At 65.5% G+C, this 110,933-nt stretch carries 111 protein-coding genes, 1 other RNA gene, 2 pseudogenes and 1 riboswitch (2 of these 115 running past the window's edge); of the genes and pseudogenes, 66 read left to right on the top strand and 48 right to left on the bottom strand.

Translation table 11 applies throughout. The features are described 5' to 3' along the window. The 8 genes from ACM42_RS28625 to ACM42_RS28590 form a co-directional block, all read left to right on the top strand. A protein-coding gene (locus tag ACM42_RS28625; protein WP_271530983.1) for a peptide ABC transporter substrate-binding protein crosses the window boundary here: on the top strand, nt 1–1,473 show its 3' portion. It extends 219 nt beyond the left edge of the window; the window shows 1,473 of its 1,692 coding nt (coding positions 220–1,692); its start codon lies beyond the left edge, outside the window; its stop codon occupies nt 1,471–1,473. A gap of 27 nt (nt 1,474–1,500) precedes the next feature. After that, nucleotides 1,501–2,451: an ABC transporter permease gene (locus tag ACM42_RS28620; RefSeq protein WP_271530982.1), complete on the top strand. Its 951-nt coding sequence runs from the start codon at nt 1,501–1,503 to the stop codon at nt 2,449–2,451. A gap of 2 nt (nt 2,452–2,453) precedes the next feature. Next, nucleotides 2,454–3,329, top strand: coding sequence for an ABC transporter permease (locus ACM42_RS28615; protein ID WP_035672065.1), 876 nt, complete (start codon nt 2,454–2,456; stop codon nt 3,327–3,329). Nucleotides 3,330–3,369: 40 nt separating this feature from the next. Beyond that, nucleotides 3,370–4,698 carry an NAD(P)/FAD-dependent oxidoreductase gene (locus tag ACM42_RS28610; protein WP_271530981.1) on the top strand — a complete coding sequence of 443 codons (1,329 nt, stop codon included), beginning with the start codon at nt 3,370–3,372 and terminating at the stop codon, nt 4,696–4,698. A gap of 7 nt (nt 4,699–4,705) precedes the next feature. Next, entirely contained in the window at nt 4,706–5,632 is a 927-nt protein-coding gene (locus ACM42_RS28605) for a 2-hydroxyacid dehydrogenase (RefSeq protein WP_271530980.1), read from the top strand. A 200-nt stretch (nt 5,633–5,832) separates the two neighbouring features. After that, complete coding sequence (locus ACM42_RS28600; RefSeq protein ID WP_271530979.1) at nt 5,833–7,701, top strand: ABC transporter ATP-binding protein; 1,869 nt, start codon at nt 5,833–5,835, stop codon at nt 7,699–7,701. Nucleotides 7,702–8,044: 343 nt separating this feature from the next. Further along, entirely contained in the window at nt 8,045–8,560 is a 516-nt protein-coding gene (locus ACM42_RS28595; RefSeq protein WP_271530978.1) for a hypothetical protein, read from the top strand. A gap of 315 nt (nt 8,561–8,875) precedes the next feature. Beyond that, nucleotides 8,876–12,250 (top strand): adenylate/guanylate cyclase domain-containing protein, encoded by a 3,375-nt coding sequence (locus ACM42_RS28590; protein WP_271530977.1) that lies wholly within the window; start codon nt 8,876–8,878, stop codon nt 12,248–12,250. A 3-nt stretch (nt 12,251–12,253) separates the two neighbouring features. Here ACM42_RS28590 and ACM42_RS28585 read toward each other — a convergent pair whose 3' ends face one another. Beyond that, nucleotides 12,254–13,477 carry a polyhydroxyalkanoate depolymerase gene (locus ACM42_RS28585; protein ID WP_271530976.1) on the bottom strand — a complete coding sequence of 408 codons (1,224 nt, stop codon included), beginning with the start codon at nt 13,475–13,477 and terminating at the stop codon, nt 12,254–12,256. Between the two features lie 156 nt (nt 13,478–13,633). Here ACM42_RS28585 and ACM42_RS28580 point away from each other — a divergent pair, with 156 nt between their 5' ends. Beyond that, nucleotides 13,634–14,290, top strand: coding sequence for a glutathione S-transferase family protein (locus ACM42_RS28580; protein ID WP_271530975.1), 657 nt, complete (start codon nt 13,634–13,636; stop codon nt 14,288–14,290). Between the two features lie 271 nt (nt 14,291–14,561). Here the strand turns inward: ACM42_RS28580 and ACM42_RS28575 are convergent, their stop codons facing one another. Beyond that, nucleotides 14,562–14,786 (bottom strand): hypothetical protein, encoded by a 225-nt coding sequence (locus ACM42_RS28575; RefSeq protein WP_024339451.1) that lies wholly within the window; start codon nt 14,784–14,786, stop codon nt 14,562–14,564. Between the two features lie 184 nt (nt 14,787–14,970). Here ACM42_RS28575 and ACM42_RS28570 point away from each other — a divergent pair, with 184 nt between their 5' ends. Beyond that, nucleotides 14,971–15,327, top strand: coding sequence for a hypothetical protein (locus ACM42_RS28570; protein ID WP_271530974.1), 357 nt, complete (start codon nt 14,971–14,973; stop codon nt 15,325–15,327). 9 nt (nt 15,328–15,336) lie between these two features. On the opposite strand, the gene ACM42_RS28565 is transcribed toward ACM42_RS28570, so the two are convergent. After that, nucleotides 15,337–16,440: a mandelate racemase/muconate lactonizing enzyme family protein gene (locus ACM42_RS28565; RefSeq protein ID WP_271530973.1), complete on the bottom strand. Its 1,104-nt coding sequence runs from the start codon at nt 16,438–16,440 to the stop codon at nt 15,337–15,339. Nucleotides 16,441–16,612: 172 nt separating this feature from the next. Here ACM42_RS28565 and ACM42_RS28560 point away from each other — a divergent pair, with 172 nt between their 5' ends. The 6 genes from ACM42_RS28560 to ACM42_RS28535 all read left to right on the top strand — a co-directional run bounded on the left by ACM42_RS28560 (nt 16,613) and on the right by ACM42_RS28535 (nt 21,715). Next, nucleotides 16,613–17,458 (top strand): AraC family transcriptional regulator, encoded by an 846-nt coding sequence (locus tag ACM42_RS28560; protein WP_271530972.1) that lies wholly within the window; start codon nt 16,613–16,615, stop codon nt 17,456–17,458. 242 nt (nt 17,459–17,700) lie between these two features. Continuing rightward, a complete protein-coding gene (locus ACM42_RS28555) occupies nt 17,701–18,639 on the top strand; it encodes an SMP-30/gluconolactonase/LRE family protein (protein ID WP_271530971.1) in 939 nt (312 codons plus the stop codon). A gap of 178 nt (nt 18,640–18,817) precedes the next feature. Then, the gene (locus ACM42_RS28550; protein WP_271530970.1) at nt 18,818–19,411 is read left to right on the top strand and encodes a GNAT family N-acetyltransferase; all 594 of its coding nucleotides are present in this window, start codon (nt 18,818–18,820) and stop codon (nt 19,409–19,411) included. A gap of 16 nt (nt 19,412–19,427) precedes the next feature. Continuing rightward, a complete protein-coding gene (locus ACM42_RS28545; protein WP_271530969.1) occupies nt 19,428–21,074 on the top strand; it encodes a GMC family oxidoreductase in 1,647 nt (548 codons plus the stop codon). 103 nt (nt 21,075–21,177) lie between these two features. Next, nucleotides 21,178–21,435 (top strand): BrnT family toxin, encoded by a 258-nt coding sequence (locus ACM42_RS28540; protein ID WP_271530968.1) that lies wholly within the window; start codon nt 21,178–21,180, stop codon nt 21,433–21,435. Further along, nucleotides 21,422–21,715 carry a BrnA antitoxin family protein gene (locus tag ACM42_RS28535; RefSeq protein ID WP_271530967.1) on the top strand — a complete coding sequence of 98 codons (294 nt, stop codon included), beginning with the start codon at nt 21,422–21,424 and terminating at the stop codon, nt 21,713–21,715. Before ACM42_RS28540 ends, ACM42_RS28535 begins: the two co-directional genes overlap by 14 nt. A gap of 1,033 nt (nt 21,716–22,748) precedes the next feature. On the opposite strand, the gene ACM42_RS28530 is transcribed toward ACM42_RS28535, so the two are convergent. Then, entirely contained in the window at nt 22,749–23,591 is an 843-nt protein-coding gene (locus tag ACM42_RS28530; protein ID WP_018641030.1) for an AAA family ATPase, read from the bottom strand. A gap of 94 nt (nt 23,592–23,685) precedes the next feature. Then, nucleotides 23,686–23,931: a GlsB/YeaQ/YmgE family stress response membrane protein gene (locus ACM42_RS28525; RefSeq protein ID WP_028179892.1), complete on the bottom strand. Its 246-nt coding sequence runs from the start codon at nt 23,929–23,931 to the stop codon at nt 23,686–23,688. A 164-nt stretch (nt 23,932–24,095) separates the two neighbouring features. On the opposite strand from ACM42_RS28525, the gene ACM42_RS28520 reads away from it, so the two are divergent. From ACM42_RS28520 to sseA, 3 genes are all read left to right on the top strand, one after another. Beyond that, nucleotides 24,096–25,271, top strand: a complete 1,176-nt coding sequence (locus ACM42_RS28520) for a vWA domain-containing protein (RefSeq protein ID WP_271530966.1) — start codon at nt 24,096–24,098, stop codon at nt 25,269–25,271. 220 nt (nt 25,272–25,491) lie between these two features. Beyond that, the gene (locus ACM42_RS28515) at nt 25,492–25,905 is read left to right on the top strand and encodes a rhodanese-like domain-containing protein (RefSeq protein WP_271530965.1); all 414 of its coding nucleotides are present in this window, start codon (nt 25,492–25,494) and stop codon (nt 25,903–25,905) included. A gap of 137 nt (nt 25,906–26,042) precedes the next feature. Beyond that, on the top strand, nt 26,043–26,897 hold the full coding sequence (sseA, locus tag ACM42_RS28510; protein ID WP_271530964.1) for a 3-mercaptopyruvate sulfurtransferase: 855 nt from the start codon (nt 26,043–26,045) through the stop codon (nt 26,895–26,897). Nucleotides 26,898–26,915: 18 nt separating this feature from the next. On the opposite strand, the gene ACM42_RS28505 is transcribed toward sseA, so the two are convergent. Then, nucleotides 26,916–27,698, bottom strand: coding sequence for a hypothetical protein (locus tag ACM42_RS28505; protein WP_271531177.1), 783 nt, complete (start codon nt 27,696–27,698; stop codon nt 26,916–26,918). 366 nt (nt 27,699–28,064) lie between these two features. Here ACM42_RS28505 and ACM42_RS28500 point away from each other — a divergent pair, with 366 nt between their 5' ends. Next, complete coding sequence (locus ACM42_RS28500) at nt 28,065–29,252, top strand: L,D-transpeptidase (protein ID WP_271530963.1); 1,188 nt, start codon at nt 28,065–28,067, stop codon at nt 29,250–29,252. 57 nt (nt 29,253–29,309) lie between these two features. On the opposite strand, the gene ACM42_RS28495 is transcribed toward ACM42_RS28500, so the two are convergent. Further along, on the bottom strand, nt 29,310–30,272 hold the full coding sequence (locus ACM42_RS28495; protein ID WP_271530962.1) for a D-2-hydroxyacid dehydrogenase family protein: 963 nt from the start codon (nt 30,270–30,272) through the stop codon (nt 29,310–29,312). 129 nt (nt 30,273–30,401) lie between these two features. Continuing rightward, nucleotides 30,402–30,617: a hypothetical protein gene (locus ACM42_RS28490; protein ID WP_271530961.1), complete on the bottom strand. Its 216-nt coding sequence runs from the start codon at nt 30,615–30,617 to the stop codon at nt 30,402–30,404. 233 nt (nt 30,618–30,850) lie between these two features. On the opposite strand from ACM42_RS28490, the gene ettA reads away from it, so the two are divergent. After that, nucleotides 30,851–32,500 (top strand): energy-dependent translational throttle protein EttA, encoded by a 1,650-nt coding sequence (ettA, locus tag ACM42_RS28485; RefSeq protein ID WP_271530960.1) that lies wholly within the window; start codon nt 30,851–30,853, stop codon nt 32,498–32,500. A gap of 7 nt (nt 32,501–32,507) precedes the next feature. Beyond that, the gene (locus ACM42_RS28480; RefSeq protein ID WP_271530959.1) at nt 32,508–33,734 is read left to right on the top strand and encodes a lytic murein transglycosylase; all 1,227 of its coding nucleotides are present in this window, start codon (nt 32,508–32,510) and stop codon (nt 33,732–33,734) included. Nucleotides 33,735–33,814: 80 nt separating this feature from the next. Here the strand turns inward: ACM42_RS28480 and ACM42_RS28475 are convergent, their stop codons facing one another. Continuing rightward, the gene (locus ACM42_RS28475; RefSeq protein WP_028179902.1) at nt 33,815–34,099 is read right to left on the bottom strand and encodes a hypothetical protein; all 285 of its coding nucleotides are present in this window, start codon (nt 34,097–34,099) and stop codon (nt 33,815–33,817) included. A 213-nt stretch (nt 34,100–34,312) separates the two neighbouring features. Next, on the bottom strand, nt 34,313–34,633 hold the full coding sequence (locus tag ACM42_RS28470) for a hypothetical protein (protein WP_028179903.1): 321 nt from the start codon (nt 34,631–34,633) through the stop codon (nt 34,313–34,315). Between the two features lie 131 nt (nt 34,634–34,764). On the opposite strand from ACM42_RS28470, the gene ACM42_RS28465 reads away from it, so the two are divergent. From ACM42_RS28465 to bfr, 3 genes are all read left to right on the top strand, one after another. Then, on the top strand, nt 34,765–35,073 hold the full coding sequence (locus tag ACM42_RS28465; protein ID WP_271530958.1) for a hypothetical protein: 309 nt from the start codon (nt 34,765–34,767) through the stop codon (nt 35,071–35,073). Between the two features lie 162 nt (nt 35,074–35,235). Continuing rightward, the gene (locus ACM42_RS28460) at nt 35,236–35,508 is read left to right on the top strand and encodes a (2Fe-2S)-binding protein (protein WP_124160078.1); all 273 of its coding nucleotides are present in this window, start codon (nt 35,236–35,238) and stop codon (nt 35,506–35,508) included. 131 nt (nt 35,509–35,639) lie between these two features. After that, nucleotides 35,640–36,128 carry a bacterioferritin gene (bfr, locus tag ACM42_RS28455; protein ID WP_024339472.1) on the top strand — a complete coding sequence of 163 codons (489 nt, stop codon included), beginning with the start codon at nt 35,640–35,642 and terminating at the stop codon, nt 36,126–36,128. Between the two features lie 132 nt (nt 36,129–36,260). Here bfr and ACM42_RS28450 read toward each other — a convergent pair whose 3' ends face one another. After that, on the bottom strand, nt 36,261–36,863 hold the full coding sequence (locus ACM42_RS28450) for an MSMEG_1061 family FMN-dependent PPOX-type flavoprotein (RefSeq protein WP_271530957.1): 603 nt from the start codon (nt 36,861–36,863) through the stop codon (nt 36,261–36,263). 78 nt (nt 36,864–36,941) lie between these two features. Then, the gene (locus ACM42_RS28445) at nt 36,942–37,295 is read right to left on the bottom strand and encodes a hypothetical protein (protein ID WP_271530956.1); all 354 of its coding nucleotides are present in this window, start codon (nt 37,293–37,295) and stop codon (nt 36,942–36,944) included. A 282-nt stretch (nt 37,296–37,577) separates the two neighbouring features. Here ACM42_RS28445 and ACM42_RS28440 point away from each other — a divergent pair, with 282 nt between their 5' ends. Together ACM42_RS28440 and ACM42_RS28435 are read left to right on the top strand one after the other, a co-directional pair. Continuing rightward, the gene (locus tag ACM42_RS28440) at nt 37,578–37,847 is read left to right on the top strand and encodes a DUF2277 domain-containing protein (RefSeq protein ID WP_271530955.1); all 270 of its coding nucleotides are present in this window, start codon (nt 37,578–37,580) and stop codon (nt 37,845–37,847) included. 94 nt (nt 37,848–37,941) lie between these two features. Then, a complete protein-coding gene (locus ACM42_RS28435; protein ID WP_271530954.1) occupies nt 37,942–38,157 on the top strand; it encodes a hypothetical protein in 216 nt (71 codons plus the stop codon). 9 nt (nt 38,158–38,166) lie between these two features. On the opposite strand, the gene ACM42_RS28430 is transcribed toward ACM42_RS28435, so the two are convergent. Next, nucleotides 38,167–38,682, bottom strand: coding sequence for a collagen-like triple helix repeat-containing protein (locus tag ACM42_RS28430; protein ID WP_271530953.1), 516 nt, complete (start codon nt 38,680–38,682; stop codon nt 38,167–38,169). Between the two features lie 113 nt (nt 38,683–38,795). Between ACM42_RS28430 and ACM42_RS28425 the strand changes: the two genes are divergently transcribed. Next, a complete protein-coding gene (locus tag ACM42_RS28425; RefSeq protein ID WP_271530952.1) occupies nt 38,796–39,110 on the top strand; it encodes a hypothetical protein in 315 nt (104 codons plus the stop codon). 9 nt (nt 39,111–39,119) lie between these two features. Here the strand turns inward: ACM42_RS28425 and ACM42_RS28420 are convergent, their stop codons facing one another. Next, on the bottom strand, nt 39,120–39,368 hold the full coding sequence (locus ACM42_RS28420; protein WP_271530951.1) for a helix-turn-helix domain-containing protein: 249 nt from the start codon (nt 39,366–39,368) through the stop codon (nt 39,120–39,122). Between the two features lie 298 nt (nt 39,369–39,666). After that, a complete protein-coding gene (locus ACM42_RS28415; RefSeq protein WP_271530950.1) occupies nt 39,667–40,434 on the bottom strand; it encodes an SDR family NAD(P)-dependent oxidoreductase in 768 nt (255 codons plus the stop codon). Between the two features lie 111 nt (nt 40,435–40,545). Here ACM42_RS28415 and ACM42_RS28410 point away from each other — a divergent pair, with 111 nt between their 5' ends. After that, the gene (locus ACM42_RS28410; RefSeq protein ID WP_271530949.1) at nt 40,546–41,031 is read left to right on the top strand and encodes a J domain-containing protein; all 486 of its coding nucleotides are present in this window, start codon (nt 40,546–40,548) and stop codon (nt 41,029–41,031) included. A 60-nt stretch (nt 41,032–41,091) separates the two neighbouring features. Then, nucleotides 41,092–41,645 (top strand): annotated as a pseudogene (locus ACM42_RS28405) (REP-associated tyrosine transposase). 104 nt (nt 41,646–41,749) lie between these two features. Here ACM42_RS28405 and ACM42_RS28400 read toward each other — a convergent pair. From ACM42_RS28400 to ACM42_RS28390, 3 genes are all read right to left on the bottom strand, one after another. Further along, nucleotides 41,750–42,001: a hypothetical protein gene (locus ACM42_RS28400; protein WP_271530948.1), complete on the bottom strand. Its 252-nt coding sequence runs from the start codon at nt 41,999–42,001 to the stop codon at nt 41,750–41,752. A gap of 250 nt (nt 42,002–42,251) precedes the next feature. Next, on the bottom strand, nt 42,252–42,512 hold the full coding sequence (locus tag ACM42_RS28395) for a hypothetical protein (protein ID WP_271530947.1): 261 nt from the start codon (nt 42,510–42,512) through the stop codon (nt 42,252–42,254). Between the two features lie 142 nt (nt 42,513–42,654). Continuing rightward, nucleotides 42,655–43,038, bottom strand: a complete 384-nt coding sequence (locus ACM42_RS28390) for a RidA family protein (protein WP_271530946.1) — start codon at nt 43,036–43,038, stop codon at nt 42,655–42,657. A gap of 451 nt (nt 43,039–43,489) precedes the next feature. On the opposite strand from ACM42_RS28390, the gene ACM42_RS28385 reads away from it, so the two are divergent. Beyond that, nucleotides 43,490–43,924, top strand: coding sequence for a hypothetical protein (locus ACM42_RS28385; RefSeq protein ID WP_271530945.1), 435 nt, complete (start codon nt 43,490–43,492; stop codon nt 43,922–43,924). A 117-nt stretch (nt 43,925–44,041) separates the two neighbouring features. Here the strand turns inward: ACM42_RS28385 and ACM42_RS28380 are convergent, their stop codons facing one another. The 3 genes from ACM42_RS28380 to ACM42_RS28370 all read right to left on the bottom strand — a co-directional run bounded on the left by ACM42_RS28380 (nt 44,042) and on the right by ACM42_RS28370 (nt 45,974). Next, on the bottom strand, nt 44,042–44,689 hold the full coding sequence (locus ACM42_RS28380) for a glutathione S-transferase family protein (protein WP_271530944.1): 648 nt from the start codon (nt 44,687–44,689) through the stop codon (nt 44,042–44,044). Between the two features lie 336 nt (nt 44,690–45,025). Next, nucleotides 45,026–45,538 carry a mismatch-specific DNA-glycosylase gene (locus ACM42_RS28375; RefSeq protein ID WP_271530943.1) on the bottom strand — a complete coding sequence of 171 codons (513 nt, stop codon included), beginning with the start codon at nt 45,536–45,538 and terminating at the stop codon, nt 45,026–45,028. Nucleotides 45,539–45,686: 148 nt separating this feature from the next. Next, complete coding sequence (locus ACM42_RS28370; RefSeq protein WP_271530942.1) at nt 45,687–45,974, bottom strand: hypothetical protein; 288 nt, start codon at nt 45,972–45,974, stop codon at nt 45,687–45,689. A 239-nt stretch (nt 45,975–46,213) separates the two neighbouring features. Between ACM42_RS28370 and ACM42_RS28365 the strand changes: the two genes are divergently transcribed. Continuing rightward, nucleotides 46,214–46,789, top strand: a complete 576-nt coding sequence (locus tag ACM42_RS28365) for a DUF4262 domain-containing protein (RefSeq protein ID WP_271530941.1) — start codon at nt 46,214–46,216, stop codon at nt 46,787–46,789. A gap of 94 nt (nt 46,790–46,883) precedes the next feature. Here the strand turns inward: ACM42_RS28365 and thiC are convergent, their stop codons facing one another. The 6 genes from thiC to ACM42_RS28335 all read right to left on the bottom strand — a co-directional run bounded on the left by thiC (nt 46,884) and on the right by ACM42_RS28335 (nt 52,635). After that, complete coding sequence (gene thiC / locus ACM42_RS28360) at nt 46,884–48,782, bottom strand: phosphomethylpyrimidine synthase ThiC (protein WP_271530940.1); 1,899 nt, start codon at nt 48,780–48,782, stop codon at nt 46,884–46,886. 267 nt (nt 48,783–49,049) lie between these two features. Continuing rightward, nucleotides 49,050–49,658 carry a thiamine phosphate synthase gene (locus ACM42_RS28355; protein WP_271530939.1) on the bottom strand — a complete coding sequence of 203 codons (609 nt, stop codon included), beginning with the start codon at nt 49,656–49,658 and terminating at the stop codon, nt 49,050–49,052. Next, entirely contained in the window at nt 49,645–50,427 is a 783-nt protein-coding gene (locus tag ACM42_RS28350; RefSeq protein WP_271530938.1) for a thiazole synthase, read from the bottom strand. The genes ACM42_RS28355 and ACM42_RS28350 overlap by 14 nt, the downstream gene beginning before the upstream one ends. A gap of 150 nt (nt 50,428–50,577) precedes the next feature. Next, nucleotides 50,578–50,775 (bottom strand): sulfur carrier protein ThiS, encoded by a 198-nt coding sequence (gene thiS, locus ACM42_RS28345; protein ID WP_028178061.1) that lies wholly within the window; start codon nt 50,773–50,775, stop codon nt 50,578–50,580. Continuing rightward, a complete protein-coding gene (locus ACM42_RS28340) occupies nt 50,766–51,791 on the bottom strand; it encodes an FAD-dependent oxidoreductase (protein ID WP_271530937.1) in 1,026 nt (341 codons plus the stop codon). The genes thiS and ACM42_RS28340 overlap by 10 nt, the downstream gene beginning before the upstream one ends. Beyond that, nucleotides 51,779–51,907: riboswitch (TPP riboswitch) on the bottom strand. It overlaps the preceding gene by 13 nt. Before the next feature lie 185 nt (nt 51,908–52,092). Beyond that, nucleotides 52,093–52,635 (bottom strand): lytic transglycosylase domain-containing protein, encoded by a 543-nt coding sequence (locus ACM42_RS28335; RefSeq protein WP_271530936.1) that lies wholly within the window; start codon nt 52,633–52,635, stop codon nt 52,093–52,095. 231 nt (nt 52,636–52,866) lie between these two features. Here ACM42_RS28335 and ACM42_RS28330 point away from each other — a divergent pair, with 231 nt between their 5' ends. After that, entirely contained in the window at nt 52,867–53,082 is a 216-nt protein-coding gene (locus ACM42_RS28330) for a hypothetical protein (RefSeq protein WP_271530935.1), read from the top strand. Between the two features lie 111 nt (nt 53,083–53,193). Here the strand turns inward: ACM42_RS28330 and ACM42_RS28325 are convergent, their stop codons facing one another. Then, nucleotides 53,194–54,516 (bottom strand): ATP-binding protein, encoded by a 1,323-nt coding sequence (locus ACM42_RS28325; protein ID WP_271530934.1) that lies wholly within the window; start codon nt 54,514–54,516, stop codon nt 53,194–53,196. A gap of 11 nt (nt 54,517–54,527) precedes the next feature. Further along, nucleotides 54,528–55,268 carry a response regulator gene (locus ACM42_RS28320; RefSeq protein ID WP_271530933.1) on the bottom strand — a complete coding sequence of 247 codons (741 nt, stop codon included), beginning with the start codon at nt 55,266–55,268 and terminating at the stop codon, nt 54,528–54,530. Between the two features lie 180 nt (nt 55,269–55,448). On the opposite strand from ACM42_RS28320, the gene ACM42_RS28315 reads away from it, so the two are divergent. Together ACM42_RS28315 and ACM42_RS28310 are read left to right on the top strand one after the other, a co-directional pair. Beyond that, complete coding sequence (locus tag ACM42_RS28315) at nt 55,449–56,000, top strand: hypothetical protein (RefSeq protein ID WP_271530932.1); 552 nt, start codon at nt 55,449–55,451, stop codon at nt 55,998–56,000. A 227-nt stretch (nt 56,001–56,227) separates the two neighbouring features. After that, nucleotides 56,228–56,749: a PRC-barrel domain-containing protein gene (locus ACM42_RS28310; protein ID WP_271530931.1), complete on the top strand. Its 522-nt coding sequence runs from the start codon at nt 56,228–56,230 to the stop codon at nt 56,747–56,749. Nucleotides 56,750–56,856: 107 nt separating this feature from the next. On the opposite strand, the gene ACM42_RS28305 is transcribed toward ACM42_RS28310, so the two are convergent. From ACM42_RS28305 to ACM42_RS28275, 7 genes are all read right to left on the bottom strand, one after another. Continuing rightward, nucleotides 56,857–57,687 (bottom strand): ABC transporter permease, encoded by an 831-nt coding sequence (locus tag ACM42_RS28305; RefSeq protein WP_271530930.1) that lies wholly within the window; start codon nt 57,685–57,687, stop codon nt 56,857–56,859. After that, nucleotides 57,684–58,946: an ABC transporter permease gene (locus tag ACM42_RS28300; protein ID WP_271530929.1), complete on the bottom strand. Its 1,263-nt coding sequence runs from the start codon at nt 58,944–58,946 to the stop codon at nt 57,684–57,686. Before ACM42_RS28300 ends, ACM42_RS28305 begins: the two co-directional genes overlap by 4 nt. 314 nt (nt 58,947–59,260) lie before the next feature. After that, nucleotides 59,261–60,319 carry an ABC transporter substrate-binding protein gene (locus tag ACM42_RS28295; protein WP_271530928.1) on the bottom strand — a complete coding sequence of 353 codons (1,059 nt, stop codon included), beginning with the start codon at nt 60,317–60,319 and terminating at the stop codon, nt 59,261–59,263. Between the two features lie 65 nt (nt 60,320–60,384). Then, complete coding sequence (locus ACM42_RS28290; RefSeq protein ID WP_271530927.1) at nt 60,385–61,509, bottom strand: ABC transporter ATP-binding protein; 1,125 nt, start codon at nt 61,507–61,509, stop codon at nt 60,385–60,387. Between the two features lie 129 nt (nt 61,510–61,638). Next, nucleotides 61,639–63,207, bottom strand: a complete 1,569-nt coding sequence (locus ACM42_RS28285) for a DUF4403 family protein (RefSeq protein WP_271530926.1) — start codon at nt 63,205–63,207, stop codon at nt 61,639–61,641. Nucleotides 63,208–63,346: 139 nt separating this feature from the next. Continuing rightward, nucleotides 63,347–63,985, bottom strand: a complete 639-nt coding sequence (locus ACM42_RS28280) for a Vgb family protein (protein ID WP_271530925.1) — start codon at nt 63,983–63,985, stop codon at nt 63,347–63,349. Between the two features lie 27 nt (nt 63,986–64,012). Continuing rightward, the gene (locus ACM42_RS28275; RefSeq protein ID WP_271530924.1) at nt 64,013–65,233 is read right to left on the bottom strand and encodes a helix-turn-helix domain-containing protein; all 1,221 of its coding nucleotides are present in this window, start codon (nt 65,231–65,233) and stop codon (nt 64,013–64,015) included. A gap of 147 nt (nt 65,234–65,380) precedes the next feature. On the opposite strand from ACM42_RS28275, the gene ACM42_RS28270 reads away from it, so the two are divergent. Both ACM42_RS28270 and ACM42_RS28265 read left to right on the top strand, forming a co-directional pair. Beyond that, on the top strand, nt 65,381–66,175 hold the full coding sequence (locus tag ACM42_RS28270; protein WP_271530923.1) for a DUF899 domain-containing protein: 795 nt from the start codon (nt 65,381–65,383) through the stop codon (nt 66,173–66,175). Then, nucleotides 66,172–66,432: a hypothetical protein gene (locus ACM42_RS28265; RefSeq protein ID WP_271530922.1), complete on the top strand. Its 261-nt coding sequence runs from the start codon at nt 66,172–66,174 to the stop codon at nt 66,430–66,432. Before ACM42_RS28270 ends, ACM42_RS28265 begins: the two co-directional genes overlap by 4 nt. A gap of 215 nt (nt 66,433–66,647) precedes the next feature. Here ACM42_RS28265 and ACM42_RS28260 read toward each other — a convergent pair whose 3' ends face one another. Next, nucleotides 66,648–67,076, bottom strand: coding sequence for a c-type cytochrome (locus ACM42_RS28260; RefSeq protein ID WP_271530921.1), 429 nt, complete (start codon nt 67,074–67,076; stop codon nt 66,648–66,650). A 97-nt stretch (nt 67,077–67,173) separates the two neighbouring features. After that, nucleotides 67,174–67,890, bottom strand: a complete 717-nt coding sequence (locus ACM42_RS28255; protein ID WP_271530920.1) for a L,D-transpeptidase — start codon at nt 67,888–67,890, stop codon at nt 67,174–67,176. A 273-nt stretch (nt 67,891–68,163) separates the two neighbouring features. On the opposite strand from ACM42_RS28255, the gene ACM42_RS28250 reads away from it, so the two are divergent. The 3 genes from ACM42_RS28250 (at nt 68,164) to ACM42_RS28240 (ending at nt 70,859) form a co-directional block, all read left to right on the top strand. Next, nucleotides 68,164–69,216, top strand: coding sequence for a glycosyltransferase family 4 protein (locus ACM42_RS28250; protein ID WP_028178082.1), 1,053 nt, complete (start codon nt 68,164–68,166; stop codon nt 69,214–69,216). A gap of 33 nt (nt 69,217–69,249) precedes the next feature. Further along, nucleotides 69,250–69,939 (top strand): class I SAM-dependent methyltransferase, encoded by a 690-nt coding sequence (locus ACM42_RS28245; protein ID WP_271530919.1) that lies wholly within the window; start codon nt 69,250–69,252, stop codon nt 69,937–69,939. A gap of 260 nt (nt 69,940–70,199) precedes the next feature. Beyond that, complete coding sequence (locus tag ACM42_RS28240; RefSeq protein ID WP_271530918.1) at nt 70,200–70,859, top strand: hypothetical protein; 660 nt, start codon at nt 70,200–70,202, stop codon at nt 70,857–70,859. Between the two features lie 350 nt (nt 70,860–71,209). Here ACM42_RS28240 and ACM42_RS28235 read toward each other — a convergent pair whose 3' ends face one another. Continuing rightward, nucleotides 71,210–72,874: an aminotransferase class III-fold pyridoxal phosphate-dependent enzyme gene (locus ACM42_RS28235; protein ID WP_271530917.1), complete on the bottom strand. Its 1,665-nt coding sequence runs from the start codon at nt 72,872–72,874 to the stop codon at nt 71,210–71,212. A gap of 35 nt (nt 72,875–72,909) precedes the next feature. Between ACM42_RS28235 and asd the strand changes: the two genes are divergently transcribed. Then, nucleotides 72,910–73,773 carry an archaetidylserine decarboxylase gene (gene asd, locus ACM42_RS28230; RefSeq protein ID WP_271530916.1) on the top strand — a complete coding sequence of 288 codons (864 nt, stop codon included), beginning with the start codon at nt 72,910–72,912 and terminating at the stop codon, nt 73,771–73,773. Nucleotides 73,774–73,840: 67 nt separating this feature from the next. After that, on the top strand, nt 73,841–74,404 hold the full coding sequence (locus ACM42_RS28225) for an NUDIX hydrolase (protein ID WP_035676931.1): 564 nt from the start codon (nt 73,841–73,843) through the stop codon (nt 74,402–74,404). A gap of 51 nt (nt 74,405–74,455) precedes the next feature. Here the strand turns inward: ACM42_RS28225 and ACM42_RS28220 are convergent, their stop codons facing one another. Continuing rightward, on the bottom strand, nt 74,456–75,832 hold the full coding sequence (locus ACM42_RS28220; RefSeq protein ID WP_271531176.1) for a FecR family protein: 1,377 nt from the start codon (nt 75,830–75,832) through the stop codon (nt 74,456–74,458). Nucleotides 75,833–76,096: 264 nt separating this feature from the next. Then, a complete protein-coding gene (locus tag ACM42_RS28215; protein WP_271530915.1) occupies nt 76,097–76,819 on the bottom strand; it encodes a DUF2147 domain-containing protein in 723 nt (240 codons plus the stop codon). Nucleotides 76,820–77,323: 504 nt separating this feature from the next. Between ACM42_RS28215 and ACM42_RS28210 the strand changes: the two genes are divergently transcribed. Next, nucleotides 77,324–78,316 (top strand): hypothetical protein, encoded by a 993-nt coding sequence (locus ACM42_RS28210; RefSeq protein ID WP_271530914.1) that lies wholly within the window; start codon nt 77,324–77,326, stop codon nt 78,314–78,316. A gap of 82 nt (nt 78,317–78,398) precedes the next feature. Here the strand turns inward: ACM42_RS28210 and ACM42_RS28205 are convergent, their stop codons facing one another. Further along, complete coding sequence (locus tag ACM42_RS28205; protein WP_271530913.1) at nt 78,399–78,524, bottom strand: hypothetical protein; 126 nt, start codon at nt 78,522–78,524, stop codon at nt 78,399–78,401. Nucleotides 78,525–78,669: 145 nt separating this feature from the next. Between ACM42_RS28205 and ACM42_RS28200 the strand changes: the two genes are divergently transcribed. Further along, complete coding sequence (locus ACM42_RS28200) at nt 78,670–79,875, top strand: extensin-like domain-containing protein (protein WP_271530912.1); 1,206 nt, start codon at nt 78,670–78,672, stop codon at nt 79,873–79,875. An 84-nt stretch (nt 79,876–79,959) separates the two neighbouring features. Here the strand turns inward: ACM42_RS28200 and ACM42_RS28195 are convergent, their stop codons facing one another. Beyond that, nucleotides 79,960–80,298: a DUF6665 family protein gene (locus ACM42_RS28195; RefSeq protein WP_271530911.1), complete on the bottom strand. Its 339-nt coding sequence runs from the start codon at nt 80,296–80,298 to the stop codon at nt 79,960–79,962. Between the two features lie 43 nt (nt 80,299–80,341). Beyond that, nucleotides 80,342–80,977, bottom strand: a complete 636-nt coding sequence (locus tag ACM42_RS28190; protein WP_271530910.1) for a TetR/AcrR family transcriptional regulator — start codon at nt 80,975–80,977, stop codon at nt 80,342–80,344. Between the two features lie 195 nt (nt 80,978–81,172). Here ACM42_RS28190 and ACM42_RS28185 point away from each other — a divergent pair, with 195 nt between their 5' ends. The 4 genes and pseudogenes from ACM42_RS28185 (at nt 81,173) to ACM42_RS28170 (ending at nt 87,845) form a co-directional block, all read left to right on the top strand. After that, nucleotides 81,173–82,480, top strand: coding sequence for an HlyD family secretion protein (locus ACM42_RS28185; RefSeq protein WP_271530909.1), 1,308 nt, complete (start codon nt 81,173–81,175; stop codon nt 82,478–82,480). A 96-nt stretch (nt 82,481–82,576) separates the two neighbouring features. Next, nucleotides 82,577–84,163 carry a DHA2 family efflux MFS transporter permease subunit gene (locus tag ACM42_RS28180; protein WP_271530908.1) on the top strand — a complete coding sequence of 529 codons (1,587 nt, stop codon included), beginning with the start codon at nt 82,577–82,579 and terminating at the stop codon, nt 84,161–84,163. A 420-nt stretch (nt 84,164–84,583) separates the two neighbouring features. After that, nucleotides 84,584–86,380, top strand: coding sequence for an ABC transporter ATP-binding protein (locus ACM42_RS28175; RefSeq protein WP_271530907.1), 1,797 nt, complete (start codon nt 84,584–84,586; stop codon nt 86,378–86,380). Nucleotides 86,381–86,434: 54 nt separating this feature from the next. After that, nucleotides 86,435–87,845: pseudogene (locus tag ACM42_RS28170) on the top strand (MATE family efflux transporter). Here ACM42_RS28170 and ACM42_RS28165 read toward each other — a convergent pair. Next, complete coding sequence (locus tag ACM42_RS28165; RefSeq protein WP_028182074.1) at nt 87,842–88,585, bottom strand: sulfite exporter TauE/SafE family protein; 744 nt, start codon at nt 88,583–88,585, stop codon at nt 87,842–87,844. The pseudogene ACM42_RS28170 and the gene ACM42_RS28165 sit on opposite strands and share 4 nt — an antisense overlap. A 227-nt stretch (nt 88,586–88,812) precedes the next feature. Here ACM42_RS28165 and ACM42_RS28160 point away from each other — a divergent pair, with 227 nt between their 5' ends. After that, the gene (locus ACM42_RS28160) at nt 88,813–89,076 is read left to right on the top strand and encodes a hypothetical protein (RefSeq protein WP_271530906.1); all 264 of its coding nucleotides are present in this window, start codon (nt 88,813–88,815) and stop codon (nt 89,074–89,076) included. Between the two features lies 1 nt (nt 89,077). On the opposite strand, the gene ACM42_RS28155 is transcribed toward ACM42_RS28160, so the two are convergent. Then, a complete protein-coding gene (locus ACM42_RS28155) occupies nt 89,078–90,448 on the bottom strand; it encodes an aminotransferase-like domain-containing protein (RefSeq protein WP_271530905.1) in 1,371 nt (456 codons plus the stop codon). A gap of 79 nt (nt 90,449–90,527) precedes the next feature. Between ACM42_RS28155 and ACM42_RS28150 the strand changes: the two genes are divergently transcribed. Both ACM42_RS28150 and ACM42_RS28145 read left to right on the top strand, forming a co-directional pair. Then, a complete protein-coding gene (locus tag ACM42_RS28150; RefSeq protein WP_271530904.1) occupies nt 90,528–90,956 on the top strand; it encodes a DUF983 domain-containing protein in 429 nt (142 codons plus the stop codon). Between the two features lie 66 nt (nt 90,957–91,022). Then, nucleotides 91,023–91,736, top strand: a complete 714-nt coding sequence (locus ACM42_RS28145) for an alpha/beta fold hydrolase (protein ID WP_271530903.1) — start codon at nt 91,023–91,025, stop codon at nt 91,734–91,736. Nucleotides 91,737–91,960: 224 nt separating this feature from the next. Here the strand turns inward: ACM42_RS28145 and rnpB are convergent. Then, nucleotides 91,961–92,378, bottom strand: an RNA gene (rnpB, locus tag ACM42_RS28140) — RNase P RNA component class A. Nucleotides 92,379–92,529: 151 nt separating this feature from the next. Here rnpB and ACM42_RS28135 point away from each other — a divergent pair. Further along, a complete protein-coding gene (locus ACM42_RS28135; protein ID WP_271530902.1) occupies nt 92,530–92,883 on the top strand; it encodes a YciI family protein in 354 nt (117 codons plus the stop codon). Nucleotides 92,884–92,958: 75 nt separating this feature from the next. Beyond that, on the top strand, nt 92,959–94,191 hold the full coding sequence (locus ACM42_RS28130) for an RNA polymerase sigma factor (protein ID WP_271530901.1): 1,233 nt from the start codon (nt 92,959–92,961) through the stop codon (nt 94,189–94,191). Nucleotides 94,192–94,338: 147 nt separating this feature from the next. Here ACM42_RS28130 and ACM42_RS28125 read toward each other — a convergent pair whose 3' ends face one another. Beyond that, nucleotides 94,339–95,202, bottom strand: coding sequence for an N-acetylmuramoyl-L-alanine amidase (locus ACM42_RS28125; RefSeq protein ID WP_271530900.1), 864 nt, complete (start codon nt 95,200–95,202; stop codon nt 94,339–94,341). A gap of 441 nt (nt 95,203–95,643) precedes the next feature. Here ACM42_RS28125 and rsmH point away from each other — a divergent pair, with 441 nt between their 5' ends. From rsmH to ACM42_RS28060, 13 genes are all read left to right on the top strand, one after another. Next, on the top strand, nt 95,644–96,633 hold the full coding sequence (gene rsmH / locus ACM42_RS28120) for a 16S rRNA (cytosine(1402)-N(4))-methyltransferase RsmH (RefSeq protein WP_271530899.1): 990 nt from the start codon (nt 95,644–95,646) through the stop codon (nt 96,631–96,633). A gap of 3 nt (nt 96,634–96,636) precedes the next feature. Then, nucleotides 96,637–97,029, top strand: a complete 393-nt coding sequence (gene ftsL / locus ACM42_RS28115) for a cell division protein FtsL (protein ID WP_131869722.1) — start codon at nt 96,637–96,639, stop codon at nt 97,027–97,029. Next, nucleotides 97,026–98,780 carry a peptidoglycan D,D-transpeptidase FtsI family protein gene (locus tag ACM42_RS28110; RefSeq protein WP_271530898.1) on the top strand — a complete coding sequence of 585 codons (1,755 nt, stop codon included), beginning with the start codon at nt 97,026–97,028 and terminating at the stop codon, nt 98,778–98,780. The genes ftsL and ACM42_RS28110 overlap by 4 nt, the downstream gene beginning before the upstream one ends. 84 nt (nt 98,781–98,864) lie before the next feature. Next, nucleotides 98,865–100,337: a UDP-N-acetylmuramoyl-L-alanyl-D-glutamate--2,6-diaminopimelate ligase gene (locus tag ACM42_RS28105; RefSeq protein ID WP_271530897.1), complete on the top strand. Its 1,473-nt coding sequence runs from the start codon at nt 98,865–98,867 to the stop codon at nt 100,335–100,337. Further along, nucleotides 100,334–101,716 (top strand): UDP-N-acetylmuramoyl-tripeptide--D-alanyl-D-alanine ligase, encoded by a 1,383-nt coding sequence (locus ACM42_RS28100; protein WP_271530896.1) that lies wholly within the window; start codon nt 100,334–100,336, stop codon nt 101,714–101,716. The genes ACM42_RS28105 and ACM42_RS28100 overlap by 4 nt, the downstream gene beginning before the upstream one ends. 180 nt (nt 101,717–101,896) lie before the next feature. Beyond that, complete coding sequence (gene mraY / locus ACM42_RS28095; protein WP_271530895.1) at nt 101,897–103,000, top strand: phospho-N-acetylmuramoyl-pentapeptide-transferase; 1,104 nt, start codon at nt 101,897–101,899, stop codon at nt 102,998–103,000. A 10-nt stretch (nt 103,001–103,010) separates the two neighbouring features. Beyond that, nucleotides 103,011–104,411, top strand: a complete 1,401-nt coding sequence (murD, locus tag ACM42_RS28090) for a UDP-N-acetylmuramoyl-L-alanine--D-glutamate ligase (RefSeq protein WP_271530894.1) — start codon at nt 103,011–103,013, stop codon at nt 104,409–104,411. A 195-nt stretch (nt 104,412–104,606) separates the two neighbouring features. Then, nucleotides 104,607–105,758 (top strand): putative lipid II flippase FtsW, encoded by a 1,152-nt coding sequence (gene ftsW, locus ACM42_RS28085; RefSeq protein ID WP_271530893.1) that lies wholly within the window; start codon nt 104,607–104,609, stop codon nt 105,756–105,758. 181 nt (nt 105,759–105,939) lie between these two features. After that, a complete protein-coding gene (gene murG / locus ACM42_RS28080) occupies nt 105,940–107,040 on the top strand; it encodes an undecaprenyldiphospho-muramoylpentapeptide beta-N-acetylglucosaminyltransferase (protein WP_442868952.1) in 1,101 nt (366 codons plus the stop codon). A 105-nt stretch (nt 107,041–107,145) separates the two neighbouring features. Continuing rightward, on the top strand, nt 107,146–107,976 hold the full coding sequence (locus tag ACM42_RS28075) for a class I SAM-dependent methyltransferase (RefSeq protein WP_271530892.1): 831 nt from the start codon (nt 107,146–107,148) through the stop codon (nt 107,974–107,976). Nucleotides 107,977–108,186: 210 nt separating this feature from the next. Next, nucleotides 108,187–109,590 (top strand): UDP-N-acetylmuramate--L-alanine ligase, encoded by a 1,404-nt coding sequence (gene murC, locus ACM42_RS28070; protein WP_271530891.1) that lies wholly within the window; start codon nt 108,187–108,189, stop codon nt 109,588–109,590. Nucleotides 109,591–109,777: 187 nt separating this feature from the next. After that, complete coding sequence (murB, locus tag ACM42_RS28065; protein ID WP_271530890.1) at nt 109,778–110,695, top strand: UDP-N-acetylmuramate dehydrogenase; 918 nt, start codon at nt 109,778–109,780, stop codon at nt 110,693–110,695. A 134-nt stretch (nt 110,696–110,829) separates the two neighbouring features. Continuing rightward, nucleotides 110,830–110,933, top strand: partial view of a D-alanine--D-alanine ligase family protein gene (locus ACM42_RS28060; protein ID WP_271530889.1) — the 5' portion only. 883 nt of this gene lie beyond the right edge of the window; 104 of the gene's 987 nt are visible here — the first part of the coding sequence; its start codon is at nt 110,830–110,832; its stop codon lies beyond the right edge, outside the window.

Genomic DNA, 110,933 nt, shown 5'->3' with positions numbered 1-110,933 from the left:
CCGGGCATCGAGGTCGACCAGGGCGTCTGGTGGCAGGTGTTCTCGCTGCTCTGGTTCATCGATCCCGCCGGCAATTTCGTTCCCGACCTCGCTCGCGAAGTCCCGACCATCGAGAATGGCGGCCTGTCGGCCGATGGCCTGACCTGGAAGATAAAGCTGCGCAACGACGTGAAATGGCATGACGGCACGCCGTTCACGGCCGAGGACGTGAAATTCTCGCTCGAGCTGATCAACGATCCCAATTTCCGCGCGCGCAGCCGCGTCGGCCACAGCCTCGTCAAAGACATCAAGGTCGTGGCGCCTGACGAGATCCATTGGCGCATGGAAGCGCCCTATTCGCCCTACATGTCGATCCTGGGATCGCTGACCTTCATCGTGCCGAAGCACATCCTGGAGAAGGTGTCCGATCCGAACGCCTCGCCGTTCCACAATGCACCCGTCGGCACCGGGCCGTTCCGCTGGGGCGAGCGCGTGCCCGGCGACCACATATTGCTCAATGCTCACACCGGCTATCACGGCAAGGGTCCTTACGTCGAACGCGTGGTCTTCAAGTACATTCCCGACCTCACCGTGCTCTACACTCAGTTCCGCACCGGCCAGGTCGATTACACCGGCCTGCAAGGCATCTTGCCGAACTTCGTGCAGGAGGCGAAGACGCTGAAGGGCCGCAAGGTCTTCGTCTCCTCGACCTCTTCGGTGGAGCATATCGCGCCCAATCTGGAGTTCGGTCCCTTCGCCGACCGCGCCGTGCGCGAGGCGCTCTACCTCGCCATCAACAAGCAGGCGATCATCGATGCGCTCTATTACGGCCTGCCGACGCAGACCGAGAGCTTCGTGCCGCAGCAGGCCTGGTCGTTTCAGCAGGGCCTGCCGCAGCACAAATACGATCCCGCCAAGGCCAATGCGCTGCTCGATGCGGCCGGATGGGTCCGCGGCGCCGGTGGCGTGCGCGAAAAGGGCGGCGTCAAGCTCGAATTCACCAACTCGACGACGTCGGGCAACGCGGTGCGTGAGCAGACCCAGCAGCTGCTGATCCAGGACTGGCGCGCGATCGGCGCTGCGATGCGCGTCAACAACATGCCGGCGGCCGTGATCTGGGGCGAGTTCTGGCAGCAGTCGAAGTTCAACTCGGTTCTGGTGTCGGTGAACTTCATGCTGGGCAGCGACCCCGACGTGACGCCGCGCTTCGGCTCCGGCGCCATTCCCGCCAAGGGCGGCCGCGGCTACAACACCTATCAGTACAAGAACCCGGAGGCCGATCGCCTGCTCGCCGACGGCGCCAGGCAGTTCGATCTCGCCCAGCGCAAGACGACCTATGGCGAGCTGCAAAAGCTGATCCGCAACGATCTCGCCATCCTGCCGCTGTTCCAGGGCTTCATCGCCGAAGGCGTGAAGGAAGGGCTGCAAGGCTTTCGCCCCAACATCAATACCTCGATCAACTGCTGGAACATCCGCGAATGGTACTGGGCTTGATGTCTCAGGCCCGCTGGATCGCCTGAGATGGCCCGTTACGTCGTCAACCGCCTGGCGCAGGCGATCATGCTGCTGGTGATCGTCTCGGCGATCGGCTTTGCCATCCTGCATCTGGCGCCCGGCGGTCCGCTGTCGCAGTTCGCCGTCTCCGGACAGATGACGCAGGAGGATCTCGACCGCGTCACCAGGCAGCTCGGGCTCGATCGCCCGTTGCCGATCCAATATCTCGACTGGTTCGGCCGCATGGTACGGGGCGACTGGGGGCGCTCCTATCGCGACGGCGAGGCGGTGCTGTCGGTGATCTCCTCGCATCTCGGCGCCACGCTGGAGCTGATGGCGACGGCGACCATCATCGCGGTGCTGCTCGGCTGCTGGATCGGTATCCTCGGTGCGCTGCGGCGCTATTCGCTGTTCGACACGCTGGCCACCGTCGGCGCCATGGTCGCGCTGTCGATCCCGACCTTCTGGTTCGGCCTCGTCACCATCTACGTCTTCTCGGTGAAGCTCGGCTGGCTGCCGGCCGGCAACAGGCAGACCATCGGCGACGGTTCCTTCCTCGACCTGCTGCATCATCTGATCGCGCCGGCAATGGTTCTGGCGCTGGTCGAAACCGCGATGTGGGGCCGCTTCATGCGCTCCTCCATGCTCGAGGTCATCAACCAGGACTACATCCGCACGGCGCGCGCCAAGGGCATGCCGGAATGGCGCATTCTCACGGTGCACGCGCTTCGCAACGCGCTGTTGCCGATGATCACGGTGGCTGGCCTGCAGTTTCCGACGCTGCTCGGCGGAGCGCTGGTCGCCGAGACCGTGTTCACCTGGCCCGGTATGGGCCGGCTGTTCCTCGATTCCATCGGCTATCGCGACTATCCCGTGGTGATGGGCATCCTGATGTTCTCGGCGACGATGGTGCTGATCGGCTCCCTGCTCGCCGACATCCTCTATGCCGTCGTCGATCCGCGCATCCGGGTGGGCTAGCGATGACGGCTGCGACCATCTCCACCGTTCAGCTCGCGCCCGGCCAGGCCGCGTGGCGTCGTTTTCGGCGCCACCGTCTCGCGCTCGCGGGCGCGGTGATCATCCTCGTTCTCGTCCTCGGTTCGGCGCTCGGCCCTTATCTGCTGCCGTTCGACGACACCTATATCGACATCATGAAGCGGTTCGCGCCGCCGCTGTCGGGCGCGCATATCCTCGGCACCGACGAGCTCGGTCGCGACGTGCTGGCGCGGCTGATGATGGGCGGTCGCGTCTCGCTGTCGATCGGCATCGTCGCGATGGTGATCGCGATGGCGGTCGGAATCGCCGTCGGCGCCTTCGCCGGCTTCTATGGCGGCGTGGTCGGTGCGGTCCTGATGCGGCTTGTCGATGCCGTGCTGTGCTTTCCGACGATCTTCCTCCTGCTGGCGCTGGCCGCGCTCACTGAGCCCGGCCTGGTCACCACCACCGTGCTAATCGCGGCGACGGCCTGGATGGCCGTCGCCCGCGTCGTCGAGGCCCAGGTGCGGTCGCTGCGGGAACGTGAGTTTGCGGTCGCCGCGCTTGCCTTCGGCTCGTCGAACCTGCGGATCATGTTCCGCGAGCTCGTGCCCAATGCGATCGCGCCTATCGTGGTGGCGGCGACGCTGAACGTGGCGAAAGCGATCCTGCTCGAATCCTATGTCAGCTATCTCGGCTACGGCATCCAGCCGCCGGCGGCGAGCTGGGGCAACATGCTCAACAACGCGCAGATCTATCTCACCAGCGCGCCGTGGCTTGCGATCGCGCCGGGCCTCGCCATCACGCTGGCTGTCACCAGCTTCAACTTCCTCGGCGACGGCCTGCGCGATGCGCTCGACCCGCGAATGAACATCCCATGACGAGCCAGGTCTCGTTCGAACTGAAGTCCAGGAGTGTCCCATGTCCCCGCCGCTCAACCGTATCAACAGCGATGAACGCCTGCCGGCGCAGATGGACGTCGTCGTCATCGGCGGCGGCGTCATCGGCGTCTCCTCGGCCTATCATCTGGCGAAGAAGGGCCTCTCCGTCGCCCTGGTCGAGAAGGGCCATGTCGGCGGCGAGCAGTCGAGCCGCAATTGGGGCTGGTGCCGCCAGCAGGGTCGCGCCCGCGAGGAGATTCCGCTCGCGCGCGAGGCGCTGCGGCTGTGGGAAGACATGCAGAACGACGCCGGCGTCGATGCCGGCTTCCGCCGCACTGGCGTCTTGTTCCTGACCAAGAACAAGGACGAGCTTGCGAGCTGGGAGCGCTGGGCGGCGGTCGCACGCGAGATGCAGGTGCACTCAACCGTGCTGACGCCGGCCGAGGTCGCCGAGCGCATGCCCGGCAATACCGACACATGGGTCGGCGGCCTGCACACGCCGAGCGATGGCCGCGCGGAGCCGTCGATGGCGGTGCCGGCACTTGCGACCGCGGCACGCAAGCACGGCGTCACCATCCACCAGGGCTGCGCCGCGCGCGGGCTGGAGACGCAAGGGGGGCGCGTCAGCGCCGTCGTCACCGAGAAGGGCACGATCCGCACGCAGGCCGTGCTGCTGTCGGGCGGCGCATGGTCGTCACTGTTCTGCCGCCGCCATGGCATCGAGCTTCCGATCGGCCTCGTCAACGCCACCGCGTGCCGGACCACGCCGGGACCGGAGATCACGTCAGGCGCGCTCGGCACCGATTTCTACTGCATCCGTCGCCGCCTCGACGGCGGCTTCACGCTGGCGCTGCGCAACCGCGGCACGGTCGAGCTGTCGCCGGACCTGTTGCGTTACGCCTGGACCTTCTGGCCGACCTATTTGCATCGTCGCGAGGGATTGAAGATGTCGTTCGGCAAGTCGTTTTTCGACCAGCTCATGCGCGGCACGAATTGGAGCTTCGACAAGCCGTCGCCGTTCGAGGCCGAGCGCGTGCGCGATCCCGCACCCGACATGTCGCTGGTCAATTCGGCGCTGGCTGCGCTGATCAAGTCGAATCCGGAATTGAAGGACATCGAGATCGCGGAAGCCTGGGGTGGCACGATCGACTGCACGCCGGATACGATCCCCGTGATCTCGGCGGTCGATGCGCTGCCGGGCTTCTTCCTCGCCACCGGCTTCTCAGGCCACGGTTTCGGCATCGGCCCCGCGGCCGGCAAGCTCGCCGCCGACATCGTGACCGGCGCGACGCCGCTGGTCGATCCCGCCGCCTACAGCCACAAGCGCATGATCGACGGCCGGCGGCTCGCGCCGGTCAGCCCGTTCTGAGGGCGGCATGACGGTTCTCTACAAGGCCAACATGGTTCGCGGTGCCGAGTGGGCGCGCCTCTTCGCGGAGCGCGCGCCCGACGTGCCGTTCCGGCTCTGGCCCGACATCGGCAATCCTGCCGATGTCCGCCATCTGGTGGCGTGGGTGCCGCCGGATGAGATCGCGACGACCTTTCCCAACCTCGAACTGGTCTTCTCGGTCGGAGCGGGCGTCGATCAGTTCGATACCACGAAAGTTCCGGCGCATATTCCGTTGGTCCGCATGTTGGAGCCCGGCATCGCCGAGACCATGGTCGAATACGTCAGCATGGCGGTGCTCGCGCTGCATCGCGATCTCCTGGATTTCATCAATCAGCAGAAGCAGCAGGTCTGGCGCGAGATCCGCATCACGCCGGCGAAGCGGCGGCGTGTCGGTGTGATGGGGCTCGGCCAACTCGGCCAGGCCGTGCTCGAGCGGCTGAAGGCGTTCAGCTTTCCGCTATCAGGGTGGAATCGTTCGCCGCGCGAGATCGAAGGCGTCACCTGTTATGCGGGCGCAGAAGCGCTGCCCGAATTCCTTGCGCAGGCCGACATTCTCATCTGCCTATTGCCTCTCACCGACGAGACGCGCGGCATCCTGAACGCAGACTTGTTCGCGCGCTTGCCGCGCGGGGCGGGGCTCGTCAATGTCGGCCGCGGTCCGCATCTCATTGAGGCTGATTTCCTCGCGGCGCTCGACAGCGGCGCGTTGTCCGGCGCGGTGCTCGACGTCACCGATCCCGAGCCGCTTCCGCCAGGCCATCCGTTCTGGAGCCACCCGCGCATCCTGCTGACGCCGCACAATGCCAGCATGACGACGCCCGACACCGCCGTCGATTTCGTACTCGACGTCATCGCCCGTCACCGCCGCGGCGAGGAGCTGCCGGGGCTGGTTGACCGCACGCGTGGATATTGAGGCGCGATGACGATGGGAACGTTGGTGCAGCTACGGGCGCAGTTTACCTCTCCCGCTTGCGGGAGAGGTCGGCGCGCAGCGCCGGGAGAGGGCTCTCTCCTCTTGGGGGTTCTCGCTTGCGGCGACACCCTCTCCCCAACCCTCCCCCGCAAGCGGGGGAGGGGGCGCACCTTCTCCCCGGCAGGTGGCGGGGGCCTCGCATGAGCATCGTGGCAAACATGTCGAACCAAGCCTCCGCCAACGCACAGTCTCCCGTGCTCTCGGTCTCCGGCCTCACCACCTCCTTCATGCTCGAGCGGCAATGGATACCCGTCGTCCGCAACATCTCGTTCGATATCGCGCCGCGCGAGACCGTGGCGATCGTCGGAGAGTCCGGCTCGGGCAAGAGCGTCACCGCGCTCTCGATCATGCGGCTGATTCCCCAGGAGATCGGTCGCGTCGAGGGCCGCGTCATGTTGGCTGGCCGAGATCTGCTCGCGCTGCCCGAGGCGGGCATGACCAGCATTCGCGGCAATGACGTCGCCATGATCTTCCAGGAGCCGATGACGAGCCTCAATCCGGTGCTCACCATCGGCTTCCAGATCGCGGAGGCGCTGATCCAGCATCGCGGCCTGTCGCGCGCCGCCGCCGAGGCGGAAACCATCCGCCTGCTCGATCGCGTCCGCATCCCCGCGGCGAAATCCCGCTTCCACGAGCATCCGCATCGCTTCTCCGGCGGCATGCGCCAGCGCGTGATGATCGCGATGGCGCTGGCCTGCAGGCCAAGGCTATTGATCGCGGACGAGCCGACCACCGCGCTCGACGTCACCATCCAGGCCCAGATCCTCGAGTTGTTGAAGGAGCTGCAGCAGGAGGAGGGGATGTCGATCCTCTTCATCACCCACGACATGGGTGTCGTCGCCGAGATCGCTGATCGGACCGTGGTGATGTATGGCGGGCAGGCGGTGGAGATCGACGCGACCCCGCGCATCTTCGCCGCACCCTCGCATCCCTACACAAGCGCGCTGCTGGCGGCCGTGCCACGTCTCGGCTCGATGGACGGACGGACGCGGCCGATGCGGTTTCCGATCGTCGACAAGGTGACGGGGACTTCGGACGAGCCGGTGGAGACGCCCGACACCGTTTCGACGGCCGAGCGGCCGTTGCTGGAAGTCTCGGGCCTCACCACGCGTTTCCCCATCCGCTCCGGATTGTTCGGCAAGGTCTCGGGTCGCGTCCACGCGGTCGAGGACGTCTCTTTCACCTTGCGCGCCGGCGAGACGCTGGCGCTGGTCGGCGAATCCGGCTGCGGCAAGTCGACCACGGGCCGCTCGATCCTGAGGCTGCTCGAGCCGGACAGCGGGACGGTCCTGGTCGACGGCGAGAACGTGCTGGCCATGAACGGCCGAGCTCTACGCGATTTTCGCAAGCGGATGCAGATCGTGTTTCAGGACCCGTTCGCGAGCCTCAATCCGCGCATGTCGGTGGGAACGGCGATCGCGGCTCCGCTGCTCGCCAACGGCCTTGCCACGGCTGCGCAGGCCCGCGACAAGGTCGCCGACCTGCTCGTGCGCGTCGGCCTGACCGCCGACATGGCGGCGCGCTTCCCGCATGAGTTCTCCGGCGGCCAGCGGCAGCGCATCTGCATCGCGCGTGCGCTCGCGCTCGGGCCGAAGCTGATCGTCGCGGACGAAGCCGTCTCCGCGCTCGACGTCTCGGTCAAGGCCCAGGTCGTCAATCTGATGCTCGATCTTCAGGCCAGCATGGGCCTCGCCTATCTCTTCATCTCCCACGACATCGCGGTGGTCGAGCGCATGAGCCACCGCGTCGCGGTGATGTATCTCGGCGAGATCGTCGAGATCGGCCCGCGCGCCTCGGTGTTCGGCGATCCGCAGCATCCTTATACGAAGAAGCTGATGGCAGCCGTGCCGGTGCCCGATCCGTCGCGTCGCGGAGTCCGGCGTGAGGCCTCGAACGACGAGATCAGAAGCCCGGTGCGCGCGCCGGATTATCAGCCTCCGCTGCGGCAGTATCGCGAAGTGTCGCCGGGCCACGTCGTCCAGGTGTGGGGTGAGGAATGGTCGGCCTGACTGCGTGCTTCACGCGTCCTCCGGAAATCGTGACCGGATGGAGCGACAGGAAACAGCGGTATGTGAACCGCTTCATACTCCATCACTCTCTTTCTGAACTACCACTCCCGCAAGAAATTGCCGCACCCGGACCTAATTGACGAACGCGGGTGAGATGCAATGCCTGCGCAGCCGCGTGCTCGCAGCTTTGGATTGGCTCCTCGTCTTGCTCACGAGCAAGCCAGCCCCATCACTCAGCACACATTTTTCAGAAATTGGAATCGAGGACATCGAGAAACGCGTCCAGGCAGCTTCTATTTGGGGTCAGCCAGTAGGCTGCCAATTACTCAGAAGGAGCCCCCCAATGAAGACTAGCAGCGCAATTTCCAACGCATTCTCTCTCAAAAGGCACGTCGGCAGTTTTCGGATCGCCCGTTCCAGTCTGATCAAGTCGGCCCATATCCTTGAAAGGATTGGGCTGGCGGCCGTTGGGGCCTCTTGCGGCCTCTATGTCGGTGCAACCCTGTTGCGTGAGAAAGGCGGACTGTTTGAAAGCGGCTGGATTGTGCTCCTGACAATGCTCTATGGAGCTATTAGTTGTTATGTCGGAATTGATTTGTCTGGCAATGTCGCACGGAAGCCGACATCGAGCATCTCGGAAGAATGGACCGGCTCCGAGTCGGCCGAGATCATGAGTGCGGCCGGAACGTTCGGCGCGGCCATTGCCGCAACTCTGTCGGTCAGCATCCTTGTCCTTGATCAGAATCTGCCTAACGGCCTGATAGGCTTTGTCGCCGGCTGTTGGGTGGTTGGTTCTTCGCTTCAGGTTGCGGCGGGCACGATGGCTCGCAGCCACGAAGCGTCCACGAACGAGCAATGAAGGAAGTGCGCTCGCGGAAAAACGTCCGCTTGGCATCGTATGTGAGCGAGGGCCGCAGTGTCGGTTCGGCTTCTGGTCTGGAGGGAGTCGTGACGACTCATCGCAACCTCTGCCGTCCAACGCTGCGTGCCAGCGATGTTTGGTAGCGCAGCCGTTCGCTTCGAGCAGTGTCCCGGCCGAAACCTTATCGGTATCTTGTAACCTAAATTTTCGCAGAGCAAACAAGGCGTGCCATCATAGTGGCGTTGGGATATTGTCCCCGCGCGGTCGTGGTCCAAGATTCTGCTAACTGCCAGCCAAAACATCGGTGGTGCCATGCAGATCGCGGAGTGGCTCGAGAAGCTGGGGCTTGGGCAATACGTGGAGCGTTTTGTCCAAAATGGTATCGACGTGGGCGTCCTCCCCGAACTGATGGACGAGGACTTTGACAAGCTCGGAGTCCTCCTCGGTCATCGCCGCAAAATGCTGCGTGCCATTGCCGACCTCGATCCAGCCGCGTTGATCGCGTCGCCGGCTCCTCCTCATGACGCCGAGCGGCGCCACCTCACCGTTATGTTTTGCGATCTGGTCGGCTCGACTGCGCTCTCGGCGCGTCTCGATCCCGAGGACATGTGGGAAGTGATCCGGGCCTATCGCGCCGCATGCGCGCACGTCATTGCCGCTTATGACGGCAGGATAGCCAGGTTCGTCGGTGACGGGATACTCGTCTATTTCGGATATCCGCGCGCCCACGAAGATGATGCGGAACGCGCAGTGCGGGCGGGCCTCGACATTATCTCCGCGATTCGCCAGCTCAAGACGGGCGCCGGCGAACGGGTTGAGCTGCGGATCGCAATTGCGACCGGGCTTGTGGTGGTTGGCGATCTCATCAGCGGTGATGCGTCGGAGGAGCACGCAACCGTCGGCGATACGCCAAACCTCGCTGCTCGGCTCCAAAGCCTGGCTGAACCGGGGGTGGTCGTCGTTGCGTCGTCGACGCGCCGGCTGCTTGGGGATCTCTTCACCTTTCGCAATCTCGGCCGCCGCGAAGTCAGGGGAATAGGCGAACCCATCGCGGTGTGGGCGGTGGAAGGAGCGACCGCATCCGAGAGCCGCTTCGAGGCGGTCCGGGCCGCGCACTCGATCGGCTTTGTCGGCCGCAAGGACGAGATCGAATTCATTCTCGCGCGCCAGCGTGAGGCATGGCAGGGCAAGGGCCAGATCGTATTGATTTCCGGCGAAGCGGGCATCGGCAAGTCGCGCATTGTCGCAACGCTGTCCGAAAGCCCTTCGTTGGGGACACACCGTCGGGTGCGATATCAGTGTTCGCCTTACCACACCAACAGTGCGCTTCATCCCTTTGTCGCGCAGCTCGAGCGCGCCGCCGGAATCCGCTCGCACGACACGCCAGAACAAAAGCTCGGTAAGCTCGAGGCAATGCTGGCGCTTGGAACCCAGCAGGTCGCCCGGGCAACACCGCTCATTGCGGCGCTGCTTTCGATTCCAACCGGCGACCATTGCCCGCCCCTTGGCTTGAGCGCGGCGCAGCAGCGGCGACAGACATTTGCCGCCCTGCTCGATCAGCTCGAGGGGTTGGCGCGAGATCAGCCTCTGCTGATCATCTGCGAGGATTTGCATTGGGCCGATGCCACGACACTTGAACTGTTCGATCTCGCGGTCGATCGGATCAGGGCACTGCCGATACTCGTGCTCATGACATCCCGGCCGGAGTTCGAGCCTTCCTGGTCGGGCCTTGCCAACGTCGGTCTATTGCGGCTCGACCGGCTCGATCGGCAGGACACGCGCGCGCTGGTCGAACAGGTGGTTGTCGGTCGCCAGCTGCCACGCGAGATGATGAAGCAGATCATCGACAAGACGGATGGCGTCCCGCTATTCGTCGAGGAGTTGACCAAGATGGTGCTGGAGTCCGGCCTGCTCGTCGAGGATGCCGGGCGCTATCGCCTGAATAGTCCGCTTCCGCCGCTTGCTATTCCCGCCACGCTGCAAGACTCGCTGATGGCGCGGCTCGACCGGCTCGCTCCAGTCAAGGAGGTGGCGCAGATCGGCGCCGCCATCGGCCGCGACTTCTCATACGCGCTGCTGAAATACGTGGCGGGACGCGATGATCTGACGCTGAGCAATGCGCTGGGACAGCTCGAAGAGGCCGAACTGCTGCTTCGCCGCGGGGCGCCGCCCGAAGCTAACTATAGTTTCAAGCACGCCCTTGTTCAGGAAGCGGCCTACGAGAGCCTGCTCAAGAGCAAACGGCAGCTGCTTCACACGCGAATTGGCGATGTCCTGCGCGAGAAGTTTCCAGTCGTCGCCGAGACCGAGCCGGAGGTTCTCGCCCACCACTTCACTGAAGCGGGGCTGAACGAGGTCGCGCTCGAATGGTGGCGCAAGGCGGGCCAGCAGGCGCTGAAGCGCTCTGCCTATTCCGAGGCGATCGCGCATCTCGGCAAGGCCGTTGCGACCGTCGATCAGTTGCCTGACGAGCCCCGCCGGATGATGAGCAGGCTGCATCTTCAAATCGCATATGGCCGTGCCTTGCGGGGCAGCCTCGGCCACAGCGCTCCCGAAACGGTCGCGGCATGGACGCGTGCGCGCCAGTTCGCAGCGGGCATCGATGATCCCGTTGAACTTGCGCCGGTGCATTCGGGGCTCTTCAATGCCTGCCTGACCCACGGCGAACTCGCTCCGATGCGTGAGCTGGCGGATGCCATCAGGAGCGCCGCTGACCGACGACCGGACTCGCCGGTTGCCGCCGTCGTCGCCCGTTGGACGGGCGGCGTCACCTGCTGGTTCGAGGGCGATTACTTGAATGCGAGAACGCATCTCGAGCAGGCGCTGGCGATCTATGGTGCCGAACCGGATCCCGCGACCTTCAGGGCTTCTGCGCTGGATCTGCCGTTCGTGATCATGAGATTTCTTGCGCTGGTGCTCTGGCCGCTCGGTAGCATCGCTCGTGCGCGCAAGCTCGCCGCGGAAGCGGTGGGTGCTCCGGGAGAAAAGCGGGCGCTGTCCCAGGCCAATGCGCTGGTTCATCGCGCTGTGTTCGACGGGGTATGCGGCGGCATGTTGCAGCAAACAGAGACGATCCTGGCGCTCGGTCTCGCGCGCGACCACACGATGCCGCTGTACGTGGCCGCGGGCACCTACCTGAACGGCCTCGCCAAGTGGCGTGCCGGCGACCGAATGGCCGGACTGGCGGACATGCGTCACGGCTGGACCTTCCTGCACGAGAACGATTGCTACCTCTGCGAACCGTTCTGGGGGATGCATGTTGTCCTGGCGAATGCAGAGGTAGGCGAAGTCGAGACCGGGCTGGAAATCCTGGACGAATTGATCGCCGGGACGGGACAATCCGGCCAGCATTGGCTTGATGCCGAGCTGCATCGTGTCCGCGGTAAACTTTTGTCGCGCCATGACCCTTCGGACGAATCCAGTTCCGAAGACGCCCTCAAGCGAGCGCTGGACATCGCGCGACGCCAGCAGGCCAGGACTTTCGAGCTACGCAGCGCCCTTGAACTTGCACGCCTGTACAAGACAAATGGCCGAGCGGGTGCGATATCCGAAGTGCTCGCTCCCGTACTCGCTGAATTCGAGGCGGAACGAAATCTTCCGGAATTCGTGGAAGCGAAAGAGCTGCTCAAGCAAGAGCATGAGGCACGTGCCGTTGCCCCTGGCCGACAGTCGTTTGGGCAGAGATGACGGTCACGAATTGACGTGCACGAAATCGCGCAGCAGCGGGTAGATCTCGTTGTTCCAGCGCTTGCCGGAGAACACGCCGTAATGGCCGACGCCGGCCTGCATGTGGTGGACGCGCCGATAGGCGCGCACGCCGGTGCATAGGTCCTGGGCGGCGAGGGTCTGGCCGATCGAACAGATGTCGTCCTTCTCGCCCTCGACCGTCATCAGGCCCATGCGGCTGACGGCCTTGGTGTTCACCGGGCGGCCGCGATGCATCAGCTTGCCCTGCGGCAGGAGGTGCTCCTGGAACACGTCGCGCACCGTCTCGATGTAGAACTCAGCCGGCAGGTCCATCACCGCGAAATATTCGTCGTAGAACGTCTTGATGGTCGCGGCCTTGTCCTTCTCGCCCTTGGCGATGTGGTTGGCGAGGTCGAGATGCTGCTTGATGTGACGCTCGAGATTCATCGAGACGAAGGCCGTGAGCTGCACGAAGCCCGGATAGACCTTGCGCAAGGCGCCGCGGCATTGCACCGGCACGTAGTTGATCAGGTTCTGCTCGAACCAATCGATCGGCTTGCTCTTGGCGAACTCGTTGACCCTGGTCGGCTGGATGCGTGTGTCGATCGGCCCCGCCATCAGCGTCAGCGTCGCCGGGCGTGACGGATGGTTGCCCTCGCACATCACGGCGGCGGCCGCGAGCGCCGAGACCGACGGCTGGCAGATCGCCACCATGTGCGGGCGCGGGCCGAGCTGGCCCAGGAAGTCGATGAGATGATCGGTGTAGTCGTCGAGCCCGAACCGGCCTTCGCTGCGCGGGATGTCGCGCGGATTGTGCCAGTCGGTGATGTAGACGTCGTGGTCCTGCAGCAGCGTCTTCACGGTGCCGCGCAAGAGCGTCGCGAAATGGCCGGACATCGGCGCCACCAGCAGCATGCGCGGCTGCTCCGCCACGCCATGCTTCTTGAAGTGCAGCAGCGAGCCGAACGGCGTCGCGTACGCGATCTCCTCGGTGACGGCGATCTCGCGGTTGCCCACCATGACGCTGTCGATGCCGTAGGCCGGCCGGTCATAGGTGAGGGTGGAGCGCGAGATCAGCTCCAGCGCGGCCGACAGCCGGCCGACGACCTGATCCGACATGCCCTGCGGCACCAGGTTGAGGAATTTGAGCGCCGACGAAGCCCCCGCGCGCCATGGCGCCGTCAGGTCCATGTGGTTTTGAAAGGCCTGATAAAACATCGACATCATGCTGAAACGCCCATCCCGTCCCGTGCTGCTATGCAATAAGGACGCCAGACGGCGGTCGCGCCGTCGCAGAATTGGCACGTCGCTTGCTGCTCAGACCCATGGAAAGTTCAGGCCTCGGGCACGTCCGGGCTGATGTCGGGACCAGGGAAGGGCCATATGGCGAAGGCGACACTGACCATCAGCAGCAAGAACTACTCGTCCTGGTCGCTGCGTGGCTGGCTGCTGACGAAATTCTCCGGGCTCGATTTCGAGGAGATCGTCACCGCGCCGGACGATCCGTCGGCACGCGCCGAGATTTTGCTGCTGTCGTCGTCGATCCTGGTGCCGTGCCTGCGGCACGAGGGCGCCGTGGTCTGGGATACGCTGGCGATTGCCGAATATCTCGCCGAGCTGATGCCGGACGCCGGCCTGTTGCCGGCCGACCGCATCCAGCGCGCCCATTGCCGCTCGATCTCAGGCGAAATCCATTCCGGCTTCACCACGCTGCGCGCCTCGCTGCCGGTCAACCTGAAGGGACACTTTCCCGGCTTCAAGATCTGGTCGCGGGCGCAGGCCGACATCGACCGCGTCTCGTTCATCTGGCGCGACTGCCTGGAGAAATCGGGCGGCCCCTTCCTGTTCGGCGCGCAGCGCACCATGGCGGATGCGATGTACGCCCCGGTGGTGACGCGCTTTGTGACCTATGACGTCAAGCTCGAGCCGCGCCTGAAGGCCTATGCCGATACCATCATGGCCATGCCGGAGATGCAGGAATGGATCGCTGCGGCGCGGGAGGAGCCAGCCGAGATCGAGGAGCTCGAGGTCGAATATTAGGCAGGTGTTGCGCCGCCTTGCCTGTTTCGGGGGCGGAGCGGCGGCCTCACAGCGATGCCTTTGCCGCGATTAACCTTTGGCGTCGGAGACAGGCCGAGCCCATCCCGCGTGCTGCGCAGATATTGTGCGCGCCCGCAGCGTCGCATCGACATCTAGCCGTGAACAGGCGCGTACACGGCCTTTCGGCTGATTCGGACGTGATTCGTTCGGGCCGCGTTCCGAAGGTTAAAGCGGAGCGCGGCGCCGTCGCATTTTGAAACAGAAACCGCTCTCAGGCGGCCCCGCGCTGCTTCACGCGTGGCAGGCGCCAGCCGATGACGGTTGCTTCGACCGCGATGCCGGCCTCGTGGTTCTGCCAGCGTCCCTCGACGTAGCGGCAGGCGAACGGCAGTTGATATGTTCCGCTGTGATCTTCGCAGAGCACTTCGAGTGGCAGGCCCGGCGGTGGTTCTCCGGCTCCGTCGAACTCCGCCAAACGTCTGTCGCGCGTTGCCATTCCAAAAATCTCCCCTAAACAAAGCCGCGGAAAGAGCGCCCACTTCTTCCGCGTGCGGATCATCGTTCCCCATCCCAGGGAACTGACGCAAGCTCAACGCGAGAATGCGGTACGAGTGTGGTAGCGTCACGCTGCGGCGCGCAAACAGCGCACATTGCCGTGATCGATTGGACGAGGAACCTGCATGCTGCTTCGAAACGCCGGCATTTGTTTCGCGATGTTGCTGCTCGCAGCGCTGGCGCCTCTGGCGGTGCACGCGCAGGACGTGCCCGGCATCGAGATATGCACCGTCGAGAAGACCATGGAGCGTCGCACCAGCTGCCTGCAGAGCAATGTCGATTTCCTGCAGAAGACGATCACCAAGCTCGCCCTCGATCACCAGCAGAAGCTGGATGCCGCCAATCGCCAGATCGACGCGTTGAAGGCGAGCCTCGCCGGCTTGCAGAAGACGCTCGGCGAGCTTCAGGCCGCGCAGGCGAAGACCGCCGAGGATCTGAAGAGGAAGCAGGACGCGCCGCCGCCCAAGGACGCCGCGAAATAAGCGCGCCGTTCACGCGACGCGATAGCGCTCCATCACGGCGCGGTCAGGCTCGTAGCCAAGCCCGGGGCCTGTCGGCACCGCGACATGGCCGGCGGCATCGACATCGGCGCGTCCGCCCCAGAGACAGGCCTCGCGCTTGAGATAGAACATCTCGACCAGCCCGTCGTCGCGCGTCGCGAGCAGATGCAGCGTCGCCAGCAGGCCGGGGCCGAAATAAGGGGAGTGCGGGACGATCTTGACGCCGAGCCGATCGGCGAGCGTCGCGACCTTCAGGAATTCCGTGATGCCTCCGACCTTGATGACCGAGGGCTGGGCGTGGCTGACCGCGCCCGCCTCGATCATCTGGCGGAATTGATATTCGGTGCAGGCATTCTCGCCGGCGGCGATGTCGAGCCCGCCCTTGCTGCGGACGTCGGCAAGCGTGGCGAAGTCTTCCGGCGGCCAGACCGGCTCCTCCAGAAACATCGGCTGCGCCTCCCGGCATGTTTTCGCAAACGCGATCGCCTGCTCGCCCGTCAGGGGACAGTTCATGTCGACCATCAGCGGAATGGCTGGCCCGATCGCCTCGCGCGCGGCGAACACTGCCGGCGCCGTGGTCTCGTGCAGCTTGATCGCGCCATAGCCGAGCGCGAGCGCCTTCCTGCATTCGGCAGCGATGTTGTCGGGCGAGCCGATCCGCAAGAGGCTCGCGTAAGCCGGAATGGCCGTGCGCCTGATCTCGCCCAGCAGGCGATGCACCGGCACGCCTTTGACCTTCGCAGCCAGGTCCCACAATGCGATATCCAGTCCGGAGATCGCGAACATGGTGATGCCGTAGCGGCCGAACAGATGCAGATTGCGCTGGATCTGTTCCATCACCGCGGGAATGCCGGCAGCATCGGGCACCTTCAGCCCGCGGGCCTGCGGCGCGATCATCTCCTCGACGGCGCTGCGCGTGGTGCGCGGGCAGACATAGGCGAAGGCATCGCCCCAGCCGGTCAGCCCGGAATCGGTCGTGACCTCGACGAGGACCATGTCGAGCGCGGAAATCGCGGAAGCACCCTGGCGGAAGCTTGCGACACCGGCGTCATAGGGGATGCGGATATGGTGCGCCCGCACATCGGTGATTTCCATGACCCGGTTCCTCTTTCTCGTGAGCGGTTTCAACGAGTGTAGCCACGAACAGCAGGGCGTTGCCAGTGACGATTGCCGGGCTATCCTCATGCGAAGGACAGCAATGCCGATCAAGCAGAGCGGCAGGGATCGGCGCATCATCGCCGCGCTTCGAACGAGAGCCTGAACCGCCATGAATCCAGCCCAGCGCGCGCTCTGGTATATCGAGAGCCATCTGGCCGAGCCGATGACGCTCGACGAGATCGCGGCGATCTCGGGCGTGTCGCGGTTCCACATCGTGCGTGCGTTCGCCGCAGCCACCGGTCTGCCGGTGATGCGGTACGTGCGCGCGCGGCGGCTGACGGAGGCGGCGCGCAGTCTGGCAAAGGGCGCACCCGACATCCTGTCGCTGGCGCTGGAGGCGGATTACGGCTCGCACGAAGCCTTCACCCGCGCGTTCCGCGACCATTTCGGCACCACGCCCGAAGCGGTGAGGGCGGCAACGTGCGTGAGCCAGCTCAAGCTTCAGGAGCCGATCCTCATGAATTCCACCATGCTCGACCATCTTGCCCCACCGCGCTTCGAGACGGCAAAGGCCTTCCTGGTCGCCGGCCCCGCCGAGCGCATCTCCTGCGACAACGGCGCCATGATCCCCGGTCTTTGGCAACGCTTCCATCAGGAGATCGCCGACATCCCCGCGCGGGTCGGCCAAGGAAAAAATCAAGTCGCCTACGGCGTCTGCTGCAACGGCGATGACGCGGGCAATTTCGACTACATCGCGGGGGTCGAAGTCGCCGATTTCTCCGACCTGCCGCGCCGCTTCGGCCGCATCCGCATTCCCGAGCAGCGCTATGCCGTGTTCACGCATACCGAGCACGTCGCTTCGATCCGGCGCACCGTGAACACGATCTGGAATCAGTGGCTGCCGGCATCCGGCCTCAGAGCCGCGGACGCGCCGAATTTCGAGCGCTACGACGAGACGTTCGATCCTGCAACCGGCAATGGCGGTTTCGAGATCTGGCTGCCGGTGAGGGAATAGCATGATCCGGACCCGAAGGGCCGCGTTGGCGCAAAGTGTGCAGTCGGTTTCCGAAAGGATCATGCTCAAGCGATGACGCAAGGCGCGATGACCCTCATCGCGCTTTGCAGCGCAACGCTGGCATACCGTCCCGCTTGCTTGGCAAGCCTTGGCGACTTTGTCATAACCGCAGGCAAATCTTGCCTGCGGAGCCCGTGCCGGACATCCCGTGCAAGCCATAACAAGCAGCCGGGAGGGTCCCAATGTCGAATGCCACGGCCAACATCCGCGTTCTCGCCACCGATCTCGAATTTCCCGAAGGGCCGGTCGTGATGCCCGACGGCTCGGTGGTGCTGGTGGAGATCCGCGGCCAGCGTCTGACGCGCGTCTATCCCGACGGACGCAAGGAGATCGTCGCCAGGATTCCGGGCGGTCCGAACGGCGCAGCGCTCGGCCCCGACGGCAAGATGTACATCTGCAACAATGGCGGCTTCTCCTGGATCCCGACCCGCAACATGATCATGCCGGGACCGCAGCCCGACGATTATCTCGGCGGCTCGATCCAGCGCGTCGATCTGCAATCCGGTAAGGTCGAGACCGTCGTGAGCAAATGCGGCGCGCACGATCTGCGCGGGCCGAACGACCTCGTCTTCGACAGGCAGGGCGGCCTCTGGTTCTCCGATCTCGGCAAGCGCCGCGCGCGCGAGATGGACGTCGGCGGCATGTATTACCTCAAGCCCGGCATGAGCGAGATCGCGGAGGTCGTGCACGGGATCCTGCCGGCCAACGGCATCGGGCTGTCGCCGGACGAGAACACCGTCTACATCGCGGAGACGCCGACGGGGCGGCTCTGGGCCTATGAGCTCTCCGCGCCAGGCACGCTCAAGCCGCGCGACGTGATCTATCGCGGCGAGCGGGGAAAACCGATCTGCGGCCTCGGTGGCTACCAGATGTTCGATTCGCTCGCGGTGGAGGCGAGCGGCAATGTCTGCGTCGCCACCCTCGTCTCCGGCTGCATCTCGGTGATCGCGCCCGACGGGACCCTGGTCGAGCAGGTGCCGACCGGCGACCGCGTCACCACCAACATCGCCTTCGGCGGCCCCGAGCTGAAGACCGCCTACATCACCCTGTCCGGCAAGGGCGAACTGATCGCCATGGACTGGCCGCGCGGCGGATTGCCGTTGAATTTCTTGAACAAGTGAGAATGTGTTGAGCCGGCATTCTGAACGTGCTGTACAAATTCTCCCGTCATTCCGGGATGCGTGCGCAAGCCCGCTAGGCCCGGAATCCATAACCCCGGCTCGTGTTTATGGATTCCGGGCTCGCCGCTTCGCGTCGCCCCGGAATGACGATCAGTCGATTTCTTGGAGATAACCTCAAATGCCCTGGCCCGATCCCATCACCCTGCGCGGACAGCACGCCCGTCTCGAGCCGCTGTCGCATCAGCATCGCGAGGGTCTGGTCGAGGCCGTCAGGGACGGCGAACTATTCAAGCTCTGGTACACGGCGGTCCCGACGCCTGAGGGCATGGCGAAGGAGATCGACCGCCGCCTCGGCCTGCAGTCCGCGGGCTCGATGCTGCCGTTCACCGTGTTCGATGCCGCCGGCGGGATCGTCGGCATGACCACCTACATGAACATCGATGCGGCCAACCGCCGCGTCGAGATCGGCTCGACCTGGTACGCCAAGGGCGCGCAGCGCGGCCCGCTCAACACGCAGTGCAAGCTTTTGCTGCTGCGCCACGCCTTCGAGACGCTGGACTGCATCGCGGTCGAGTTCCGTACCCATTTCTTCAACCACCAGAGCCGCCGCGCCATCGAGCGCCTGGGCGCCAAGCAGGACGGCATCCTGCGCAGCCACCAGATCGCGCCGAACGGCACGCTGCGCGACACCGTGGTCTACAGCATCACCGCCGCCGAATGGCCGACGGTGCAGGCGCATCTGGAATTTCAACTCAACGACAAGCCGCGCTAGGGGCGGTCGAGGCACCATGGACAGATTTGACTATGTGATCGTCGGCGCGGGCTCCGCCGGTTGCGTGCTCGCCAGCCGGCTGAGCGAAGATCCCAACACCAGCGTCTGCGTGCTCGAGGCGGGCCCGAGGGATTGGCACCCCTACATCCATTTGCCGGCGGGCTTCATCAAGACCTTCCACATGAAGAGCATCAACTGGGCCTATCAGCAGGAGCCGGGGCCCTGGACCGGCGGGCGCAGCATCTACGCGCCGCGCGGCAAGACGCTCGGCGGCTCGTCCTCCATCAACGGCCACATCTACAATCGCGGCCAGCGCATGGATTTCGACACCTGGGCGCAGATGGGCAATCGCGGCTGGGGCTATGCCGACGTGCTGCCGTACTTCCGGCGGCTGGAGAAGCGGGTCGGTGAGGGCGAGGCGCTCTATCGCGGCCGGGAGGGCAGCCTCACGGTCACGACGATGGACTGGCGCGACCCGCTCTGCGAGGCCTTCATGGAGGGCGCGGTCTCGCTCGGCATTCCCCGCAACCCCGATTATAACGGCAAGACGCAGGAAGGCGTCTCCTACTGTCAGCGCACCATCAACAACGGCCTGCGCGTTTCGGCCGCGACCGCGTTCCTCAAGCCGGCGATGAAGCGGCCGAACGTGCATGTGCACACCCATGCGCACGCGACCGAGATCATCTTCGAGGGCAAGCGCGCCGTCGGCGTGCGCTACATGAAGGGCGGCCGCGGCGGTCATCCTGTCGAGGTGCGCGCCAACAAGGAGGTGATCCTCTCCGGCGGCAGCTATAATTCGCCGCAGCTCTTGCAGCTCTCGGGCATCGGCTCGCCGGATCTGTTGCAGCAGCACGGCATCCAGGTGCGCCACGCGCTGCCGGTCGGCGAGGGCCTGCAGGACCATTACGCCCCGCGCACGGTGGCTCGGGTGAAGGACATCAAGACCATCAACGAGCTCCGCCGCGGCCTCTCGCTGTGGATCGAGGCGCTGAAATGGGCGACGGCGCGCCGCGGCCTGCTGTCGCTGTCACCGACCATGGTCTATTGCTTCTGGCATTCCGGCGAGAGCGCGGACAGCTCCGATCTCCAGCTCACCTTCACGCCGGCGAGCTACAAGGAAGGCGTGCAGGGCCAGCTCGAGGACGAGCCTGGCATGACGGTGGCCTCCTGGCAGCAGCGTCCCGAGAGCCGCGGCTATGTCCGCATCCGCTCCTCTGATCCGTTCGCGCCGCCGATCATCCAGACCAACTATCTCGACGCCGAGCTCGACCGCCGCGTCGTCGTCGGCGGCATGAAGCTCGCGCGCCGTCTGCTGAAGAGCGCACCGCTGTCGCCCTACTACGCCTACGAGGATTTCCCCGGCCCGAACGTCAATACCGACGACGAATTCTTAGCAGCCGCCACCGAGCGCGGCACCACCACCTTCCACCCCGGCTGCACCTGCCGCATGGGCCCGGCGGACTCGACCTGGGCCGTCGTCGACGACCAGCTCCGCGTCCACGGCCTCGAAGGCCTCCGCGTCATCGACGCCTCGGTCATGCCGCGCATGATCTCGGCGAATTTGAATGCATCAACGATGATGATCGCCGACCGCGCCTCGGACCTGATCCGCGGCAAGGTGCCGATGGAAGCCGCGCGCATTCCGGACGCCGCGGTGGCGTGAAGCTGCGCGTCGTGAGCTCCATTGATGCTAGCCAACTGGTGGTCTCATATTTTGTAGCTACAGGATGTTGACGTTGGACTAAATCGTAGCTACATTATGTCGGATGAAAATTGTCTGGGATGAACCGAAGCGGCTCGCCAATCTCGACAAGCACGGGCTGGACTTCGCCGATCTCGACGAGTCATTCTTCGACAACGCGCTGGTTGTCCCCTCGCACAAGAGCAAACGATGGGTCGCGATCGGCGTGAACATTCGCGGCGTCATCGTTGTCGTGTTCGCCCGGCTGGGGCGAGAGGGTGTCAGCATCATCAGCATGCGGCCCGCGAGTCGTAGCGAAAGGAAACTCTATGCCGAGCGCTAGGAAGAAATCTGGCTATACCAAGAGAGATCTGCTTGCGGTCAGCGACAATCCTGAACTGACAAAGGCGGATTTCGCCAAGGCCCGGCCGTTCTCTGAAGTCTTTCCCGATCTCAGCGCATCCATCCGGAAAGGGCGCGGTCCGAACAAGGCGCCGACGAAGAAGCTCGTCTCGTTGCGTCTAAGCCCGGAGGTTGTCGAGCATTTCAAGTCGACCGGGCCGGGCTGGCAATCGCGGATCGATGAGACCTTGCGCAAGGCGGTCAAGCGCAAGGCCTCGTGACGGTCAATCTGGGCGACGCGGAGCTGTCCGGGGCTTGAGGCGCCGAACGACTGGTCATTCTTGTCCCGTCGGGCAAAACACCCCGCACCTCGTCAACCCCTCTCCGCAAAAATATTCCACTTTACCGAAATTCGGAATTACGGCATAGATCGAAACAGCCCGGCCCGAAGAAGAGGGGCGGTTCGCGAGTCGTTCGAAACGCGGGCCGGGTTGCGGTGGACGCGGCAGCGTCGGGCGCGAGAGGCGTGGGCAGGGCGGATTGCTCTCCGTGAGCCCCAGGCTTCGTGTAGACGGACGGCGCTGTCAGGTTCGTCTCGCCAGCAAGTTTCCGGCTCCGTCGACGGGGCTGGAAAAACTGCGGCGAGCAAGCGAGCCGTGCGTACGGCAAAACCGTGTGGTCCCGGCCGTCGTTGCTACGGTCAAGCTCTTGCGGATGCGGCATGCGCGTCAACCGGCGCGGTGTCGGTGAATTTCGCCGGAGCGAGGGAGGCCAGAACGAACTCGGCTCCCGGGAGAGCGCGGCATAAGCCGTCCGACCATCGCGCAGGGAAGGCCGTGTGTTGGGCTTCACCTGTATGCCGCTGTGCAATCCTTTTGCGCTACATGCGCACAGCGGACCGTGGGTGCCAGCCGGCACCCGGCCTTCCCTGCGCCCTCTTCTTCGAGGGCGACGAATTGAAGCAAAGCTCGGGCGGAATGCGCCGCGAGGTTGCGAAGGCGTGTCTGCGACTGCGATGCGAGTTGGGGGTACGCCGGCGATGCCGCTTGCTCCGTCTTCGCGAGGAGCGCTTGCGACGAAGCAATCCAGACTGCCGCCGCGGAGGGATTCCGGATTGCTTCGCTGCGCTCGCAATGACGGTATGGCGGCAGCGCGCCACAAGATCCAATCTCGTGCCCCGGACGCAGCGCAGCGTCCCTTCGACGGTGCGCTGCAGAGCCGGGGCCCATGTCTCCGAGCAATCCGTGTGGGCCTCAGGGTCCCGGCTCTGCGCAGCAGCGTTTCACGCTGCAACGCGTCCGGACACGAGAGGCCTCACACTTCCCGCCGGCTCAAGAACGCCAGCCGCTCGAACAGATGCACGTCCTGCTCGTTCTTCAGCAGCGCGCCGTGCAGCGGCGGGATCAGCTTGCGCGGGTCGCGTTCGCGCAGTTGCTCGACGCTCATGTCCTCGTTGAGCAGCAGCTTGAGCCAGTCGAGCAGCTCGGACGTGGACGGCTTCTTCTTCAGGCCGGGCACCTCGCGCACCTCGAAGAAGATGCGCAGCGCCTCTTCGACCAGGCGCTTCTTGATGCCGGGGAAGTGGACGTCGACGATGCGGCCCATCGTGTCGGCGTCGGGGAACTTGATGTAGTGGAAGAAGCAGCGGCGCAGGAAGGCGTCCGGCAGCTCCTTCTCGTTGTTGGAGGTGATCATCATGATCGGGCGCTGCTTGGCCTTGATCGTCTCGCCGGTCTCGTAGACATGGAATTCCATACGGTCGAGCTCGAGCAGAAGGTCATTGGGGAATTCGATGTCGGCCTTGTCGATCTCGTCGATCAGCAGCACCGGGCGCTGCTCGGCCGTGAAAGCCTCCCACAGCTTGCCGCGCTTGATGTAGTTCTTGATGTCGGACACGCGGGCATCGCCGAGCTGGCTGTCGCGCAGGCGCGACACCGCGTCGTATTCGTAGAGGCCCTGCTGCGCCTTGGTGGTGGACTTGATGTGCCAGGTGAGCAGCGGCGCGTTCAGCGCCTTCGCCACTTCCTCCGCCAGCACCGTCTTGCCGGTGCCGGGCTCGCCCTTCACCAGGAGCGGGCGCTCGAGCACGATCGAGGCATTGACGGCGACCTTGAGATCGTCGGTCGCAACATAGTCCTTGGTGCCGGTAAATTTCATCGCGCGTCCTTGTTGGTCGTCGTCGTGAGGCAATGCCTTGGTCACGACAAGCGAACGGCCGCGCATGGCGGCCGTTCCTGGTTCGGTCAGGCTTTCAGACCCGTTTTATCAGCGAAAGGATGACCAGCACAATCACCGCGCCGATCGTGGCGTCCACGATGGCGCCGACCGTGCCGGTGGCGAGCTGGATGTGCAGCTGGGGCAGCACCCAGCCCGCAACCAGTGCGCCGATGATGCCGACGACGATGTTGCCGACCAGCCCAAATCCCGCCCCGTGGACAATCTTGCCCGCGAGCCAGCCTGCGATCGCGCCAATGATGAGCGCTGCGAGAATTCCCATTGCAAACGTCCCCAAAACAACCCCGTGAGAGGGGCAATTCTAGAGCAAAAAGGCGTCGGGTCCACGTTGAATTGGTTCGCCGACGCGCGTGCTTCACCTCTCCCGATGGGAGAGGTGAAGCGGCGCCCCTTGACGTTCGCCACCCGACGGGCAATCTGTCAGCCATGTTCCTGCAATTCTTCACCTCTCTGCGCGACGCGCAGGTCCCCGTGACGCTGCGCGAATACCTCACGCTGATGGAGGCGCTCGACGCTGACCTCGCGGACTACACGGTCGAGAATTTCTATTATCTGTCCCGTGCCTCCCTGGTGAAGGACGAGCGCAACCTCGACAAGTTCGACCGCGTCTTCGGCACGGTGTTCAAGGGGCTGGAAAGCCTGCTCGAGGCCATGGACAAGGCGGAGATCCCCGAGGAGTGGCTGAAGAAGCTCGCCGAGAAGTACCTGACGGAAGAAGAGAAGAAGCAGATCGAGGCCATGGGCTGGGACAAGCTCATGGAGACCTTGAAGAAGCGCCTCGAGGAGCAGAAGGGCCGGCACCAGGGCGGCTCGAAATGGATCGGCACCGCCGGCACCTCGCCGTTCGGCGCCCACGGCTACAATCCCGAAGGCGTGCGCATCGGCCAGGAGAAGAACCGCAACAACCGCGCCGTGAAGGTGTGGGACAAGCGCGAGTTTAGGGATCTCGACGGCAATGTCGAGCTCGGCATCCGCAACATCAAGGTGGCGCTGCGGCGCCTGCGCAAATTCGCGCGCACCGGCGCGCCCGACGAGCTCGATCTCGACACCACCATCCGCGAGACCGCCAATCACGGCTATCTCGACGTGCACATGCGCCCCGAGCGGCGCAATGCGGTGAAGCTGCTGGTGTTCTTCGATATCGGCGGCTCGATGGACGCGCATATCGAGCAGGTCGAGGAGCTGTTCTCTGCGGCGAAGAGCGAGTTCAAGCACATGGAGTATTTCTACTTCCACAACTGCCTCTATGAGGGCGTGTGGAAGCAGAACAAGCGCCGCTTCACCGACCGCACGCCGACCTGGGACGTGCTGCACAAATACCCGCACGACTACAAGGTCGTGTTCGTCGGCGACGCCTCGATGTCGCCTTACGAGATCATGGTGCCCGGCGGCTCGGTCGAGCACGTCAACGAGGAGCCGGGCTCGGTCTGGCTCGACCGCATCATCCGCACCTATCCGTACACGGTGTGGCTGAACCCGGTGCAGCAGAAGCACTGGGACTATTCGGAATCGACTACCATCATCCGCCGCATCTTCGCCAACCGCATGTACCCGATCACCATCGAGGGGCTGGAGGGCGCGATGAAGGAATTGACGCACTGATGCATGAGTGAGTCCGGCTCTGTCGGCGAGGGGACTGCGCTCCCTCCCCCGCTTGCGGGGGAGGGCGGGGAGAGGGTTCTCTCCGCGAGCGACCTTCCCCAAGAGGAGAGAGCCCTCACCCGCGTCGCTTCGCTCCGCGACCTCTCCCGCAAGCGGGAGAGGTGACCTCCACCTCCGGCAGTTCGCCTGGGAATGACGACGTAACAAGAGGGAGAACGATATGCCCCAGACCATCACCCGCGGCATCAAGGCGCTGATCGACGAGGCCAATGCCGAGATCGAGACCCTCACCGCCAGGGACGCCATCGAGATCTCCAAGAACGGCGATGTCGTCATCGTCGATATCCGCGACCCCCGCGAGATCGAGCGCGACGGCCGCATTCCCGGCGCCTTCGCCTGCACACGCGGCATGCTGGAATTCTGGATCGATCCGCAGAGCCCGTACGCAAAGCCGATCTTCCAGGAGGACAAGAAGTTCGTCTTCCACTGCGCCGGCGGCTTGCGCTCCGCGCTCGCGGCCAAGACCGCGCAGGACATGGGCCTGAAACCCGTCGCCCACATCGCCGGCGGCTACGCCGCCTGGCGCGATGCCGGCGGGCCGACGGAGAAGTGGGAACCGAAGAAGAAGGGGTGAGGGGGCACCTCCCTCGCCTCACATACTCCGTCGTGCCCGGGCTTGACCCGGGCATCCACGTCTTCGCCACAAGACAGAACGTGGATGGCCGGGACAGGCCCGGCCATGACGACCGAGACAATTGCCGGAGCATGCCAATGACCGCCACCGACCCCCTCGTCTCCACCGAATGGCTCGCCGCGCACATGGGCGACGCCAACGTCAAGATCCTCGACGCCAGCTTCAAGCTGCCCGGCGTGCTGCCGCTGCCGAAGGACGACTATCTCGCCGCGCACCTGCCCGGCGCGGTGTTCTTCGACGTCGACGCGGTGTCGGATCATTCCAATCCGCTGCCGCATATGTTTCCGAGCGCCGAGCAGTTCGGCCGCGACGTCGGCAATCTCGGCATCTCCAATGCCGATACCGTCGTGCTCTACGATGCCGGCGGCTGGGTCGCCGCGCCGCGCGCCTGGTGGATGTTCCTGTCCTACGGCCACGGCAATGTGCGCATCCTCAATGGCGGCCTGAAGAAGTGGCGTGCCGAGGGCCGCCCCGTCGAGAGCGGCGAGGTCAAGCCGAAGCCTGCGACGTTCAAGGCCAGCTATGATTCAAACCGCGTGCGCAGCATGCAGCAGCTGATCGCCAATGTCGAAAGCCGCAGGGAGCAGGTGATCGATGCGCGCGCCGCCGACCGTTTCGAGGGCCGCGCGCCGGAGCCGCGCCCGGGTATCCGCTCCGGACACATCCCCGGCGCGCGCAACGTGCCCTACAATCTCCTGTTCGATGCCGCGACCGGCGAGATGAAGCCGCTCGATGACCTCCGCGCTGCCTTCACGGGCGCCGGCGTCAGGCTCGACGCACCGATCGTGACGAGCTGCGGCTCGGGCGTATCGGCCGGCGTGCTGACGCTCGCGCTCTATCGGCTCGGCATCACTGACACCGCGCTCTATGACGGCTCGTGGTCGGAATGGGGCCAGGCCGGCGGCCCGCCGATCGCGACGGGGCCGGCGTGAGATCGTCGCGGTGAAGCGTCAGCGCGTGCGCGCGGTGGTCGTTGTCGCGAAAGCCGGCTGCGGCTGTCCAAACGGATCGAGCCGTTGCTGCAACTGCTGAGGCGGCGGACGCCGCGCCACGCGGGGCTGCTTCTTCGCCTTCGCCTTGCGCTTGGTCGCCTTGCTGTCCGATGCGCTGCCGTCCGCCTTGTTGCTCTCGGCCTTGGCCTTCGCCGGCGCGTCCTTCACGGCTGAGGTTGCGGGATCGTTCAGCGCGGCCACCTTCGCCGAGGCGACATCAACCGCCGAGGAGGCGAGCGCGGCACCGGGATCAACCTGCGCCGGCTCGCTGGCGGCAGGCGCAAAGTCCGGCTTGGCCTCGGGGATCGAGGCCGTGGTGTCGGCGGGAGTGAGCGTGTCGGTGGGTGCTGGCGCTTCAGCTTCCGTCATCGTCTCGGGCTTGGCCGGCTCAGGAGCCGGAGGCGCGGCTTCAGTGACCTGCGGCTCCGGATCGGCCTCGGCCGTCAGCGCGGCCACCTGCTCGGGCCCGCTCGCCGGCAGCCCGATCGTCGGCACCCGGTCGCGCAGCGACGGTGCGGGGGCGGGGGCGATCTCCGGCTCCGCTCGCAACACCGCGAGCACCGGCTGAGCCGGTTCGGGCACTTGCGCAAACACCTGCTCCTGCGGGCCATTCCGCCAGGAGGGGTTGCTGACATATTGCTGATGGGTCGCCCGCAGCAACGCGGCGGCTCCTAGGCCGAACACCAGGATGGAGGTTGACAACAGGATCGCGGCAAACAGGAAGCGAAAGCCGGGAAGCATCGAGCGATTGCGAATTTCCGCCCCGGCGGCGAGGTGGCCAGGGCCAAAGAGCCATCTGAACGCGGTGACGGTACTGATTGCCGCGTTCGCCACGCGGGATCGGAGCTCGGAAAGTGGCGAATCAGGCGGATTCGACCATATCGCAACGATCCTGCGCCGTTCCGTTAAAATCGCGGTCGAATAACGCGGCAATTGATGGCGCGATACGATTTCAGCCCCGTGATGCAACGGGGCAACGGTGGTCTTGCGGATCACAAATCGGCAAATCCGGCGCAAATAGGCCTGATATGTCTTGAATGTGCCGCTATCTTCCGTCATCTGGCCGTTAACGGTCCGATCGGGCTTCGGGACTATACAAGAGCGATGATGATCAAACACTTTCTGACGATATGCGCTGCCGCAACAGTCGCTGCGGCGGGAACCTCGCTCGCTCAGGCTCAGAGCTATCCGGTCCAGCAGGCGCCGAGCTATGGCGCCCCGGCCGAATATCGGCCCGGTGACCGCACGCCGAATTTCGATGCACTGGACGAAGACGACGACGCGATGCCGCAGGCCTCGCTGCCGCCGCCCGGTCCGGCCGACGATCCGCGCTACGGTCGCCCGGTCGGCGCGCCCCCGGTCTATTCGGCCGCCCCGCCGCAGGGTCCGGTGATGTCGCCGGATGATCCCCGTTATGGTCGTCCGGCTGGCGCTCCGCCGGTCTATTCGGCGGCGCCCCAGGGCCCCGTGATGTCGCCCGACGATCCCCGCTATGGCCGGCCCGCTGGTCCGCCGCCGGTGATCTATGCCAATCGTCCGGGGCAGCAGGCGCCCGCAAATGACGGCCTGCGTCCACCTGAGGCCGTCGGTGGTCCCGCCGCGACCGGGACGGTCCAGTCCGCCCAGCCGCCCGTCGATGCCGATGGCCGGCCGATGACAATCGCGTCGCTGCCGCCCGAGGAGCAGCCCGATGCTGCGCCGGCGCAGCTACCGCAGAACCTGCGCCGCCAGGAAGTCGCGTTCCAGACCAAGGAGCCGGCCGGCACGCTCGTGGTCGATACGCCCAACACCTACCTCTATTACGTGCTCGGCAACGGCCGTGCGATCCGCTACGGCGTCCGCGTCGGCCGCGACGGCTTCACCTGGACCGGCGTGCAGAAGATCACCCGCAAGGCCGAGTGGCCGGATTGGCATCCGCCGACCGAGATGATCGAGCGCCAGCCCTATCTGCCGCGCTTCATGGCCGGCGGCCCCGGCAATCCGTTAGGCGCCCGCGCGATGTATCTCGGCTCGACCGTCTACCGTATCCACGGCACCAACCAGCCCTCGACGATCGGAAAGTTCGTGTCGTCCGGCTGCATCGGCATGCTCAACGAGGACGTCTCCGACCTGTTCGATCGCGTCAAGGTCGGCACCCGCGTGGTGGTGCTGCCGGGCGGCCCGCCGCCGGGAACGGCGACCGCCTCCGCTGCGCCGACGCCGGGAGCTGCATCCGTCGCGGCTCAGGCCGGCCCGGTCCCCGGCACCCAGCCGACGGTCGTGCCGCCGCTGCCCGCGCCGGTCACCGTGCGCTGAGCGCTTCGTGCCTACCAGATTGCAGAAAGGGCGTGCCGTCGGCGCGCCCTTTTCATTTCAGGCCAGCCTGCGCGGCAGCTCGCCGCCCCTGATGAAGGCGTCGATCGTCTCGACCATCTGGCCGTAATGGATGCGCAATCCGTCCGCGGTGGCGTAGCCGAGGTGTGGCGTCAGCACGAGGTTGTCGAGCTTGCGGAAGGGATGGTCGACCGGCAGCGGCTCGACCGAGAACACATCCAAGCCGGCGCCTGCGATCCTCTTCTGCTGCAGCGCTTCGAGCAGCGCCTGCTCGTCCACGATCGGCCCGCGCGCGGTGTTGACGAGAAAGGCGGTCGGCTTCATCCGCGCGAGATCGGCGCGGCCGACGAGGCCACGCGAGCGGTCGCTCAGCACCACATGGATGGTGACGATGTCGGCCTTGGCGAACAACTCCTCCTTGGTGGCGTAGCCGACGCCGGCATCCTTGCACTTCTCCGGCGTGAGGTTCGGGCTCCAGGCGATCACGTTCATACCGAACGCTTTCGCGATCCCAGCCATCTTGCTGCCGAGCTTGCCGAGCCCGACGATGCCGAGCGTCAAGCCCTCGATCTCGACGCCGGCAAAGCTCTGCCAGGGCTCGCCGGCATGCATGCGCGCATTCTCGCGGCCGATGCCGCGAGTCAGTTCCAGGATCAGGCCCATGGTGAGCGGCGCCGTCGGATCGCGGGAATATTGTGTGCCGCCGATGGCCACATTGCGCGCCTTCGCAGCCTCCATATCGATGGCGGCGTTGCGCATGCCCGAGGTCAGCAGCAGCTTCAGCTTCGGTAGGCTCTCGAACAGGCTCTTGGGGAAAGCGGTGCGCTCGCGCATCGCGCAGATGACGTCGAAGTCCGCCAGCGCGCTTGCCGCGGCCTGCTCCGAAGCGAAGGGGTGGCTGAACACGGTAACGTCGACCCGGTCGGACAGTTTCGGCCAGTCGGCGATTTCGAGCGCGAGGTTGAAATAGTCGTCGAGAATTGCACAGCGCAGCCGGCTCATCAGCGTTCATCCATGGCGAGAGTTGACGGCGCAGGCGGGCGCCGTCGTCGGAGCCCGGCCATCGTTGCTCGCAATCACGCCTGCGCGCAAGCAGCCGACGACTTCAAAAGTCCGATAGGGAGGAGGCGCTCAGAAATCGCGGGGCTTCAGGCGGAACGGAGCATCCATGCCGTGCTTGGCGCGCCACGCGGGACCGGGTCCACGCATATAATGCAGCTCGGGCCGGTAGGGATTGAAGGCGGTGGCGAAGAAGCGCTTCCAGAAGCCCTTGATCTCCGAGACGAACCCGAAGACGCGGCCGGCTCCTGCCGGAACAGGATGAGAATGCGTCTCGATCAGAGCCATGATGCGGCCTCGCTGTGCTCCCGTTCATTCTGGCGGGCGGCGCTGTTTCCGCGCGAAACCGAGCTTTCGGCCTGATTTATTAAAAGATAGTTTCAATTGTCCGGATTGGCGTCCGGATGGTGTCCATTCCGTATTCATCCGTGGTGAACGGACGGAAAACATTGCCCTTTTGGGGCGGGATCGTTACATCGGCGGCAAGCAAATTTCCTCAAATCGAAGGTGTCACGGGACCGATGGCGCGCCAGTTCATCTATTTCATGCAGGGCCTGACCAAGAGCTACCCGACCCGGAAGGTGCTCGATAACATCCACCTGAGCTTCTACCCCGACGCCAAGATCGGCGTGCTCGGCGTCAACGGCTCGGGCAAGTCGACGCTGCTCAAGATCATGGCTGGCCTCGACAAGGAGTACACCGGCGAGGCCTGGGTCGCCGAGGGCGCCCGCGTCGGCTATCTCGAACAGGAGCCACAGCTCGATCCCAAGCTGTCCGTGCGCGAGAACGTCATGCAGGGCGTCGCCAAGCAGAAGGCGATCCTCGATCGCTACAACGAGCTCGCGGTCAACTATTCCGACGAGACCGCCGACGAGATGACCAAGCTCCAGGACGAGATCGAGGCCCAGGGCCTGTGGGATCTCGACAGCAAGGTCGACCAGGCCATGGACGCGCTGCGATGTCCGCCCGACGATGCCGACGTGTCCAAGCTCTCGGGCGGCGAACGCCGCCGCGTCGCGCTATGCAAGCTGCTGCTCGACCAGCCCGAACTCTTGCTGCTGGACGAACCGACCAACCATCTCGACGCCGAATCCGTGTCGTGGCTGGAAGGCCACCTGCGCAACTATCCCGGCGCGATCCTGATCGTCACCCACGACCGCTACTTCCTCGACAACGTTACGGGCTGGATCCTCGAGCTCGATCGCGGCCGAGGCATTCCCTACGAGGGCAACTACTCGTCCTGGCTGGTGCAGAAGCAGAAGCGTCTGGAGCAGGAGGGCCGCGAGGACGCGGCACACCAGAAGACGCTCGCCCGCGAGCAGGAATGGGTCGCATCTTCGCCGAAGGCGCGCCAGGCCAAGTCGAAGGCGCGCTATCAGCGCTATGAGGAGCTGCTCAAGAAGGCGAGCGAGAAGCAGACCCAGACCGCTCAGATCATCATCCCGGTCGCCGAGCGCCTCGGCGCCAACGTTGTCGATTTCGACGGCCTCAGCAAAGGCTTTGGCGATCGTCTGCTGATTGACAATCTCACTTTCAAGCTGCCGCCCGGTGGCATCGTCGGCGTGATCGGCCCCAACGGCGCCGGCAAGACCACGTTGTTCAGGATGATCACGGGCCAGGAGAAGCCGGACTCCGGCACGATCACGGTCGGCGAGACCGTGCATCTCGGCTATGTCGACCAGTCGCGCGATGCGCTCGACGGCAAGAAGACCGTTTGGGAGGAGATTTCCGGCGGCAACGAATTGATCCTGCTCGGCAAGAAGGAAGTGAACTCGCGCGGCTATTGCTCGGCGTTCAACTTCAAGGGCGCGGACCAGCAGAAGAAGGTCGGTGCGCTCTCCGGCGGTGAACGCAACCGCGTGCATCTCGCCAAGATGCTGAAGTCCGGCGCCAACGTGCTGCTGCTCGACGAACCGACCAACGACCTCGATGTCGATACGCTGCGCGCGCTCGAAGAGGCGCTGGAGGATTTCGCCGGCTGCGCCGTCATCATCAGCCACGATCGCTGGTTCCTCGACCGTATCGCGACCCACATCCTGGCTTTCGAAGGCGACAGCCATGTCGAATGGTTCGAGGGCAACTTCCAGGATTACGAGAAGGACAAGATGCGCCGCCTCGGCCAGGACAGCATCATTCCGCACCGCGTAAAGTACAAGAAGCTGACGCGGTGATGGCGGCATGATGCGGCGGGCGCTCATCGCTGCGGTGATCGTGGTCACCTGCGGCTGGTCGTCCGCCCGGGCAGCAGACGCGGCTTTCACGCAATTCATCGCCTCGCTCTGGCCGGAAGCGCAGGCCGCGGGCGTCTCGCGCGCGACGTTCGAGCGAGAGACGCGCGGGCTCGAGCCTGATTACAAATTGCCCGATTTGATCCTGCCGGGACGGCCCGCGACCGGCGCGCCGTCGCAGGCCGAGTTCGTGCAGGTGCCGGCCGATTACGTCAAGGAAGCGTCGATCGCCCGGCTCGCCGGCGAGGGGCAGCGGCTGCTGCAAAAATATCGCACCGCGCTGACCGAGATCGAGAAAAGCTCCGGCGTGCCTGCCACCGTCATGCTCGCGATCTGGGGCAGAGAGACCGATTACGGCCGCTACACGCTGCCTTACGATCTCGTGCGCGTGCTGGCGACGCAGGCCTATGTCGGACGCCGCAAGGACCAGTATCGCAACGAGTTCATCCTCTCGCTCAAGATTCTCGGCGAGGGCGTGGTGACGCGCAAGGACATGCGCTCGTCCTGGGCCGGCGCCACCGGGCTGACGCAGTTCCTGCCGTCGGAATATTACAAGCATGGCGTCGACTTCGACGGCGATGGCCGCATCGATATCTGGCACTCCGTGCCGGATGCGCTGGCCTCCGCCGCGCAGCAGCTCGTCAACAAGGGCTGGCAGAGCGGCCTCCGTTGGTCCTATGAGGTGCAGGCCCCGGCGAAGGTTGATTGCACCACGGGCGTGCCGGAGGTGACGAAGCCGATCGGTCAATGGCTGCGCGAAGGCTTTGTGCCGGTGCGTGGCCAGAAACTCAGCGCCGCCGAGCAGGCGCAGCAGGCCTCGCTGCTCCAGCCCGAAGGCATCTACGGCCCGTCGTTCCTGACCACGAAGAATTACTTCGTGATCAAGGAGTACAATTTCTCCGACCTCTACGTGCTGTTCGTCGGCCATCTCAGCGACCGTATGACCAGCCCGCTGCCATTCGCGACGCCATGGTCGGCTTCGAAGCAGCTGCGCACGAAAGACGTCGAGACCATGCAGCGCGAGCTAACGCGCATCGGGCTCTACAAGGACAAGATCGACGGCAAGGCCGGCATGCAGACGCGCGCCGCGCTCGGTGCCTATCAGAAGTCGGCGGGCCTCAAGGTCGATTGCTGGCCGAGCGAAGAGGTGCTCCGCTCGATCCAGGCGGGGCGATAGCGCCGGACCAAAAGAAAAAACCCGGCCGATGGTCTCGGCCGGGCTTCGATCGCGGCGCTTGCGAGCGCCGTGCGATCAGATCAGTAGCAGACGCGAACCGGGCGAACGACCCAGCCATAACCGTCCCAATAGCGCTGGCGCTGCCAGTAGCAGGGCGGGGGCGGCGGGCCGGGCTCGGCCACGTAAACGGGACCACCATAGGCCGGACGGCTCGACGCGATGGCGCCGCCTACGATGGCGCCACCGATCAGCCCGGCCGCGATACCGGCACCGATGTTGTCACCGGCTTTCGCCGGCGGCGTTGCGGTCACCAGCGAACCGGCGACCGTTGCAACCGTGAGGGCGGCAACCAAAGTCTTCTTCATGCTCTTGGCTCTCCTGGGAGATGGACTTCCCCTGTAAGGGATGGCCCGGGTTTCAAAGGTTCACGCACACTCTGATGGAATTTGGCCTTGCGGTTAGGAAGCGCGCAAATGGTCAATCCACGGTAAACGCACACAGAGCTGTGACGAGAAAAAGCGGTCTTTTTCGGGCTCTGAGATGAACGGCGCATCCGTAGTGAACCGGTTAAGGGCGCCTCAGCCACAAACTCTGACGCGGCGGACGCGCCAGGCATAGCCGTCCCAGAAGCGCTGCTTCTGCCAGACGCAGTTGCCGTAATAGTCGTCGGCGACATAGCCCGGACCGGGGGCGTAGTAGCGGGGCGGATAGTAGCCCGGTTCGTAGTAGCCAGGACCTGGTCCGTAATAATACGGAGACGCCAGTGCGCCACCGACGATGGCGCCGCCGATGATCCCGGCCGCCACGCCCGCTGCGACACCGCGCTGGGCATGGGCGGGCGTCCCGGCCGTCAGGGCCAGAGTGAGGACGGCAGCGACTGCCAGGAGCGACTTCTTCATGCGCTTGACCTTATCACACGGGGGAACTCTTTGGGGCACAAGGTTCCATACTTCGGTTGAATGATCAATGAACGGCCCCTTTGCCGGAGACGACCAACCGGCATGGGCCCCAGTTTCATCAGGAGACGCTGATGGGCAACGCGATGGTCAATGCATTGATTGCTGCTGGGGTCGTCTTCGTGATCGGCTACGGCTGGATCGCTCACCTCCAGAACCGGGGCCGGCGGCGCACGCGTGTCGGGGCCGGCGGTGATGGCGGTGGTTGTGGCGCCGACACCTACGCGGGGACAGGCGACGGGTTCTCGTTTGGAAGCTGGTTCTCCAACGACCGTTCGGGGAGCTCGACCGACGGCGGCAGCTGTTCCAGCAGCGATGGCGGCAGCAGTGGCGGGGACTGCGGAGGTGGCGGCGATGGTGGCGGAGGCGGTGGTGGCGACTAGCTCCGCCCCAATCTTGATCAATCGCAACACCTGATTTTAGAGCCGTTCTAGGCTGATTGCCGGGCCAGTTTGGAATAGCTTCAAATACCGGTTTTTCCTTTTGCATCCGGCCGGCCCGTTAAATATCGATGATGGCGCATCACCGAAGGGCCTGCCGCTTCCATGATCGTTTGTTCCTGTAACGTGCTGAGCGATGACGATATCCGCGCCGCCGTCGCCGAGTCCGACGACGCCGTGCGCCATGCCAAGCAGGTCTACGGATGTCTCGGCTGTAGCGCCGAATGTGGCCGCTGTGCCCGGACTATCAAGACCATCATCGACGAAGCGCTTGGCCCCTGCGCCCAGTCTTGCTGCGCCGGCTGTCCCCATGGCCACACCGTCGCCGCCAATGACGAAACGGCTGAACCCGCCCAGTTCGCCCTCGCAGCCTGCTGAAAACTTCCGCATCCTCAGCTGAGCTTTTCCCCGGCTGCGTCCGCGTAGCCGGTTGCCGGCGTACGCAAACTCATTTAGAAGCATTCTAAATTCGGTTAGGGCCGATTTGGACTTCAAAGCTGGAGTGAATCATGCAGGGCGACGCGAAGGTCATCGACTATCTCAACAAGGCACTGCGTCACGAGCTAACTGCGATCAATCAGTACTGGCTGCACTACCGCTTCCTCGACAATTGGGGCCTGCTGGACATGGCCAAGGTCTGGCGCAAGGAGTCCATCGAGGAGATGGAGCATGCCGACAAGCTCACCGCGCGTATCCTGTTCCTCGACGGCTTTCCGAACATGCAGGTGCTGGATCCCCTGCGCATCGGCCAGAACGTCAAGGAGATCATCGAATGCGATCTCGCCGCCGAGATGAGCGCGCGTGCGCTCTACCAGGAAGCGGCGACCTACTGCCACGGCGCCAAGGACTACGTCACGCGTGACCTGTTCGAGAAGCTGATGAGCGACGAGGAGCACCACATCGACTTCCTGGAAACCCAGCTCGACCTGATTGGTCGCATCGGCCTCGAGCTCTACACCCAGAAGCACGTCGGCGGGCTCGAGGGCGAGGGGCATTAAGCTCCGCCCGCCTCTCTCCATTCGTCATGGCCGGGCCTGACCCGGCCATCCACGTGTTGCTGCCACGAGAAAGACGTGGATGTCCGGGACAAGCCCGGACATGGCGGCGTGCCTAAGTGGCGAACGCATCACCTACAGCTGCGTCTTGTAGCGCTCTTCCACGATCTCCTGGCTCTCCGGTTCGCCCAAGCCCGTCTGGTCGTGAATGACCTCGACGATGCTCGGCATCACCGAGCGCTGCACCTTCTCGGACGACCAAAGCTTCGAGCGCATCAGCGCCTTCCCGCAGTGGAAATAGACCTCGCTGACCGCGACGTTCAGCACCACGCGGGGCGGCTTGCCGAACTCCACCATTGCGGCGAGCAGATCCGGATCGGCCGAGAGCGTGCCGCGTCCGCCGACGCGCAGCGTCTCGTCGATCCCTGGCACGAAGAACAGCAGCTGCACGAATCCCGAGCCCTCGACGACGTTGCGAAAACTGTCGATGCGGTTGTTGCCGGAGCGGTCAGGCATCAACAGCTGGTTGGGACCGGCGACGTGGACGAAGCCAATGCCGCCGCCGCGCGGCGAGGCATCGACGCTGCCGTCCGCGCCCGAAGTCGCGAGCACGCAGAACGGCGACATCTCGATGAACTTCTTCGCATGCGCATCGATCGCGGGACGCGCTTTCGCGATCACCCTCGGGCTCGGCCTGGCATAGATGGTGGCAAGGTCTTCGGCGCAAAGATTGGTCAACCGGCGTGCCTCCATATCCATATCAGTTCGTCCTCAAGCTAGCCGATCAGGCGCCTCCAGCCAACGAAATCGAGCGCGCTAGACTGCATCCGCCGGCACGAAGCAACTGATGATGACGGCGCCGCGATGGTGGACGTACCACACCACGGCCTGGCCGACCGGATTGCCGCGGTCGCGGATGATGGCGCGCGCGGGCACCTCCATCCATTGTCCGTCGATCGGCACCCAATAGGCGCCGCCGCGTACGTCGTATTCGGTGCGATGGCCATCGGAGATGTCGCAGCAGGGCACGCCGTTCGGCGCGATCACGCTCTTGAACCAGGCGCGGATGTCGGGCGGGACGTGGTCGTATTGGCCGTTGTCGAACGCGAACGCGGCGCTCGTCAGCGCTGTCGTCGCAGCCAGCCAGACGCACAGTACCAGCCTGTGCATGCGATCCTCCTCATCGCGTATCGTGCCATTGGCGCGCGATTGTCCCGCGCGTCGATTCGTATCGTTGGCGCGATTAAGCCCGAGCCGTCGGCGCATTGCATGCTCAAATAATATGCGGCGCCGGTGCGCCGCACATGATGCGTTGCGAGATGAGACAGCTTGTGGCGGTGCGTATCCACGGAGTTGATCGGCATGGCGCGATGGAACTTCGCAGAAGCGCCAAGGCGGATGTAGGATTTCGACTCAGGCCTTCGTCTTCAAGAAAACGTCGGGAGAGAGTGCATGTGCCGCAACATCAAGACGCTGTTCAACTTCGAGCCTCCGGCGACGGAGGACGAGATCCACGCCAGCGCGCTGCAGTTCGTGCGAAAACTGTCCGGTTTCAACAAGCCGTCGCAGGCGAACGAGCTGGCGTTCGAGCGCGCGGTGACCGAGGTCGCGGAGGCCGCACGAAAGCTCCTGACTTCGCTGCACACCCAAGCGCCGGCGCGCGACCGTGAGGTCGAGGCGGAGAAGGCGAGAGAGCGCTCGCGGCTGCGCTTCGGTTCGTGAGCTCGAACGGCGCACTCCGTGATCTGGCTCACGGTATCTGCTGCGTCAGCTTGCGATGGTGTCGGCCGGGGTTTTGATCGCCCGGAGCACGACCATGAGCCGCCCCCTTCTTCCCTTGAAAGCAGGTGCCATCGTCTTCACGCTGCTATGGACTGCGTGGATGATGTGGTGGAGCGGCTCGTTCTCGAGCGCGAACATGGTCATCCTCGCCCTGTGCGGCGCAGCGGTCGGCTACCTCTGGTATCGCGCGATGCGCTGGCAGTTCGAGCGCATGGGCATGTTGTCGCGAGACGAGGATCGGCCGAAATAGACCCGTCTGCTAGGCCTTGTCGCCGTGCTTCTTCCTTTTCTTTTTCTTCTTGTGGTCGTCGCCGTCATCGCTCTCGTCATCGACGATTGCCTCGTCAGGCTCCTGGACGGCGGCCGCGAGCGCTTCGCGCTCAGCGGCTTCGCGCTCGCGCTGGCGGCGGCGTTCGTCCCAGGCGTCGAAGAGCTGGTCGAGCCACGGCAGCACTTGTTCGATCGACGGCAATTGGCCGGGCGGACCCGGTTCGCCGCGCGGGCCTTGCGGCCCCGTCGGTCCCTGCGGCCCGGCAGGTCCCGGCGCGCCGGCTGCGCCACGCGGGCCGGCTTCGCCCTGCTTGCCTTGCGGACCGGGCTTGCCGGGCGGGCCAGCCTTTCCGACCGGCCCCGGCTTGCCCTGCGGTCCCGGCTTGCCGCGCGCCCCGTCCGGGCCGCGTCGGCCCGGATGGCCCTGCGGCCCCGGACGCCCCGGCTCGCCCTGCCGCCCGCGCGGACCCTGAGGTCCCTGCCGTCGTCCCTGATCGTCTGCCACGCCACTGCTCCCTTGACCGGAAGCAAGCTACTTAGCGGCCTTTGACGACAGCAGCAATTCTACCCGCGCATCGTGTCAGGCTTGATCAACATCAATCGTCGAGGCGAGCCGCCATGTCATCGATCGCGCACGGCCACACCGCTTGCGAGGAGCGACCGATGCGTGCAGCGTGGAAAGTCTTTTGCCTGTTCGCTGTCGTTCTCGTCGTCTCGCTCGGCCTCGCTCAGCTGCTGGTGCCCGATATCGTGCCGGTCGCATTCGCCGAGGAGCCGCAACCGTTATGGGCTGTCATGACGGCGTTCCTGCTCCGCGCGGTCGAGCTGATTGCCGCCTCGGTCGCGATGATCTCGCTTGCGGTCATCGCCGGCGTGTATCTGCGGCACGAGCTGCGCCGGTTGTGGCGCAGCGCGTCGTCGCGGGCGGACTAATGTCGCTAGCTAATCCTGATGGGCAGGCACGTCGATGCCGGAGGCGGCGTAGATCCTGATCTTGTTGCGCAGCGTGCGCACCGACAGGCCGAGCACGCGCGCTGCGCGCGTGCGGTTGCCGTCGCAGCGTGCGAGCGTCTGGAGCACGAGCTCACGCTCGACCTCGTCGACCGTGGCGCCGATCAGCATCGGAACGATCTGGTTAGGGGCTAGGAATTGCGCGCCCGATTCGGACGCAGCGACATGAACAGTGGTCATCAACACACTCCCCGATCAACGCCCGCTTCCATCATTGGAAGCGGATCGAGAACAACGACCCCAAGCCGTAATTCCACGGTGGTCCTGTTTGGTTAATGAATGGTTAATCGGGAGCGAGCCCACCAATTGACCCCAGGAATGCCGCGAAGCCGCCGCGATTGGCGCAGGATGCGTCGCGATGCGGACCTATCTCGCGCGACGCAGGTATCTCGCCCGCGCCTGCTCGATGCTCCGCTGTCATGCCCGCCATCGGCACGGGCGGGCGATGACACTTCGTGTGCCGAGAGGCCGTGCGTCTTCACACCGTGCGGTACCCGCCGTCCACCATCACGATCGTTCCGGTGACATAGGCGGACAGGTCCGACGCCAGGAAGATCGCGGGGCCGACGATGTCCTCGGGCTTGCCGGTCCGCGCCAGCGGGGTGTGATCGAGGAAGGCCTGCACCAGCGCCGGATTGGTTGCGCGCACATTGGCGTTGATGTTGGTCTCGATGAAGCCGGGACCGATCGCGTTGACGCGCACGCCTTCCTTGCCGAGCTCGGCGGCGAGCGCCTTGGTGAAGCCGAGCACGCCGTGCTTCGAGGTCGTGTAGGCCGCCGAGCTCGGCGTGCGCAGATGCACGAAGGACTGGATCGAGCCGATGTTGACGATGCGGCCCTTGCTCGCGCGCAAGGGTGCGAGGAATGCCTGCGTCATGTTGAAGACGCCGTTGAGGTTGAGCGCGATGATGTCGTTCCAGTCCTTCGCGACCGTCTCGGTCTCGGCAGTGAAGGCGTTGCGGCGGGTGATGCCGGCATTGTTGACGAGGATCGAGACCTGTCCGACCTTGCCCTCGACCTGCTTGGCCAGGGCGAAGCAGTCCTCGCGCCGGGTGACGTCGAGCGGAAAGCTCTCGGCCCTGCCGCCCGCCTGCCGGATCTCCCGAGCCGCCTCCGCCACCGTCTCGGCGTTGACGTCGAGCAGCACGACCTGTGCGCCCTCGCGCGCGTAGCCGGCGGCGATCGCCCGGCCGATGCCGGAGCCGGCACCCGTGACGACGGCGATGTGGTTTGCGAGCAATGCCATGACATATTCCTCCCGATTTCTTTTCGAAGTTTCACGAAAAGCTAGCTCGAAATTAAGGGGGCGGAAACGGCGGCCTTGGCATACTGATCCTGATTGCTAAACGTTGCGCGCATGATGGAACGGCTGGACTCCTGGAAACCCGCTCTCGAACGGCTGCGGTCGGCGCACCCGCCCGATTGGGCCGAGGCGGGCCGGCTCGTCGCCGAGATCGTGCGGATGAGCAGCGACGTCACGCTGCGTCAGGCCGCCGAGCAGGCGCTGCCGGTGCTGCGCCAGGCCGCGGACAATGACGATCACGGCGTGACGCTGGCGGCCCATCGCCGTCTCGGCGTGGTGCTCGAGGTCGTCCACGATCTGACCGCCCCGCGCTTCGGCCGCCGCAACGCCCTGCCGAAACAGATGTCCAGGGAGGACCGCGCGCGCAAGGTGCTCGGCCTGCCGCTCGCGGTGCAGCTCACCTGCGAGGACATCAACCAGGCCTATCGCCGCGCCGCCAAGGGCATGCATCCCGACCGGGGCGGCAGCGCGGAGGCCTTCATTGACCTCGCCGCCGCGCGCGATCTGCTGATCCATCCCGGCGCGCACAAGGACGCGTGAGCATCAATGTGCTAGACTGTAGCCCGGATGAGCGAAGCGATATCCGGGTCAGGTCTCGCCATGGTTCTGTACCGCAGAAATTTTCTTCCCGGCGGCACTTATTTCTTTACGGTGACGCTTTTCGACCGTCGGTCAAGCGTCCTTACTGACAATATCGACTCTCTGCGCAGCGCCTTCCGAACCGCTCGCAAGGAGCGTCCGTTCGAGATCGACACTATCGTGATCCTTCCGGATCATCTGCATGCGGTCATGAGACTTCCGCCGGACGACGATGACTTCGCAGGACGCTGGCGCCGGATCAAGGGGCACTTCAGCACTGCTCTGCTTCATGCAGGGTCGACATAGCTCGCCACTCCAATGGAGAACTGGCGCTATGGCAGCGGCGATACTGGGAGCACACGATCCGCGACGAAGACGACTTCGCACGTCATGTCGACTACGTTCACTTCAACCCTGTCAAGCACGGTTACGTTCGGCGTGTCGGCGATTGGCCGCATTCGTCCTTCCACCGCTACGTGCGGGCGGGATTACTGCCGGAGGATTGGGCCGGTGAGGTCGGAGGAAGCGGGGATGCATTCGGTGAACGTGCTGAGGAGGGCCGACTGGGAGGATAGACCGGCTCCCGGATATCGCTTCGCTCATCCGGGCTACGGGAGCCGGGCGAAACAGCCGGGCAAGGAGCGTCCCTAGCCCGGTTGTTCGTCCGCGAATCGAATTGTCACCAGGTGCAGTGGCCGTTCTTCAGCGCCGAGTCCTTCAGCACGAGGGCATCGACGAAGGTCGGTACGCTCGCGCTGGCGCGGTGGTAGCCGGCCGGCCACGGCGTGGTCGGGATGCTCTCGTCCCAGATCTGGCAGAAGCCGCTGTCCTGCCAGCGGATCAGATGATAGCTGGCTTCGGCAGGGCTCGCGGCGGCGAAGGCGGTGACGGCAAGACCGACGGCAGCGCACAGCACGGAAATACGACGCATGATCAGCTCCTCAAAATGAAAGACGTGATGCGCCTCCCGACAATGACGGGAGGGGTGGCGCGGGACGCTTTGGGGATGCGCCCCGGACAAGATGTGAGTAGTTCCGCCGGCCGGTCAGGTTCAAAAGAGCCGTTGCGGGAAATGCGCAATTCAGGATGGAGAAGAGCCGTCTGCAAAAGAGAAGGGCGGACCGTTCGCGCGGTCCGCCCCGTGAAAACTCATCCGTATACGCGACCCGTCGCGTCGGGGCTCAGAGCGTGCAGCGGCGCTCGGCGCGCAACTTGATCTGGAGGTCGGACGCCTGCTGGAAGGTCGGAAGCGGCTTGCTGACGACCTTGTAGGTCGACGCGCCGATTTGGAACGGCTTGTACTTGAGGTCCTCGTTCCAGACCTGGCAGATGCCGGTGTTGTCCCAGCGGATCACGTAATAGCCGACCGCCGCCGAGGCCGGCACGGCGAACACGGACGAAGCGATGCCGGCAACGGCACAGAGCGCGAGAGCGCGACGCATGAAATATCTCCTTGTGGGGGAAGTGGATCGGAAAATTCGTGCGGTAAAAGCAGGTCCTTTGCAAGCCGGGGAGCGGCCGCTCACGGACATGTCAGATGCAACCGCGCATTTGGTTCGGCCGCGTGCCCGGCAGGCCACACGCTCACTTCGAAAGCGACGCCACCGCCTCGATCTCGATCAGCATCTTCGGATCGGGCAGGGCCTGCACCACGCAGGTCGTGCGCGCAGGATAGGGCGGCGGGCCGAAGGCGCCGGCATAGAGCGCGTTCATGGCGGCGACGTCGGCGGCGCGGGTCAGGAGCACGTTGACCTTGACGAGGTCGCGCACGCTGGCGCCGGCCTCGCCCAGCACGCGCTTGATGTTGACCACGACGTTGGCGAACTGGGCCTCGAAACTGTCGGGCAGCGCGCCATTGGCATCGAAGCCGGGAATGCCCGAGACGAACAGGAGATCGCCGACCCGCGTCGCAAAGGACAGTGGCGGCGCCTTGACGTGCGGCGGGGGCGCGAAATGCTGGATCGGCATGGGGTCACCTCGGAAGCGGTCGCGGACGCAGGAGCGTAGCGGCAGGCGCGGCGCGGTCAAAACAAAAAGTGCGAAAACAACCCCATGCACAGTAGACGCCGCACGGAAATCATTGATGTTTTCCAGAATTCGCGAAAGGCGAAACCCCCGCTTGCTCCGTCGGGCAAAACAGGGGCAGAATGGCATCCTGGAAGTTGGTCTGCGCTATCCCCAAACTCCGTCGTCATGCCCCGGCTCGACCGGGGCATCCAGTACGCCGCGGCCCCGCGGTTCAATCATGATCGCCTCTGGGATACTGGATCGCCCGGTCAAGCCGGGCGATGACAGTTGAATGCGCTGCTACGTCTCGCGTATCAGGCCCGCACCCATCATGTTGCCGCCGCGATCGATCGGATAAATTCGCCGCGTCTGATTCGATTCCAGTCTTGAAAAATAGCCCCCGGAGACACCTATGAAGATCGCATCCACCTTTCGCGCCGCGCTGCTCGCCATCGCCGCGCTGGCCGGCCTCTCGACCGCCGCGCGGGCCGACAGCGGCTTCGTGACGCTGACGATCTACAAGGCGGGCTGGATCATCGGCGGCTCCGGCGGCTCGGGCGTGCTCAACTTCCGCGGCCGCTCCTATGCGCTCTCCACCGGCGGCCTCGACTACGGCCTCGTGTTCGGCGGCTCGAAAACCGTGCTGCGCGGGCGCGTCTCCAACATCAACCGTCCCTCGGACGTCGCCGGAGTCTACGGTGCCGCCGGTGCCGGCCTTGCGGTCGGCCGCGGCGCCCGCGCCATCGTGCTGACCAACCAGAAGGGCGCGGTGCTGGAGCTGACGGGTCACCAGGTCGGGTTGATGGCGAACGCGGATCTCAGCGGGCTCGCGATCACGATGCGGTAGGGGGAGCGCCCCTCGCCGCAGATCGTAGCCCGCATGAGCGGCAGCGACATGCGGAGCAGTCTCCCCGGATATCGCTTCCGCCTTCGCTCTTCGAGCTACGGCGGACAAGCATCCGGGCTACGAACGCGATGTAGCGGTGAACACCGCCAGCTGCGCATCGAACGCGCGCCTGAACGCCGGCCGCGCCTCGCCGCGGGCGACATAGGCGGCGATTTCAGGATATTCGTCCAGCAGGCGAGATGCGTTCAACCGGCGCAGCACCGTCACCATCATGAGATCGCCGGCGCTGAACGCGCCGTCGAGCCAGTCGGCACCGCCGAGGCGGCGGGACAGTTCGCCGAGCCTGACACGGACGCGGTCCTGCAGCATGGGCAAGCGCTCCGCGTGCCAGCTTCTGTCGCGCTCGACCAGCATGGCCATGCCGAGCTCGACGATCGGCGGCTCCAGCGTGTTCAGCGCCGCGAACATCCACGCGATCGCGCGGCTCCTGGCGTTCGCATCAAGCGGCAGCAGCCCGCCATGGCGTTCGGCGATGTGGAGCACGATCGCGCCGGACTCGAACAGCGCGAGATCGCCATCCTCATAGGTCGGGATCTGCCCGAACGGATGCAGCGCAAGATGCGTCGGCTGCTTCATCGCCGCGAACGAGACCAAGCGGACGTCGTAGGGCTGGCCGACCTCTTCGAGCGCCCAACGCACCCGCATGTCGCGGGCCTGGCCCCGGCCGCGGTCGGGGGAGTTTTCCAAGGCGGTGATGGTGGGCATCGGGGGGCTCCGGTTGATCGCGCTTTGCATCCAGAGGACGAACGAGCGGGGCGGATACCGACAGACTACTTCGTAGGGCCTGTAGCCCGCATGAGCGAAGCGACATGCGGGTCAACCGCCGATCCCGGATATCGCTTCGCTCATCCGGGCTACGAGCTGCCCGCCACAACCACGGTGTCGTCCCGGCGAACGCCGGGACCCAAACCGCGTGATCTATCTGTTGCGGCTTGTCCCAGTACCGAAACGACGAGTCTTCGCCAAACTTCTCCGTGGGGTTATGGGTCCCCGCGTTCGCGGGGACGACAGCGGAATGTGACGCGCTATTGTTCGCTGAACCTACGCGGCGATCCACACCGCAAGCTCGCGCCACGGCTCCAGCGTCCAATGCCCGGACGCCGCACCTGACGGCGAGGGCAGTACGAACGTCTCCGGCCAGCTTCCATCGCGCGGCTGTCGCCCCAGCGCAATCGCAGCTGACGGCCTGCGGTAAAACAAGCTCGCCGCCTTCTTGCTCGTGAACGCAATCGTCCGCGGCCGGTATTTTTCGATCTTGGCCCTGAATCCCGGCACGTCGATCGTCTCCGCCGCGATCTGGTGATCCATCCCGGCGGCCGTCTTGCAGAGATCGGTGAAGCCGATCCCGAGCGCGATCAGCGAGGCAAACTCGCCCGGCTGATAGCGCCGCGGCGTGATCCCGGCCTCATGGATCGCGCGCCAAAAGCGGTTACCGGGATGGGCGTAGTAGTGCCCGAGCTCGGCCGAGCGCGTCGAGGCGGCGGTACCGACGAAGACGAGGCGGAGGTGGGGACGGAGCTGGTCGGGGAGGCGCTGGGGCGGCACGTCAGTCATTCGCAGCCGTAGCCCGCATGAGCGAAGCGATATGCGGGACGACAAAGGTCCCGGATGTCGCTTCGCTCATCCGGGCTACGCGGCCTAAATTGATCGAGAAACAGGCGCAATCGCTCGACGTCCTCAACGGCGTCGGGCGAAAGCAGGATCATCCGATCCTGCGCGCCGCCGGCCGTGGCAACTCCTTCGCCGAACCCCAGCTCGCGACCCAGTCCTTCACCTCGTTGAGCGGCACGGCGGCGCCGCTCTTTCTGAAATCATTCAGTCGCCGGCGATCCTCAGCGATGTCGGGGCCGGCGATATCGACCACGGAATCGAGCAGCGCCACGGCCTCCGCGAGCACGGCGGCGACATGCTGCCCGCGCTCGTCTGCCATCTCGCGCAAACGCGCGTCGGTGTCGGCGTCGAGATCCAGCGTGCGGCGAATGATGTTCATGGATTCAGAATAGGCGCGGAGGGGGAATTTGTCGAGGTGGCCGAATTGGAGAGATCGGTGAAGCCGATCCCGAGTGCGAGCAGCTCAACGAGCTCCGAGCGCGCCGATGCCGACGAAGACGAGGCGGAGGTTGGAGCGGAGCTGGTCGGGGAGGCGGTGGGGGGGCGGGCAAATCATCTATCCGCATAGTTGTAGCCCGCATAAGCGTCAGCGACATGCGGGGCCACTGTCAATCCCGGATGTCGCTTCGCTCATCCGGGCTACGCCTGCTATCTATCCTACGCGCTGCTGATGTAGGCTCGCCCGCACGAGCAAGAAATGCTTGCCAGCTTGGCGGAGTGAAGATGCAAGAGCAGTTCGAGTGGCCCGAGCCCGAGCAGGAAGCCGATAAGGTCGTTTTGCGTAACGTCCGCAACCGCGGCTGCCATATCGTCGGCATCCCCGGAGCCAATCCGCCGTTTGCATTTTCAATCGGCCTGTTTCTGAACTTTGGCCACCCCGAGCTCGTCATCTTCGGCCAGAGCTCCGAAAACGCGCAAGCCATCATCAACCTTATCCGCGACCGCGCGGCATCCGGTCATAAATTCGCCGACGGCGATATCTCCGATGATTTGCTGGAGAACGACTACAAGCTCGGCTTCTGGCAGGTGCCGTTCGCGGCCTATCCCGAGTATCTCGGCACGGCGATCTGGTTCTACTGTAAATCCCGGCTCGCATTCCCCTGTCTCCAGATCATCTGGCAGGACGTCGATCGGCGTTTCCCCTGGGAAGCGGAATGCTCGTCCGCTGTCAAAGAGCAGCAGCCATTGTTTTGAAGCGACGTCTCGCAAAAAAGCCGGGCTGTCCGCCCGGCCTTTGGCTTTTAGAAGGATGCCCGGGTCAAGCCCGGGCATGACGAACGGAGGGGCCTCACAACACCCGATTACTCTCCTTCACCTTCTCCGCATCCAGATAAACGCTGCTGCCCATCTCCTTGAACTTCGCGCTCATCTTCGCCATGCCGTCCTCGGCCGTCCCGCTCATCGACATGCCCACCGAGTTCGGATCGTTCAGCGTCGCCGCATAGTCCCGCACGTCCTGCGTGATCTTCATCGAGCAGAATTTTGGGCCGCACATCGAGCAGAAATGGGCGACCTTGTGGGCTTCCTTCGGCAGGGTCTCGTCGTGGAAGTTCTTGGCGGTCTCGGGATCGAGGCCGAGGTTGAACTGGTCGGTCCAGCGGAAGTCGAACCGAGCGCGCGAGAGGGCGTCGTCGCGCAGTTGCGCGGCGGGGTGGCCCTTGGCGAGGTCGGCGGCGTGGGCGGCGATCTTGTAGGTGATGACGCCGGTCTTGACGTCGTTGCGGTCGGGCAGGCCGAGATGCTCCTTCGGCGTGACGTAGCAGAGCATGGCGCAGCCGAACCAGCCGATCATGGCCGCGCCGATGCCCGAGGTGATGTGGTCGTAGCCCGGCGCGATGTCGGTGGTCAGTGGCCCGAGGGTGTAGAACGGCGCTTCGCCGCACTCCTTCAGCTGCTTGTCCATGTTGATCTTGATCTTGTGCATCGGCACGTGGCCGGGACCCTCGATCATGACCTGGCAGCCCTTGTCCCACGCGATCTTGGTGAGCTCGCCGAGCGTCTCCAGCTCCGCAAACTGCGCGCGGTCGTTGGCGTCGGCGATCGAGCCGGGGCGCAGGCCGTCGCCGAGCGAGAACGAGACGTCATACTTGCGCATGAGGTCGCAGATCTCGTCGAAATGCGTGTAGAGGAAGCTCTCCTTGTGATGCGCCAGGCACCACTTTGCCATGATCGAGCCGCCGCGCGAGACGATGCCGGTGACGCGGTTGGCGGTGAGGTGGATGTATTGCAGGCGGACGCCGGCGTGGATGGTGAAATAGTCGACGCCCTGCTCGCACTGCTCGATTAGGGTGTCCTTGTAGAGCTCCCAGGTCAGCTGCACCGGATCGCCGTTGCACTTCTCCAGCGCCTGGTAGATCGGCACGGTGCCGATCGGCACCGGGGAGTTGCGCAGGATCCATTCGCGGGTGGTGTGGATGTTGCGGCCGGTGGAGAGGTCCATCACGGTGTCGGCGCCCCAGCGGATCGCCCACACCATCTTCTCGACCTCTTCCTCGACCGAGGAGGTCACCGCCGAGTTGCCGATATTGGCGTTGATCTTGGTCAGGAAGTTGCGGCCGATGATCATCGGCTCGAGTTCACTGTGGTTGATGTTGGAGGGGATGATGGCGCGGCCGCGCGCGATCTCGTCGCGGACGAACTCCGGCGTGATGAAGGCGGGGACGGAGGCGCCAAAGCTCTCGCCGTCGGCAAGGGCTGCTTCCGCGCGCTCGAGCTGCTGCTTCCGGCCAAGGTTCTCGCGCGCGGCGACGTAGATCATCTCCTTGGTGATGATGCCGGCGCGGGCGAATTCGAGCTGGGTGATCTTGTGGCCGTCGAGGCTGCGCAGCGGCTTGTGATAGGCCGAGAAGGCGCGCGCGGCCTTGTCGGTGGAGACGCTGCCATTGTCCTCCGGCTTGATCTGGCGGCCCTCATATTCCTCGACGCCGCCGCGCTCCAGCACCCAAGCCTTACGGTTACGCGGCAGGCCGGCGTTGACGTCGATGGTGACGGACGGGTCAGTGTAGGGGCCGGACGTGTCGTAGACCGGCAGGTTCGGCTCGCCCGCGCCTTCGGACAGGATGATCTCGCGCAGGGGCACGCGCAGGTCGGGCGCGGCGTCAGGCGTCGCGAAGATCTTGCGCGAGGAGGGAAGGGGGCCGGTGGTGACGGCGGGGACGGTCTTGTCGGGGTTGGAGCGGATGTTCATGGGGATCCTCCGGTTTTAATGGGCGTCGTTCCGGACGGACCGCATTGCGGTCCGATCCGGAACCTCGAGGTTATTGAGCGAGATTCCGGGTTCGGCTCTGCGAGCCGCCCCGGAATGACGCCGGTGGAAGGTTCTCTGTCATCCCCGCGAAAGCGGGGATCCAGTACGCCGAGGCGGTGCGGCTGGAGCCGTGAAGCCGCGGCGTACTGGATCGCCCGGTCAAGCCGGGCGATGACAGTGGCGTTTGGGGTGGGAGCGGGACCTGCATCACGCGGCCTCCTTCGACAGGCCGAGCCATTGCCGCACGCGGGCGTCGGGGTCGGGGTTTTGGGTGACGTCCGAGACAACGGCAATCGAATCCGCGCCGGCGGCAAAGATCTCCGCGGCGTGCTCGAATTTGATGCCGCCGATGGCGACGAGCGGGATATCGCCGATGCGCTTCTTCCATTCCGTGATTTTGGGAATGCCTTGCGGTTCGAAGCGCATCGATTTCAGCGTGGTGAAGAAGATCGGGCCGAGTGCGACGTAGTCGGGCTGGGCTTCGAGCGCAGTGGCAAGCTCGGCATCGTCGTGAGTGGAGATGCCGAGCTTGAGACCGGCCTCGCGGATCGCCTTGAGGTCGGCCTCAGTGAGATCCTCCTGGCCGAGATGCAGATATTTAGCGCCGGCGACGACCGCCGCGCGCCAATAATCGTTCACCACCAGCTTGGCCTGCGTGTCCCTGGTGATCGCCAGCGCGTCGGTGACGATCTGCAGCGCGTCGGCGTCGTTCAGCTCCTTCGCGCGCAGCTGGATGGTGCCGACGCCGAGTTTCGTCAGGCGCTCGACCCATTGAAGGCTGTCGACGACGGGATAGAAACGATCAGGATACGGCATGCCAGAACGGGGTCCCAACGACAGGGGTGGAGGGGGAGGCGAAGTCGCGGGCGTTCATCAGCCCGGCTTCATAAGCGGTGCGGCCGGCATCACAGCCGAGGCGGAAGGCATTGGCCATCGCGACGGGATCGGCGGCCTTGGCGATGGCGGTGTTGAGCAGCACGGCGTCATAGCCGAGCTCCAGCGCCTGCGCCGCGTGACTGGGCGCTCCCAGGCCGGCGTCGACCACCAGCGTGATGTCGGGCAGCCGGTCGCGCAGCAGCTTCAGCGCATCGCGGTTGGTGATGCCCTTCGCGCTGCCGATGGGCGCGGCCCACGGCATCACCACCTTGCAGCCGGCATCGACCAGGCGGTTGGCAACCGAGAGATCCTCGGTGCAATAGGGGAACACTTCAAACCCGTCCTTGGTCAGGATGGTCGCGGCTTCGACGAGGCCGACGACATCGGGCTGCAGCGTGTCGTTGTCGGCGATGACCTCGAGCTTGATCCAGTTCGTTCCGAACAGCTCGCGTGCGAGCTTGGCGGTCGTCACGGCCTCGCGCACGGTGCGGCAGCCGGCGGTGTTCGGCAGCACGGTGACGTCGAGCTCGCGGATCAGCTTCCAGAACGCGTCGCCGGTCTTGCCGCCGGCGGATTCGCGCCGCAGCGACACCGTGACGATGTTGGCGCCGGAAGCGCGGATCGCGTCCTGCATGATCGCGGGCGAGGGATAGAGCGCGCTGCCGATCAGGAGGCGCGAGGCGAAGGTCTTGCCGTAGAAGGTCACCATGTTGAATTCCCCGTCATTCCGGACGGGCCGCGGTACGCGGACCGATCCGGAATCTCGAAGTTGTGGCGCGAGATTCCGGGTTCACGCTTCGCGTGCCCCGGAATGACGGGCCAAAAAGAGCCGTCGTCGCGAAGAGAGTGTGCCATCCCATCACCCTCCCTGCCGCGGCGTGATGATCTCGATCTCGTCGCCGGCCTTCAGGGCGGTCTCGGCCCAGCGGCTTTTCGGCACGACGTCGTAGTTGAGCGCGATGGCGAAATGGGTGCCCTCATAGTCGAGCTCGGTGAGCAGCGCGTCGACGCTTGCGGAAGTCACCTCGCGCTGCTCGCCGTTGACGATCACAAGCACTGCATCACCTCGTTGTCGATCTGGCCACGCTGGACATAGGCCAGCGTCAGCTCGGCGAGAGCAGGCGCGATCAGGAAGCCGTGGCGGTAGAGCCCGTTGACGCTGATCTTGCCGTCGCGAATGCCGATGCGCGGCAGGTTGTCGGGATAGGCAGGCCGCAGGCCCGAGCCGAATTCGAGGATGCGGGCCTCGCCGAACGCCGGATGCACGGTATAGGCCGCACCCAAAAGCTCCAGCGCCGAGCGCACGCTGACGCCGGTGTCTTCCGCTTCGATCGAGGTCGCGCCCAGCATGAACAGGCCATCCTCGCGCGGGATCACGTAGAGCGGCCAGCGCGGATGGATCAGCCGCACGGGGCGCGCCAGCTGCACCTCACTGGTCTCGATCAGGATCATCTCGCCCTTGACGCCGCGAAGCTCGCCCTGCTCGTCGCGGGCGCTGATGCCGCGGCAGTCGATCACGATGCCTTTGGGATTCAGGTTTGTGAGGTCGTCTGCGGTGACATCGCTGCAAAACCTGATGGTGCCGCCGGCGGCGCGGATGCGCTCGTGCAGCTTCGGCAGCACGCGGCGCGGCTCGACATGGCCCTCGGCCGGGAAGAACAGCGCGTCGCGGAACCGGCCCTCCAGCGAAGGCTCCAGCGCGGCGAGCCCTGCGGCGTCGAGCCGCTGATGGCCCTCGGTCATGCGCGCAAAGCGCTCGAAATCGTTGCGCTCGCGCGGATGGGCGACGACGAGCGAGCCGTTGAAAGGCGTGTCGGGCAGCTCGCGCCGCCAGATGTCGAGCGAGCGCAGCCCCAGGCGGCTGATGATGGGCTCTGCGACCTCGGCCTCGCAATAGGGCGCGAGCATGCCCCCGGCCCAATGGCTGGTGGCGTCCGTCATCGCCTCGTCACCGCGCTCGTGCAAGGTGACGGCGTGACCGGCCTGTGCGAACAGCAAGGCCTGCCAGGCTCCCGCAATGCCTGCGCCGATGATGGATACCGGGGAATCCGGTCGCTTGGTGGTCTGCAACATCCCTGTCCCTTCGCCGGCATGACCCGGATCAGGTTCAAAGGGTCACCGCGGTCCTGGGCAGGATTGCCCATTTAGCGGTATCTCAGCTCCTCCTCGGAGCACCCCTCGGAACGGGTCTAATGTATGCCAGTGACGGGCGGTGTCAACGCGTGTTGGCCCGGAACCTCACCGTTCGTGCCCCGGACGCAGCGCATCACGAAGTGCTGCGCTGCTGAGCCGGGGCCCATGCTAATGCCGGGATGCAGGGTCCCGGCTCTGAGCAGCAGCGTTGCACGCTGCAGCGCGCCCGGGACACGAGAGCCTACTTCGAGGCCTGCGCCCGCGCGTTGCGGAAGCCTTGTGCGAGCTTGCGGGGCGGCGCGGTTCCGAACATCGGCTGCGGATTGCCGTTCGGCTCAAGCCAGCTCTCGTTGCTGGCCTGCTGCACGATCGCCTGTTGCTGCTCCTGGCGCTGGCGCTTTGCAGCGTAGTAATAGCCGCCCGCGAAATAACGCACAGCTCGGGCATGATCGCCATTGGCGGCGCGATAGGCGCCGGCGAGGTATTTGACCGCATAAGTGAGATTGGTGTTGGGATCGCGCAGGCCGGCGGCATCGCCGGTGTAGCCGACCCCTCGTGCGGTCGCGAGCTTGATCTGCATCAGCCCGATGGTGCCGCCACGGCCGACGAGGTGCGGCTGGTAGCGGCTCTCGCGCATGATCACGCGGTGCACCAGCACTTCCGGCACGCCGTTGGCGCGGGCATGGGCCGCGACCATCTCGGCATATTCGGCTTCGCCGGCGAATGCAGCTTGCGGCAAAATCAATCCGGCCGCGAGCAGCGCGGCAGCGCGTAAAATTTTCATCATTTATCCCCGACTTGCCTGCGCCCGGCTGCCGTTAGGCATCCCGAACGCGGCGATGATGTGACCAAACGACGCCGTTAACGTTTTTGCGGCGCCGTGCCGCCGTTACGACTCAAAGCTGGCGTAATCGGGCTTCCGGGGCGGATGACCCCCGCTCGCGACAGCACGCCTGTCTATTCGTGCCGGCTCGCGAAAGCGAGCGCGCAAGCGCTGCAAATCGGGAGAGGTGCCATGACAAAAACCAGCCTGGTCAGTGCACACACCGGCGACATCCCCAGACACAACCCTTGTGCCCAGTGCGGCACGCCGATCGCGCAGCCCGACTGGATCGAGCCGGGCGAGGGACGCGTCTCCTACCTCTGGACCTGCCGCGCCTGCAATTATCGCTTCGAGGCGGTGGCCATCTTCCCGCATGAGGCTGTCGAGCACCCGCCGCTCGCGGCGTGAGGTGTCGTCTCAAGAGGGCATGATCTCCGCGCAAACGCGTTCCGCGTTTGGCGCGAGGGAAAACCGCTGCACACTTTGCGCTAACGCGGCCCTCCGGGTCCGGATCATGCCCTAAGCCGCGAGCCGCGGCTCCTGCCAGATCGGCAATCGCATCCGCACGATCAGGCCATGTGGCTGGCGGTCGTGCAGCGACAGCTCGCCGCCATGGGTGATCGCGATCGCGCGCGCGATCGAGAGGCCGAGCCCGAACCCGGTGGACTCGTCCATGGTGCGCGCGTCGTCGCCGCGCACGAACGGCTCCAGCATCTCCTGCTTGCGCGCATCCGAAATGCCGGGGCCGTCGTCCTCGACGTCGATGACGAGTGTCGTGCCCGAGACCACGAGGCGGACCGTCACCTCGGCACCGAAGCGCACCGCGTTCTCGACGAGGTTGGTGACGCCGCGATGCAGATCGTCGGGCCGCGCGGCGGCGGTCGCGGACGCCGGCCCGTCGTATCGCACGACATGACCCATGTCGCCGAACTGGTCGGCGATGAGCTGGAGCGTGCTGGCGATGTCGACCAGCGTCAAGGCCTCGATCTTGCGATCGTTGCGCAGCAGCGACAGCACCGATTCCAGCATCGAGCGCATCTGGTCGAGATCGATCAGCATGCGCCTGCGGTTGCCTTCGTCCTCGATGAACTCGGCACGCAGGCGCAGCCGCGTGATCGGCGTGCGCAGATCGTGGCTGATCGCGGCCAGCATCCGCGTGCGATCCGCCATCAGCCGCGCGATCCGCTCCTGCATGCGGTTGAGCGCGCGCGCGACCTGGCGGATCTCTTCCGGGCCGCGCTCGGGCAGCGGCTCGGCGGTACGGTCGAGACTGAAGTTCTCGGCGGCCTTGGCGAAGGACGACAGCGGCCTCGTCAGCGTACGCGCCGCCCACAGGCCAAGCACGGTGACACAGATGAAGGCGGTCATCAGCGCCGAAAGCCAGGGCGCGCCCCAGAACATCGGCCGCGGGCCGCCATCGACACGAGCTGCGACCGTCGTGCCGTCGGGCAATTCGATGCCGACGCGGCGCGCATTCCCGTCCGGGGCGAGCTGCACTGCCTTGAAGCCCGGGGCGAGGTGGTGGCGCATCCCGCGCAGGTGCGGACTGTCGCTCGTCTCGACAGTCGCGGTGCCGGGGGCCAGCATCTCGATGCCGAGCCTGGGAAAGGCGCGCGCCAGATCGGCAACGAGGCGCGGCCGCTCGCCGGGCTCGGCCGCGCCGAGCAGCAGTGCGGCATCGGTCAGTTGATGGGCGCCGTCCGGCGGCGCCTCCTGGCGGTCGGGCCGGCTGATCAGGAAAGCGGTGGTGACGACGAGATGGAGCGCGACAGTCGACGCCAGCACCAGCGCGGCGATCTGCCCGCCGATGCCGTTGAGGTGGAAGAACCCGGGCGGCTTCATCTTCGGCGCGCTCAGCCGCTGAGAGGCGTCGCGACCGCTTCCGTCCTCGGCGTGAACAGATAGCCGCCGGAGCGCACCGTCTTGATGAGGGTGGGATCGGCCGGGTTGGGCTCGATCTTGCGGCGGATGCGGCTGACCAGCACGTCGATGGAGCGCTCGAACGAGCCGGCGTTGCGGCCCTGTGTGAGATCGAGCAGGCTGTCGCGCGACAGCACGCGGCCCGGCCGCTCGCAGAACGTCCTGAGCAGATCGAACTCGGCGCTGGTCACCGCTACGCGCGCGCCGTCGGGGTTGCGCAGTTCGCGCAGGCGCAGATCGATGCGCCAGCCTTCGAAGGCGAGCGTGCTCGCGCCTTCGACCGCACTCGCCGCCTGCGCCGCGGCCTGGCGGCGCAGCACCGCGTTGATGCGGGCGAGCAGCTCGCGCGGGTTGAACGGCTTCGGCAGATAGTCGTCCGCGCCCATCTCGAGGCCGACGATGCGATCGACGTCCTCGCCGCGCGCGGTCAGCATGATGATCGGCGTCTGCGATTCGGCGCGCACCTTGCGGCACAGGCTGAGGCCGTCTTCGCCGGGCAGCATGACGTCGAGAATGATGAGGTCGACGCGATGGTCGGCCATCGCCCGCGACATCTCGCGGCCATCGCTCACGGCGGTGACGTTGCAGGCGTTGCTGCGCAGATATTTCGCAATCAACGCCCGGGTTTCGCGGTCGTCCTCGACGACCAGGATGTTGGGACTGGGGATGGCCATGCGATTTGTTTGACCAAGATTCGGGCCAAATGGCGGATATTTTTGTTTCGATTTGTTTCTGTTCGGCTGCCTGCAACGAACGGCAATCGACGGGTGGGGGAGCGGCAAGACTGCGTTAAGGCCGTTAACCATACCGTGGCGTGGTCCGCGACGAAACCCCGCAACAACCACGGAGCCATCATGACCTCGATTTCGGCGGCCTCCACCGGCAGCTATCAATCGCCGCTCCAGCGGCTTCAGCAGGAATTGCAATCGCAGGTCTCCGCTGGAACGATCTCGTCGTCGGACCAGTCCGCGCTCTCGACGGCGCTGACCGATATCGACACGGCGCTCCAGCAGAGCCGATCGAGCGACCAGTCGAGCGGCGCGCGTCTCTCCAAGGATGAGATGCAGTCGAAGATCGACGACCTCATCTCGAACGAAGTGTCGAACGGGACGCTGACCTCCGACCAGGCCGAGGAGCTGAAAAGCGTGTTTCAGTCCGCCTTCGCGAGCGGTCCGGGTGGCGCAGGCGGCCCACCGCCCGGTCCGCCGCCGGACGACAGCTCTTCGGATTCCACGACGACGGACTCCACGAGCAGCAGCTCGACGGACCAGACCACGGCCGAGATCCTCCAGCAGTTCCTGCAGGCGCTGCAACAGTCGCAATCGTCGGCATCGTCCTACGGCGCCAATGGCAGCTCATCGAGCAGCTCGAATTTCTCCGCGCTTCTGATCGACTTCAAGAGCTGACCTGAGCGAAGTGAGGGTCGGCGCGGTCCTCGCCGCGGTCATGCGTCGCCCAGGGCGCCTGATTGTCGGCGGGGAACCGTGCATCGCAAAATGTTCCTGAGTGACGCAGGAACAAAAGTCGTGATTGCTCCGCTCGCGCATTGCGCGACGAAATTGCGGCGCGCAAGGAACTGCAAGTGATCAGCGCTGTTTTCCCCGCACGAGTTTTCTGTGAAGGAGAGGACATCATGCTGACGAAATCGATCGCCGCCGGCCTTGCCGGCACCGCACTTCTTGCAACCGTCGCGTTCGCGCAATCGCCGACCGCCACCTCCGACAAGGCGCCGACCGCGGCCGCCACCACGATATCCACGACCGCGACGGGCCAGTGGCGTACATCCAAGATGGACGGCCTGAAGGTCTACAACGAAGCCAACGAGAACATCGGCACGATCAATGATCTGCTGATGGACAAGAGCGGCGCCATCAAGATCGCCGTGATCGGCGTCGGCGGCTTCCTCGGCGTGGGCGAGCATCTGGTCGCCGTGCCCTATGAGAAGCTGAAGTTCGTCAACGAGGCCGTCGCCTATACCGGCACGGGCGCCAAGCCGGGCGCGACCACCACCACCACCACCGGCGCTGCGACCGGCACCGACAGGCCCGCTGCGACCACGACGTCGTCCACGTCGAAATGGTATCCGGACCACGCCGTGTTCAACGCCAGCAAGGACGAGCTGAAGAACATGCCCGAGTTCAAGTACGCGGATTAATGCGGCTCGCGTAACTGCCTGATCGAAGCGCGCCCGGTTCTCACTGGGCGCGCTGTCGTGTCTTTTCGCCGTCGCGAGAGCTGGCGGCGAAATTGCGAAGCCGCCCGTCAGGCGCCGCTGCCCCTGAGCCGTTCGTTGCGCCGGCGCAGGCCTTCCAGGGTGGCGAGGAGGATGACCGAGACCGTCGTCAGAATCACCGCCGCTGCCGTGATAGTCGGGCTGATGTTCTCGCGGATGCCGCTGAACATCTCGCGCGGCAGGGTGCGCTGCTCGGGGCCTGCCATGAACAGCACGATCACCACCTCGTCGAAGCTGGTCGCGAAGGCGAACAGCGCACCCGACGCCAGCCCCGGCAGGATCAGCGGCAGGATCACGCGGCGGAACGCCTGAAGCGGCGAGGCGCCGAGCGAGGCGGCGGCGCGTGCCAGATTGGTGTCGAAGCTTTGCAGCGTCGCACCGACCGTGATCACCACGAAGGGCGTCGCCAGCGCGGTGTGGGCCAGGATCAGGCCAAGATAACTGCCGGTCAGCCCGATCGGTGCGAAGAAGAAGTACAGGCCGACCGCGGTGATGACCCCCGGCACGACCACCGGCGACAGCACGAAGGCCAGCACGAGCGGCTTGAACCGGCTCTTCCACTGCGCCAGCCCCAGCGCGGCCGTCGTGCCAAGGACCATGGACAGCGCCGTCGAGGCGACGCCGATGATCATGCTGTTCTTCAGCGAGTTCATCCAGCGCGGCGAGCTGATGAAATCGTCGTACCAGCGCAAGGAGAGGCCCGGCAGCGGATAGGTGAGGTACGAGCCTGAGCTGAAGGACAACGGCATGATCGCCAGGATTGGCGCGATCAGGAAGACGAACACCAGCGTGGAGACAATGATCGTCGCGGTCCACGCGATGCGCTGGCTGGGCGTGCGGAGGGAGGGGCTATCGCTCAATTCTTCATGCCTCCCGTGACCTGCTGTCCCTGCACCAGCCTGCCGTAGACGAGGGCGAGCAGAAGCGTGGCCAGCAGCAGCACCGCACCCAAAGCCGAAGCAAGGCCCCAATTGGCCGTCTCGGTCGTGTAGAGCGCGATGAAGTAGCTGATCATCTGGTCGGCGGCGCCGCCGACGAGCGCCGGGGTGATGTAGTAGCCGAGTGCCAGGATGAAGACGAGCAGGCTTCCCGCGCCGATGCCGGGCAGGGTCTGAGGCAGGTAGATGCGCAGGAAGGCGGTGACCGGCGGCGCACCGAGCGAGGCGGCGGCACGCATGTAGGCAGGCGAGATCGCCTTCATGCTGCTGTACAGCGGCAGGATCATGAACGGCAACAGAACGTGGGTCATGGCCACGCAGACGCCGAAGCGGTTGTAGATCAGGCGCAACGGCTCGTCGACAATGCCTAGCCACAGCAGGCTGTCGTTCACGACGCCCTTGCTCTGCAACAGGACGATCCAGGCGCAGGTGCGGACCAGAAGGGACGTCCAGAACGGCAGCAGGACGAAGATCATCAAGAGGTTCGACCGGGCCGGCGGCAGCGTCGCCAGGAGATAAGCCACCGGGAAGCCGAGGATCAGGCAGAGTGCGGTGACGCTGAGGCTGATGATGAAGGTGCGGGCGAACAGGCTGCGATAGATGGCCTGGTCCGGCGGGGCCGCGACGATCGCGCCGTCCGCGTTTCGCGTCAGGTCGAGCGCCGCCAGCAGGTAGAAGCCGGTCACTGGACCGCTGGCGTCCTTGATCGTCGTCCAGGTGGCGCGTTGGCGCCAGGCGGGGTTGATCCTGCCCAGCGTCTCCCTGGCCGTCCCCCGCTCCGGCTCCGCCTTCAGATTGCGGGCCGTGCTGGTCAGAATGGTGCGGAAGCCGTTCAGCGCGTAGTTCAGCCGCTTGGCTGCGATGGCGATGGTGCCGGAGGCGCGCGCGGCCAGGATGTCGCTTGCCAGCGCAGCGTAGGCGTTTTCGTCCGGCAGGTCCTTACCGTCCCACGCGGCGAGAGCGGCGATCGTTTGCGGCAGAACCTGACGCACCTCCCGGTCTTCGACCGCGCGCCACAACATGCCGGCGATGGGCCCTGCGAAGGTGAAGAGCAGGAAGATGAGAAGCGGTGCGACCAGCGCCAACGCCTTGACCTGGCGTGTCCGCTCGGCGCGCTTCAATCGGCGCCTGAGCGGCACTTCGGTCGACGCATTGGCGCCGGTCAGAAGCGCATCCGTCATTGGTCGAGCCTCTTTCGCCGGAATTTCCTCGGCCTTTCAGGCAGGCCAATCGCATATCGCCCTTTGCAGCGGACTGAGCACGCGCCTCGTCCTTCGAGACGACCGCGGAGCCTGTCATCGGGCCGCGCGTCGCGCGGACCCGGTGGCGGTCTCCTCAGGATGAGGCTCACCGACATCGCTGCTTGCAAAGTCGCTGCCACAGAATCAGACCTCATCCTGAGGGCCCGCCATAGGCGGGCGTCTCGAAGGATGCGCCACGGGCGAGTTGTCCGTCACGCACCTCTACCTGCTCCATACGTCGGTTCCGGTAAGCGCTACTTCGCCGCCCATTTGTTGAAGCGCTCGGTCAGGCGGTCGATGTTCTCGAGCCAGAAGCCGACGTTGATCTCGACTGCATTCTTGATGTTGTCAGGTGCAGTCGGCAGATCCTTCAGAACGGCGGGTGGGAGCCGTCCGGCTGCATCCTTGTTCGACGTGCCATAGGCAATGTTCTCCGATAGTTTTGACTGGTTCTCCGCCTTGCCGACGAAGTCCAGGAACTTGTAGGCCGCGTCCTTGTTCGGGCTCCCCTTCAGGATGACCCAGCTGTCGAGAGTGAACAGCGCTCCGTCCCACACCATGCCGAAATTCTTCTTCTCGTTCTTGTTCGCGGTGTCGATGCGGCCATTGTAGACCGAAGTCATCGCGACCTCGCCGGAGGCGAGCAATTGCGGCGGCTGGGCGCCGGCCTTCCACCACACGATGTCGCCCTTGATGGTGTCCAGCTTCTTGAACGCGCGCTCGATGCCTTCGTCGGTCGCCAGCACCTTGTAGACGTCCTTCGGCGCGACGCCGTCGGCCATGAGGGCGATTTCGAGCGTGGTCTTCGGGCCCTGACGTAGGGCGCGCTTGCCCGGAATCTTCTTGGTATCGAAGAAGTCGGCCCAGCCGCCGGGGGCCTGCTTCAGCTTGTCCTTGTCGTAGCCGAGGACGAAATCGTAGAGGATGGCGCCGACGCCGCAGGGGTTGACCGATGGCGGGATATAGGCGGCCTCGCCGCCGATCTTGGAATAATCCAGCTTCTCAAACAGGCCTTCCTCGCAACCGACCGCCAGTTCGTCGCTCTCGACCTGGACGACGTCCCAGGTCGCGGCACCGCCCTGCACCTTGGCGCGCAATACGCCGACGCCGCCGTCCCAGGACTCGTCGTTCATGGGAATTCCGGACGCCTTCTTGAACGGCTCGAAATAGACCTTCTTCTGCGCATCCTGATACGCGCCGCCCCACGATACGACGGTGAGGTCGCGTGCTTGCGCAACCGTCGCCAGTGCAGCGCTGGCGCTCAGTGCCGCGGCCAGGCCCAGAGCCGTCTTGCCAATCTTGCGCTTCAGCATGGTCTTGGTTCCTTCTTCATGTGAGTTGCATTGAGGTTGATCGATGCGGATCCGTTTGCGTTGGATCAGGCGGGATCGAGGGCCAGGCAGTCCTCGGGGCGGAACGTGACGAAGACGCCTTCGCCAGGTCTTAGGCTGCCATGCCTCAGGCTGTCATGTGCTCCGGGCTGAAGCTTGACCATGAACTCGCCGTTGCCGGCGACGTCGAGCACGGCCAGCGCGTGGTCGCCGAGATAGATGGTGTTCTGCACCCTTGCCGGCAGCCGGTTCGGTCCTTCGCCGGAGGTGTCATCCAGAACGATGGCGACGCGCTCCGGCCGCACGGACAGGGAGGTCGATGCGCCCGCGCCTGCGACATTGATCGCCCGTGCGGTCACGGTGCCGCCAGCAGTCAGCGCGACGCGGCAATAGCCCTTGTCGACCGCTTCGACGGTGCCGGGGAGCACGTTGTTCTCGCCGATGAAGTGAGCGACGAAACTGTTCACCGGATGCTCGTACAGCGCATCGGGCCTGTCGATCTGCTGCACGATGCCGTCGTTGAATACGGCGATGCGGTCCGACATGGTGAGCGCTTCACTCTGATCGTGGGTGACGTAGACGATCGTGATGCCCGTGGTCTCGTGCAGTTGCTTGATCTCCAGCTGCATCTGCTCCCGCAGGCGCTTGTCGAGGGCGCCAAGGGGCTCGTCCATCAGCACGAGTTGTGGATTGAAGACCAGCGCGCGGGCCAGCGCAACGCGCTGCTGCTGGCCGCCGGAGAGCTGACCCGGCCGCCGGTGCGCCAGACTTTCCATCTTGATCATGCGCAACGCTGCCCTCACGCGCTCCTGCGCTTCCGCCTTGCTCGTCTTGCGAACGGACAGCGGGAAGGCGATGTTCTCCGCGATCGTCAGGTGCGGAAACAGGGCGTAGTTCTGGAACACCATGCCGATGTCGCGCTTGTGCGGCGGCACGTTCTTGATCGGCCGGTCCGCGAGATAGATCTCGCCATGGGTCGGCACCTCGAAGCCGGCCAGCATCATCAGCGTCGTCGTCTTGCCCGAGCCCGACGGGCCGAGCAGGGTGATGAACTCGCCCTTCCTGATGTCGAGATCGAGGTTCTTCACCACGAGATGCTCGCCATCATAGGTCTTCTGAATGCCGGAAAAGCGTACCAGTGCCGGCGCAGGTGTGACCATGCCGGCTTCCATGTCGTCCTCTCGTTATCGGCTACAGTGCTGCCACGACCTCGTCCGAGGTTGCGAGGAACAGCTTAGCATCCTCGGGCGAGAATGCCAGCGGTGGACGTGACGAAGGCGCGTGCGGGGCCGGAAGGCGCGCTACATTCCCGACAGCTTCGTCACGAACACGTTCAGCGAGCCGCCGGCTTCCGCGACCACGCGGAGGGTCTTGGAATCGAAGGCGATGTCGGCGAGAGTCAAGCTGTCGATCTTGGCCTCGACCTTGAGGCCGTCCTCGCTCTTCTGGTAGTCTGCGATTGCGGCCGCGATCTTCTCGCGGGCGTTCGCTGCGATCGGCTTCAGATCGAGCGTTGCCCGCTGCAAGAGCGCCTGCTGCAGCTGCGGCACCACCGCGCGCGCGGCGGCGCCCAGCAGGCCGAAGGCGGCCTCGGATTCCACCGCGAGCTCGATGTCGGCGAGCCGCAGCGTCTGCCGCGCCTGGTCGAGCATCGGCCGGCCCCAGATGTGCACCGTCGCCTCGGCGCCGAGCCCGAACCAGCTCTTCTTCTCCTTGGCGCGCACCAGAAGCGAGATCAGCAGCCGGTCACCCGAAGGGGTCACGTTGGCGCTCTTGACGGTGACGTCGACCGGGCCGGAACCGTCCTCGGGATAGGTGCGGCCGACCATCTGCAGTGCGATCAGCTTGTTGATCTCGGTGAAAGGTACGTCGATCGGCACGCCGATGCTCACACCGGTGCCGGTCGGCGGCACGATCGAGATCTTGTCGGGAAACGGACACTCCGGCTTGGTCGCCGTCGAGGTGACACGTGTCTCGGCCTCGAGGCCGAGCAGCAGCGTCACGGCCTGCGCATCGACGCGCGGCTGCGCCGCGATCGCGCGCACCGGCTTCATCTCGAGCCAGAGCGGCGGCAGCGCGGCCGAGGAGCCCGAGCCTTGCAGCGGAATCGAGCGGCACGCCTTGGCCCATTGCACCCTGGCGTTCTCCCGCAGCGAAGGATCGTTGCGGATGCGTTCGGCGACCGCGTTGATCTGCTCGCCGACCGTCTTGTCGATCAGCGGCTTCACCTGCGCCGGCACGTTGACCTTGGCGCCGGCGACCGCGAGATTGGTGTCGCCGAGATTGACCTGGGCGCCGAGATTGGGCTCCAGATGCCAGGCGGCCGCGAGCTTCGGGCGCGAGGTGACGACCACGTTGCCCTTGATCTCGGCGCTGGCGTTCAGGTTCTTGATGTTGACTGCGCCGATCCGTTTCGCCGCATCACCGCCGAGCACGCTGCCGAGCGCGTCGCCGAGCGCGCCCGTGGCTTTCGACGACAGCGACCCCGTCACGTTCAGCTTGCCGCTGAGCGGCGTCGAGATCGTCAGCACGTCCTTGTCTCCGGCAGCCGCCATCGGGCCGCGCGCCGCGGACCAGCCGATATCGGCGTTCTCCAGGATTTGCGAGATCGGGTTGTCGGCCTTGCCGGCGAAATTGCGCGGCGCGGCCTTCTCGGCCTGCTCGCGGATCGCAGATATCGCGATGGCGACCGGCGCGATGACGATGGAGCTCTTCGAAGCGGGCGGCAGCGGCGGCAGTTGCGCGACCGGCGGCGCCGAGTTCGTCGCGCGCGGCGACAGGAAGTCCATCGCCTTCAGGCTGATGAAGAACGACGCCGCGAGCACTGCGAGGCCGATCAGGCTGGTCTTCAGATTCAACGTCGGTCGCATCAATCCCCCAAGCAGCCCCGGCGGGATTCTACAGGGCGGGCGAAGAGGGCGCTAGAGCGCACCGGTGGGGTGGAATTGGGGCGAACAGGTTAACGGCCGCGAACGCGCCGTTACCAAGCGTTCAAGCATTGCGACGAGGCTAGCCGCGCCGAGGACGGCGGATCGCCCTCACATTGCCGCGGCTGCCGCCGCCGCAGAAGAAGCGGTCGGCGCCGTCGGATTCCAACCCCGACACCACCGTCCCGGCGGGCAGGTCGAGCTGCTCCAGCACCTTGCCCGTGTCAGGGTCGATCCGCCTGATATCGCTCTCCTCGCCTTCCCAGGTGCCATGCCAGAGCTCGCCGTCGACCCAGGTCACCCCGGTCACGAAGCGCTTGCTTTCGATGGTGCGGAGGACCTTCCCCGTTTCGGGGTCGACCTGATGGATCTTGCGCTCGCGATATTGTCCGACCCAGAGCGAGCCCTCGGCCCAGGCAAGACCGGAATCACCGCCGCCGCCGGGCGCAGGAATGGTGCCGAGCACCTTGCCCGAGGCGGCATCAATTTTCTGGATGCGATCCTCGGCGATCTGGAACAAGTGCCGGCCGTCGAACGCCGTTCCCGCATGCGCGGCGACGTCGATGGAGCGCGCGATCTTGCCGCTGGCCGGATCGACGGCGTTCAACTTGTCGCCGGATGCGAACCAGACGTGCTTGCCGTCATAGGTGACGCCATGCACGGCCTCGACGCCTGGAAAGGGCCCGTACTCGGTGACGATCTCGGCGGCTGAACGTTTCATGTGCTCGATCCCTGTGCTGCGCGCAGCCTACGTCTTCAGGAGCGGGGTGGGGAGTAACAAGCCTGTCGGGAAACCCGGAATAGGCGGCGTCATCCAGCGGCGCGCCCGTCCGTGTCCGAAGCACTGCACCTTGTGCGACCGCGCCAGCTCGTCGAGGGCCCGCTGCACGGTGCGCGGACTGATCCCAAGCGCAACTGCGAGCGCCGAGCTCGACCATGGCTCGCCGTCGGCGAGAAAGGCGAGGACGGCCGCGTGCTTCTCCTCGAGGGGCCGCGCCAGCACGAGGACGTCGCGCGTCTTCCGCGGCGCCAGCACGAAGCCCGGCTTCGTCGCGCTGATGTCGGCCAGTGGCTTGAGCTTGGTGCGGAGCCGTCCGATCTCGACGCGCAATCGCGCGCGGTGCGACTCATCGGCGTGCTTTGCGTGAAAGGCGCCCGATATCAACGCCTCTCGCGAGACATCCGCGGGCCATGCCTGCGCCAGCAGGCGAGCGAGCGCGAACAGCACGGGCCGCGTTCCCAGCGGCACGACGACGCCTTGCCTGCGCACGACATGATGGAAGGTGTCCACGACGAGCGCCGTCGAGGTCGCCAGTCTTTCGACCTCTCCGAGCAACAATGGGTGTTCGCTGCCGCGCGCGATCAGGCGCGCTGCCGGCGTATCGAGCATGAGGCTCACGCTGTCGACCTCGGCCAGGAGCGCCGGGATCTCGGCCAGCCGCGCTGCGTGAGCCGCGCGGCCGAGCGCCGTGCGCGCCTCTTTCGTTCTGAGCCGCCTGATCGCGATGCCGGCGACCACGAGCTCGCGGACGACCTGGGAGGCGGGCGGGAGCGGCGCAGGACGGACCTCGGCCAGCGTGCGCTCGGCCTCGTCGAGGCGCCCGACCAGTAGGAAACGGCGCGCCTCGATATGGCCTGCATGGGCGGCATTGGCGAGATCGCCATGGTTTTCGAGCGTCGCGCGTGCCGCCGCGAGGGTCTTCACCGGCCAGCTCAGATCGCGCGAGACCAGCGCGATCTCGGCTTCGGCCACCACGCATCTTGCGCGTGCCACCGCCTCGCGCGGACCGAAGGTACGCGCGGCGCTTCGCAGCAGCGTCTTGGCCTTGGCGAGATCGCCGAGCTGCGCCATCGCGATGCCGCGCAGCGCGAGCGACGGCGCATCGTTGCGCAACGCAACGCGGTTCAGCGCGCCGAGCGGATCGCCGGCTTCGAGCGCACGCGCCGCGGCGGTGATCAGCGATTCCATGTCAATCCCGCCACACTTGTTACTCCCACCGCGCAGCCGTCCGGTGCCAGACATCGTTGACGGCCGACAATGTGCGGCGAGGAACGATCGGTTCCTCGACCGTCCAGGTGCGGCGGAGCTTCGCCCAGGCAAGGGAATTGGAGGACCATGATGAGTTCAGCAGACAACGCAGCGACGCACGGAAAGACCGCCATGCAGACACCGCCGGTGGTGTCGCCGCAGGATTGGGAGGCAGCCCGTCAGCAACTGCTCGTGAAGGAAAAGGCGCATACCCGTGCCCGCGATGCCCTGGCCGCCGAGCGGCGTCGCATGCCGTGGATGGCGGTGGACAAAACCTATGCGTTCGAGGGGCCCGGCGGCAAGCTCAGCCTGCACGACCTGTTCCAGGGCCGGCGGCAGCTGATCGTCTACCGCGCGTTCTTCGAGCCCGGCGTGTTCGGCTGGCCCGATCATGCCTGCCGCGGCTGCTCCATGGTGGCGGACCAAGTCGCTCATGTCTCGCACCTCAACGCCCGCGACACCACGCTAGTCTTCGCCTCGCGCGCGCCGCAGGCCGACATCGTCAGGCTGAAGAAGCGGATGGGCTGGACCATGCCGTGGGTCACCATCACCGACGGCTTCGATGCCGATTTCGGCGTCGGCGAATGGCACGGAACGAACGTGTTCTACCGCGACGGGATGCGCATCTTCCGCACCTATTTCGTCAAGAGCCGGGGCGACGAGCAGATGGGCGGCACCTGGAACTATCTCGACATCACGCCGCTCGGCCGCCAGGAGGTGTGGGAGGACTCGCCGGAGGGCTATCCGCAGACGCCGACCTACAAATGGTGGAACTGGCACGACAGCTACACCGAAGGCGCCGCACCCGACAAGAAATGGGTCGAGATCTCGGACGCCGGCGAGAAGGCCTTTCGCGAGGAGGCCGCGGGGGAACGGAAATGACCGGTCCGGTCAGCGCGGTCCCCGGCGCCGGCCACGACGGCGCCGCGACCGCGGGTCACCTCGCCAGATGGCTCGGTCTGGCGGCCACGCCGACCTTCGCGATCATGGCGCTGCTGACCGCCGTGCTCGCCGGCGGTCCGGGGGACGTGCTCTGCTCCGCCGGACACGGTTCCGCGCTCGGCGGAATGGTGCCGATGTATCTGTTGATGAGCGCGTTTCACGCATCGGCGTGGCTGCGGCTGATTGCGGACCGGTGAGGGCATGCCGGCGAACGCGGCCTCACCGTGCGCACGCCACATCCTTCGAGACGACCGCATCGCGGTCTCCTCAGGATGAGGCTAACTGGCAGCCGTGACTTGATGCAAGACCTGAGAATTGGCTGCAGCCGCGCACTGCGCCCTCATCCTGAGGAGCCCGCCGCAGGCGGGCGTCTCGAAGGATGCGCCACACCACAATAGCGCTGCGGCGGCTCCTATTGGCTGCCGGTCGATTGCAGATACGCAAACACCTTGCCCGCTTCCTCGGCCGATACGCCGCCATAGGGCTGCATCTTGTGGCCGGAGACGACTTCGTCCGGCTTGACCATGAAGCGGGTGAGCTTGTCCTGGTCCCAGGCGAAGCCCGCTTCCTTCATCGACGAGGAGTAGTTGTAGTCCGGCAGCGAGCCGGCCTTGCGTCCGACGATCTTGTTGAGGTTGGGACCGAGCCGATTGTCGCCCTCCTTCATGGAGTGGCAGGTGCGGCAGGCGTTGTTGAAGGCCTGCTGGCCTGTGTCGTCACTGGCGGGTTGCTGCGCGAGCGAGAAGGGCGCGGACAAGAGCAGCGTCAGTGCCCCGGCGCCGATCGCGTGCGCCCACGCTTTTGACGAACGTTGCAGGCGTGGTTGCATTTGCGCCTCCATCGGGGATCGCGCCGCAGCAAGCGCGTCGGGATGTCGAGGGCAAACAAAGACGGCCCCGGCCGGTTCCGGGGCCGCTTGCGTCACAATGTCCGGTCGCTCAGCGCGTCGCAGTGCCGAGCTCGGCCCTGCGTTCGGTCATTGGCAGCACGATCACCTTGGTGCCGATATTGACCCGGGAATAGAGGTCGGTGACGTCCTCGTTGGTCATGCGGATGCAGCCGGACGAGACGTGCTTGCCGATGGTCTCGGGCGCGTTGGTGCCGTGGATGCGGTAGATGGTGCTGCCGAGATACATGGCGCGGGCCCCTAACGGGTTGCCGGGGCCGCCGGCCATGTGGCGCGGCAGATAGGGCTGGCGGGCGATCATCTGGGGCGGCGGGGTCCAGTCCGGCCATTCCGCCTTCCGGCTCACCGACTGAATGCCGGACCAGGTGAAGCCGTCGCGGCCGACGCCAATGCCGTAGCGCAGCGCCTGGCCGTTGCCGAGCACGTAATAGAGATAGGTGTTGGGCGTATCGATGATGATGGTGCCCGGCGCCTCGCGCGTTGCATAGGAAACGGTCTGGCGGCGGAAACGGGCCGGCATCTCGACCGCGTCCTGATCTTCCGACGGCGCAGCCTGGTAAGGCGTCGCCTGATAGGGTTGATAGGGCTGGATCGGTTGCGGCGCGGCCATTGACGGCAGCGGCTGGAAGAGAGGGAAAAGCTGCGCGGGCGCGGCGTTGGCTGCGCCTGTGAATGCCATTGCGGAGATTGCGGCTGCACCGAACGCAACGGCGCGCGAAAACGTCTTGAACGTATCCAGATTGAACATTGGTCGCCCCTGTTTGCTCGGTGTTTCTGCTCACCGCGGCACCGTTTCGGTGCTCCGTTGCCTTAAGTCCTAACGGCGAAACGTTTCGGGACATTTGCGAGGAAAACCGAAAACGGTTTCGTCGCGGAAAGGATTGTTTCATGACGGTTTCGTGGCTCCGCGCGCCCGTTAACGAACAAAACAGCACGCCGACACTTCTGTGACGTCACACGCCTGAAATATCCTTCGTTGATGGTCGTTGCCTGAGAATCATCAAACTCTCGGAATTTCCCCATGCGGGTATTAATCGCGACTGACGCCTGGCATCCGCAGGTCAACGGTGTGGTGCGGACGCTGACTTCGCTGGCGAACGCGGCCAAGGCCCTCGAGGTCGAGATCGACTTCCTCACGCCGGACGGCTTTCCGTCCTGGCCGCTGCCGACCTATCCGGGCCTGCGCATCGCGCTGCCGAGCGCCAAGGAGATCGCAAGGCGGATCGAGCGGGCGGCGCCGGACGCGCTGCACATCGCGACCGAGGGCCCGATCGGCTGGGCGGCGCGGGCCTATTGCCGCCGCAACCGGCTCGCCTTCACCACCTCCTACACGACGCGCTTTCCGGAATATGTCGCGGTGCGGACCGGCATCCCGGCCGCCGTCGGCTATGCCGTGCTGCGCCACTTCCACGATGCCGCCGCCATGACGATGGTGGCGACGCCCTCGCTGCGGCAGGAGCTGTCCGAGCGCGGCTTCAAGCGGCTCGGCTTCTGGACGCGCGGCGTCGACACCGAACTGTTCCATCCCGATTCTCCGGCGAGGCTCGACCTGCCGCGGCCGATCTTCATGACCATGGGCCGCGTGGCGGTGGAGAAGAATCTCGAAGCGTTCCTTTCGCTCGACCTGCCCGGCACCAAGGTCGTGGTCGGCGACGGCCCGCAGAAGGCGGCGCTCGAAAAGAAGTACCCGGACGCGGTCTTCCTCGGCGAGAAGAAGGGTGCGGATCTGACCGCGCATCTCGCCGCTGCCGACGTCTTCGTGTTTCCGAGCCTGACCGACACTTTCGGCGTGGTGCAGCTCGAGGCGCTCGCCTGCGGCACGCCGGTTGCGGCGTTTCCGGTGACGGGACCGAAGGACGTCATCGCCGATCACCCGATCGGCGCGATCGACCACGATCTGCGCACCGCGTGCCTGCGCGCGCTCACCATGTCGCGCGAGACCTGCCGCAACTTCGCGCTGGAGCGCTCCTGGGAGAACAGCGCGCGCCAGTTCGTCGGCAATCTCACCTCTCTTCAGCCCAGCCGCGTCTTGCGTGCCTCGCCTCGCATGGCGCGGCGACCGGTGCGCAGCTGATCGTCACTTCGAACCACAGCGAGAACCTCATCGATGGCTAAGATCATGAACCTTGAAGGCACGCAGCAGCTCGACCTCACCCGTGGCACGGTCGAGCAGGCCTATGACCGCTGGGCGCCCGTCTACGACCTCGTGTTCGGCGGCGTGTTCGCCAAGGGGCGGCAGGCTGCGATCGCGGCCACCAACAAGATCGGCGGCCGCGTGCTCGAGGTCGGCGTCGGCACCGGCATCTCGCTGCCGCTCTATGCCCCCAACCTCCGCATCTTCGGCACCGACATTTCGGAGGCGATGCTGGACAAGGCCCGCCGCCGGGTGAAGGAGCAGAAGCTGAAGAACGTCGAGGGCCTCGCGGTGATGGACGCCGAGAAGCTCGAATTTCCGGACAATTCCTTCGACGTCGTGATGGCGCAATATGTCGTCACCGCCGTGCCGAACCCGGAGAAGGCGCTCGACGAATTCGCCCGCGTGCTGCGACCGGGCGGCGAGCTGATCATCCTGACCCGCGTCAGCGCCGATGCGGGCATGCGTCGCTTCATCGAGCAGAAGCTTCAGCCGGTGGTGCGTCCGCTCGGCTTCCGCACCGCCGAGTTCGCCTGGTCGCGTTACGCCAAATGGCTCGCCGGTGCGAACGGCATCGAGCTCGCCGAGCGCCGTCTGATTCCGCCGCTCGGTCACTTCTCGTTGGTGCGCTTCCGCAAGGTCGGCGTCGCCAAGGCCGCGTAACTGCCACTCCTCATGGTGAGGAGGCGCATAGCGCCGTCTCGAACCATGAAGGCCTCGGTGCTGCAGCCGGGCCTTCATCCTTCGAGACGCGCGTTCCGCGCTCCCGGCGATAACGGCAGCGCCGTTACGCAGGGGATGAGGAGAGAGTGTGAACCGTGCGTCATCGCGCCGCTGCACATCGTCACATGACAAAATGATGATGTCACACGGCCTACATCGAATCCCTGTATTCCCGGACCCGAAAGCATTTGGGGGAGAGCATGATCAAGAATTATCTCGAGCAGCTGCGAATCCAGCGCTGGGACGACCATCGCTACTATCACCACAGCCGCATCAATCAGAGCCTGCACTTCGTCAGCGCGCTGAGCTTCCTCTTCGCCTATGTCTGGCTGTTCATCGACCCCGTGGTCTCGGCGCTGGTCGGCTGGCTGGTCTCGATGACCTCGCGCCAGGCCGGTCACTTCTTCTTCGAGCCGCACACCTACGACCACATCAACCAGGCGACGCACGAATACAAGGAAGAGATCAAGGTCGGCTACAACCTTCAGCGCAAGGTGGTGCTGATGACGATCTGGGCGCTGTCGCCGCTGGTCTTGCTTGTCGATCCCGCGTTGTTTGGGCTGTTCACGCCCTGGACGAGCGCGACCGACTTCATGCGTCAGGTCGCCAAGATCTGGCTCGTGATCGGCGGCGGCGGCCTGTTGTTCCGCACCGTGCACCTGTTCTTCATTCGCGACGTTGAGACCGGCCTCGTCTGGATGACCAAGATCCTGACCGATCCGTTCCACGACCTGATGCTCTATCGCAACGCGCCGCTGGCGCTGATGCGCGGCGAGCTGATGGACCCCGGTCTGCACCTCAACCCCGAGCACACGCTGGGCTTCATCGATGAGCCCGTGCTCGAAGAGCAGCACGCCTGAGCGCGCTGGTATCACACGACACTCCGATGTCTGATGGTTACGTCATGCCCGGCCTCGCGCCGGGCATCCACGTCTTGGGGGCGCTTTCTTCGCCTCTCCCCGCGTGCGGTCGGACAGTCGCATATGGTGCAAACAATGCAGCGGCATCGGGAGTGGGCTCCCTCTCCCGCTTGCGGGGGAGGGCTGGGGTGGGGGTGTCTCCGCGTCGGGATTGTCGGGGACTACTGAGGATGTCCCTGTGTGGCGAGAACCCTCACCCGCCGCGCGCGGGACGATGCTTTCGCATCGCCCGGGGCGCGTCGGCCTCTCCCGCAAGCGGGAGAGTTGGAGCAAGCGTGCGCGGTGTGGCCTCAGCGCCCGAAGCGCTTCGCCAGCATCTCTTTCAGGATCTGCCGCTTGATCTGCTTGTTGGTGAGCACGCCGTCGTGCCACCAGAAGCCGTCCGCCTTCATCTTCTGCGCGGCGCGGACGAAGCGTTCGGCGACTTCGGTGAAGTCGGCGTCGGTGTAGTTGAGGCTGAAGATCAGCCGGCCGGTGCCGACCCAGCTCAGCGCCAGGCCCTCGGCGCGCAGGTAATATTGCAGCATCCAGTTGTAGCGGGACGGCGTGGTGTATTTCACCGTCCAGATCGAGGAGAAGTTTGCGAACCGCACCGGCAGATCGGCGCTCTCCATCATCCGGTTGAGCTTTTGGACGCGGCCGTTCCAGGTCTCCTTGAGGCCGTCATAGACCGCGCGGAAGTTCGGGCTGGCGAGGCGGCTCAGGAATTCGTCCATCGCCGTCATGACGTAGGGGTGGGAGTTGAAGGTGCCGCGGGCGAAGCAGATGTCGGCGGGCCGATCGTCGCGGAAGCGGCGCATCAATTCCTTTTTGCCGCAGACCACGCCGACCGGCAGCCCGCCGGCGAGGCTCTTGCCGTAGGTGACCATGTCGGCGCGCACGCCGAAATATTCCTGGGCGCCGCCGGCGGCGAGGCGGAAGCCGACGAAGACCTCGTCGAAGATCAAGACGATGCCGCGTTCGGTGCAGACCTCGCGCAGCTTCTTCAGCCACTCCGTGTAAGCGGTCCGATCGAAATCGCCGCCGCGCGAGGAATCGACCAGCGAGGAATCGCCGGGCGCGTTGGCGTTCGGATGCAGACCCTGGAGCGGATTGACCAGCACGCAGGCGATGTCCTTGCGCGTCTTCAGCACGTGCAGCGTCTTCTCCGACATCTCGGCGAGGGTGTAGGTCTCGTGCGCGGGGATGGGATTGCCAACGCCGGGCTGCACGTCGCCCCACCAGCCGTGATAGGCGCCGGCGAAGCGGACCAGATGGGTGCGCTTGGTGTGGTAGCGCGCCAGCCGCACCGCCTGCATCACGGCTTCGGTACCGGACATGTGGAACGAAACCTCGTCGAGGCCCGAGATCCGGCAGAGCCGGGTCACGTTCTCGAGGATGACGGGGTGGTAGGGGCCGAGCACCGGTCCGAGCGCATGCGCCCGCTTCTCGGCGCCCTCGATGCATTCCTTGTAGAAGTCGTTGCCGAAGATGTTGACGCCGTACGAGCCGGTGAGATCGTAAGAGGTGTTGCCGTCGACGTCGGTGACCGTGACGCCGCGCGAGGACTCCACGAAGGTCGAGGTGCCCAGGTGCTCGCGGACGAGACGCGAGAACTGGAACGGCACGCGGTAGCTCTCGGTGAAGTTCAGGTCGGAGATCTTCTCCGCCGCCTCCTTCGTCATCGCGCGGCCCCTCGGGTAGCGCTCGGCGTAGAGGCGGGCGAGGCGGAAGAAGCCATCCTTGCGTTGCGCGGCGATGTTCGCGGGCGCACCGTCGCAGGAGAAATAGTCGTTCTCTCCGTACTCGTAGAACGGCAGCAGCCGCGCTACCCGGCGCGACATCTTGGAGTGCCCGGCGAGCGACCGGTGCTTGGCGCGGGAGAGTTCGATGCGCGCCTTGAGCTTCGGGAAGGCGGCGGCAGCGGACGCTGCGGCGGCCACGGACATCGAGAGAATCGGGAGTGTCGTTTCCATGACAACAAGCGCTAACCCTGCGAGCTGACAGATTCATGACAGTCAAAGCCCTCATCGCCTCTTTCACCCAGCAGGAAGACCTCAACTTCCTGTTGACCAACCGCATCCCCCGCGCGGCCCTGACCCGCTTCATGGGCTGGTTCTCCAAGGTCGAGAATCCGCTCGTGCGCGACTTCTCGATCGCGCTGTGGAAGCTGTTCTCGGACCTCGATCTGTCGGAGGCGCGCAAGACGCATTTCAAGAGCCTGCACGACTGCTTCACCCGGGAGCTGAAGCCGGGCCTGCGGCCGTTTGATCCGGATCCGGCGGTGGTGGCGAGTCCCTCTGATGGAATCGTCGGCGCCCACGGCAAGATCGCCGACACCGAGCTGTTCCAGGTCAAGGGCGCGCCCTATTCGCTGCTCGACCTGCTCGGCGATTCCGCGCTGGTCGACCAGCACCGCAACGGCTCCTTCGTCACGCTGCGGCTGACGTCGAGCATGTATCATCGCTTCCACGCGCCCTATGACGCACATATCGAACGCGTCACGCTGATCCATGGCGACGTCTGGAACGTCAACCCGATCGCGCTCAAGCGCGTCGAGCGTCTCTTCTGCAAGAACGAGCGCGCGGTGATCCGTACCCACCTCTCGACCGGCGAGGCGGTGACACTGGTGCCCGTTGCGGCGATCCTGGTCGCGAGCATCCGGTTGCACTTCCTCGACATGGTGTTGAACGCGCAGACGAAGGGGCCGGTCAATTTCCCTTGCGACGTCAACGTGGCCAAGGGCGAGGAGCTCGGCTGGTTCGAGCACGGCTCGACCATCATCATCCTGGCGCCCGGCGATTTCAACTTCTGCGACGGCATCGCCGAGGGCTCGCGCATTCGTGCGGGTCAAGCGCTCTTGAGGAGAAAGTAGCCTTCAATCTGCCGTCCCCGCTGGCTATATCGTCTGTCGGGGACGACGATTTTTGGATGTGTGAGCGATGGCGCGGGCGCCGGTCTTGGCCGCGGGGGGTATTGTGCTGCGGCGTGGTTCGGCGCCGTTGATCGCGGTCGTGCGTCAGCGCAAGCGCAACGAATGGGTCCTCCCCAAGGGCAAGCTCGACGACGGCGAGACGCCGAAGGAAGCCGCGCGCCGCGAGGTGCTGGAGGAGACCGGCCACGACGTCGCCGTGCACGAATTTCTGGGCACCCTCGTCTATCAGTCCGGCGGGCGCTTCAAGGTCGTGCATTTCTGGCGGATGGAAGCTGACGGCGGACCGGTCCGCAAGCTGATGAATGACATCAAGGCGGTCGACTGGCTGACGCTGGACGATGCGATTGCCCGCCTGTCGCGCGAATATGAGCGCGCGTTCCTCAACCAGGTCGGCCCGATCGCGCTTGCGGCGGCGGGGCTTCCATCGTCGCCGCCGCCCGAGCCGGCGCAGGCGGCCGATGACATCGATACCGCCTTGCAGACGCTGACTCCGGCCGAGGCGGCGTCCGTCGACGAGCTGCGCCACGGTTTGCTGCAGAAGGTGAAGGCGTGGCTGCGCGGCGAGGCGTGAGACCTGTTCACGCCGCTCTGCCGCGCTCGCAATGACGGAGGGGCGGCGCTGTCACCGCCGCTCTTTCTTTTCCTTCGGAGAAAGCGCGGGTCTTCGTGGCGGTGTGAGGCGCTGCATGGCGGGGAGGCGCTGCTGGAATCCACCGGGGCGCTGCATGCCTGGCTGTTGAGCCGCGGCCGGCTGGCCCGGCTGCGGCGGCACGATTCCGCCGGGCTGGGGTTGCATCTGTCCACCGCGCTGCGGCCGGGTTTGCCGCGCGGTGTCCGGCTGCGTTGCTTCTTCGCGGCGCGGGGCGCCTGTCGGGCGACCTGCGCCTTGCTGTTGGCCCTGCTGCTGCCCCTGACCTGCGCGCCGGCCACCCGGTTGCACGGCGCCGCCTTGTCCCTGCCGCTGCGGCGGCTTCGCGCCTTGCCGGTCAGGCGTACCCGGCTGCTGCTGACCCGGACGGATGTTCTGACCAGGCTGGCCGTTCGGTCGCTGTTGTCCCGGCGGCGTATTCGGCCGCAATTGTTGCTGCTGCGGCTGGACCGGTCGCGGAATTCGGCTGAGCGCGCCCGGATTGGCGCGGCGGAAGTCGCGCTGCTCGGTGACGATCTGCCGGCCCGTGGTTTGCGCCAGATGCACCTGGCTGACGAAGCCGCGGTCGCGCGCGATCTGCTGCGCGGGAATTGTGATCGGTATCGCGGCAAAGCGCATGACGCCGCCGGCGCCGCCCGCACCGGGCCGGATCGCAAAGCCGCTGGACGCCTGTGTCAGCGCGCCGAGCCGCGTGCCGCTGCTGCGATCGTCGACGTCGATGTGGCCGACCCGGCCGTCGGCGTCGGGATAGAGCTTGATGTTGACGTTGCTGGCCCTGCTCGCCGCCGCGCCTTCCGGCACCTCGACGACGCCGGTGGTGCCGCGGATGCCGAGCGTTGCCGTCGGCGTGGTGATCTTCATGTCGCCGGTCTTCGCTACCGCTGCCGCCACGAAGGCAACCGTGCCCTTGCCGACGTCGAAGATCGCCGAATTCTGCCTGCCGCCGTCCTCGTAGACGTAATTGTCGATCGTGATTTTGGCGCTGGCCGAGAGATTGAACGTGGTAGCGTCGTTGAAGGTGATGCCGAGCGAGGAGTTCGACGAGGTCTGCACCACGTCGTTGAGATAGATGTCGTCGCGCACGCGCAGCGGATAGGAGTTCTTGTCGCGGATCACGGTCGCGATCCCCGTCACCGTCGCGACGTTGCCGATCGGCTCGACGGCGGCGGGCTGCGCGTCTGCAGACGCTGTCGGTAAGGCCGACGGCGTCGGGGAGGGGCCGGGTATCGGCTGTGCTTGCGGCTGCGCCTGGGCGAGCTCGATGGCCTCGAATGCACAAGCCGCGCTGCTGCCAGCCAGCGACAAGGCCAGCAGCACAAGCGCGAACGCGAAGCGGCGCCGAGCCACCATCAAATCCACGAAAAAGTCCCGGTGAGAACGCGAGGCGAGAGCTGCGGATATGAGCCGCGTTTGGCTGAATGGCGGATGAACATGTTTCGCACGGCAAGGGGCGCTTGAAAGCCACGTTGGCCCAGAATGTGGCGTCGCCTTCTTGCTCGTCATTCCGGGGCGCGACGAAGTCGCGAACCCGAAATCTCGAAATTGGAGTGGGTGTCTGCGGCGCGAGATCCCGGGTTCGATGCTTCGCATCGCCCCGGGATGACGGTGGTAATATCAGCTCACGCGCTTCCAGGTCTGGCCGCCGCAGAACATGCCGCCGAAGGCGCAGCCCTGCACGCGCATCGCATTCGGACCCTTCATGGCGATCGTGGAGTCGTAGTTGCGGCCGGAGTCGGGATCGTGGATACGGCCGCTCCACTTGGCACCGTCGGGCCTCATGTTGATCAGGATGCGCGCATTGGTCTTCTCGGCGTAACCGCAGAGATTGGCGCCGCACTGCTCGACGCGGACATTGCCCTTGTTGCCTTCGGTCGCCCACAGACCGATCGGGGTGACCGGAGCGGGGGCAGCGGCGACCGGCGCCGGTGCCGCCGCGGCGTTGAAACCAACCGACGGCGCTTCGGCAACATTGGTCGCCGGCGCGGCCGGCGCTGTGACCGTGGGCGCGGCGGGCGCGGTCGGCTGGACCTCTGTCGGCGGTGCCGGCTGCTGAGCGGTCGGCGCCGGCGCCCCCTGCGCCGTCGTCGTCGCGCCGGACGTCGTGTCGTCATCATCGTCCGCGGAGCCGAAATCATTGAAATCGAGATTGTTCAGCGTGATCGGCTTCTTGGACAGGCCTGGCGCGACGATCGTGACGCAGTTCAGCGAGCTGCAATTCTTCGGCGCCTGGATCTGGATCTTCTGTCCTTCGATCTGGAAGGTGATCACGTTGCCGGCATGCGCCACGGCGGTGGATGCGAGCAACAGCGCGGTGGCGGCGAAATAGAGCTTCTTCATGAGACCTCCAAAGATGCAGCCTTGAGCGGGTATGGTCTATGTCGCTAAGCCAGCGAGCGTGGTTCGACCCTAGGCCGCAAGCCTCGCTCCCTCTGTGACTGAAGTCACGGCCGCCGGCCCGCGCAGCGCGAAGTGACGGGCGGCTCGCGGTCGTAACAGCGTCTCGCTGCTTGCTCGGTCTTGCGGAGAAAGCCATCCAGACCGGCAAGCGCCGTGACCCAGAGCAATAACAACTCGTTATCGGGAGTAGTGAATCCGTGCCACGCGTTCTTGGGAATGAATATCGTTGCGGCTTTCTCAATTGGGCAACTGACATCCATCATTCGCGTCAGATGTGTCGACGCTGTCCGCTTCTCGCCCATTTGCAACCGCCTCGACTTCTGGACACCCTGTAGCCCTTCGATTAAGTTGATCGCTCCGGCTTCTGAATTGATCGCTCTGCCTTCCTGCGCAGCCAGCCGTCACTGACGCGCTCCTCCGTCCACGACGAACAAGGGGTCACGCATGGTGAAAGACGTTCCCGAGCTGGAGTACCGCTCGCCGCGTGAAGTCGAGCGGGAGCCAAAGAGGCCGCTCGAGACGCAGAGCGTCCCCATGATTCGAGAACTCAAGGATCACCCGAGCGCCAAGGCGTTTCCGGCGAACGACAGGCTCCAGGTCGCCGCTCCGGATACGGTTGTGGCCGACAGGGTGTTGCGGTCGGCGACGACCGGGCACAACGGGTTCAGGAATTTCGTGTTTGCATACGCGAGAGGGTTGCCGGCGCGCGTATGCGCCGTGGTGCCGGACGGCACGACCGAGTTCACCCGCGCGCTCATCTTCTTCCATCCGCTGCCCACACAACGGGCCGGATACGACGACGGACAGTACGCGGCCCAGACCGGCGGCTGGCACAACATCTACCGCTACTGCGAGCAGCAGGGCGCCCAGCTCGCCGCGTCGAACAAGAAGATCGTGCTCATCATGCCGATCTTCAACCTCGCGTCGACGGAAACGTGCGGCGTGTTTCCCGACAAGTGGAAGGATTTGATCGAGTTGATCCTGAGGCATATCCGCGACCAGCGTTTTCCGGGACGGAAAGGCGAGGATATGGACCTCAAGGAGGTGATCACGGCGAGCTACAGCGCCGGCGTCCACTACATGAGCACGTTCCTGAACCAAGCCAAGGGCCTCAAGTCCGCTCTGAAAGAGGTGTGGGACTATGACGGCCGCTTCTCGACGAGCAGGGACAAGAGTGAGGGACTGCGCTCTTTCGCCCCGAAGGTGTTGACCTACGACCAGCGGCCGGTGAAGCTGAACCAGGTCGTGCAGGAATTCCGCCTCAACAAGGGGATACACATTCCGCTGCCGCGGTGGCAGGACCTCGGCAAGTCGTCGAGCTTCCTCGACGTTGCCGACCCCAACGTCGCAGCGGTCCCGGGTGCATCGCTGTTCGTCCACGGCGCCATGCCGCGATACCTGATGTTTCACTCGCTGATGCAGAGCTCGGTTGGATAGCACTCGGCTCAGGCTGGCATTCACACACGCTTTAGAGCCTCGGCGGCCTGATGGCAGGCTGTGATGCGGTCGGTGAACGCTTCTAGATCATGCCGAGGACGATAGCGCCGACGAAGGCCATGGCGAGGTAGGCGGTGATAACGCCCAGTCTGCTGGCGAACGTCATGAGGTCGCTCCCGATGGTCGCGCACCCTGCCGCGACCATCATGGTTAACAGAGAGTCACCTCGCGAAAAAGGCAGTCTCGCTGTCGCTCATCGTCGGCAGCCGACAGCGCGCGCGGTCGCCATGGTTAAGGAAGGCTGAAATCAACGTGTTGAAGAGTCTTTAAGTAAATTCACCGAACGTGCGCGCATGACGCGCGGAGTTCGTTTGTATCTCGTCGGCTCCATCGTCCTTGTTTCGCTAGCGGGTTGCGGTCGCGGCTTCTTCCAGGCCGAACGCGAACCGTGGCGGGCCGAGGCGGAAGCCGCATGCCTGAAATCGGGCGCGGTGAAGGAGGGGCCGGATCTCGTCCGCATCGACCCGATCTCCGGCCCGGGCATGTGCGGTGCCGAGTATCCGCTCAAGGTCGCCGCCATCGGAGAACCCTCGAGCAGCTATGGCTTTGCCGACGAAGCGCTGCGCCCGCCGGCCAGTATCGGCGGCCAGCCGCGTTGGCCGGTGACGCAGCCGCGATCGAACTATCCGCAGAGCCAGAACGATCCGTCATCGACCTATCCGCAAGGCTCGAACTATCCCCAGAGCGCGGTGCGCCAGCCCGTCGGCTATGGCACCTCAACCGGGCCGATATCGCTGAACGCGCCCGGCGTGGCGCCGCAGGAGGACGAGATCGACCTGCCGCCCGACGGCACCGATGCCGCGGGTGCGGCGCGCTACATGAATGCACCGAGCTATCCGGCACGGCCAGCGCCTTACTCGCAGGCGCCTGCGCAGCAGCCGCTGCCGCGTCTTGGTCCTGCGCAGGGCAATCCCGTCACAACCGTCGGTCCCGTCGCGATCAGGCCGACGGCGACGCTCGCCTGCCCGATCGTATCCGAGCTCGACCGCTGGCTCGCCGACACCGTGCAGCCTTCTGCGATGCGCTGGTTCGGCGTCCGCGTCGCCGAGATCAGGCAGATCTCCGCCTATTCCTGCCGCGGCATGAACGGCAATTCGCGTGCTCACATCTCCGAGCACGCCTTCGGCAACGCGCTCGACATCTCCGCCTTCGTGCTGGCCGACGGCCGCCGCGTCACCGTGAAGGACGGCTGGCGCGGCATGCCGGAGGAACAGGGTTTCCTGCGCGACGTGCAATCGGGAGCGTGTGCGCATTTCACCACCGTGCTCGCGCCGGGCTCGAACGTCTTTCACTACGATCACATTCACGTCGACCTGATGCGCCGCGCCAGCCGCCGCCTGATCTGTCAACCTGCCGCCGCGTCCGGCGAGGAGGTCGCCGCGCGCGCGCAGTCGCGCAGGCCCTATGCCAATGCGCGCGATCCCTCCGTCACCGGCTCGCTGGGTGCGCGCAAGAGCATGGCGCGCAAGCACGAAGAAGACGAGTACATCGACGAGTAGCCTTCCTTTGTAGTCCGGATGAGCGCAGCGATATCCGGGGCAGTCCTCCCGCATGTCGCTGCGCTCATGCGGGCTACGATCTCGCTACGAGGCCGGCTTCGACGGTGCAGGGGCCAGCCCCATGCACCGCTGCACCTCGCTCGGGACGTTGTAGGTGCGCATGATGTGGCGGCTGTCGCGCAAGCCGGACGCCTCACGTTGGACGACGAACATCCAAAGCGCGTGGCCGGCTTCCATCACCAGCTTGCGCCTGGCCGGCTGCATCGAGGCCGGCATCTCCGAGGATGCGTGGGCAGCGTCGAATTCGCGCAAACGCGTGAGGCTCTGTTCGAGTGCGCGGCCCATCCGTCCAAGCGCCGAGGCCTGTTCCTGGACGATCTCGTAGTGGAGGATATCGACCGGCGGGCGAAGATCACGAGACATGGCCGCAATATAGTGCCGCCCGGCCCGTATGCGCAACGCGCTGCTACTTCGTCTTGTACGCCGCCAGGAACATCCGCGTTGCGCTGTCGACCACCTCGGTCATGCGCTGTTCCGAGGGCGCGGGCGCGGCCTGGAAGACGAAGGGCAGGAACAGCGAGGCCTTGCACAGCTCCATGAACTGCGAGGCGGCAAGATCGCAATCGTCGATCTCGAGATCGCCCGAAGCGACGCGGGCCTTGAGATAGCCGGAGAGGCGGTTGATGGACTTGTCGAGCACGCGTCCATAGTAACGGCGGCCGACATCCGGCATGCGTTCGGCGATCGCCATCACGGTGCGGATCGCCGATCCGCCACCGGGCCGGCAGACCAGGTGAAGGTAGGCGAGGCCAAACTCCTTCAGCGTGGTCTTGGCATCACGGGCGGGATCGAAATTGAACACGACCTGGCCGTGCTGGAGCGCTTCCTGCTCGAGGATGGCTTCGAACAGCGCGCATTTGTCGGCGAAGTAGACGTAGAGCGTGCCCTTCGAGACCTGAGCCGCGCGCGCGATCTCGCCCATGCTGGCGCCATCGAAACCGAGGTCCATGAACACTTTGCGGGCGCCGTCGAGGATCTGGCGGCGCTTGGAGCTGTCCTCTTCATGGACAACCTGCGGATGTTCGTTGGCAAATACAACCATTGGTTTAGAGTCTCGGAAGGTTTTTGGACCGGATCAGGTCCCTGAAACCCGAATGAAGCCTTCGAGGTCGTATGGTCTGTCCGCGAAGATTGTCTATATTGACCGAACGGTTCGGTCAATGGTACTTGGGATCAGCGAGAGGGAACCGGCTGCGCAGCGGCCGCCCTCGATCGCACATATTTGGGGGAGGCCTTTATGGCCGTATCGAGAGACCAGACTGCTCGCGTCCTTCGCCAGGACGCGGTGGAGCAGCAGTCGGGGGATGATGCTGCGTCCGAGACATCCGCACCCCATGCCGAACAGTTGCGCGCTCATGTGGCCGAGGAAGCGAAACGTCCGACCCCGGAGGCGCCAAAGCCCGTGACCGACAAGCCGGCCGCACCCGCGTCAGGCGCACCCGCCGCAGGTGCGCGCAACTCCGGCAAGCGCAAATTCGTCCTGATGGGCGTTGGCCTCGTGCTCGCGCTCGCGGCCGCGAGCTACGCCGGCTATTACACCCTGGTCGGCCGCTTCTATATTTCCACCGACGACGCCTATGTCCGCGCCAACAATACGATGCTCGGCGCGCGCGTTGCCGGCCACATTGCCTCGATCCTCGCCGGTGACAACACGCCGGTGCGTGCCGGCGACATCGTCTTCCGCATCGACGACGGCGACTACAAGATCGCGGTCGAAGCCGCCGCGACCAAGATCGCGACCCAGCAGGCCACCATCGATCGCATCGGTCGCCAGGTCGCCGCGCTCGACAGCCAGGTCGCGCAGGCCAAGGCGCAGCTCGTCTCCGCGGAAGCGGGCCTCAAGCGCGCCGACCTCGATTATGAGCGCCAGCAGGCGCTGAGCAGCAAGGGCTTTGCCTCGCGCGCCACCTTCGAGAGCTCGGAAGCCGGACGCGATCAGGGCGCCGCCGCGGTCAAGGCCGCGCAGGCCGCCTACGACGTTGCCGTCAGCAATGTCGATGTCGCCAGGGCGCAGCAGGCCGAGGCCCAGGCCCAGCTCGCCGAGCTCAAGACCACGCTCGCCAAGGCCGAGCGCGACCTCGCCTTCACCGCGGTGCGCGCGCCGGTCAACGGCACGTTCTCCAACCGCCTGGTCAATACCGGCGACTTCGTCGCGGTCGGCCAGCGCCTCGGCAACATCGTGCCGCTCGACGACATCTATATCGACGCCAACTTCAAGGAAACGCAGCTCAAGCGCATCCGCCCCGGCCAGCCGGTGACGATCAAGGTCGACGCCTACGGCATGCGCAAGTTCTCCGGCGTCGTCGACAGCATCGCGGCGGGTGCGGGCTCGGTGTTCACGCTGCTGCCGCCGGACAACGCCACCGGCAATTTCACCAAGATCGTGCAGCGCGTGCCGGTCCGCATCCGCGTGCCGAAATCGGTGGCGAAGCAGAACCTGCTCCGCGCCGGCATGTCGGTCTACGCGACCGTCGACACCAACAAGGGCGCCGCCGACGCCGACAGCGAGGTCGATCTCGACGATCCCACGGTCCATCCGCAGTAGGGGGCGGTACAATGAGGTCCTCCGTCCCCTTGCCCCGCGCACAGGTGCGCTCCCTCTCCCGCCTGCGGGAGAGGTGAAGGAGCCCGGGCTGATACCATGGCCAACGCCACCACCGCTTCACCCGCCATGATGGCGGCCGCCGCTGAAGAGCGCATCGCGCCGAAGCGGCTGTTCGCGTTCATCATCATGGTGTTCGGGATGTTCATGTCGATCCTGGACATCCAGATCGTCTCGGCTTCCCTCAGCGAGATCCAGGCCGGGCTGTCGGCAAGTTCCAGCGAAGTCTCCTGGGTTCAGACCGCCTATCTGATCGCCGAGGTGATCGCGATCCCGCTGTCCGGTTTTCTGTCGCGCGCCTTCGGCACGCGGCTGCTGTTTGCGATCTCGGCGGCCGGCTTCACCGCCGCGAGCCTGCTCTGCGGCTTTGCCACCACGATCGAGGAGATGATCCTCTGGCGCGCGCTTCAGGGCTTTCTCGGCGCCGGCATGATTCCGACGGTGTTCGCCTCGGCTTACACCGTCTTCCCGCGGACGAAATTCCACATCGTCGGGCCCATCATCGGCCTCGTCGCGACGCTGGCGCCGACCATCGGGCCGACGGTGGGCGGCTACATCACCGACCTGATGTCGTGGAACTGGCTGTTCTTCATCAACGTCGTGCCCGGCATCGGCATCACCCTGGGCGTGCTGGCGCTGGTTGATTTCGACGAGCCGCATTTCGAACTGCTCGACCGCTTCGACTGGTGGGGCCTGCTGTTCATGGCCAGCTTCCTCGGTACGCTGGAATATGTGCTCGAGGAAGGCCCGCAATATGAATGGATGCAGGATACTTCGGTCGCGATCTGCGCCTGGATCTGCGCGATCTCGGCGATCGCCTTCTTTTGGCGCGTGTTCACGGTGGACGAGCCGATCGTCAATTTGCGTACCTTCTCCGATCGCAATTTCGCCGTCGGCTGCACGCTGCAGTTCTGCATCGGCATCGGCCTCTACGGCCTGACCTATATCTATCCGCTCTATCTCGCCCAGGTGCGGGGCTACAGCGCGCTGATGATCGGCGAGACCATGTTCGTCTCCGGAATCACCATGTTCCTGGTTGCGCCGCTGGTCGGCCGGCTGATGGCCACGCTCGACATGCGCTACATGATCGCGTTCGGCCTCATCGTGTTCGCGATCGGCTCCTACCAGATGACCTGGATCACCCGCGAATACGATTTCTACGAGCTGCTGGTGCCGCAGATCCTGCGCGGCGTCGGCATGATGTTCGCGATGGTGCCGACCAACAACGTCGCGCTCGGCACGCTGCCACCTGACCGGGTGAAGAACGCGAGCGGCCTGTTCAACCTGATGCGCAACCTCGGCGGCGCGGTGGGTCTTGCCGTCATCAACACCGTGCTCAACGACCGCACCGACCTGCACATCGCCCGCCTGCAGGAACGCGTGACCTGGGGCAACGCGACCGCGACCGAAACCCTGACCATGTTCATGCAGAAATTCCAGGGGCTCGGTGATTCCACGCTGATGGCGATGAAGCAGCTCTCCCAGCTCGTGCATCGCCAGGCCGTGGTGATGAGTTTCGGCGACACCTTCCTCATGCTGACGCTGTTCTATCTCGGCCTCAGCCTGCTGGTCGCGCTGCTGAACAGACCGGCCTCGCCGTTCGGCGCTGGCGGCGACGCGCACTAACCTGCTCCACGCTCGCTGTCGTCGCCCGGCTTGACCGGGCGATCCAGTATTGGCGGAGATTGGTGCGGCGGCGAGGCGAACCAAATTGCAACACTCATCCGTGATCTCGCGTGAGCCCCGTTGCAAATCGCAAACGGCACATCTATAAAGCGCACCTCATTCATTCGAACCGGGAGGGATTTGCATGATTTCGTCGCATTCGCAGATCGTACGCCCGCGCTCGATGATGTTCTGGCTCGGTATGTACGCGGCCTGTTAGAGGCCTCTTCCGCCAGCTTCGATTGGGCCAAGGTTTCGACCCAGCGTCCCGATCGCTCCGCTTCCCAAGTCAAAATCAGTTTTGAGTGACGCCGTTCCGGCCTTCGCGGCCGGCTTGCGTCCATCGATGGAGCCGGCCCGCGTGTGCGGCCGGATGATGTCATGACCGCTCTGTCAAAGAAGCCCGCCGCGATTCGCGTGGTGCTGCCCTTCGTGTTCCGGCACTGGCTGAAGCAGCCGGGGCGCGGCCTCATCGTGGCCGGCGGGCTGTTGGGTGCGACCATTGCCGACCTGTTCATGCCGGTATTCTCGGGACATCTGGTCGATGCGCTGACCCGCGGTCCGTCCGATCCCGACGCGCGCCACGCGGCGCTGGTCGCGTTCGGCGCCATCGTGGCGCTGGGCGCGGCCTCGATGGTGCTGCGTCTCGTCGGTCTCCAGGCGATCGTGCCGTTCACGCTCAAGATCATGTCCGACGTCGCGCAGGACGCGTTCACGCGCGTACAGCGTTTCTCGACCGACTGGCATGCGAACTCATTTGCCGGATCCACGGTCCGCAAGATCACCCGCGGCATGTGGGCGCTCGACCTGCTCAACGACACCATTCTGATGGCTCTCGCGCCGTCGCTGCTGGTGCTGGTCGGCTCGATGATCCTGATCGGCGCGCACTGGACCTCGCTCGGCCTGGTGATCGCGATCGGGGCGATCTTCTACGTCACGATCACGGTGGTGTTCTCGACCCGCTACATCGCACCGGCGGCGCGCATCTCCAATGCCTGGGACACCAAGGTCGGCGGCACGCTGGCGGACGCGCTGACCTGCAATGCGGTGGTAAAATCGTTCGGCGCGGAGCTGCGCGAGGACACGCGGCTCTCCCGTGTCATCAAGCGCTGGCGCGTGCGCGTGCGGCGGACCTGGTATCGCTATAATTACACGGCGATGTCGCAGCTTTCCTTGCTGCTGTGCCTGCGCGCGTCCGTGATCGGCGGATCGGTGCTGCTGTGGATGTCAGGTCACGCCTCGCCCGGTGACGTCACCTATGTGCTGACGAGCTACTACGTCATTCACGCCTACTTGCGCGACGTCGGCATGCACATCAACAACCTCCAGCGCTCGGTCAACGACATGGACGAACTGGTGGCGATCCATGACGAGCCGATCGGCATTGCGGATGCTCCCGACGCACGGCCGATCGCGATCGAGGGCGGCGAGATCGTATTCGACGACGTCACGTTCCACTATGGCGGCCATCGCGCGCCGCTGTACGACGGCTTGTCTGTCAGGATCCGCGCCGGCGAACGCGTCGGCCTGGTCGGACGCTCCGGCTCGGGCAAGACCACCTTCGTCAAGCTGGTGCAGCGGCTCTACGACGTCACCGGCGGTCGCGTGCTGATCGACGGGCAGGACATCGCGCACGCCACGCAGCAATCGCTGCGCAGCCAGATCGCAATCGTGCAGCAGGAGCCGATCCTGTTCCACCGCACGCTTGCGGAGAACATCGCCTATGGCCGGCCCGGCGCCAGCTTTGAAGCGATCGAGCAGGCGGCGCGGCTTGCCAACGCGCACGATTTCATCCTGCGCCTGCCGAAGGGCTACGGCACGCTGGTCGGCGAGCGCGGCGTGAAACTGTCGGGCGGCGAGCGGCAGCGCGTGGCGCTGGCGCGCGCGTTCCTGGCGGATGCGCCGGTGCTGATCCTGGACGAGGCGACGTCGAGCCTCGATTCGGAATCGGAGGCGCTGATCCAGCAGGCGATGGAGCGCCTGATGAAGGGCCGCACCTCGATCGTGATCGCGCATCGCCTGTCGACGGTGAGGAGCCTCGATCGCATCCTGGTGTTCGACCGCGGCGAGATCGTCGAGCAAGGCACGCATGCGATGCTCGCAGCCAGGCAAGACGGCGTCTATCGCGGCCTGTTCGAGCGCCAGGTGGTGGAGCTCGGACAGATCGCAGCGGAGTGAGGCGCGCGGCGGCGGGGCGAATGTCCCGACGTCACGCCGCCATAGGTGAATGACATGAAAGATCTGGCGAACGGCTCCATCGTGAGACACATCCTGGCCATGACGCCGCCGATCATGGCCGGCATGATCTCGATCATGGTCTGCCAGCTGGTCGACCTGTACTTCGTGTCGGGCCTGGGCGATGCCGCCGTGGCAGGCGTCGCCGCGGCCGGCAATGCCGGCTTTCTCGTCAACGCGCTGATGCAGGTGCTCGGCGTCGGCACGGTGGCGCTGATCGCGCACGCCGTCGGGCGCAAGGATCGACTCGACGCCAATCTGATCTTCAACCAGGCAGTTGCGTTGTCGGTGCTGTTCGGCGTGTTGACCCTGGTCGCGGGAGCGGCGCTGTCGCGCGCCTACATGCGTTCGGTCGCCGCGGACCAGGCCACGATCGAGGCGGGGACCACTTATCTGTTGTGGTTCATGCCGGCGCTCGCGCTGGAATTCGTCATGCAGGTGACGGCATCCGCCCTGCGCGCGACCGGCATCGTGCGCCCGGCCATGTTGGTGCGGGTCATCGCGGTCATCATCAACATCGCGCTGGCGCCCGTGCTGATCTCGGGCTGGGGCACCGGCTACGCGCTCGGCGTTGCCGGCGCAGGGCTGGCGAGTTCGATCGCGGTCGCCATCGGCGGGCTGATGCTGCTTGTCTATTTCCGCAAGGTCGAGCGCTATGTCGCCTTCAATCCGACGCAGTGGCGTCCACAGCCGCGTTATCTCATGCGCATTCTCAATGTCGGCCTGCCGGCCGGCGGCGAGTTCGCGATGATGTTCATCTTCATGGCGGTGGTCTACTACGTGCTGCGCGATTTCGGCGCGGCGGCGCAGGCCGGATTCGGCATCGGGCAGCGGGTGCTCGGCCTGATCCAGATGCCGGCGCTTGCGGTGGCGCTGGCGGCCGGGCCAATCGCCGGCCAGAATGTCGGCGCCGGCAATGGCGCGCGCGTGCGGGAAACCTTCGTCAAGTCGGCGCTGATCACCAGCGCCGTGATGGTCGGCTTCATGATGCTGGCGCAGTTGAAGCCGGAGCTGCTGCTCGCCGGATTCTCCAACGACCGGGAGACGATGGAGATCGCCTACCTGTTCCTGCGGATCATCTCGCTCAACATGGTGGCGCAGGGTCTCATCTTCACCTGCTCGAGCATGTTCCAGGGCCTCGGCAATACCAAGCCGGTGCTGCTGAGCTCGGCGACGCGCGTGTTCACCTATTCGCTGCCGGCGATCTGGCTCTCGACGCGTCCGGGTTTCCGCATCGAGCACGTCTGGTACCTGTCGATCGCGGCGACGACGCTCCAGGCCGCGTTGAGCCTGTGGCTGTTGCGTCGCGAATTCGGCAGGCGGCTGGTATTGCCTCCTCCGGAGCAAGCGATGGAGCCGTCGGGGTCCGAGCCCGGTCACGCCTCCCGCACGCGCGCCCGCGCTTTAGTGTGTGCCAACACTGTTCCAGACGAGGCCAAGGCCCGACAGGAACAACAGGCCGAGCACGACATCGCCGAAATGCTTGTCGCTCAGGGCGTGATAGACCCGGGCGCCGGCCCATGCGCCGATCAGCGTGCCCGGAAAGGCGACCAGTGCGAGCCAGACCACTTTCAGTTCGACCAGGCCTGACGCCGTCTGCAGCACCAGCGCGGTGGCGAGCACCGTGAAGTTGAAGAGCTGGAAGATGCCGCGTCGCTCGTGCTTGTTCCAGCCGCGAATGTTGGCCCAGAGGATCGGCAGCGGGCCCGAGAGTCCGGCGAGGCCGCCGAGAATGCCGCCGGCAAAGCCGATCGCTCCGTCGGCGATCCTGCCGCCGAACTTGAAGGCGAGGGGCCTCTTGTTGAGGTACAGCGCGCTCGAAAAGATCAGGAGCAGCACGCCGACGCTCAGCTTGAATACCTTCGGATCGGCCGTGGCGACCATCATGGTTCCGAGCGGCACCCCGATCAGGCCTCCGATCAGGAACGGCCAGACCAGCGAGAGGTCGAAGCTTTTCCACATCGAGGGCAGCGTCGAGGTCTGTGCGATCACCGAGCAGATCAGCACCAGCGGTACCGCGAGCGAGGGCGGCAGGACGTAGAGCCAGATGCCGAGCGCCATCAGCGCCGTGCCGAACCCGGCCAGTCCCGAGACGAAGCCGCCGGCCAGCGCGCCGAACAGCAGCAGGACGTAGGTGAGCGTTTCCAACAGATTAGCCTTGTCGCAAGGGGCGATCCCGAGTTGTTGATCGCCATCGCTCGCATAGCATGCTTGCCGCCGTGCAGGTCAATCCATGCTGTACGCAAGCGTGATCTGCCGCGTCGGGCTTTCGCGGAAGACAGGCCTACATGATGGCCGTACTTCAATCCCGGGGCCGCCCGACGCGATCAAGCGCCCGGATCGGTCGGTCCTCAATGCGATGATGGAGAATGACCATGACCCGCACCAAGATTGCCGCAGCAGCCGCGCTGCTGGCGGTCGCGTTGACGCCGACAATGGCCCAGGCACAGTTTTCCGAGCCTGCGGCCTATCAGGCGGCTCATCCTGATCGCGATGTGCTGAACGGCGGCCAGCTCACGCCTGCGGCGCGTGCGGCTCTCGGTCAGCGGGGAACGCCGGTCGATGCGTATGCATCGCAGGCCTATCCGTCACCTGTGGCACCCCCCGTGCGCTCCGGCCATCGCCGTCATCGCCGATGATCTAGACGATCTGCCTGGTGTCGGCAGGCTTCTGCAGCGCGCCGATCAGGATGCGCAGCGCCTCCGCCAATTCCGATCTGTTCCGCGCCGCCCCCAGCGAGACACGTGCCGCATGCGGCGGTGCCCCATCGACCGTGAAGGCATCGCCTGCGACGACCGCAAGTCCGTTCCGCAGAAGATGTGCCGCGATCTCGGGCCGGCCTTCCGGCAGCCGCAACCACAGATGATGGGCGGCGGGCCTGGCCAGGAACTGAAAACCCTTCAGCGTGCGCTGCGCGAGCTGCTGGCGGCCGACCGCCTCGTTGCGGATGGCGGCGATGATGCGATCGGCAATGCCGCTTTCGATCCAATGCGTCACCAGCGCGACCATCAATGGCGCCGGCATCTGCACGGTCGCCTGCAAGGACGTGCGCATGTCCCGCTGCGCGCTGCTGTCGGGCGTCACGAGGTAGGCAACGCGCAGCGCCGGCGCGATGCATTTTGACAGTGTGGTCGCAAGATAAGTCCGCTCCGGAATGAGGCCCGCGATCGGCGATGCCGAGCGGTCGAGCAGGCCGTAGGCGTCGTCCTCAATCAAGGTCGTGTCGGCATCGCAAATGATCTTTGCGATCGCACTGCGCCGCTCGGCGGACAGCGTCGCGGTGGTCGGATTGTGCAGCGTCGGAATGAGGTAGACGGCCTTTGCCCGGTGCGCGCGGCACGCCTTCGCCAGCGCATCGGGCAGGATGCCGCCGTCATCCATGGCGACGCCGACGAGCTTGACGCCGAGCTGCGCCGCGGCGGCCTTGATGCCGGGGAAGGTGAGGGCTTCCGTCAGAACGATGTCGCCGGGCCGCGCGAGATGGGCGAGCAGGTTGAACAGGATGGTTTGCGCCCCGGGGAAGATCAGGAGCCTGTCGGCCTGCGCATGCGGAACGCGTGCGCGCATCCAGCGCGCCGCGACCTCGCGCTCATGCGTGCTGCCGCCGGGCGGCTGATAGTTGAGATACGCCGTCAGGCCCGATTGCGCGCGGATGGCTTCCATGCCGGCGATGATGCGCTCGTCGAGCTGCGCCTCCAGCGGATGCGGCGGCACGTTCATCGAAAGATCGATCGCGACGGGATGCGGCAGGTCGACCGCGCGGCGCGCGCTGGTCTCCGACACGAACGAGCCCTGTCCGACCCGGGCTTCCATGATGCCGCGGCGCCGCGCCTCGGTGTAGGCGCGCGTCACCGTGGTGAGGTCGATGCCGAGGGCTTTTGCGAGCGCGCGCTGCGTCGGCAATTGCTGGCCGCGCACCAGCCTGCCCGCAGCAATGTCGGCCTCCATCGCATCGACGATGCGCTGATAGCGCGGGCCGCTCAGCTCCGAGATTGTAGGGGTCCAATCCATGCAATTTAGCCCAATATCCTTTGAATGTATGGATGCAAGATATTATTGTATGGATCGTCGAAAAGGAAGAGGTGTGGTCATGGCGACGGTCTCTCTGGCAAAGGCGATGTGGCGCGGTTTCAGCGGCAAATGTCCGAATTGCGGGGAAGGGCACATGTTCGGTCGCTTCCTGAAAGTGGCCGACGCGTGCGACCATTGCGGCGAGGAGCTGTTTCACCAGCGCGCGGACGACTTTCCCGCCTATCTCGTGATGGTCGTGGTTGGCCATCTCGTGGTGCCGGCGATCCTCGCGGTCGAGACCGCCTATGCGCCGCCGGAATGGTTGCAACTCGCGGTGTGGCTGCCGGTGACGCTGTTCGCCTCGCTCGCACTGCTGCAACCGACCAAGGGCGCCATCGTCGGGCTGCAATGGCAACTCGGCATGCACGGTTTCGAGGCGAGCAAGCAGCGGCGCGAGGCAGCCGAGCTTGCGCCGGTCCTGGTGAAGGCGGATACGCGCGCGGCCTGAGCGGCGTTTACATCGCGCCGCCGGCCGCTACACTCCGTCGTACCAACAAGAACGATGGAAACGCCGATGGCCGCACGCGCGAAGACCTTCCTGCTTTGTCATGGCGCCTGGTCCGGCGGATGGGCCTGGAAGAAGATGCATCCGCTGATGGCGCAGGCCGGCCATCGCCTGGTGGCGCCGACCTATACCGGGCTCGGCGAGCGCGCGCATCTCGCAAGCCCCACGATCGATCTGGAGACGCACATCCAGGACATCCTCAACGTCATCGCCTTCGAGGATCTCAGCGACATCGTGCTGCTTGGCCATAGCTATGGCGGCATGGTCGCGACCGGCGTCGCCGATCGCGCGCGCGAGCGTGTGACGCAGCTGATCTATCTCGACGCCTTCGTGCCGCGCGATGGCCAGTCGCTGTTCGATCTCAACGAGGGCGGCCGCGAGCCGATGCGAAGGGCAGCAAGCTCGGGCGACGGCTATCGCATCCCGCCGAATCCGCCGCCGCCGGACACGCCCCAAGCCGATCTCGACTGGCTCAATGCGCGCCGCGTCCCTATGCCGATCAAGTGCTTCGAGACCAGGCTGAGGCTCGAGCACGGCGAACCGGCGATGCCGCGCAGCTACATCTATTGCACGCGCATCCCGCCGGGCGACGTGTTCGGGCAGTTCGCCAAGCGGACGAAGAGCGAGGATGGCTGGCGTTACGTCGAACTCGATGCCAGCCATGCGCCGAACGTGACGGCGCCGGAGGCCTTGATGGGCGTGTTGGAGAAGATCGTCGCGTAGCTCTCGTCGTCATTCCGGGGCGTGCGCAGCACGAGCCCGGAATCCATTTCTCCGCCGACTCTGTTGCCCGATGGATTCCGGGCTCTCGCTTCGCGAGCCCCGGAATGACAGCTCGGCCAAAATGGTGAGGGGTCCGATGCGTTGGCACCGAACCCCTCGTCACTTCCTGGTAAGACGCGTTTTCTTCGCGAACCGGAAAACCACTTCGCTCGAAAACGCTTTAGAATATCAGCCGGCCTGTAAGCCGGGTTCTGTAGGGCACCGCCCGCCTGCGCGAACGATACGTGACGGCCATTCCTCTGGGACCGTGTTTGCACACGGCCTCGAGCAACCTACCCGGACGGCGGGCCTGACATCGCCCCGCGGCGTTATCGCTTGCGCGAACAGCCCGCTTAAGCCGTCCCTATTCGGTTTTGCTCCCGGTGGGGTTTGCCATGCCGGCTCCGTTGCCGGAACCGCGGTGCGCTCTTACCGCACCTTTTCACCCTTACTTCCTCCGAGGAGGGAGCGGTTCGTTCTCTGTGGCACTTTCCCTGGGGTCGCCCCCGCCGGACGTTATCCGGCACCGCATGTCATGGGAGCCCGGACTTTCCTCCCCGGCGGCCTTTCGGCACGTGCCGGAGCGGCCGTCCGGCCGACTGACGGATTACGCATGGGGCATTTGTGACGGTTTCGTCAAGCTGATATCGCAACGCACGCTTCGCCCGCAAATAATCTATCCTGAAGATGTCGTTTGGTGCGTGTCCCGTTCGACTGGATGTCGGCAACACGGCCGAGCAACAGGAGTGAAGCAATGCAATATCTGCTGATGATCTATCAGAACGAGATCGAGTACGCGAAGAACGACGCGGCGACGAGCCAGAAGATGCTGGCCGAATACCAGGCCTTCACGCAATCCATCATCCAGAACGGCAACTTCAAGGCCGGCGACCGCTTGCAGCCGACCACGACCGCGACGACCGTGCGCGTGCGCGAGGGCAAGACGCTGACGACAGATGGTCCGTTCGCGGAAACACGCGAGCAGCTCGGCGGCTACTACCTGGTCGAGGCGAAGGATCTCAACGAGGCCATCGGGATCGCGGCGCGGATTCCCAGCGCACGGATCGGCTCGATCGAGGTGCGGCCGATCTGGGTGTACGAGAAGTGACGGCTCTCACCTTCGTCACTCCGGGCTCGCGGCTTTGCCGCGCCCCGGAATGACGAGAGGGGATGATCGCGTGACATGACCCCTGGCGAGATCGACAAGATCTTCCGCGACGAGGCGGGGCGGGCGCTGGCCACGCTGATCCGTCTCGTCGGTGATTTCGATCTCGCCGAGGACGCGCTCCAGGATGCTTTTGCCGTCGCGCTGGAACGCTGGGCGGCATGTGAGGTCCCCGGCAATCCGCGCGCCTGGCTGGTCAATGTCGCCAAGCACAAGGCGATCGACCGCATCCGCCGCCAGGCCGTCTTCCGCGGCAAGCAGCAGGCGCTGGTGCATGAACTCGAGCTCAACGCGCAAGCCGTCGACGAGCCGCCGGCAACGCTCGACGACGACATGCTGCGGCTGATCTTCACCTGCTGCCATCCCGCGTTCGCGCCCGAGGTACAGGTCGCGCTGACGCTCCGCACCGTCTGCGGGCTGTCGACAGCGCAGGTCGCGCGCGCGTTTCTCGTGGGCGAGGAGGCAATGGCGCAGCGGCTGGTCCGCGCCAAGCAGAAGATCAGGCTTGCCGGCATCCCCTATGAGGTGCCCGAGCGCGACGCGCTGGCGCCGCGGCTCGATGGCGTGCTCGCCGTGATCTATCTGGTCTTCACCGAGGGCTATGTCGCGACCGAGGGCGCGGACCTGATGCGGCCCGATCTTGCGGCCGAGGCCATCCGGCTCGGCCGCTTGCTCGATCGGCTGATGCCCGATCGCGCCGGCATCAAGGGCCTGCTGGCCCTGATGCTGCTGCACGATGCCCGCCGCGCCGGACGCGAGACGCCGGCCGGCGACATTGTGCTGCTCGAAGAGCAGGACCGCTCGCTGTGGGATCGTGGGCAGATCGATGAGGGCCTGCGTCTGGTCGACGATGCGCTGCGCGTGCCCGGCCGGCCGCAGCCCTATGCGGTGCAAGCCGCGATCGCCGCTCTGCATGCGCGTGCGCCGAGCTTTGAGGAAACCGATTGGCCGCAGATTGCGGGACTCTACGAGGTGCTGCTGCGCATCAACCCGTCGCCGGTGATCGAGCTGAACCACGCCGCGGCGGTGTCGATGGTCGATGGGCCGGCACGAGCGCTCGATCTCGTCGATGCGATCACCGCGCGCGGCGGGCTTCGCGGCTATGAGCTATTGCCCGCAGTGCGCGCGGATCTGTTGCGGAGGCTCGGGAGGACGGAGCAGGCGCGCGAGGCCTATCATGCGGCGACGGAGGCGACGCAGCTCGAGCCGTTGCGGAGGCTCTATGCGCGAAGGATGAGGGAGATGGAGTGATGCTCTCGTGCCCCGGACGCAGCGCCTCTATGGCGATGCGCTGCAGAGCCGGGGCCCATCTCGTCGCAGCGGGCTGCATCGCCGATTGGGTCCCGGCTCGCGCTTCGCGCGTCCGGGACACGAGAGTGAATTGCGTGGTCTACGCCGTTACTTCGACGCCACCGTCGTTTCTTCCGCCGGCAGGCTCGCCAGCAGAGCCTGCAACGTCGACAGCGTCGAATGATCGGCGACGCCATCGAGTCGCGCCGGACGGAAATGGCGCTGGAAGGCGATGACGACTTCCATCGTCGCGGCGTCGTATTTGCCGGTCAGCGGCACGCCGTAGCCGTACCTGGCGAGCGCCTGCTGCATGCTCAGCACGGCGTCGCTGATGGTGCCGAGCATGAGAGTCTCACCGCGCACGATCGGAGCGGGCGTGACCCAGTGGCCGACGCCGGAATTGGCCAGCGAATGCCATGGAAATTTTTCGCCGGGATCCTTCTTGCGCGCGGGCGCAACGTCGGAATGGCCGAGCACCCGGTGGGCCGGCACCTTGCGCCGGAGCATGATGCCGCGGCACAGCGCGATCACGGCGGCGATCTGGCGCAGCGGAAACTCGGGATAGCCCCAGTCGTGGCCGCGATTGATGATTTCGATGCCGATCGAGCAGGAGTTGATGTCGTCCTCGCCGGCCCAGGAAGAGACGCCTGCGTGCCAGGCGCGCTTGGTCTCGGGCACGCATTGCACGATGCGGCCGTCCTCGAGCACGACATAATGCGCCGACACTTCGCTGCCGGCCGTGCACAGCCGTGCCAGCGCGCCCTCGACATCGGGCATGCCGGTGTAGTGCAGCACGATCATGTCCGGCTGCCGTCCCTTGTTGCGCTCGCCATGATTGGGCGAGGGGATGATGTCCGAGACGATCGATGAGTCGGGCTCGAACGTCCGCAGGCTCGCCACGGTCTTGGGAACCGGGAGAACGCGTTGACGCTTCGAATCAGATCCAGACGGTGTGGACGAACCGGAGGGCATGAGCAGCTCGAACGAACGGAGAGTGGGGCAAGCCCTTCTCTTTACTATTCCTTTACCGTCCACCGGACGCAATCGCGCGGCGCGGTTAACGGATGCATTTCGGCGATGTGTGTGGATGAGGCATCACCCCGCTCGTCACCTTTACGACTTGTATCGAGTCGAGCAACGCTTTCTTAACGCTAAGGGCCGTTACTGAGGGATGAAGTGCCGACCCGCGTCCGGAGGCGGCCAAAGCGTATTTTGGCTCGAAATCCCATGGCTGCCCGACAAATTCCACTGGGAACACTGGGTTTGTGGCCTGGGACGACCGGGCCCGGTAACCATGCTGGACGAGGGCTTTGTCGTGGAACCGCCGCGACGCGTAATGATTCGAGGCGTTATGGGCTTGTTCGTCCCCGATCTTGCTTGGATGTCAGGCCGGTCGGTCGGCAGGCGTTTCGCATGAGCTCGGTTCCGCACATCCCCGTTCTGGGTCGGGAGGCCGTCGCGCATCTCGCTCCGCGCGACGGCGGCGTCTATGTCGACGCCACTTTTGGCGCCGGCGGCTATAGCCGCGCGATCCTGGAAGTGCCGGGAACCCGACTCATCGCCATTGATCGCGACCGCACGGCGATTGCCGGCGGTGCCGACCTGGTCGAACGCTCCGCGGGCCGGCTGATGCTGGTCGAAGGCCGCTTCTCCAATCTTGCCGAGGTCTGCGCGGCGCAAGGCGTCGAGGCGATCGACGGCGTCGTGATGGACGTCGGCGTGTCCTCGATGCAGCTCGACCAGGCCGGCCGTGGATTCTCCTTCCGCCTCGACGGTCCGCTCGACATGCGGATGGGGCAGACGGGCCCGACCGCAGCCGACGTGGTCGCGCGTGCGTCGGAAGGCGATCTCGCCGACATCATTTATCTCCTCGGCGAGGAGCGGCATTCGCGCCGCATCGCGCGCGCCATTGTCGCGGACCGGCAGGAGACCCCGTTCACCACCACGCGCGCGCTTGCCGATCTCGTCGGAAGGGTGGTTCGCTCCAAGCCGGGGGACATTCATCCGGCAACGCGGACGTTCCAGGCGCTACGCATCTTCGTCAACGAGGAACTCGACGAGCTCCAGGCCGCGCTCGCTGCAGCTGAGCGCATGCTCAAGCCCGGCGGCCGCCTCGTCGTGGTCTCGTTCCATTCGCTGGAAGACCGCATCGTCAAGAATTTTCTCACTGAGCGCTCCAGAACCGGCGGCGGTTCGCGACATCTGCCGGAAGTGGCGCAAGTGACGCCGAGCTTCCAGGTTCTGACGCGGCGGCCCGTCGTCGCCGGCGAAGACGAAGTTGCGCATAATCCGCGCGCGCGCTCCGCAAAGCTGCGCGCCGCCGAGCGCACCTCGGCGCCGGCGCACGAGACCGACGAGGCATCGCCCTGGCCGAAACTCTCCGACGTGATGAGGGGCGGCTAGCGCATGCGCATCATCCACCTCCTCGTCATTGGTGCGCTGATCTTCGCGGCGGCCCATGTCTACCGGATCAAGATGGACTCCACGGCGCGCACCGAGAAGGTGCTGCGGCTGCGTGCAGAGATCCGCGAGGAGCGCGACGCGATCGCGGCGCTGCGGGCCGAGTGGGCCAAGCTCGATGCTCCGCTGCGGCTGCAAGGCCTGTCCGACCGGCATCTGCACCTCAAGCCGGTCAATGGCACGCAATATGACTCGCTGAAGAATCTGCCGGAGCGCCCGCCGCGGATGTTCAGGCCGGGCGATCCCGATCCGATCGGGGCCATGCTAAACGCCATCGAAGCCGCGAGCGATCCCGATACCGTGACGGGCTCCGTGCCTCAGCCCGAGGACAAGCAATGAGCGCGGCAACGCCTGCAAAACCGACCGAGAAGCCGGCTGAACCGTGGCGGCAGCGGCTGATCCGCAGCCTGCTCTACGGGCGCAATGTCGATCGCGCCGTGAAGGCGCGAGCGCGCGTGGGCCTTGCGATACTCGCCTTCGCTTCGGTCTATGCCCTGATCGGCGGGCGGCTCGTGATGTTCGCGATCGGCGCGGACGCCCACGGGGCGCGCCGCGCCGCGGCGCAGGAGGTGGTTGCGACCGCGCGGCCCGATATCGTCGACCGCAACGGCGCGATCCTTGCGACCGACGTCAAGGCCGCGAGCCTGTTCAGCGAGCCGCGCCGCATCATCGACAAGGATGAGGCGATCGAGCTCCTGACGGCGACCATTCCCGACCTCGACGAGGCCGAGGTGCGCGAGCGCCTGAAGTCGCGCAAGGGCTTCGCCTGGCTCAAGCGCGAGGTCACGCCGGCGCAGCAGCAAGCCATTCACAAGCTCGGCCTTCCCGGCATCGGCTTCCTGCGCGAGAACAAGCGCGTCTATCCGACGGGCAACGAGGTCGCCCACATCATCGGTCTCGTCAACATCGACAACCAGGGCATCGCGGGCCTGGAGAAGTGGCTCGACAACCAGGGGCTCGCCGATCTCCATCGCGCCGGCTTCGCCACCGACCGGCTGCAGAAGCCGATCGAGCTCTCGGTCGATCTGCGCGTCGAGCATGCGCTGCGCGACGAACTCCTCAAGGCCAAGGACAAGTTCCACGCCAAGGCCGCCTCCGGCATCGTCTCCAACGTCAAGACCGGCGAGATCGTGGCGATGGTCTCGCTACCGGATTTCGATCCCAACAATCCGAAGGAAGCGCACGACCCCGATCGCATCAACCGCCTGACCACCGGCGTCTACGAGATGGGCTCGACCTTCAAGGCGTTCACGCTGGCGATGGCGCTCGATTCCGGCAAGGTCAACCTGAACTCGATGTGGGACGCACGCGGAAACCTGCACTACGGCAAGTTCACGATCCACGACAGTCATCCGCTCGGGCGTTTCATCAACACCAAGGAAGTGTTCACCTACTCGTCCAACATCGGCGCCGCGCGCATTGCGCTCAATCAGGGCGTCGAGGCGCACAAGGCGTTCCTCGCCAAGATGGGCCAGATGACGCGGCTGCGCACCGAGCTGCCGGAGAGCGCGGCGCCGCTGATCCCGCGGCGCTGGAGCGAGTTGAACACGGTCACCGCCGCGTTCGGCCAGGGCCTGTCGGTGGCACCGCTGCAAGCCGTGATGGGCATCAACGCGCTGGTGAACGGCGGCTATCTGATTCCGCCGACGTTCATGAAGCGCAGCGAATCCGAAGCCATGGCGATGGCCAAGCGCGTGATCAAGACGGATACCAGCGACAAGATGCGGTACCTGATGCGGCTCAATGCCGAGATCGGCACCGCCAAGACCGCCGACGTCAAGGGCTATTACGTCGGCGGCAAGACCGGGACGTCCGAGAAGGTCATCAACGGGCGCTACGCCAAGAAGCGCGTGCTCAACTCGTTCACCGCCATCCTGCCGTGCGACGATCCCAAATATCACGTCTTGATCATGCTGGACGAGCCGCAGGCGCTGCCCGAAACGCATGGCTTCATCACCTCCGGCTGGAACGCGGTGCCGACCGGCGGCAAGGTGATCGAGCGAATCGCGCCGCTCCTGGGCGTCGAGCCGCGGTTCGACCTGCCGCCGTCCGACCGCCTTATTCTTGCAGCATCCAGGACAACCCAGTAATCAACCGGGTGGGCCATCGCCGGTGCTGAGTCGGGATTTTCCAAGGGATTCGGCTTTCCGGCAGGGCATGGCGACTGGAAGACCATGAAGCTGCGCGACCTCCTAGGCCCGGATGTTCTGGGCAATGACGCCGCGATCGAGCCCGCTGTTGCGGCGCTCGACGTGAGCGGCATTACGCTCGACAGCCGCATGGTCAAGCCGGGCGATCTCTTCTTCGCACTCGCGGGCAGCAAGACCGACGGCGCGCGCTTCATCGATGCTGCAATTGCCGGGGGCGCGATCGCGGTCGTTGGCGACCATGCGCCTGCGGCGACCAGGGTGCCGTTTATCACTGCGGCCAATCCGCGCCGCACACTGGCGCTGGCCGCGGCAAAGCTCTTTCCCGCGCAGCCCGCGACGATCGCCGCCGTGACCGGAACCAGCGGCAAGACCTCGGTCGCGGCCTTCACACGTCAGATCTGGGAGCGGCTGGGGCATGCCTCCGCCAGCATCGGCACCATCGGTCTCGTCTCGCCCAAACGCACCGTCTATGGCTCGCTGACGACGCCCGATCCGATCGCGCTGCACCGGCAGATCGACGAGATCGCGCGCGAGGGCGTCACGCATCTCGCCTTCGAGGCCTCCTCGCACGGGCTCGACCAGTATCGCCTCGACGGCGTGCGCGTCTCCGCAGGCGGCTTCACCAACCTCTCGCGCGACCACATGGATTATCATCCGAGCGTTGCGCATTATCTCGCGGCAAAGCTGCGCCTGTTCCGCGAGCTGGTGCCGCCGGGTGGTGCCGCGGTGATCTCGGCCGATCATGATTGCTCGGCCGAAGCGATCGACGCCGCCAAGGCGCGCGGCCTGCGCGTCATGGCGGTCGGCCGCAACGGCGACGGAGCAGGCGAGGGCATCCGCCTCACGGAGGCCGTGGTCGAAGGTTTCGCGCAAAAGCTCACGCTCGAACATCGCGGCAAGCGCTTCGCCATCCGGCTGCCGCTGGTCGGCGAATTCCAGATCGAGAACGCGCTGGTGTCGGCGGGCCTTGCCATCGGCACCGGCAGCGATGCGGCAGATGTGTTGGCAACTCTCGAACATCTCGAAGGCGCCAAGGGCCGGCTCGAGCGTGTCGGCGAGCGCAACGGCGCCCCGATCTTCGTCGATTATGCGCACAAGCCCGATGCGCTCGCGAAGGCGCTGCAGGCGCTGCGGCCTTATGCGAAGCGCAGGCTGGTCGTCGTGTTCGGCGCCGGCGGCGACCGCGATGCCGGCAAGCGTCCGATCATGGGCGAGATCGCGGCCGAGAACGCCGACGGCGTCATCGTCACCGACGACAATCCGCGCAGCGAGCAGCCGGAAGCCATCCGTGCCGCGATCCTCGCCACCGCGAAGGGCGCCCGGGAGATCGGCGACCGCGCTGCCGCGATCCGCGCCGCGATCGAGGAATTGGAAGCAGGCGATGCGCTGCTTATCGCCGGCAAGGGCCATGAGACCGGGCAGATCGTGGGCGGAGAAGTTCTGCCCTTCAGTGATCACGAGGCGGTTGCCGCCGCACTAGCGTCGAGGGTTGCATGAGCGCGCCAATATGGACGGTTGCCGAGGTCGCGCGTGCGCTGGGCGTCACCGGATCATTCCCGGACACGGGAATCGACTTCATCACGCAGGACAGCCGGCTGGTGAAGCCGGGCAGCCTGTTCGTCGCGCTCAGCGGCACGCCGAGCGGCGGCTTCGTCTCGGCCTTCGCCAGCGCGCGCGACGGCTGGGAGTTCGCGGACAAGGCGGAAGCTTCGGGCGCGGTGGCGATGATCGTGCCGCACGAGATCGCCGGCATCCGCATTCCGCAGATCGTCGTCAGGGACACGCTGATCGACGGTCTCTGGGGCCTTGCACGTGCCGCGCGCGCGCGCTTTGCCGGACCGGTGATCGGGCTCACTGGAAGCGCCGGCAAGACCAGCACCAAGGAATTTCTCGCCGCCTATCCAAACGCCTATGCGAGCCCGTCGAGCTTCAACAATTTCTGGGGCGTGCCGCTGACGCTCTGCAACGCCAGGCGGGATGCCAGCCTCTGGGTCGTCGAGATGGGCATGAACCAGCAGGGCGAGATCGCGCGGCTCAGCGAATTGACGCGCCCGACGGTCGCGCTCGTCGTCAACGTGCAGCCCGTGCATCTGGAAAAGCTCGGCTCGCTGGAAGCCATCCGGCGCGAGAAGGTGTCGATCGCGCTCGGCCTGCCCGAGAATGGTGTGCTGGTGCTGCCCGCCGGGATCAAGGCGCCCGAGTGGAAGGGCAAGGTCGTGCGCTTCGGCGGCGAGCATGCCGAGGTGCACGAGGTCGCGCACGCGCCCCACGGCGAAAGCTGGCAGGTCGTGGCTGCGATCGGCAAGAAGGAGATCGCCTTCAGCCTCACCCCTGGCGCGCCGCACCGGGTGCACAATGCGCTGGCAGCACTTGCCGCCGTTCATGCTGCGCATCTCGACGTCGCGACGCTCGCGATCAAGCTCGACCGCGTCGGCATCATGACCGGCCGCGGCGTCGAGCAGGCGGTCGGCGATATCACCGTGATCGACGACAGCTTCAACGGCAATCCGGCCAGCGTGGCGGCTGCGCTGCAAAGCCTCCAGGCGCGCCACGTGAGCGAAGGCCGCCGCATCGCGGTTCTCGGCGACATGCTCGAGCTGGGCGAGGACGCACCGAGCTATCACACCGGCCTCGCCAGATATCTCGAGGGCATCGACGGCGTCTACTGCGTCGGTCCTCTGATGCGCCACCTCTACGACGTGCTGCCATCGGGCAAGGGCCTCGGCTGGCACGATGATCCCGCCACGCTGAAGCCGAGCGAGGTTGCGAGCCTGCTGAAGGCAGGGGATGTCGTGGTTGTCAAGGGCAGCAAAAAGATGTTCTGGGTCAACAAGTTTGTGCCGGGCCTGATGGCCGCCTTGCAGGCGAAGGCGTAAACTGCTTGGAAGGCGCTGTTCCCGAATCCCACCCTTTGTGGCGCGAAGCCGTCCGTTTTCCCAGAGGTCGCGCGACCCATGACGAAGACCAGCGAATGCCCGTGAGGCACGTTGAGGCCAAGACAATGGCCAGGAACAAGGCCAAGGCTGCGTGTGCAAAGGCGCCATAGGACCGTCTGAATGTTTTACTGGCTGATCGAGCTCTCCAACACATTTCCGGGCTTCGGTGCCGTTCGCACCTTCCTGAACGTCTTCCGCTACATCACCTTCCGCACCGGTGGCGCGGTGGTGACCGGCGCGCTGTTCGTGTTCCTGTTCGGGCCCTGGATCATCGATCATCTGCGCATCCGCCAGGGCAAGGGCCAGCCGATCCGCTCCGACGGCCCGCAATCGCATCTCGCCAAGAAGGGCACGCCCACCATGGGCGGGCTGATGATCCTGTCCGGCCTCACCGTCGGCACGGTGCTGTGGGCCAATCCGCTCAACCCCTATGTCTGGATCGTGCTGGCGGTGACGCTCGGCTTCGGCTTCGTCGGCTTCTATGATGATTACCTCAAGGTGACCAAGCAGACCACGACCGGATTCGGCAGCAAGCTTCGCCTGCTGATCGAGGCGGTGATCGCGCTGGTGGCCTGCTACGCGCTGGTGCGGCTGAACCGCGATCCCGCCTCGACCGCGCTGACGATCCCGTTCCTCAAGGACACCGTGCTGCATTTCGGCTGGTTCTTTGTGGTGTTCGGCGCCTTTGTCATCGTCGGCTCCGGCAACGCGGTGAATCTCACCGACGGCCTCGACGGCCTTGCCATCGTGCCGGTGATGATCGCGACCGCGAGCTTTGCGATGATCGCCTATCTCGCCGGCAACGCCGTGTTCGCCGAATATCTCCAGATCAAATACGTCGCCGGCACCGGCGAGCTCGCGGTGCTCTGCGGTGCATTGCTGGGTGCCGGCCTCGGCTTCCTCTGGTTCAATGCGCCGCCGGCCTCGATCTTCATGGGCGACACCGGCTCGCTCGCGCTCGGCGGCATGCTCGGCGCCATCGCGGTCGCGGTGAAGCACGAGATCGTGCTCGCGGTCATCGGCGGCCTGTTCGTGCTGGAGGCGGTCTCGGTCATCGTGCAGGTGGTGTCGTTCAAGCTCACCGGAAAACGCATCTTCCGGATGGCGCCGATCCACCATCATTTCGAGCAGCTCGGCTGGACCGAGCCGCAGATCGTGATCCGGTTCTGGATCATCTCGGTGATGCTGGCGCTCGCCGGGCTGTCCACGCTGAAGCTGCGGTGATGGTCACGCGATGATCCCGATTACATCCTTCGCCGGCAAGACGGTCGCGGTGTTCGGCCTCGGCGGCTCCGGGCTCGCCTCCTGCCACGCGCTGAAGGCCGGCGGCGCCGAGGTGATCGCCGCCGACGACAATGCCGAGAACGTCGCCAAGGCCGCGCAGGCCGGCTTCATCACCGCGGATCTGCGCAACGTCTCCTGGACCAATTTCGCCGCCCTCGTGCTCGCGCCCGGCGTCCCGCTCACCCATCCGGTGCCGCACTGGAGCGTGCTGAAGGCGCGCGAGGCCGGCTGTGAGGTGATCGGCGACATCGAGCTGTTCTGCCGTGAGCGGCGGCGCCACGCGCCGGACGCACCGTTCGTCGCCATCACCGGCACCAACGGCAAGTCGACCACGACGGCACTGATCGCGCACCTGACGAAAGTCGCCGGCTATGACACCCAGATGGGCGGTAATATCGGCACCGCGATCCTGTCGCTGGAGCCGCCGCGCATGGGGCGCGTCCACGTCATCGAGATGTCGTCCTACCAGATCGACCTCACGCCCTCGCTCGATCCCTCCGTCGGCATCCTGCTCAATGTCAGCGAGGACCATATCGACCGGCACGGCACGATCGAGCACTACGCTGCCGTGAAGGAGCGCCTCGTCGCAGGCGTGCAGGCGGGCGGCACCTCGATCGTCGGCGTCGATGACGGCTATTGCCGCGACATCGCCGACCGGCTCGACCGCGCCGGCAAGAACGTCGTGCGCATCTCCGTCAAGAACCCACTGGCGAGCGGAATCTATGTCGAGCATGGCAATATCGTGCGCGCCTCGGGCGGGGCCCGCAGCGAGATCGCCGCGCTCGGCGGCATCGGCTCGCTGCGCGGCCAGCACAATGCGCAGAACGCGGCCTGTGCGGCGGCCGCCGCGCTCGCCATGGGCATCAGCCAGGACGTGCTGCAGAACGGTCTGCGCAGCTTTCCGGGCCTGGCACATCGCATGGAGCAGGTTGGCCGCCGCGGCAACGTGCTGTTCGTTAACGATTCCAAGGGCACCAACGCGGACGCCACCGCGCACGCGCTGTCGTCCTTCGCCGACATCTTCTGGATCGCCGGCGGCAAGCCGAAGGCAGGTGGCATCACGAGCCTGACGGGCTTCTTCCCGCGCATCCGCAAAGCCTATTTGATCGGCGAGGCCGCCCAGGAGTTTTCGGGCACGCTGGGCTCGCAGGTTGCGCACGAGATAAGCCAGACCCTCGATGTCGCGGTCGAGCACGCCGCGCGCGATGCGGAAGCCTCCGGCCTCACCGACGCCGTCGTGCTGCTGTCGCCGGCCTGCGCCTCCTTCGACCAGTACCGCAACTTCGAGATCCGCGGCACCAGGTTCCGCGAACTGGTGCAGGCGCTGCCGGGCGCGAAGCCGGTGGTGTGAGCGCTCGTGTCCCGGATGCGCGTAGCGCGAGCCGGAACCCAGAAGCCGCAATGGGCCCCGGCTCTGCAGCGCACCGCAAGAGCGCTGCGCTGCGTCCGGGGCACGAGACTGTTCACAACTTCATCCACTTCATTAACCCCCCGGTAACCAACCTCGGCGACCAATGGACCGACCTCCGTCCGAAAGCGGCCGCCCATGCTCTCCCGTGAAGAACGCACCCCCTTTTCCGAGTGGTGGTGGACCGTCGACAAGCCGCTGATGGGCGCCATCCTGGCCTTGATGCTGACCGGGGTGATCCTGTCGCTGGCGGCGAGCCCGCCGGTGGCGACCCGCATCGGGCTCGACCCATTCCACTTCTTCAGCCGCCACGTGCTGTTCCTGTTGCCGTCTTGCATTGTGCTCGTCGGCGTCTCCTTCCTGTCGCCGCGCGCCATCCGCCGCAGCGCGCTCGTCATCTTCGCGATCAGCATCATCCTGATCGTGCTCACGCTCGCGATCGGCCCTGAGGTGAAGGGCTCGCGGCGCTGGATCACGCTGCTCGGCGTCAACATCCAGGCCTCCGAAATCGCCAAGCCGTCATTCGTCGTCATCGCCGCCTGGCTGTTCGCGGAATCGACCAGGCGGCCGGAGATGCCCGCGACCTCGATGGCGGTGGTGCTGCTCCTGATGCTGGTCGCGCTGCTGGTGATGGAGCCCGATTTCGGCCAGACCATGCTGGTCCTGATGGTGTGGGGCTCACTGTTCTTCATCGCGGGCATGCGCATGATCTGGGTGTTCGGCCTCGCAGGTCTCGGCGCCGCGGGCCTGTTCAGCGCTTACTTGTTCGTCCCGCACGTCGCCGGCCGCATCAGGCGCTTCATGAATCCGGCCTCCGGCGACACCTTCCAGGTCGATACCGCGATGGAGGCCTTCTACAACGGCGGCTGGTTCGGGCTCGGACCGGGCGAGGGCATCGCCAAGCGCAGCCTGCCGGACAGCCACACCGACTTCGTGTTCGCAGTCGCGGCCGAGGAGTTCGGCATCATCCTGTGCCTCGCCATGCTGGCGCTGTTCGCCTTCGTCGTCATCCGCACGCTGTCGCGCGCCTATGCCAATGAGGACATGTTCTCGCGCTTCGCGGCCTCGGGGCTTGCGATCCTGTTCGGCGTGCAGGCCGCGATCAACATGTCGGTGAACCTGCAGCTCATCCCCGCCAAGGGCATGACGCTGCCCTTCATCTCCTATGGCGGTTCCTCGATCGTCTCGCTCGCCTATGGTGTCGGCATGATGCTGGCGCTGACGCGGCTGCGCCCGCGCACCGAGGTCGAGGCGAGCGGCCACGCCGAGGCGATGCGCAGCTACGCGTGATGCAGGTTTCGTGTCCCGGACAAGCGAAGCGCAGATCCGGGACCCAGAATGCCGCAGCCATGGGCCCCGGTTCAGCAGCGCACCACGTCGCCAGAGCGACGCGCTGCGCTGCGCCCGGGGCACGAACACCTTTGTGGCCGCGCTCGCAATGACCGAAAACTCCCTGTAAAACTCCCTCATTATGGACAAGTCCCCCCTGATTCTTCTCGCCGCGGGCGGCACCGGCGGCCATCTGTTTCCGGCCGAGGCACTCGGCGTCGAATTGATCCGGCGCGGCTATCGCGTCCGCCTCGTCACCGACGAGCGCGCGCTGCGCTATAGCGGGCTGTTCAGCAATGACATGATCGACGTCGTCAGAAGCGAGACCGCGCGCGGCCGCAATCCGTTGCAACTCGCTTATGCCGGCCTCACGCTCGCTGCGGGCACGCTCTCTGCTTACCGTCTGATCAAGCGGCTCAAGCCGGTCGCCGTCGTCGGCTTCGGCGGCTACCCGACGCTGCCGCCGCTGGTCGCTGCGAAATTCGCCGGCGTGCCGAGCATCATCCACGACGCCAACGCCGTGCTCGGCCGCGCCAACCGGTTCCTGTCGAGCCGCGTCCGCGCCATCGCAACGTCCTTGCCCGGCGTGCTCGATCGCGATCCGGCGCTGTCGGCCAAGACCACGACCGTCGGCACGCCGATGCGGCCGGCGGTTCTCGCCGCCGCTGCGGTAAAGTATAGCCCCCCCGAGGTGAATGGCCCGCTGCGCCTGCTCGTCGTCGGCGGCAGCCAGGGCGCGCGCATCATGGCCGATATCGTGCCGGGCGCGATCGAGCGCCTCGAACCTGCGCTGTGGAGCCGGCTCGTTCTCACCCAGCAGGTGCGCGACGAGGACATGAGCCGCGTGCGCGCGGTCTACGACAAGCTCAAGATCAAGGTGGAGCTCGCGCCGTTCTTCACTGACCTTCCGGCGCGGCTCGCCTCCAACCACCTGATCGTGTCGCGCTCCGGCGCCGGCACCGTCGCCGAGCTCGCGGCGATCGGCCGGCCCTCCATCCTGGTGCCGCTGCCCGGCTCGATCGACCAGGACCAGTTCGCCAATGCCGGCGTGCTGGCCAAGGTCGACGGCGCGATCCGGATCCCGCAGACCGAGTTCACCTCCGATCGTCTCGCCGCCGAAATCTCCGGCCTGGCCGCCGAGCCCGCGCGCCTCGCCGCCATGGCCGCGGCCGCGAAGGGGGCAGGGCGGCTCGATGCGGCCGAAAGGCTCGCGGACCTCGTGGTGAAAACCGCCGGGATTTAGCCCGCGCGCCGTACAAGATCACGGACAGCTCTTTCGGCTCGATGGTCGCGCGCGGCCGGGCCGATCGCGCCTGTTTACTCCCTTAACAAGGCGGAGGATTTGCCCGTGACAGGCCTGCTGATTCATTCCCTCTCGGAGTTCTCCGACCTTATCCTCGAGGCGCTCGCGCTGGCGGATGCACGAGAGATCGTCGAGATCGGTTCGGAATACGGTGGGATGTCGTCCTTCCTTGCCGCGCATTGCCGCGCGCGCGGTGGACGGCTCACCACCATCGATCCGTCGCCGAAGCGCGAGTTCATGGCGTGGCTCAAGCTCGGCCCGGACATTCGCCATCTCGCCAAGACGAGCCTGGAGGCGTTCGCCGACATTGACGAGGCCGATGCCTGGGTCGTCGATGGCGATCACAACTGGTACACGGTCTACAACGAGCTCGGCCACATCGATGCGATCAGCCGTCGCGCCGGCAAGCCGCTTCTGGTCTTTGTGCACGATATCGGCTGGCCGTGTGGTCGGCGCGATTTCTACTATGCGCCCGAGCGAATTCCACCCGAGTATCGCCACGCCTACAGCTTTGACGCCGGTGCGATTCCCGGTCAGGCAGCCCTTGTCGATGGGCGCGGCTTTCGCGGCATGGGCCAGTTCGCGTTTGCCGAGATCTCCGGCGGCGCCCGCAATGGCGTGATGACGGCGATCGACGACTTTCTGGCCGACGCGCTCAGGGGCGGCCGCGAGCTCGGCTTTGCCGAGATCCCGGCCGTATTCGGGCTCGGCGTGATCTTCGATCTGGACGCTCCCTGGAGCGCGCCGCTCGCCGATCTCCTGTTGCCGTATCATCAGAACAAGCTCATTGGCGCGCTCGAGGCCAATCGCCTGCGCAACTATCTTCGCGTGCTCGATCTCCAGGATGAGGCGGCCGCGCGAACCGGCTCCGTCTGACCTCAGCGACGACATGGTCCCCGAGCGCGGGGGCGCGGTCCGCGAAACGGGCCAAAATTGGGCATCCAAGCGGGAAATTACCTCGTTTGGAGGCCGTACCGGGCTTGTCCCGATCCGTCCGGTCTTGCATGAAGTGGAGGAGATTCGCCGCTGGCCGGCCACGACAGGTGTAATCCCGCGGCCGCAGCCGGAATAGACAGAGACACAGCCATGAGACTGCCGCGCGAGATCGGACCCATCCACTTCGTCGGGATCGGCGGGATCGGCATGAGCGGCATCGCCGAGGTGCTGGTCAATCTCGGCTATGCGGTGCAGGGCTCGGACGCCTCCGACAATTACAATCTCGACCGTCTGCGCAAGAAGGGCGCGAAGGTTTCGGTCGGCCACAAGGCCGAGAATGTCGATGGGGCCGAGGTCGTGGTCGTGTCCTCCGCGATCAAGCGCGACAATCCGGAATTGATGGCGGCGCGCGAGAGGCGCATTCCCGTGGTGCGCCGCGCCGAGATGCTGGCCGAGCTGATGCGGCTGAAGAGCTGCGTCGCCATCGCCGGCACCCACGGCAAGACCACGACGACCACGATGGTCGCAACGCTGCTCGACGCCGGCGGGCTCGATCCCACCGTGATCAACGGCGGCATCATCAATGCCTACGGCTCCAACGCGCGGCTGGGGGCCGGCGACTGGATGGTGGTGGAGGCCGACGAGAGCGACGGCACCTTCCTGAAGCTGCCGACCGATGTCGCGATCGTCACCAACGTCGACCCCGAGCATCTCGACCACTTCAAGACCTTCGACGCCGTGCAGGACGCCTTCCGTCACTTCGTCGAGAATTTGCCGTTCTACGGCTTTGCAGTGATGTGCATCGATCATCCGGTCGTGCAGAGCCTCGTCGGCAAGATCGAGGACCGCCGCATCATCACCTACGGGGAAAATCCGCAGGCCGATGCGCGCCTGGTCGATCTCACCGCGGGCGGCGGCGGCTCGAAGTTCAAGGTCGTGATCCGCAACCGCAAGGCAGGCACCACGCATGAGATCGCCGACCTCGCGCTACCGATGCCGGGCCGGCACAACGCCTCCAACGCGACGGCGGCGATTGCGGTCGCTCACGCGCTCGGTGTGTCCGACGACCAGATCCGCAGTGCCATTGCAGGTTTCGGCGGCGTCAAGCGCCGCTTCACCAAGACCGGCGAATGGAACGGCGTCACCATCATCGACGATTACGGCCATCACCCCGTGGAGATCGCGGCCGTGCTGAAAGCGGCGCGTGATTCCTACACCGGCAAGGTGATCGCCGTGGTGCAGCCGCACCGCTACACCCGGCTGCAATCCCTGTTCGAGGAATTCTGCACCTGTTTCAACGACGCCGATGCGGTTGTTGTCGCTGACGTCTACGCCGCAGGCGAGACGCCGATCGAGGGCATCGACCGCGATCACTTCGTCGCCGGCCTGCGCGCGCACGGCCATCGCGAGGTGATCCCGCTGCCGGCGACATCGGAGCTCGCGGGCATCGTCAAGGGGCTCGCGAAGCCCGGCGATCTCGTGGTGTGCCTCGGGGCCGGCAACATCACGCAATGGGCGTATGCGCTGCCCGGCGAATTGAAGGCGCTGGGGTGAACATGCGCTTGTGCAGCTCCTATGTCGCCACGCGGCACATTGCGCTCCCTCCCCCCTTGTGGGGGAGGGTGGGGGAGAGGGGTAGCCACGAACTCCGACCTCGCTTGGGGCTACCCCCCTCCCTGACCCTCCCCCACAAGGGGGGAGGGAAGAGAAGCAGCTTGCCTACCTCACTCTCGGAGGCGGCATGAGCTTTCCGGACATCACGCCCGACCTCAAGGCCGCGATGCCTGATCTGCGGGGCCGGCTGCTGGCGAACCAGTCGCTGGCCGATCTCACCTGGTTTCGTGTCGGGGGGCCGGCGCAGGTTCTGTTCACGCCGGCGGATGAGGACGATCTCGCCTATTTCCTCGCGCATCTCGCTTCCGACATTCCAGTCCATGTCGTCGGCGTCGGCTCCAACCTGATCGTGCGCGATGGTGGCATTGCGGGCGTCGTGATCCGCCTTTCGCCGCGCGCCTTCGGCGATGCCAGCGCGAGCGGCGATGTCGTCACCGCCGGCGCTGCCGCGCTCGATAGGCGCGTGGCCGAGGTGGCGGCGTCCGCGAATATCGGCGGGCTCGAATTCTACTTCGGCATTCCCGGCACGATCGGCGGCGCGCTGCGCATGAATGCGGGCGCCAATGGCGGTGAGACCAAGGATGTGCTGATCGAGGCGAGGGGTGTGGGGCGCGACGGCACGAAGCATGTCTTCTCCAACGCCGACATGAAGTTCGTCTACCGCAACAGCGGCGTCGATCCCTCCATCATCTTCACCACCGCCCGCTTTCGCGGCGAGATCAGGGATGCGGAGGCAATCCGCGCGCGCATGGCGGAGGTGCAAAGCCATCGCGAGACTGCGCAGCCGATCCGGGAAAAGACCGGCGGCTCGACCTTCAAGAACCCGCCGGGACACTCCGCCTGGAGGCTGATCGACGCCGCCGGGTGCCGCGGCTTGCGCGTTGGCGGCGCGCAGGTCTCCGAGATGCACTGCAATTTCCTGATCAACACGGGCGATGCCACCGCGCACGATATCGAGACGCTGGGCGAGACCGTGCGCGAACGGGTGAAGGCAAATTCCGGAATCGAGCTACACTGGGAAATCAAGCGGATCGGGATATCATGATGGCCGTCATTCCGGGGCGCGACGAAGTCGCGAACCCGGAATCCATTTCCCCACCGTCTCTGCGGCCAGATGGATTCCGGGTTCTCGCTGCGCGAGCCCCGGAATGACGAACTGAGAGATTACGGACTATGAACATGCGCATCACCATCCTCTTCGGCGGCTCCAACCGGGAGCGTCTGGTTTCGGTCGCTTCAGCCCAGGCCCTGCATCAGGCACTGCCCGAGGCCGATCTCTGGTG

It is taken from the genome of Bradyrhizobium sp. CCBAU 25338 (genome assembly GCF_028128965.1).
In the GTDB taxonomy this organism is placed as follows: Bacteria; Pseudomonadota; Alphaproteobacteria; order Rhizobiales; family Xanthobacteraceae; genus Bradyrhizobium; species Bradyrhizobium liaoningense.
This window is presented reverse-complemented; position numbering and strand designations above follow the sequence as displayed.

Coding starts and splice junctions, on each gene's coding strand:
- ACM42_RS28595 (WP_271530978.1), top strand. CDS start 8,045: ATGAAGACTAGCAGCGCAATTTCCAACGCATTCTCTCTCAAAAGGCAC.
- ACM42_RS28570 (WP_271530974.1), top strand. CDS start 14,971: ATGCTGCTTCGAAACGCCGGCATTTGTTTCGCGATGTTGCTGCTCGCA.
- ACM42_RS28190 (WP_271530910.1), bottom strand. CDS start 80,977: ATGGTTGTATTTGCCAACGAACATCCGCAGGTTGTCCATGAAGAGGAC.
- ACM42_RS28465 (WP_271530958.1), top strand. CDS start 34,765: ATGGGCAACGCGATGGTCAATGCATTGATTGCTGCTGGGGTCGTCTTC.
- ACM42_RS28125 (WP_271530900.1), bottom strand. CDS start 95,202: ATGCCCTCCGGTTCGTCCACACCGTCTGGATCTGATTCGAAGCGTCAA.
- ACM42_RS28380 (WP_271530944.1), bottom strand. CDS start 44,689: ATGCCCACCATCACCGCCTTGGAAAACTCCCCCGACCGCGGCCGGGGC.
- ACM42_RS28505 (WP_271531177.1), bottom strand. CDS start 27,698: ATGCTTCCCGGCTTTCGCTTCCTGTTTGCCGCGATCCTGTTGTCAACC.
- ACM42_RS28195 (WP_271530911.1), bottom strand. CDS start 80,298: ATGTCTCGTGATCTTCGCCCGCCGGTCGATATCCTCCACTACGAGATC.
- ACM42_RS28425 (WP_271530952.1), top strand. CDS start 38,796: ATGTCATCGATCGCGCACGGCCACACCGCTTGCGAGGAGCGACCGATG.
- ACM42_RS28150 (WP_271530904.1), top strand. CDS start 90,528: ATGGCGACGGTCTCTCTGGCAAAGGCGATGTGGCGCGGTTTCAGCGGC.
- ACM42_RS28390 (WP_271530946.1), bottom strand. CDS start 43,038: ATGCCGATCCAGCATTTCGCGCCCCCGCCGCACGTCAAGGCGCCGCCA.
- ACM42_RS28480 (WP_271530959.1), top strand. CDS start 32,508: ATGATGCGGCGGGCGCTCATCGCTGCGGTGATCGTGGTCACCTGCGGC.
- ACM42_RS28130 (WP_271530901.1), top strand. CDS start 92,959: ATGACCCCTGGCGAGATCGACAAGATCTTCCGCGACGAGGCGGGGCGG.
- ACM42_RS28175 (WP_271530907.1), top strand. CDS start 84,584: ATGACCGCTCTGTCAAAGAAGCCCGCCGCGATTCGCGTGGTGCTGCCC.
- ACM42_RS28445 (WP_271530956.1), bottom strand. CDS start 37,295: ATGCACAGGCTGGTACTGTGCGTCTGGCTGGCTGCGACGACAGCGCTG.
- ACM42_RS28395 (WP_271530947.1), bottom strand. CDS start 42,512: ATGCGTCGCGCTCTCGCGCTCTGTGCCGTTGCCGGCATCGCTTCGTCC.
- ACM42_RS28605 (WP_271530980.1), top strand. CDS start 4,706: ATGACGGTTCTCTACAAGGCCAACATGGTTCGCGGTGCCGAGTGGGCG.
- ACM42_RS28435 (WP_271530954.1), top strand. CDS start 37,942: ATGAGCCGCCCCCTTCTTCCCTTGAAAGCAGGTGCCATCGTCTTCACG.
- ACM42_RS28540 (WP_271530968.1), top strand. CDS start 21,178: ATGAAAATTGTCTGGGATGAACCGAAGCGGCTCGCCAATCTCGACAAG.
- ACM42_RS28555 (WP_271530971.1), top strand. CDS start 17,701: ATGTCGAATGCCACGGCCAACATCCGCGTTCTCGCCACCGATCTCGAA.
- ACM42_RS28110 (WP_271530898.1), top strand. CDS start 97,026: ATGAGCGCGGCAACGCCTGCAAAACCGACCGAGAAGCCGGCTGAACCG.
- ACM42_RS28370 (WP_271530942.1), bottom strand. CDS start 45,974: ATGAACATCATTCGCCGCACGCTGGATCTCGACGCCGACACCGACGCG.
- ACM42_RS28250 (WP_028178082.1), top strand. CDS start 68,164: ATGCGGGTATTAATCGCGACTGACGCCTGGCATCCGCAGGTCAACGGT.
- ACM42_RS28420 (WP_271530951.1), bottom strand. CDS start 39,368: ATGACCACTGTTCATGTCGCTGCGTCCGAATCGGGCGCGCAATTCCTA.
- ACM42_RS28265 (WP_271530922.1), top strand. CDS start 66,172: ATGACCGGTCCGGTCAGCGCGGTCCCCGGCGCCGGCCACGACGGCGCC.
- ACM42_RS28320 (WP_271530933.1), bottom strand. CDS start 55,268: ATGGCCATCCCCAGTCCCAACATCCTGGTCGTCGAGGACGACCGCGAA.
- ACM42_RS28530 (WP_018641030.1), bottom strand. CDS start 23,591: ATGAAATTTACCGGCACCAAGGACTATGTTGCGACCGACGATCTCAAG.
- murC (WP_271530891.1), top strand. CDS start 108,187: ATGAGACTGCCGCGCGAGATCGGACCCATCCACTTCGTCGGGATCGGC.
- ACM42_RS28355 (WP_271530939.1), bottom strand. CDS start 49,658: ATGCCGTATCCTGATCGTTTCTATCCCGTCGTCGACAGCCTTCAATGG.
- ACM42_RS28285 (WP_271530926.1), bottom strand. CDS start 63,207: ATGCGACCGACGTTGAATCTGAAGACCAGCCTGATCGGCCTCGCAGTG.
- ACM42_RS28495 (WP_271530962.1), bottom strand. CDS start 30,272: ATGAGCCGGCTGCGCTGTGCAATTCTCGACGACTATTTCAACCTCGCG.
- ACM42_RS28490 (WP_271530961.1), bottom strand. CDS start 30,617: ATGGCTCTGATCGAGACGCATTCTCATCCTGTTCCGGCAGGAGCCGGC.
- ACM42_RS28385 (WP_271530945.1), top strand. CDS start 43,490: ATGAAGATCGCATCCACCTTTCGCGCCGCGCTGCTCGCCATCGCCGCG.
- ACM42_RS28180 (WP_271530908.1), top strand. CDS start 82,577: ATGGCCAACGCCACCACCGCTTCACCCGCCATGATGGCGGCCGCCGCT.
- ACM42_RS28155 (WP_271530905.1), bottom strand. CDS start 90,448: ATGGATTGGACCCCTACAATCTCGGAGCTGAGCGGCCCGCGCTATCAG.
- ACM42_RS28300 (WP_271530929.1), bottom strand. CDS start 58,946: ATGACGGATGCGCTTCTGACCGGCGCCAATGCGTCGACCGAAGTGCCG.
- ACM42_RS28105 (WP_271530897.1), top strand. CDS start 98,865: ATGAAGCTGCGCGACCTCCTAGGCCCGGATGTTCTGGGCAATGACGCC.
- ACM42_RS28310 (WP_271530931.1), top strand. CDS start 56,228: ATGCTGACGAAATCGATCGCCGCCGGCCTTGCCGGCACCGCACTTCTT.
- ACM42_RS28440 (WP_271530955.1), top strand. CDS start 37,578: ATGTGCCGCAACATCAAGACGCTGTTCAACTTCGAGCCTCCGGCGACG.
- ACM42_RS28325 (WP_271530934.1), bottom strand. CDS start 54,516: ATGAAGCCGCCCGGGTTCTTCCACCTCAACGGCATCGGCGGGCAGATC.
- ACM42_RS28550 (WP_271530970.1), top strand. CDS start 18,818: ATGCCCTGGCCCGATCCCATCACCCTGCGCGGACAGCACGCCCGTCTC.
- ACM42_RS28290 (WP_271530927.1), bottom strand. CDS start 61,509: ATGGAAGCCGGCATGGTCACACCTGCGCCGGCACTGGTACGCTTTTCC.
- ftsW (WP_271530893.1), top strand. CDS start 104,607: ATGCTCTCCCGTGAAGAACGCACCCCCTTTTCCGAGTGGTGGTGGACC.
- asd (WP_271530916.1), top strand. CDS start 72,910: ATGACAGTCAAAGCCCTCATCGCCTCTTTCACCCAGCAGGAAGACCTC.
- sseA (WP_271530964.1), top strand. CDS start 26,043: ATGACCGCCACCGACCCCCTCGTCTCCACCGAATGGCTCGCCGCGCAC.
- ACM42_RS28220 (WP_271531176.1), bottom strand. CDS start 75,832: ATGGTGGCTCGGCGCCGCTTCGCGTTCGCGCTTGTGCTGCTGGCCTTG.
- ACM42_RS28600 (WP_271530979.1), top strand. CDS start 5,833: ATGAGCATCGTGGCAAACATGTCGAACCAAGCCTCCGCCAACGCACAG.
- ACM42_RS28475 (WP_028179902.1), bottom strand. CDS start 34,099: ATGAAGAAGACTTTGGTTGCCGCCCTCACGGTTGCAACGGTCGCCGGT.
- ACM42_RS28525 (WP_028179892.1), bottom strand. CDS start 23,931: ATGGGAATTCTCGCAGCGCTCATCATTGGCGCGATCGCAGGCTGGCTC.
- ACM42_RS28580 (WP_271530975.1), top strand. CDS start 13,634: ATGGCGAAGGCGACACTGACCATCAGCAGCAAGAACTACTCGTCCTGG.
- ACM42_RS28215 (WP_271530915.1), bottom strand. CDS start 76,819: ATGAAGAAGCTCTATTTCGCCGCCACCGCGCTGTTGCTCGCATCCACC.
- ACM42_RS28255 (WP_271530920.1), bottom strand. CDS start 67,890: ATGTTCAATCTGGATACGTTCAAGACGTTTTCGCGCGCCGTTGCGTTC.
- ACM42_RS28200 (WP_271530912.1), top strand. CDS start 78,670: ATGACGCGCGGAGTTCGTTTGTATCTCGTCGGCTCCATCGTCCTTGTT.
- ACM42_RS28470 (WP_028179903.1), bottom strand. CDS start 34,633: ATGAAGAAGTCGCTCCTGGCAGTCGCTGCCGTCCTCACTCTGGCCCTG.
- ACM42_RS28620 (WP_271530982.1), top strand. CDS start 1,501: ATGGCCCGTTACGTCGTCAACCGCCTGGCGCAGGCGATCATGCTGCTG.
- ACM42_RS28545 (WP_271530969.1), top strand. CDS start 19,428: ATGGACAGATTTGACTATGTGATCGTCGGCGCGGGCTCCGCCGGTTGC.
- ACM42_RS28565 (WP_271530973.1), bottom strand. CDS start 16,440: ATGGAAATCACCGATGTGCGGGCGCACCATATCCGCATCCCCTATGAC.
- ACM42_RS28245 (WP_271530919.1), top strand. CDS start 69,250: ATGGCTAAGATCATGAACCTTGAAGGCACGCAGCAGCTCGACCTCACC.
- mraY (WP_271530895.1), top strand. CDS start 101,897: ATGTTTTACTGGCTGATCGAGCTCTCCAACACATTTCCGGGCTTCGGT.
- ACM42_RS28295 (WP_271530928.1), bottom strand. CDS start 60,319: ATGCTGAAGCGCAAGATTGGCAAGACGGCTCTGGGCCTGGCCGCGGCA.
- rsmH (WP_271530899.1), top strand. CDS start 95,644: ATGAGCTCGGTTCCGCACATCCCCGTTCTGGGTCGGGAGGCCGTCGCG.
- ACM42_RS28335 (WP_271530936.1), bottom strand. CDS start 52,635: ATGAAAATTTTACGCGCTGCCGCGCTGCTCGCGGCCGGATTGATTTTG.
- ACM42_RS28210 (WP_271530914.1), top strand. CDS start 77,324: ATGGTGAAAGACGTTCCCGAGCTGGAGTACCGCTCGCCGCGTGAAGTC.
- ACM42_RS28275 (WP_271530924.1), bottom strand. CDS start 65,233: ATGGAATCGCTGATCACCGCCGCGGCGCGTGCGCTCGAAGCCGGCGAT.
- ACM42_RS28415 (WP_271530950.1), bottom strand. CDS start 40,434: ATGGCATTGCTCGCAAACCACATCGCCGTCGTCACGGGTGCCGGCTCC.
- ACM42_RS28520 (WP_271530966.1), top strand. CDS start 24,096: ATGTTCCTGCAATTCTTCACCTCTCTGCGCGACGCGCAGGTCCCCGTG.
- bfr (WP_024339472.1), top strand. CDS start 35,640: ATGCAGGGCGACGCGAAGGTCATCGACTATCTCAACAAGGCACTGCGT.
- ACM42_RS28460 (WP_124160078.1), top strand. CDS start 35,236: ATGATCGTTTGTTCCTGTAACGTGCTGAGCGATGACGATATCCGCGCC.
- thiC (WP_271530940.1), bottom strand. CDS start 48,782: ATGAACATCCGCTCCAACCCCGACAAGACCGTCCCCGCCGTCACCACC.
- murG (WP_442868952.1), top strand. CDS start 105,940: ATGGACAAGTCCCCCCTGATTCTTCTCGCCGCGGGCGGCACCGGCGGC.
- ACM42_RS28260 (WP_271530921.1), bottom strand. CDS start 67,076: ATGGAGGCGCAAATGCAACCACGCCTGCAACGTTCGTCAAAAGCGTGG.
- ACM42_RS28585 (WP_271530976.1), bottom strand. CDS start 13,477: ATGATGTCGATGTTTTATCAGGCCTTTCAAAACCACATGGACCTGACG.
- ACM42_RS28340 (WP_271530937.1), bottom strand. CDS start 51,791: ATGTTGCAGACCACCAAGCGACCGGATTCCCCGGTATCCATCATCGGC.
- ACM42_RS28315 (WP_271530932.1), top strand. CDS start 55,449: ATGACCTCGATTTCGGCGGCCTCCACCGGCAGCTATCAATCGCCGCTC.
- ACM42_RS28225 (WP_035676931.1), top strand. CDS start 73,841: ATGGCGCGGGCGCCGGTCTTGGCCGCGGGGGGTATTGTGCTGCGGCGT.
- ACM42_RS28590 (WP_271530977.1), top strand. CDS start 8,876: ATGCAGATCGCGGAGTGGCTCGAGAAGCTGGGGCTTGGGCAATACGTG.
- ACM42_RS28135 (WP_271530902.1), top strand. CDS start 92,530: ATGCAATATCTGCTGATGATCTATCAGAACGAGATCGAGTACGCGAAG.
- ACM42_RS28535 (WP_271530967.1), top strand. CDS start 21,422: ATGCCGAGCGCTAGGAAGAAATCTGGCTATACCAAGAGAGATCTGCTT.
- ACM42_RS28615 (WP_035672065.1), top strand. CDS start 2,454: ATGACGGCTGCGACCATCTCCACCGTTCAGCTCGCGCCCGGCCAGGCC.
- ACM42_RS28330 (WP_271530935.1), top strand. CDS start 52,867: ATGACAAAAACCAGCCTGGTCAGTGCACACACCGGCGACATCCCCAGA.
- murB (WP_271530890.1), top strand. CDS start 109,778: ATGAGCTTTCCGGACATCACGCCCGACCTCAAGGCCGCGATGCCTGAT.
- ACM42_RS28350 (WP_271530938.1), bottom strand. CDS start 50,427: ATGGTGACCTTCTACGGCAAGACCTTCGCCTCGCGCCTCCTGATCGGC.
- ACM42_RS28145 (WP_271530903.1), top strand. CDS start 91,023: ATGGCCGCACGCGCGAAGACCTTCCTGCTTTGTCATGGCGCCTGGTCC.
- ACM42_RS28610 (WP_271530981.1), top strand. CDS start 3,370: ATGTCCCCGCCGCTCAACCGTATCAACAGCGATGAACGCCTGCCGGCG.
- ACM42_RS28560 (WP_271530972.1), top strand. CDS start 16,613: ATGAATCCAGCCCAGCGCGCGCTCTGGTATATCGAGAGCCATCTGGCC.
- ACM42_RS28280 (WP_271530925.1), bottom strand. CDS start 63,985: ATGAAACGTTCAGCCGCCGAGATCGTCACCGAGTACGGGCCCTTTCCA.
- ACM42_RS28410 (WP_271530949.1), top strand. CDS start 40,546: ATGATGGAACGGCTGGACTCCTGGAAACCCGCTCTCGAACGGCTGCGG.
- ACM42_RS28375 (WP_271530943.1), bottom strand. CDS start 45,538: ATGACTGACGTGCCGCCCCAGCGCCTCCCCGACCAGCTCCGTCCCCAC.
- ettA (WP_271530960.1), top strand. CDS start 30,851: ATGGCGCGCCAGTTCATCTATTTCATGCAGGGCCTGACCAAGAGCTAC.
- murD (WP_271530894.1), top strand. CDS start 103,011: ATGATCCCGATTACATCCTTCGCCGGCAAGACGGTCGCGGTGTTCGGC.
- ACM42_RS28185 (WP_271530909.1), top strand. CDS start 81,173: ATGGCCGTATCGAGAGACCAGACTGCTCGCGTCCTTCGCCAGGACGCG.
- ACM42_RS28400 (WP_271530948.1), bottom strand. CDS start 42,001: ATGCGTCGTATTTCCGTGCTGTGCGCTGCCGTCGGTCTTGCCGTCACC.
- ACM42_RS28235 (WP_271530917.1), bottom strand. CDS start 72,874: ATGGAAACGACACTCCCGATTCTCTCGATGTCCGTGGCCGCCGCAGCG.
- ACM42_RS28270 (WP_271530923.1), top strand. CDS start 65,381: ATGATGAGTTCAGCAGACAACGCAGCGACGCACGGAAAGACCGCCATG.
- ACM42_RS28575 (WP_024339451.1), bottom strand. CDS start 14,786: ATGGCAACGCGCGACAGACGTTTGGCGGAGTTCGACGGAGCCGGAGAA.
- ACM42_RS28515 (WP_271530965.1), top strand. CDS start 25,492: ATGCCCCAGACCATCACCCGCGGCATCAAGGCGCTGATCGACGAGGCC.
- ACM42_RS28365 (WP_271530941.1), top strand. CDS start 46,214: ATGTCGCTTCGCTCATCCGGGCTACGCCTGCTATCTATCCTACGCGCT.
- ACM42_RS28500 (WP_271530963.1), top strand. CDS start 28,065: ATGATCAAACACTTTCTGACGATATGCGCTGCCGCAACAGTCGCTGCG.
- ACM42_RS28160 (WP_271530906.1), top strand. CDS start 88,813: ATGACCCGCACCAAGATTGCCGCAGCAGCCGCGCTGCTGGCGGTCGCG.
- ACM42_RS28240 (WP_271530918.1), top strand. CDS start 70,200: ATGATCAAGAATTATCTCGAGCAGCTGCGAATCCAGCGCTGGGACGAC.
- ACM42_RS28100 (WP_271530896.1), top strand. CDS start 100,334: ATGAGCGCGCCAATATGGACGGTTGCCGAGGTCGCGCGTGCGCTGGGC.
- ACM42_RS28205 (WP_271530913.1), bottom strand. CDS start 78,524: ATGATGGTCGCGGCAGGGTGCGCGACCATCGGGAGCGACCTCATGACG.
- ftsL (WP_131869722.1), top strand. CDS start 96,637: ATGCGCATCATCCACCTCCTCGTCATTGGTGCGCTGATCTTCGCGGCG.